Origin of the sequence: Paenibacillus sp. FSL H7-0690 (assembly GCF_037980415.1) — a bacterium.
Taxonomy (GTDB): domain Bacteria; phylum Bacillota; class Bacilli; order Paenibacillales; family Paenibacillaceae; genus Paenibacillus_AQ; species Paenibacillus_AQ odorifer.
Window position 1 is genome coordinate 3,633,303 of sequence record NZ_CP150281.1, and the last position, 115,343, is coordinate 3,748,645.

Annotated in this window: 102 protein-coding genes (2 of these 102 cut by a window edge); 37 read left to right on the forward strand and 65 right to left on the reverse strand. The window is 40.7% G+C overall.

All coding sequences use genetic code 11. From position 1 onward, the window contains the following. Together MHI32_RS15950 and MHI32_RS15955 are read left to right on the forward strand one after the other, a co-directional pair. On the forward strand, positions 1-703 hold the 3' portion of the coding sequence (locus tag MHI32_RS15950) for an iron ABC transporter permease (RefSeq protein WP_076179405.1). It extends 311 nt beyond the left edge of the window; only the last 703 of its 1,014 coding nucleotides appear in the window; the start codon falls outside the window, past its left edge; the stop codon is at positions 701-703. A gap of 9 nt (positions 704-712) precedes the next feature. Next, on the forward strand, positions 713-1,570 hold the full coding sequence (locus tag MHI32_RS15955; protein WP_076190254.1) for an ABC transporter ATP-binding protein: 858 nt from the start codon (positions 713-715) through the stop codon (positions 1,568-1,570). A gap of 546 nt (positions 1,571-2,116) precedes the next feature. Here MHI32_RS15955 and MHI32_RS15960 read toward each other — a convergent pair. Next, the gene (locus tag MHI32_RS15960; protein WP_076126589.1) at positions 2,117-3,028 is read right to left on the reverse strand and encodes a YafY family protein; all 912 of its coding nucleotides are present in this window, start codon (positions 3,026-3,028) and stop codon (positions 2,117-2,119) included. Between the two features lie 99 nt (positions 3,029-3,127). Between MHI32_RS15960 and MHI32_RS15965 the strand changes: the two genes are divergently transcribed. From MHI32_RS15965 to MHI32_RS15975, 3 genes are all read left to right on the forward strand, one after another. Further along, positions 3,128-4,069, forward strand: a complete 942-nt coding sequence (locus tag MHI32_RS15965; RefSeq protein WP_076281777.1) for an alpha/beta hydrolase — start codon at positions 3,128-3,130, stop codon at positions 4,067-4,069. Continuing rightward, positions 4,045-4,635 carry a YdeI/OmpD-associated family protein gene (locus MHI32_RS15970; protein ID WP_232061375.1) on the forward strand — a complete coding sequence of 197 codons (591 nt, stop codon included), beginning with the start codon at positions 4,045-4,047 and terminating at the stop codon, positions 4,633-4,635. Before MHI32_RS15965 ends, MHI32_RS15970 begins: the two co-directional genes overlap by 25 nt. 244 nt (positions 4,636-4,879) lie before the next feature. Beyond that, positions 4,880-5,050 (forward strand): alpha/beta hydrolase, encoded by a 171-nt coding sequence (locus tag MHI32_RS15975; protein WP_217696906.1) that lies wholly within the window; start codon positions 4,880-4,882, stop codon positions 5,048-5,050. Positions 5,051-5,070: 20 nt separating this feature from the next. On the opposite strand, the gene MHI32_RS15980 is transcribed toward MHI32_RS15975, so the two are convergent. Beyond that, positions 5,071-5,388 carry a hypothetical protein gene (locus MHI32_RS15980; RefSeq protein WP_076302981.1) on the reverse strand — a complete coding sequence of 106 codons (318 nt, stop codon included), beginning with the start codon at positions 5,386-5,388 and terminating at the stop codon, positions 5,071-5,073. A gap of 346 nt (positions 5,389-5,734) precedes the next feature. Between MHI32_RS15980 and MHI32_RS15985 the strand changes: the two genes are divergently transcribed. Together MHI32_RS15985 and MHI32_RS15990 are read left to right on the forward strand one after the other, a co-directional pair. Continuing rightward, on the forward strand, positions 5,735-7,228 hold the full coding sequence (locus tag MHI32_RS15985) for an SMI1/KNR4 family protein (RefSeq protein WP_076281776.1): 1,494 nt from the start codon (positions 5,735-5,737) through the stop codon (positions 7,226-7,228). A gap of 366 nt (positions 7,229-7,594) precedes the next feature. Continuing rightward, a complete protein-coding gene (locus MHI32_RS15990; RefSeq protein WP_076307869.1) occupies positions 7,595-9,073 on the forward strand; it encodes a serine hydrolase domain-containing protein in 1,479 nt (492 codons plus the stop codon). Positions 9,074-9,282: 209 nt separating this feature from the next. On the opposite strand, the gene MHI32_RS15995 is transcribed toward MHI32_RS15990, so the two are convergent. From MHI32_RS15995 to MHI32_RS16010, 4 genes are all read right to left on the reverse strand, one after another. After that, positions 9,283-9,633, reverse strand: a complete 351-nt coding sequence (locus MHI32_RS15995) for a hypothetical protein (protein ID WP_036677002.1) — start codon at positions 9,631-9,633, stop codon at positions 9,283-9,285. Further along, positions 9,623-9,862 carry a helix-turn-helix transcriptional regulator gene (locus MHI32_RS16000; protein WP_036677000.1) on the reverse strand — a complete coding sequence of 80 codons (240 nt, stop codon included), beginning with the start codon at positions 9,860-9,862 and terminating at the stop codon, positions 9,623-9,625. The genes MHI32_RS15995 and MHI32_RS16000 overlap by 11 nt, the downstream gene beginning before the upstream one ends. Positions 9,863-10,132: 270 nt before the next feature. Further along, positions 10,133-10,567, reverse strand: a complete 435-nt coding sequence (locus tag MHI32_RS16005; RefSeq protein ID WP_254848814.1) for an MFS transporter — start codon at positions 10,565-10,567, stop codon at positions 10,133-10,135. Between the two features lie 269 nt (positions 10,568-10,836). Continuing rightward, positions 10,837-11,760 (reverse strand): 2-dehydropantoate 2-reductase N-terminal domain-containing protein, encoded by a 924-nt coding sequence (locus tag MHI32_RS16010; RefSeq protein WP_076279730.1) that lies wholly within the window; start codon positions 11,758-11,760, stop codon positions 10,837-10,839. Between the two features lie 147 nt (positions 11,761-11,907). On the opposite strand from MHI32_RS16010, the gene MHI32_RS16015 reads away from it, so the two are divergent. Both MHI32_RS16015 and MHI32_RS16020 read left to right on the forward strand, forming a co-directional pair. Beyond that, positions 11,908-12,459 carry a TetR/AcrR family transcriptional regulator gene (locus MHI32_RS16015; RefSeq protein ID WP_076190250.1) on the forward strand — a complete coding sequence of 184 codons (552 nt, stop codon included), beginning with the start codon at positions 11,908-11,910 and terminating at the stop codon, positions 12,457-12,459. Between the two features lie 408 nt (positions 12,460-12,867). Beyond that, positions 12,868-13,101, forward strand: coding sequence for a transcriptional regulator (locus MHI32_RS16020; RefSeq protein ID WP_076106729.1), 234 nt, complete (start codon positions 12,868-12,870; stop codon positions 13,099-13,101). Positions 13,102-13,218: 117 nt separating this feature from the next. Here MHI32_RS16020 and MHI32_RS16025 read toward each other — a convergent pair whose 3' ends face one another. Further along, positions 13,219-13,365, reverse strand: a complete 147-nt coding sequence (locus MHI32_RS16025; protein WP_179086259.1) for a hypothetical protein — start codon at positions 13,363-13,365, stop codon at positions 13,219-13,221. Positions 13,366-13,559: 194 nt separating this feature from the next. Continuing rightward, positions 13,560-13,880, reverse strand: a complete 321-nt coding sequence (locus MHI32_RS16030; protein ID WP_143762384.1) for a hypothetical protein — start codon at positions 13,878-13,880, stop codon at positions 13,560-13,562. 231 nt (positions 13,881-14,111) lie between these two features. On the opposite strand from MHI32_RS16030, the gene MHI32_RS16035 reads away from it, so the two are divergent. Next, positions 14,112-14,558 carry a hypothetical protein gene (locus MHI32_RS16035; protein WP_076126604.1) on the forward strand — a complete coding sequence of 149 codons (447 nt, stop codon included), beginning with the start codon at positions 14,112-14,114 and terminating at the stop codon, positions 14,556-14,558. 794 nt (positions 14,559-15,352) lie between these two features. Here the strand turns inward: MHI32_RS16035 and MHI32_RS16040 are convergent. Both MHI32_RS16040 and MHI32_RS16045 read right to left on the reverse strand, forming a co-directional pair. Next, the gene (locus MHI32_RS16040) at positions 15,353-16,396 is read right to left on the reverse strand and encodes a hypothetical protein (protein WP_305953553.1); all 1,044 of its coding nucleotides are present in this window, start codon (positions 16,394-16,396) and stop codon (positions 15,353-15,355) included. Positions 16,397-18,147: 1,751 nt separating this feature from the next. Further along, positions 18,148-18,549 carry a hypothetical protein gene (locus MHI32_RS16045; protein WP_076126607.1) on the reverse strand — a complete coding sequence of 134 codons (402 nt, stop codon included), beginning with the start codon at positions 18,547-18,549 and terminating at the stop codon, positions 18,148-18,150. Between the two features lie 1,279 nt (positions 18,550-19,828). Between MHI32_RS16045 and MHI32_RS16050 the strand changes: the two genes are divergently transcribed. The 6 genes from MHI32_RS16050 (at position 19,829) to MHI32_RS16075 (ending at position 28,272) form a co-directional block, all read left to right on the forward strand. Next, complete coding sequence (locus MHI32_RS16050) at positions 19,829-20,506, forward strand: response regulator transcription factor (protein WP_076126794.1); 678 nt, start codon at positions 19,829-19,831, stop codon at positions 20,504-20,506. Positions 20,507-20,575: 69 nt separating this feature from the next. Beyond that, positions 20,576-22,321 (forward strand): DUF885 domain-containing protein, encoded by a 1,746-nt coding sequence (locus tag MHI32_RS16055; protein WP_076126608.1) that lies wholly within the window; start codon positions 20,576-20,578, stop codon positions 22,319-22,321. A 19-nt stretch (positions 22,322-22,340) separates the two neighbouring features. Continuing rightward, complete coding sequence (locus MHI32_RS16060) at positions 22,341-23,612, forward strand: HAMP domain-containing sensor histidine kinase (protein ID WP_076126610.1); 1,272 nt, start codon at positions 22,341-22,343, stop codon at positions 23,610-23,612. Between the two features lie 882 nt (positions 23,613-24,494). After that, entirely contained in the window at positions 24,495-25,766 is a 1,272-nt protein-coding gene (locus MHI32_RS16065; RefSeq protein WP_340010235.1) for a tyrosine-type recombinase/integrase, read from the forward strand. 3 nt (positions 25,767-25,769) lie between these two features. Continuing rightward, a complete protein-coding gene (locus MHI32_RS16070) occupies positions 25,770-27,830 on the forward strand; it encodes a hypothetical protein (protein ID WP_340010237.1) in 2,061 nt (686 codons plus the stop codon). After that, positions 27,796-28,272 carry a hypothetical protein gene (locus MHI32_RS16075; protein ID WP_340010239.1) on the forward strand — a complete coding sequence of 159 codons (477 nt, stop codon included), beginning with the start codon at positions 27,796-27,798 and terminating at the stop codon, positions 28,270-28,272. Before MHI32_RS16070 ends, MHI32_RS16075 begins: the two co-directional genes overlap by 35 nt. Before the next feature lie 93 nt (positions 28,273-28,365). Here MHI32_RS16075 and MHI32_RS16080 read toward each other — a convergent pair whose 3' ends face one another. After that, positions 28,366-28,707, reverse strand: a complete 342-nt coding sequence (locus MHI32_RS16080) for a helix-turn-helix transcriptional regulator (RefSeq protein ID WP_340010241.1) — start codon at positions 28,705-28,707, stop codon at positions 28,366-28,368. Between the two features lie 131 nt (positions 28,708-28,838). Here MHI32_RS16080 and MHI32_RS16085 point away from each other — a divergent pair, with 131 nt between their 5' ends. The 11 genes from MHI32_RS16085 to MHI32_RS16135 all read left to right on the forward strand — a co-directional run bounded on the left by MHI32_RS16085 (position 28,839) and on the right by MHI32_RS16135 (position 47,467). Then, entirely contained in the window at positions 28,839-29,834 is a 996-nt protein-coding gene (locus MHI32_RS16085) for a DGQHR domain-containing protein (RefSeq protein ID WP_340010243.1), read from the forward strand. 1,094 nt (positions 29,835-30,928) lie between these two features. Beyond that, positions 30,929-31,075, forward strand: a complete 147-nt coding sequence (locus MHI32_RS16090) for a hypothetical protein (protein ID WP_340010245.1) — start codon at positions 30,929-30,931, stop codon at positions 31,073-31,075. A gap of 811 nt (positions 31,076-31,886) precedes the next feature. Beyond that, positions 31,887-33,404, forward strand: a complete 1,518-nt coding sequence (locus MHI32_RS16095; RefSeq protein WP_340010247.1) for a hypothetical protein — start codon at positions 31,887-31,889, stop codon at positions 33,402-33,404. 89 nt (positions 33,405-33,493) lie between these two features. Then, positions 33,494-34,675, forward strand: coding sequence for a hypothetical protein (locus MHI32_RS16100; protein WP_340010249.1), 1,182 nt, complete (start codon positions 33,494-33,496; stop codon positions 34,673-34,675). Between the two features lie 189 nt (positions 34,676-34,864). Beyond that, positions 34,865-35,071: a hypothetical protein gene (locus MHI32_RS16105; RefSeq protein WP_340010251.1), complete on the forward strand. Its 207-nt coding sequence runs from the start codon at positions 34,865-34,867 to the stop codon at positions 35,069-35,071. Between the two features lie 765 nt (positions 35,072-35,836). Beyond that, on the forward strand, positions 35,837-37,942 hold the full coding sequence (locus MHI32_RS16110) for a hypothetical protein (RefSeq protein ID WP_340010253.1): 2,106 nt from the start codon (positions 35,837-35,839) through the stop codon (positions 37,940-37,942). 397 nt (positions 37,943-38,339) lie between these two features. Continuing rightward, the gene (locus MHI32_RS16115; RefSeq protein WP_340010254.1) at positions 38,340-38,603 is read left to right on the forward strand and encodes a hypothetical protein; all 264 of its coding nucleotides are present in this window, start codon (positions 38,340-38,342) and stop codon (positions 38,601-38,603) included. A 668-nt stretch (positions 38,604-39,271) separates the two neighbouring features. Continuing rightward, positions 39,272-39,844, forward strand: coding sequence for a hypothetical protein (locus tag MHI32_RS16120; protein ID WP_340010255.1), 573 nt, complete (start codon positions 39,272-39,274; stop codon positions 39,842-39,844). Between the two features lie 416 nt (positions 39,845-40,260). Continuing rightward, entirely contained in the window at positions 40,261-46,350 is a 6,090-nt protein-coding gene (locus MHI32_RS16125) for an ATP-binding protein (RefSeq protein ID WP_340010257.1), read from the forward strand. A 299-nt stretch (positions 46,351-46,649) separates the two neighbouring features. Beyond that, on the forward strand, positions 46,650-46,838 hold the full coding sequence (locus tag MHI32_RS16130) for a hypothetical protein (protein WP_340010259.1): 189 nt from the start codon (positions 46,650-46,652) through the stop codon (positions 46,836-46,838). A 500-nt stretch (positions 46,839-47,338) separates the two neighbouring features. After that, positions 47,339-47,467, forward strand: a complete 129-nt coding sequence (locus MHI32_RS16135; protein ID WP_340010261.1) for a hypothetical protein — start codon at positions 47,339-47,341, stop codon at positions 47,465-47,467. A 290-nt stretch (positions 47,468-47,757) separates the two neighbouring features. On the opposite strand, the gene xerS is transcribed toward MHI32_RS16135, so the two are convergent. After that, complete coding sequence (gene xerS, locus MHI32_RS16140) at positions 47,758-48,828, reverse strand: tyrosine recombinase XerS (RefSeq protein ID WP_340010263.1); 1,071 nt, start codon at positions 48,826-48,828, stop codon at positions 47,758-47,760. A 1,280-nt stretch (positions 48,829-50,108) separates the two neighbouring features. Here xerS and MHI32_RS16145 point away from each other — a divergent pair. Further along, complete coding sequence (locus MHI32_RS16145; protein ID WP_340010264.1) at positions 50,109-51,434, forward strand: hypothetical protein; 1,326 nt, start codon at positions 50,109-50,111, stop codon at positions 51,432-51,434. A gap of 479 nt (positions 51,435-51,913) precedes the next feature. Here MHI32_RS16145 and MHI32_RS16150 read toward each other — a convergent pair whose 3' ends face one another. The 16 genes from MHI32_RS16150 to MHI32_RS16225 all read right to left on the reverse strand — a co-directional run bounded on the left by MHI32_RS16150 (position 51,914) and on the right by MHI32_RS16225 (position 67,994). After that, positions 51,914-52,129 carry a KTSC domain-containing protein gene (locus tag MHI32_RS16150; protein ID WP_340010265.1) on the reverse strand — a complete coding sequence of 72 codons (216 nt, stop codon included), beginning with the start codon at positions 52,127-52,129 and terminating at the stop codon, positions 51,914-51,916. 11 nt (positions 52,130-52,140) lie between these two features. After that, entirely contained in the window at positions 52,141-53,925 is a 1,785-nt protein-coding gene (locus MHI32_RS16155) for an ATP-binding protein (RefSeq protein ID WP_340010266.1), read from the reverse strand. Beyond that, positions 53,922-55,133, reverse strand: coding sequence for an SIR2 family protein (locus tag MHI32_RS16160; RefSeq protein WP_340010267.1), 1,212 nt, complete (start codon positions 55,131-55,133; stop codon positions 53,922-53,924). The genes MHI32_RS16155 and MHI32_RS16160 overlap by 4 nt, the downstream gene beginning before the upstream one ends. Positions 55,134-55,413: 280 nt before the next feature. After that, positions 55,414-56,142 (reverse strand): RES family NAD+ phosphorylase, encoded by a 729-nt coding sequence (locus MHI32_RS16165; RefSeq protein WP_340010268.1) that lies wholly within the window; start codon positions 56,140-56,142, stop codon positions 55,414-55,416. A gap of 50 nt (positions 56,143-56,192) precedes the next feature. Next, on the reverse strand, positions 56,193-56,711 hold the full coding sequence (locus MHI32_RS16170; RefSeq protein ID WP_340010269.1) for a helix-turn-helix transcriptional regulator: 519 nt from the start codon (positions 56,709-56,711) through the stop codon (positions 56,193-56,195). Positions 56,712-57,308: 597 nt separating this feature from the next. Next, complete coding sequence (locus MHI32_RS16175) at positions 57,309-57,836, reverse strand: putative immunity protein (protein WP_081383441.1); 528 nt, start codon at positions 57,834-57,836, stop codon at positions 57,309-57,311. A gap of 15 nt (positions 57,837-57,851) precedes the next feature. Then, on the reverse strand, positions 57,852-59,729 hold the full coding sequence (gene asnB, locus MHI32_RS16180) for an asparagine synthase (glutamine-hydrolyzing) (RefSeq protein WP_340010270.1): 1,878 nt from the start codon (positions 59,727-59,729) through the stop codon (positions 57,852-57,854). 147 nt (positions 59,730-59,876) lie between these two features. Beyond that, positions 59,877-60,815 (reverse strand): alpha/beta hydrolase, encoded by a 939-nt coding sequence (locus MHI32_RS16185; protein WP_076190247.1) that lies wholly within the window; start codon positions 60,813-60,815, stop codon positions 59,877-59,879. 278 nt (positions 60,816-61,093) lie between these two features. Further along, entirely contained in the window at positions 61,094-61,306 is a 213-nt protein-coding gene (locus MHI32_RS16190; RefSeq protein ID WP_340010272.1) for a DUF896 domain-containing protein, read from the reverse strand. 62 nt (positions 61,307-61,368) lie between these two features. Next, entirely contained in the window at positions 61,369-61,785 is a 417-nt protein-coding gene (locus MHI32_RS16195; RefSeq protein WP_248548678.1) for a MarR family transcriptional regulator, read from the reverse strand. A gap of 189 nt (positions 61,786-61,974) precedes the next feature. Beyond that, positions 61,975-63,069 (reverse strand): HAMP domain-containing sensor histidine kinase, encoded by a 1,095-nt coding sequence (locus MHI32_RS16200; RefSeq protein WP_036676951.1) that lies wholly within the window; start codon positions 63,067-63,069, stop codon positions 61,975-61,977. An 81-nt stretch (positions 63,070-63,150) separates the two neighbouring features. Next, the gene (locus MHI32_RS16205; RefSeq protein WP_076184854.1) at positions 63,151-63,789 is read right to left on the reverse strand and encodes an ABC-2 transporter permease; all 639 of its coding nucleotides are present in this window, start codon (positions 63,787-63,789) and stop codon (positions 63,151-63,153) included. 645 nt (positions 63,790-64,434) lie between these two features. Continuing rightward, entirely contained in the window at positions 64,435-65,304 is an 870-nt protein-coding gene (locus MHI32_RS16210; protein ID WP_076126629.1) for an ABC transporter ATP-binding protein, read from the reverse strand. Further along, positions 65,301-65,681 carry a GntR family transcriptional regulator gene (locus MHI32_RS16215; RefSeq protein WP_076126630.1) on the reverse strand — a complete coding sequence of 127 codons (381 nt, stop codon included), beginning with the start codon at positions 65,679-65,681 and terminating at the stop codon, positions 65,301-65,303. The genes MHI32_RS16210 and MHI32_RS16215 overlap by 4 nt, the downstream gene beginning before the upstream one ends. Before the next feature lie 156 nt (positions 65,682-65,837). After that, positions 65,838-66,515, reverse strand: a complete 678-nt coding sequence (locus MHI32_RS16220) for a succinylglutamate desuccinylase/aspartoacylase family protein (protein WP_076126632.1) — start codon at positions 66,513-66,515, stop codon at positions 65,838-65,840. A gap of 180 nt (positions 66,516-66,695) precedes the next feature. Continuing rightward, positions 66,696-67,994, reverse strand: coding sequence for an alpha-glucosidase/alpha-galactosidase (locus MHI32_RS16225; RefSeq protein WP_076303657.1), 1,299 nt, complete (start codon positions 67,992-67,994; stop codon positions 66,696-66,698). A 257-nt stretch (positions 67,995-68,251) separates the two neighbouring features. On the opposite strand from MHI32_RS16225, the gene MHI32_RS16230 reads away from it, so the two are divergent. Then, entirely contained in the window at positions 68,252-69,115 is an 864-nt protein-coding gene (locus MHI32_RS16230) for an AraC family transcriptional regulator (RefSeq protein ID WP_076126635.1), read from the forward strand. A 10-nt stretch (positions 69,116-69,125) separates the two neighbouring features. Here MHI32_RS16230 and MHI32_RS16235 read toward each other — a convergent pair whose 3' ends face one another. Together MHI32_RS16235 and MHI32_RS16240 are read right to left on the reverse strand one after the other, a co-directional pair. Continuing rightward, the gene (locus MHI32_RS16235) at positions 69,126-69,650 is read right to left on the reverse strand and encodes a GrpB family protein (protein ID WP_076126799.1); all 525 of its coding nucleotides are present in this window, start codon (positions 69,648-69,650) and stop codon (positions 69,126-69,128) included. A 45-nt stretch (positions 69,651-69,695) separates the two neighbouring features. Continuing rightward, the gene (locus tag MHI32_RS16240; protein WP_076126637.1) at positions 69,696-70,916 is read right to left on the reverse strand and encodes an MFS transporter; all 1,221 of its coding nucleotides are present in this window, start codon (positions 70,914-70,916) and stop codon (positions 69,696-69,698) included. Between the two features lie 257 nt (positions 70,917-71,173). On the opposite strand from MHI32_RS16240, the gene MHI32_RS16245 reads away from it, so the two are divergent. Together MHI32_RS16245 and MHI32_RS16250 are read left to right on the forward strand one after the other, a co-directional pair. Next, positions 71,174-71,884: a GNAT family N-acetyltransferase gene (locus MHI32_RS16245; RefSeq protein WP_340012744.1), complete on the forward strand. Its 711-nt coding sequence runs from the start codon at positions 71,174-71,176 to the stop codon at positions 71,882-71,884. Between the two features lie 24 nt (positions 71,885-71,908). Then, entirely contained in the window at positions 71,909-72,217 is a 309-nt protein-coding gene (locus tag MHI32_RS16250; protein WP_076184848.1) for a DUF4190 domain-containing protein, read from the forward strand. A gap of 77 nt (positions 72,218-72,294) precedes the next feature. Here MHI32_RS16250 and MHI32_RS16255 read toward each other — a convergent pair whose 3' ends face one another. From MHI32_RS16255 to MHI32_RS16290, 8 genes are all read right to left on the reverse strand, one after another. After that, a complete protein-coding gene (locus MHI32_RS16255) occupies positions 72,295-73,485 on the reverse strand; it encodes a Ger(x)C family spore germination protein (RefSeq protein ID WP_076126641.1) in 1,191 nt (396 codons plus the stop codon). Further along, a complete protein-coding gene (locus tag MHI32_RS16260) occupies positions 73,478-74,581 on the reverse strand; it encodes a GerAB/ArcD/ProY family transporter (RefSeq protein WP_076184847.1) in 1,104 nt (367 codons plus the stop codon). Before MHI32_RS16260 ends, MHI32_RS16255 begins: the two co-directional genes overlap by 8 nt. Before the next feature lie 37 nt (positions 74,582-74,618). Beyond that, entirely contained in the window at positions 74,619-76,289 is a 1,671-nt protein-coding gene (locus MHI32_RS16265) for a spore germination protein (RefSeq protein ID WP_076126801.1), read from the reverse strand. A gap of 172 nt (positions 76,290-76,461) precedes the next feature. Continuing rightward, the gene (locus MHI32_RS16270) at positions 76,462-78,660 is read right to left on the reverse strand and encodes a DEAD/DEAH box helicase (RefSeq protein ID WP_340010277.1); all 2,199 of its coding nucleotides are present in this window, start codon (positions 78,658-78,660) and stop codon (positions 76,462-76,464) included. Further along, the gene (locus tag MHI32_RS16275; protein WP_076184846.1) at positions 78,657-79,976 is read right to left on the reverse strand and encodes an ATP-binding protein; all 1,320 of its coding nucleotides are present in this window, start codon (positions 79,974-79,976) and stop codon (positions 78,657-78,659) included. The genes MHI32_RS16270 and MHI32_RS16275 overlap by 4 nt, the downstream gene beginning before the upstream one ends. A gap of 15 nt (positions 79,977-79,991) precedes the next feature. Then, positions 79,992-81,548, reverse strand: a complete 1,557-nt coding sequence (locus tag MHI32_RS16280; protein WP_076184845.1) for a TerB N-terminal domain-containing protein — start codon at positions 81,546-81,548, stop codon at positions 79,992-79,994. A 185-nt stretch (positions 81,549-81,733) separates the two neighbouring features. Beyond that, entirely contained in the window at positions 81,734-82,945 is a 1,212-nt protein-coding gene (locus MHI32_RS16285) for an MFS transporter (protein WP_143761951.1), read from the reverse strand. An 81-nt stretch (positions 82,946-83,026) separates the two neighbouring features. Then, entirely contained in the window at positions 83,027-83,794 is a 768-nt protein-coding gene (locus MHI32_RS16290) for a DUF1836 domain-containing protein (RefSeq protein ID WP_036676915.1), read from the reverse strand. A 114-nt stretch (positions 83,795-83,908) separates the two neighbouring features. On the opposite strand from MHI32_RS16290, the gene MHI32_RS16295 reads away from it, so the two are divergent. Beyond that, complete coding sequence (locus MHI32_RS16295) at positions 83,909-85,219, forward strand: hemolysin family protein (protein WP_076126650.1); 1,311 nt, start codon at positions 83,909-83,911, stop codon at positions 85,217-85,219. 50 nt (positions 85,220-85,269) lie between these two features. Here the strand turns inward: MHI32_RS16295 and MHI32_RS16300 are convergent, their stop codons facing one another. From MHI32_RS16300 to MHI32_RS16310, 3 genes are read right to left on the reverse strand one after another with little or no spacing between them, the layout of a single operon-like run. Beyond that, positions 85,270-85,803 (reverse strand): GNAT family N-acetyltransferase, encoded by a 534-nt coding sequence (locus MHI32_RS16300; RefSeq protein WP_340010281.1) that lies wholly within the window; start codon positions 85,801-85,803, stop codon positions 85,270-85,272. A gap of 24 nt (positions 85,804-85,827) precedes the next feature. Then, on the reverse strand, positions 85,828-86,256 hold the full coding sequence (locus MHI32_RS16305) for a GNAT family N-acetyltransferase (RefSeq protein WP_076126653.1): 429 nt from the start codon (positions 86,254-86,256) through the stop codon (positions 85,828-85,830). Positions 86,257-86,281: 25 nt separating this feature from the next. Further along, positions 86,282-86,635 carry a VOC family protein gene (locus MHI32_RS16310; protein WP_036677380.1) on the reverse strand — a complete coding sequence of 118 codons (354 nt, stop codon included), beginning with the start codon at positions 86,633-86,635 and terminating at the stop codon, positions 86,282-86,284. A 191-nt stretch (positions 86,636-86,826) separates the two neighbouring features. Here MHI32_RS16310 and MHI32_RS16315 point away from each other — a divergent pair, with 191 nt between their 5' ends. Further along, positions 86,827-88,143, forward strand: coding sequence for a TrkH family potassium uptake protein (locus MHI32_RS16315; protein WP_076184980.1), 1,317 nt, complete (start codon positions 86,827-86,829; stop codon positions 88,141-88,143). A 57-nt stretch (positions 88,144-88,200) separates the two neighbouring features. Here MHI32_RS16315 and MHI32_RS16320 read toward each other — a convergent pair whose 3' ends face one another. Continuing rightward, positions 88,201-88,476 carry a hypothetical protein gene (locus MHI32_RS16320; protein ID WP_076280402.1) on the reverse strand — a complete coding sequence of 92 codons (276 nt, stop codon included), beginning with the start codon at positions 88,474-88,476 and terminating at the stop codon, positions 88,201-88,203. 178 nt (positions 88,477-88,654) lie between these two features. Between MHI32_RS16320 and MHI32_RS16325 the strand changes: the two genes are divergently transcribed. The 3 genes from MHI32_RS16325 (at position 88,655) to MHI32_RS16335 (ending at position 91,571) form a co-directional block, all read left to right on the forward strand. Then, entirely contained in the window at positions 88,655-89,887 is a 1,233-nt protein-coding gene (locus tag MHI32_RS16325; protein WP_036676902.1) for an aminopeptidase, read from the forward strand. A 44-nt stretch (positions 89,888-89,931) separates the two neighbouring features. Further along, positions 89,932-91,161, forward strand: a complete 1,230-nt coding sequence (locus tag MHI32_RS16330; protein WP_076126659.1) for an aminopeptidase — start codon at positions 89,932-89,934, stop codon at positions 91,159-91,161. 227 nt (positions 91,162-91,388) lie between these two features. Continuing rightward, a complete protein-coding gene (locus MHI32_RS16335) occupies positions 91,389-91,571 on the forward strand; it encodes a hypothetical protein (protein WP_076126661.1) in 183 nt (60 codons plus the stop codon). Positions 91,572-91,645: 74 nt separating this feature from the next. On the opposite strand, the gene MHI32_RS16340 is transcribed toward MHI32_RS16335, so the two are convergent. The 10 genes from MHI32_RS16340 to MHI32_RS16385 form a co-directional block, all read right to left on the reverse strand. Next, positions 91,646-92,338: a hypothetical protein gene (locus tag MHI32_RS16340; protein ID WP_076190238.1), complete on the reverse strand. Its 693-nt coding sequence runs from the start codon at positions 92,336-92,338 to the stop codon at positions 91,646-91,648. Between the two features lie 25 nt (positions 92,339-92,363). After that, positions 92,364-92,936 (reverse strand): TetR/AcrR family transcriptional regulator, encoded by a 573-nt coding sequence (locus MHI32_RS16345; protein ID WP_076190237.1) that lies wholly within the window; start codon positions 92,934-92,936, stop codon positions 92,364-92,366. Next, on the reverse strand, positions 92,937-93,653 hold the full coding sequence (locus MHI32_RS16350; RefSeq protein WP_076190236.1) for an MBL fold metallo-hydrolase: 717 nt from the start codon (positions 93,651-93,653) through the stop codon (positions 92,937-92,939). It lies immediately after the preceding gene. Between the two features lie 98 nt (positions 93,654-93,751). Then, a complete protein-coding gene (locus MHI32_RS16355; protein ID WP_340010284.1) occupies positions 93,752-94,219 on the reverse strand; it encodes a DUF6773 family protein in 468 nt (155 codons plus the stop codon). Between the two features lie 2 nt (positions 94,220-94,221). Further along, positions 94,222-94,425 carry a helix-turn-helix transcriptional regulator gene (locus tag MHI32_RS16360; protein ID WP_340010285.1) on the reverse strand — a complete coding sequence of 68 codons (204 nt, stop codon included), beginning with the start codon at positions 94,423-94,425 and terminating at the stop codon, positions 94,222-94,224. A 1,175-nt stretch (positions 94,426-95,600) separates the two neighbouring features. Then, the gene (locus MHI32_RS16365) at positions 95,601-96,203 is read right to left on the reverse strand and encodes a nitroreductase (protein ID WP_340010286.1); all 603 of its coding nucleotides are present in this window, start codon (positions 96,201-96,203) and stop codon (positions 95,601-95,603) included. 222 nt (positions 96,204-96,425) lie between these two features. Next, positions 96,426-97,202 carry a phosphate ABC transporter ATP-binding protein PstB gene (gene pstB / locus MHI32_RS16370; protein WP_036687516.1) on the reverse strand — a complete coding sequence of 259 codons (777 nt, stop codon included), beginning with the start codon at positions 97,200-97,202 and terminating at the stop codon, positions 96,426-96,428. A 38-nt stretch (positions 97,203-97,240) separates the two neighbouring features. Then, complete coding sequence (pstA, locus tag MHI32_RS16375; RefSeq protein ID WP_036687518.1) at positions 97,241-98,137, reverse strand: phosphate ABC transporter permease PstA; 897 nt, start codon at positions 98,135-98,137, stop codon at positions 97,241-97,243. Next, a complete protein-coding gene (gene pstC, locus MHI32_RS16380; RefSeq protein ID WP_036687519.1) occupies positions 98,134-99,036 on the reverse strand; it encodes a phosphate ABC transporter permease subunit PstC in 903 nt (300 codons plus the stop codon). The genes pstA and pstC overlap by 4 nt, the downstream gene beginning before the upstream one ends. A gap of 90 nt (positions 99,037-99,126) precedes the next feature. Beyond that, positions 99,127-100,062 (reverse strand): phosphate ABC transporter substrate-binding protein PstS family protein, encoded by a 936-nt coding sequence (locus MHI32_RS16385; protein ID WP_076126671.1) that lies wholly within the window; start codon positions 100,060-100,062, stop codon positions 99,127-99,129. A 328-nt stretch (positions 100,063-100,390) separates the two neighbouring features. On the opposite strand from MHI32_RS16385, the gene MHI32_RS16390 reads away from it, so the two are divergent. Then, positions 100,391-101,281 carry a LysR family transcriptional regulator gene (locus MHI32_RS16390; RefSeq protein ID WP_076126672.1) on the forward strand — a complete coding sequence of 297 codons (891 nt, stop codon included), beginning with the start codon at positions 100,391-100,393 and terminating at the stop codon, positions 101,279-101,281. Between the two features lie 54 nt (positions 101,282-101,335). On the opposite strand, the gene MHI32_RS16395 is transcribed toward MHI32_RS16390, so the two are convergent. The 13 genes from MHI32_RS16395 to MHI32_RS16455 all read right to left on the reverse strand — a co-directional run. Beyond that, positions 101,336-102,325, reverse strand: a complete 990-nt coding sequence (locus tag MHI32_RS16395; RefSeq protein WP_076126673.1) for a substrate-binding domain-containing protein — start codon at positions 102,323-102,325, stop codon at positions 101,336-101,338. After that, positions 102,322-104,106 (reverse strand): sensor histidine kinase, encoded by a 1,785-nt coding sequence (locus MHI32_RS16400; RefSeq protein ID WP_340010289.1) that lies wholly within the window; start codon positions 104,104-104,106, stop codon positions 102,322-102,324. The genes MHI32_RS16395 and MHI32_RS16400 overlap by 4 nt, the downstream gene beginning before the upstream one ends. Further along, positions 104,103-105,713, reverse strand: coding sequence for a response regulator (locus MHI32_RS16405; RefSeq protein WP_076126677.1), 1,611 nt, complete (start codon positions 105,711-105,713; stop codon positions 104,103-104,105). Before MHI32_RS16405 ends, MHI32_RS16400 begins: the two co-directional genes overlap by 4 nt. A gap of 80 nt (positions 105,714-105,793) precedes the next feature. Further along, a complete protein-coding gene (locus MHI32_RS16410) occupies positions 105,794-106,774 on the reverse strand; it encodes an ABC transporter substrate-binding protein (protein WP_076126678.1) in 981 nt (326 codons plus the stop codon). 60 nt (positions 106,775-106,834) lie between these two features. Beyond that, a complete protein-coding gene (locus MHI32_RS16415) occupies positions 106,835-107,788 on the reverse strand; it encodes an ABC transporter permease (RefSeq protein WP_143762388.1) in 954 nt (317 codons plus the stop codon). Between the two features lie 71 nt (positions 107,789-107,859). Then, positions 107,860-109,359: a sugar ABC transporter ATP-binding protein gene (locus tag MHI32_RS16420; RefSeq protein WP_076126682.1), complete on the reverse strand. Its 1,500-nt coding sequence runs from the start codon at positions 109,357-109,359 to the stop codon at positions 107,860-107,862. A 225-nt stretch (positions 109,360-109,584) separates the two neighbouring features. Further along, positions 109,585-110,430: a class I SAM-dependent methyltransferase gene (locus MHI32_RS16425; RefSeq protein WP_076126683.1), complete on the reverse strand. Its 846-nt coding sequence runs from the start codon at positions 110,428-110,430 to the stop codon at positions 109,585-109,587. A 32-nt stretch (positions 110,431-110,462) separates the two neighbouring features. Beyond that, positions 110,463-111,377: a DMT family transporter gene (locus MHI32_RS16430; protein WP_179086258.1), complete on the reverse strand. Its 915-nt coding sequence runs from the start codon at positions 111,375-111,377 to the stop codon at positions 110,463-110,465. A 142-nt stretch (positions 111,378-111,519) separates the two neighbouring features. After that, positions 111,520-112,656: a zinc-dependent alcohol dehydrogenase gene (locus MHI32_RS16435; RefSeq protein WP_076126685.1), complete on the reverse strand. Its 1,137-nt coding sequence runs from the start codon at positions 112,654-112,656 to the stop codon at positions 111,520-111,522. 81 nt (positions 112,657-112,737) lie between these two features. After that, positions 112,738-113,556 (reverse strand): VanW family protein, encoded by an 819-nt coding sequence (locus MHI32_RS16440; protein ID WP_076126687.1) that lies wholly within the window; start codon positions 113,554-113,556, stop codon positions 112,738-112,740. Beyond that, positions 113,557-114,078: a cysteine hydrolase family protein gene (locus tag MHI32_RS16445; RefSeq protein ID WP_076126689.1), complete on the reverse strand. Its 522-nt coding sequence runs from the start codon at positions 114,076-114,078 to the stop codon at positions 113,557-113,559. 135 nt (positions 114,079-114,213) lie between these two features. Beyond that, positions 114,214-114,936, reverse strand: a complete 723-nt coding sequence (gene queE, locus MHI32_RS16450; RefSeq protein ID WP_076126691.1) for a 7-carboxy-7-deazaguanine synthase QueE — start codon at positions 114,934-114,936, stop codon at positions 114,214-114,216. Beyond that, on the reverse strand, positions 114,929-115,343 hold the 3' portion of the coding sequence (locus tag MHI32_RS16455) for a 6-carboxytetrahydropterin synthase (protein WP_036687544.1). It continues 68 nt past the right edge of the window; only the last 415 of its 483 coding nucleotides appear in the window; its start codon lies off the right edge, out of view; its stop codon occupies positions 114,929-114,931. Before MHI32_RS16455 ends, queE begins: the two co-directional genes overlap by 8 nt.

The window sequence follows — 115,343 nt, forward strand, 5'->3', positions numbered from 1 at the left end:
TTTGTTTGTCCTGTTCTTCGTCGTATTCATCGCATCGACAGGAAAGGGCTCCTTTATTGCCCTACCACTACTGGCCTTTGTTGGCGGATTATTGGCGGCGGGATTGATCTTCTTATTGTCGTATCGCCGTGGGCGAGATATTTCGCCAATCGGTTTGATCTTAACCGGGGTCGCACTCGGAAGCGGGTATGAAGCGCTGACCACCTTCCTGACTCTCAAGCTGAATGATTCGCAGATGGATTTCATGCTGCATTGGCTGGCGGGAAGCTTATGGGGCGCTGATTGGCGTTATATTTCCGTACTGGCACCATGGGTCTTGATTTTACTCGGCTATATTTTCTACAAGTCTCGCATACTTAACACCCTCCATCTGGGCAATCAGACGGCAGAAGGGCTGGGTCTTGCCGTGAAGCGGCAGTTTTTGGGGTTGTCGATCGCTGCGGTTGCTTTATCCTCTGGCAGTGTGGCCGTGGGCGGAAGCTTCTTTTTCGTTGGCTTGATCGCTCCGCATGTGGCAAGAAAACTGGTCGGGCCCGATCACAAATTGCTCGTTCCGGCTGCCAGCCTGACCGGAGGATTAGTCGTGGTGCTGGCTGACACGATTACGCGCACGGTTAGCTTGGGGGGAGATGTGCCGACGGGAATCGTCATTACGGTCATCAGTGTTCCGTACTTTCTTTATTTACTATCGAAGGCCAATTAGGAGGACGTCATGGAAAGTATTACAGCGCAACAAATCGATATTGCCTATAATGACACGCTTATCGTAAAAGAACTGAACTTGCAGATTCCGCGTGGACAGATTACCTCGATTATTGGTCCCAATGGATGCGGCAAATCAACCGTACTAAAGGCAGTCGGTCGGTTGCTCAAGACGAATAATGGTACGGTTTATCTGAATGGCGCCGATATCCGTACGCTGTCCACCAAGGAAGTGGCCAAGCAGATGGCGATTCTGCCGCAGACGCCGACCGCACCGAGCGGTTTGACGGTCGGTCAATTAATCGCCTATGGGCGTTTTCCACATCAACGGGGCTTCGGCAAGCTCTCCAAAGAGGATAAGCAAGTAGTAGCCTGGGCCCTATCGGTTACACAGCTTACAGCGTTTGAGCATCGTGAGGTCGATACGCTATCTGGCGGTCAGCGTCAGCGCGTATGGATTGCGATGGCGCTCGCCCAGCAAACCGATCTGATCCTGCTGGATGAACCCACAACCTATCTGGACCTGGCGCATCAGCTTGAAGTGCTGGAACTGCTCTATGAACTAAATCGCAGTCAACAGGTGACGATTGTGATGGTGCTGCATGACCTGAATCTGGCAGCACGCTTCTCCGACTATATGGTGGCGATTCGTGAGGGTCAGGTGGTGGAGCATGGTTCGCCAGAGCGTGTAATGACGGTACGGACGCTGCGTGAGGTATTTGCCATTGATGCCGAGATTATGCTGGAACCACGAACAGGGCGACCGGTGTATGTGACGTACGAGCTCTTGCGTGATAATCGTAGAGAACAAGGTGTGGATCAAGGATTCCCAAAAGCTAAGGAACAGAAGGAGGCGATTGCCACTTGAAAATCGCATAGCGTGTCCTCCTAGGCGCACGGAAATACTGGTGCAGTTAGGCATTGGATTTGCCGGTGTCATGATAGCCACGATTCAACGCGTATAGCCTTTGGTGTAGCTTCCACAAGCAACTAACTCCATGAAAGTGGGCTAAGGCTTGTTGCAGAGGGGAGAGATAATAATAAATAACAACATATCCTAAATTCACAGCCGCAGGTAACTAGCTTGCGGGCTTTTTTTATTATTCGGAGCACTAGATTACGTGATTAATTTGAGAGAACCAGTATATATAACTCTAAATGAAGCAAGGAGGACTATTGAAGGTATCAGAGGAATGCGCAACAAGCAGATTGCCCGGAAACTGCAGATGGGGACCGCAACACAGCAGTTGAGAAGATCAGCTGGTTCAGACTCAGGCGCACAATCACAATAGAATCTAAACGTGGCTGAAATCTTGGAACAGATGTATCACACGGTGAAGACAAATCGGGCTGAACCGTACCATAAATAGGGTGAAAAGTTGAGTTGAAGGTTGAAGCTTTAATGCTAAATATATCAGGAATAGTTCTCCATCATTTGATATAAATAATTTCGAAAGTCTTCAACATAGGTTTTGGGCTCTACAACTTTTAGATGAGTGCCGAAGCTTGCTAAAAGTTGAAATCCCATACGATTTTGTGGGACATAAATGGTTGCTAATAAAAATCCAGAATTATGGTCTTCAATACTTCTTCGACCATACCTTTCGATGATTTGATCTTTTATGCTAGGCGATATCCAGGCCTTAATCGTGACGAATTCAGGTAGATAATTTGCTTCGTGTACTTGCTCTGACCAATCGTCTCTAGGATGAAACGCGCGTTCATCCATAGTAATATGATCGATCCGAGATAACTTGAAAGTTCGATATCCCTGTCGATGTAAACAGAATCCTTTCAAGTACCAACTCGATTCGCTAAAATGCAGCTCATAGGGCTCGACCATTCTATTCGTTACAGCCCCGTCCTTATCTGTATAATCAAACGAAACCAGCCTCTTTTTTGAAATGGATTCTTGATATGTCTTTAAGGTTTCAAGAATCTCGGACCGACCTTCCCAATCATAAAACGACAGTTGAATGGAACGATTTAGAGACAATGGACTAACCATTGCCTCTATTTTTTTTATCGTTCTTTCAACTTCTTCAGTACGGAGAATTTGTTCCAATCCGCCGAGCGCAGTTAATATATTCTGTAAATCGGAGCTGCTTAAAAGGCGTTTATCAACCTTGTATTCATCCATTATGCCGTAGCCCCCTTTGACCCCATTGACAGAGTAGATCGGGATGTTCGATAAGCTCAATGTTTCCATATCGCGAAGGATCGTTCTTTTGGAGACATTGAATAGTTGTGAGAATTCCGTTGTAGAAACAACCTCTTTTTTCAGCAATATCATGATAATCGAAATGAGTCTCTCCACTTTGTCCATAATTGCCCTCTTTTTTTACATGATTTCAGAAAGGTGACACCTAGATGTCACCTTTTATTCATTATACTACAAGTATCACAAGAAGGAGGTTTTAATTCAATGTTTAATCCAACCGATTTTCCCAAGCCCACCCTTATTTCAGCCAACGGTGTGGAACTCGAAGTGTTTGAAGCAGGCCGAGAAAACGCAGGAAAACCTATTGTACTCTGCCACGGCTGGCCAGAGCATGCCTTTTCTTGGCGCCATCAGATGGACGCACTTGCCGCAGCGGGCTACCATGCCATCGTCCCCAACCAGCGGGGTTACGGCAACTCATCCCGTCCGACCGAAGTAACAGACTATGACATTGAACACTTGTCGGGTGATCTCATCGCGCTTCTCGATCACTATGGATACGAGGACGCTACCTTTGTCGGTCATGACTGGGGTGCATTCGTCGTTTGGGGACTGACCTTGTTGCATCCAAACCGCGTCAATAAAGTGATAAATCTGAGCTTGCCTTACCAAGAGCGCGGAGAAAAACCCTGGATCGAGTTCATGGAAGAAATACTTGGCGGCGATTTCTATTTCGTCCACTTCAATCGACAGCCAGGCGTCGCGGACGCCGTATTCGAAGACAATACATACAGGTTCCTTCGCAACCTGTACCGGAAGAACGAGCCTCTCAGAGCACCTGAGCCAGGTATGGCGTTGATCAATCTCGCCAGAGCAGAAACACCGCTCGGTGAGCCCGTATTGAGCGAAAGCGAGCTGGCCGTTTACGTCTCCGCATTTGAAACATCAGGGTTCACGGGCAGCATAAATTGGTACAGGAACCTTGACCGCAACTGGCGCTTATTGGCGAAAGTGAACCCAATCATCCAGCAGCCGACCCTCATGATCTACGGCGACCGGGATGTGGTTGCGAAGTCTGAAAACCTGACAAAGTTCGTGCCCAATGTGGAAGTGGTCAATCTGGATTGCGGTCATTGGATCCAGGAAGAAAAGCCGGAAGAAACAAACCAAGCGATTTTAAAATGGCTGGAACAATGGGAGATGTAGTTTTTTTCAACAACCAAGAAGAGTTTAACGATTGGTTAGAAGAACATCATGCTGAAGCTAGTGAAATTTGGGTGGGCTATTTTGGGATAAGTACAGGTCGTGCAAGCCTTACTTGGTCTGCATCAGTAGATGCCGCTCTTTGTTTTGGGTGGATTGACGGTATACGAAAAACCATTGATAAACAAAGCTATAAGATTCGCTTTACTCCGCGCAAAGTAAATAGTGTATGGAGTGCTGTGAACGTAAAGAAGGTAAAAGCACTAATACAGTTTGGAAAGATGAGACCTGAAGGAATGCACGTCTTTAACAACAGAACCGATGCACAAGGCTATTCCTCTGAACAAAGAAACGTGGAACTTGCTAAAGAATATGAAGAACAAATCAAGGCAAATCAAACAGCCTGGCTATTCTTCACTAATTTATCACCATCCTATAAAAGAGATTCAATCTGGTGGGTAATGAGCGCCAAGAAAGAGGAAACACGATTAAGAAGGCTTGGAATATTGATCGCTTCATCTGAAGAAGGGCTAAAATTTCAACATTGCAAAAAATATATTACAGAATAAGGAAATATAAATAACAAAAGAATGGTTAAAAGGATTTTTGGTACTGCATAAATCTGGGTCTATTGTTTCCCTGATCTATAGGAGAGAGGAGCTACTGTATTTCTCAATCAATTAGGGTTTAATTCTCATCAAAAGTCAGAACGTTTTAAATGCGAGGCATAAATCAAATCGCTAAATGAAGAAGGGATGAAACAGCTCATCCAAAATCGCAACCCCCTTCATTTTCATGGTACAGCCGACCCTCATGATCTATGGTGACCGGGATACGGTCCAGAGGTCTGAAAACCTGACAAAGTTCGTGCCTAATGCAGAAGTGGTCAATCTGGATTGCGGTCATTGGATCCAGCAAGAAAAGCCGGAAGAAACAAACCAAGCGATTTTGAGATGGCTGGAAGAGCAGAATGATGCTGAATAGAGTCGCTTAGCAAGCAAAACTTAGAAAAACAATAAGGACACCCAAACAGGCAAGGTCATTAAGTTAAGCTCAAAGGTAAGAACGGGAATAAAAATGGAATTCAAAACGGCATGGGAAAGCCCCGTGCCGATCGCTGTCAATACGAGTCCTGAATGAACTTCATTAACAATCTCTTGAATTTCAAGTACTGTCCATGGAGATGTCTCGTCCACGCTCAATGCATAATCAACATAGGTTAAGTTCGACGGAGTAACATCTGTTACTCCAGTAGTGTCAAATATTGAGTGGTCAGGCGCATCGCCAGCTTGCTGAACGTAGTAAGCATTAATCGTATCCAACGCGGCTTGTGGAGACAATGGTGCAGGTGTTTGTGTAGGTGTCTGCGTTCTATTGATGTTACGCTGAACCGTACCATTAAATAGGGTGAAAATTAGTTGTGAATGAAGTTTATATAGAGATAAAATTAACCCCTAAGATGACTCTTAGTTTTTTTCATATGACTTAATACAACAATATTTACAAATTCATGATACGATATTGCTAAATCGGGAAATAGATGCTCCATATGTAAGATAGAATTAATTATTTATGGAACTGTTGAAGATGAATCATAACAAAATGATAGATGATCAACCAAGGATGTTTACTGAAACTATTATGACTCTGTAGAATGGGGGCCAATATATGTCATTAGCTAATAAAAAAGAAGAGTGTTTACTTATAGAGACATTAAAATCGCATATACCAAATGTAGAGGAATTACTGAATCCAGCAGTTGAGGAATCAGAAATAAATCTTTTCGAGAGCATGATGAACTGCAAATTTCCAGAAGATTTCAGAAAGCTATACATGAATTTTAATGGAGAAGGAGAGCAGATTTTTGGCATAATGGCTGGTCTTGGTTGGATGAACATTGAATCGATAGTAAGCAACTGGAAGTCCCTTTTGGAATCAGCGTACGATATTATATCCAGCAAATCAGATGTAATAAAAGATGGGAACTACAGAGAAGGCTGGATTCCTTTTGCTGAAGATGGTGGTGGCTCATTTTTGGCAATAGATTTAGACCCCGGAGAAAAGGGCGTTTATGGGCAAATTATTACGATAGATCATAATTCTCATTTTTCCTATGTTATTGCAGAAAGTTTGGGACATTTCTTTGAATTTATCGATTCGAGTCTCAGAAATAGTAGTATTGGTATTCGTGAAGAAGAAGATGTAATCATATTATCCCGTGAAAGTGGAAGTTTGTTAGATGATATTTTGGCTCTGACTAATTTGAATATCGAAGAGAACAGCCTTATCCCTGTAAGCGGATTTTGGGAAGAGTATTTTAAAGACGATGTTGAAAGTGGTTTTGTATCTTCAAAAACATTGAAAAAAAAGAGAATGGTATTTATTAGAGCTGATCAAGCTCAAAAATACGGAGCAATATCTTTGGATATTTTAACCCATATGGTTAATCTTAAAGAACTTATTATACATGCGGATGAAATTACTAATTTTGATGTACTTCAACGGTTGACTTCTTTAGCAGAACTTGTGATAGGATCAGAAGCTTTTAAAGAGTCTGATTTGAAGTACTTGGTTTCTTTAGATGGGTTAAGGAAGCTAACATTAATAGGACTTCCATTAAAAGATATACATACACTGAAAGATATAAAGAAATTAAAGAGTTTGAGATTATGTAGAATGAACTCAATTGATAGGGGATTAATTGGAACTATAAAAAATTTGAAGGAACTAAGCTTAGAAGAAATGGAGGTTGGCGACCTGCTTTATATTTCAAACCTTAGTAAGTTAATAAAACTAGAGCTCAAACAAGTGACAATACCACATTTATCATTCTTAAAAGCTTTAAAGAATCTAACGGTTTTTGAGACAGATAGCTGTGCAATAGATGAATCACATATAGAGGTTATAGGAGAATTGAAGAAATTAAAGCAGTTCACTTATCCGGTTGGAGATTTAACAATACTCAAAAATTGTATGAGTCTAAAGCAGATTGGAGTAGATGCATCAAGACTTAAAGGTTTGGAGGAAATTTCAGACTGTAATATAGTCGATATAACTATATTTCATGCAACATCGAAAGAGAACGCGAAGTCCGTAGTTGCGGAGTTTAATAAATACTTTAAACTTCAGTCATATGGATGGCAGGTCACATGGAAAGATTAATGAAGCTTGCCTACACTGAGCTTTATCATTATAGGGTGAAATTTTTATAAAAGAAAGGAGACTAGCTATTTTGGTTAGTCTCCTTTCTTTTTGCCGTTAGACCAACGCTGATACCTAATAAAATAGTAATGATGAAGCAGAAAAATTGTAGACATAAGATTTAAACCATTGACCTTTCCGCTAAGTAATCAGAGGGGTCTTTTTTGCGAAACAAGAAATAATATACATGGGTCTGTGAATTTTACAATAGTAATCCAATCATTGAACGTCTAGCATTAAGTATATTGGAGCGACGCATTAGGCGGATAAGGCGTACTACAGGTTGTTTATATTATCCTCGCATAATTTACTCGAAATGGAGAGCTTATGAAAAAGACTATTGTTTGTGTAATAGCGATACTTATCGTATTCTCAGGATTCGCAACACAAAGTTATGCGGCGTTGTCAGATACGCAATCTGCGGCAATACACGCGTTGCTGGATGATGCCCGTCGTATATCAGGTGTGCCGGGAATGTCAATCTCGATACTAGCTGATGATGAAATTTTCTACTTTTCTTCCGGGTATGCAGACCGTGAAAGTGGGTTGTCTGCAAGTGAGAACACACTATATGAACTGGCCTCGGTCAGTAAAGCCTTTACCGGCATGGGTATTCTGCTGTTGGAGGAACAAGGGCTGCTGTCAATGACTGACACTGTCCAAAAATATTTACCTTGGTTTACGTTAAAGTATCAAGGAAAACCTGTTGATATGCAAAGCCTTACACTCAATAACTTTCTTCACCATACTAGCGGCCTAACAAATGGTAAGCATTCTCAAAATATTCCACAAGGCAATACACCAGATTTGCTGCAAAAGACTGTGGAAATGCTGGTAGATGTTGAGTTGGCGTTCCCTCCCGGTGAACAGTACAACTATGGGACCGTTAATTATGACGTATTGGGTTTGGTTATTGAGATTGTGTCGGGACAAAGCTATGAAGACTTTATGAGGGAACAGGTATTTCAGCCGTTAGGTCTTCACCAGACGTATGTTTATAAAGAAGATGCTCAAGCCACCGGACAGTTGGCACAGGGCTACCGTTCTTCCTTTTTTATGACAACTCCATATAACGCGCCGGATTTTTCCGGGAATAAACCCGCAGGCTACATCATTTCTTGTACAAAAGATATGGCGCGTTGGATGGGCATACAGATGGGTATTGTGAAGGACATACCCGAAATATTCCATACGGTTATCGAAAAATCACATCAGGGTGATATGTCTGTTCCGGCCGTCAACGAAATGTATTATGCGGCGGGCTGGACGGTAAACGCCAACCAAACGATTATAGAGCACCCCGGGGGAAATCCCAATTTTGGAACCGAAGTGATCATACTGCCAAATGAACGAACAGCCGTCTGCTTGCTGACCAATGGCGCAAATATCAATAGAAGCATGGTACTAAAAGTTAAAGAGATATTAGACGGCAATCTAACGCAGTCATATGAAATAAGCGGCACACAGCTTTTGGACATCATTTTATCGTCTACCACAATTATTTTTTGCCTATTGGCCGTTCTGTTCTTTCTCTTAGGATTACGCAGAAGAAAAATGAATGGGCGGCAGCCAATGACTAAAAAGCGAATAATCGTAACAGCTATTTTGCTGATGGCTACGATTGCCCTGTGTATAATGTGCTGTGCATTAGATTGGCCAACGATACTTATTTGGCAAACATATAGTGTTCTTACAGCCTTGATTTCTTCAGCATTATTAACAGCAAGCATTACATGGTTTGTATACACTCAACGGTATAATAGTCTCATAAGAGGCGGGGCAGAGCGCGGTTTTTTTGATTTATGAATACATGTTCTTGTCGCGATCAAAGGACAAGAACATGTAACCATTGCCGCTAGAAGCAGAGGGGGGAAGGAACATAAAAGGATATTTTTGATTTTAGCAATTTATTTTACAACCCGATTGCACCTATTGAACTTCCATACCACTTAGTTAGCATATTTATCAACATTGTCTAATCCCCATCCTTAGCTGGTCCTCGCTCTGACCCTTCCTTACGACAAATCCTTTTTATACTGGATGGCCATGTAAATTCCACCAGCTAAAAACGCTAGCGCATATTTGAACAAGAAAAAAATGTTCCACATATACTCTTTAGGAAAAATCATGTCACATAGAATAATTGTCAACAGCATAAAGTAACTGCTTTTCAAAAAGATTTTATTTGTCCGTTCATCGTCTTGCCCAATCTTCTTATAAAATACATAGGTAAAAATCGCACTACCCATGAGCAGTAAAAAACCTACTCCAATGAGAATATTCCAATTTCCCGTAGATTGCTCAGCCCAGGACTTTAAAGGGTGAAAAATTGCGTTATGGATATCAGAAATAGACTTAATTTTCATTTTGATCATTTCCTTTCAAATAAGTAAAAACATCGTTTACATCAACATTAAAAAAATCGGCAATTCGAAAAGCCAATAGCAGAGTCGGCACATAATTCCCTTTTTCCATTACGAAAATGGTTTGTTTGGAAACCCCGACTTTCTCTGCTAATTCTTGCTGAGACATTCTGGCAAGTACACGATATTCATAAACCTTATTGGATATCGAATCACCGAAATCTTTCTTCATGACCATCACCTCTTGAATCAAATTATAAACTGATTTTTAACAAATGTAAAGTATACTTATACTTAGTTACATAATACATTTATGTTTACCTGGAATACTTTTATTTAACAAAAGCCAGAATGCAGAAAAAACCTGACGAAATTCATGATTCCGTCTGGTTCACATATCGATCTAATGTAATTTATGTTTTTTTGTGGTGCAAATCGATGAATGATTGCCACGATCGTGCAAGAACAATTCACAGTCAATAGCAGACGGATCGCAATCGGATTACTTAACGGATCTGGGATGGACGAAATCCATGCCTTTTAGCACACCAGGCAACAAACAGAGCAAGAAGGTATTGATAGGCATCACGATATCCACACCTTGCTTCCCCGCAGCCTGAGCAAGTGCTGTCTGCAACAATGTTGCCGCACCACCGAATGTCAGCCCCCACAGCGCAACAGAAATGAAGATAATAGTACCATGCTCACTCCAAAGTCCTAGTACAAGAGATATCAGAGCAAATCCGGTAAAACTGATGAGAACCAACGGACGCAACCAACGATCAATGAAAATCCCAATCACCCAGATTCCCACCAGTGCCATAATTCCAAAAACAAGCAGAACCTGGCCAAGATAGGGTTCAAGCCCCATATCATCTAGGAAAGGAGAGATATAGGTGTACAAAATATTATGAGCCAGCATCCAGGCAAGAACCACAACCAAGATAGGAATCAGCCCAGGTGTGAGTAAAACTTTGAATACTGAAATGCGTTTATCAGCCGACTGTCCCGGATAATAAAGCAGCGACAGGAAAAGACTTGATTAAAAAAGTCTTAGACTGCCGCTGTTCAATTATCATTTCCCGTTAGTTTATTCAAGGATGCTACGAAAAAACTATATATTTAGATTTTCATACTCAGATTAATGCCTGATTGAAGGATTTAATGAAAATAAATTAAAAAATACCATACTATTTTAACAAAAAATTACGGAACATGTATTTCCGATTTGATATCATGTTGACTTAAAAATTTCATTAAATCATTACTCAGCTGTACAATCTCATTGTTAGCATTATTCGCATAATCCGGCAACATCATATCCCTAACCATCTTAGTTCGTAGCCATGTCATAAAGAAAATATCCAAAAATAAGTTTGGAAATTTAAGCACCATTTTAAGTATTGGAGGATCAATTAAAACGCCCGCTTTTTGTATTTCCCTAAGATACGCTTTTAAAGTGACTGTTATTTTGCGTGCCGTCTTTCTGGTTCTGGCTGTTTTTTTGTCAATAATCTTATTCTCAGAATGCAAAAAACTCAACATGGCAATATCTGATACGGAATGTGTGATTAGATACGCTTGCATATCCTTTTTAATAACGTAGGGAAGCTTTGCTGTTTTAAATAGTTTTGCGAGGTTTTCTATGCGTTCTGTCGCTACACCATTAATTTCTCCAAATGCAGTTGCCGCTATAAACTTTGGTAGAAATCGCGCATGTAATACCCCATCTTTAATCTGTCCGCCGAAGCCGGGAAAAGCTGGTAAAAGTCTATCCCCTACGATATCCAGCCACGAAGAAAATCCAATTGAATTACTAATCATCGTAACTATATTTTTGCTTTGATTATCTTTTAGCGCTAACAATGCTGATTCGGACCGATCATAACGAACAGTAACGAAAATAAAATCGTATACATCGTCATTTTCGAGCGTATCCATGACATTCACTTGTATCGATCTAACTGTACCTTTTTCTATATACTGCAGACCATTTTCTCTTAATGATGTATATCTATTCGAATGTGCAAACAGGCTAACGTCATACCCTGCTTCAATAAGCTTTATTGCGTACATGCTCCCGATGACACCTGCACCAAAAATTAAAATTCTATCTTGTTTTCCCGACATATAAACCACCTCTACTTATTAATATTCCTTTTGATTATCCGACAACATGTTGTATGATGTGATTATAAATCTTCATTATTCCTTGATCAACCATCAGTTTTTTATGATTTGTCGGATGATATTCTTATTCACTAGTAGGAGGGACACATGAAAAAGCAACCCCAAATAACGGAGAAAACGAGACAAAAATTTGTAGAAGTTTTTTGTGAGTTATATAGCCAAAAGCCGATTGAGAAAATTTCGGTTCAGGAAATTTCCAATAAGTCAGGGTATAACCGCAGCACCTTTTATCAATACTTTACTGACATTTACGAATTGTTAGACTCTGTTGAAAATGACTTATTAAATGACATTAAAAAAGAATTGGCGAATAAAGAGCTATCGATGGATACGGTTCAAGATACACTCTATTGTCTGGACAAAAAAGAACATCTCCTGGTTCTCAACGCCCTTTTGGGTGATTATGGAAGTGCCCGTTTTTTAAAACGCTTAAAAAAAGAAATCGCTTTGGATCAATTAGAATTAAACGTTCCGCAAAACCAATCACTAACGCCATACTTCATTGAGTTTTACCTGACAACTGCTCTTTCTTTGTTTCGTCTTTGGCTTCAGCGTCAAAAGGATTTATCGTCAGAAGAATTTTTCAAGTTAGTGGAGAACCTATATTCAAGAGGGATTACGCCCTATTTTAAAGAATGAGTCTGTCATTCAAACCAAATCCATATGTTCTATAACAATAAAAAAGCGCGCATAAGCTTGTTTACACAATATACTCCATAAAAACTGACCTAACTTACTCTTAAGGTGGACGATGTTATAGACCACGAGATGGGGCGTTATTGCTTATATATGCACGGAGTGAGAGATATGAACATCATTAATCAATATAGCAATGAGGATTTAGCAGATTTTCTACACAGTGCTATTATGCATCATTAATCTCAATTGTGAACAGGAAAATTGGGCTGATAATAGGAAAACCACAGATTGAACTAACGGGAAACATGGGGAACTTCATCGTTATAGGACCCTTAATGAAGTATATTCATGCTGGCAATGGACAACGCTTAAGGTTAAGTATTATCTTATGCGGGAGGTCATCACTTCTTGAAATTTGAACTAGGACGTTGCTTACTGAATGAACGATTGATGGAATCCGGGAAGTCAGCGGAATGGCTGGCAAAAGACTTGCTTTTTAAACCGGAACGAGTTTACGACTTTATTGAAAACAAAAGAGTGATGCCACTCAAAATTGCCATATCGATCGCCGATTCCATCGGTTGTGATGTTCGTGCCTTGTATGAATTAATTCCGAATGATAATGAAGTAAAGGGAGATTAATGGAATAAGTGGTAGGTTGCATTAAGACTACGAATGTGATCCATTAAGCTAAGATAATGGGAAACGATAGCTCTATCAAAATAAGAAGGCAGCCGGTCAAATGATCGGCTGCCTTTGTTAAAATAACGGGCAGTTTAGATTACTCATGATGAGGATGACGAGAATCACAATTGGCGGAACAGCTTGAGCCAGATCCATGACGACAGCCTTGGGATTGAAGAATTTAAAATCCATGATGCTGCTCGGCATACGCGTGTAGCGCATCCAGCTTTCTTCCCAAAAGCAGGTCGAGTTTGGTTTCGCCTCGAATATCGTGAATACCGGTGTTGTAAGTGTGTTCCTTTTTAATTGCAAAGTATCAGTTCCGTCTGGTCTTTCGCTTGATGCCATGCTTGCTTGAGCAAATGATGCTTCTTGCATTCTGGCACGATGTGTTGCCGTGGAGACCAGTGCCTAGTTTACGGACTGCAAACGAAAAACAAGACTGTATTGTTCCTTGGAGCCAACACACGAATAAGACCAAACAAAACCAATATTGCACCGCGAACAGGCCAAGCGTGCAAAAAACACTTTTTACCAAAGATGCTGAAATGACGAATCTTGCTCGACGTATTACGGCCATCTCGCTTTATAACTTCTTCGGAGTGGCATAGAGGACAGGCCTGTTTGTAGGCTACCAGTGAGGCTTCCAAATGTACTTCTGTTTCATGGATCGAGACAACGCTATGATGTTGTAGTTCTGGTAATCCAAGCAGTTCGTTAATATACTGGATGGGCATCTGTCATAGCCTTTTCGTGTTGTTTGGTTGGACTTACAACATTACAAGATTTGCAGATGTTTTTCCATTTCTATCCTCGGTTTTACTCCGTTTTAATTTTCAACCGCAAAATTTGATTTTGAGCCTCAATTAATTGTGTAATTTGAGTGAACTCCCATCGTTTTTGTTACCGAAATATGTATATGGGCATATAACTAATTCTATAATTTAAAAGTCGAAAGGATGATAAACTTGTCTAGAAATTTAACTACACCAGATGGAACTACAGTATTTCCCTTTATAGCTCCTCAAGTTATTAGTGACCAAATTACACAAGGTAGAGTGGGGCACTACTATAAATCTTCAATTCCTGGGTTTGGATTAGTAACTTGGCAACTTGTAAGTTTCACGGTGCCAGCACCTGGAGCTGATATTGGATCAGGTACAATCTCAATGAATATTATCAATCCCGATGGTACAATGAGTTTTACTCAAGTAAGTAACCAAGATATAGTTGGGTTGCAATATATCGGTCCAGTATTGCCTGTTACCCCACCGCCACCTCCTGTTACACAACCTAAGCCCGTATGGTGTTCTTCAGCACCTTGGCATCCGGCTTGCTGGCGCGCTGAAGGCCCCTATCAGTATTATAGAGGCTATGATACGTACTGGGTACCTGTTCATATTCCTAAGAATTAATGTTGTCATCAATATCTTTAGAGGGAGTAACACTTCGATTTAACCACTGATTACAAAAAGAGAAAGTAGTAACATGTGATGTTAGTTTCTAGCTTCAAACTCCATTAAAGATTTCGGCTAGTGATAATATGTATTCTCGTAAATCAAGTTATTTCATATAAAAAAACAAGCAACCTACAGTTGATTTTTATGTAGGTTGCTTGTTTTGATTTCTAGTCCTCTAGGTTGTATTATCAGAGTTCGCATTTTATACTCTTTTCCCGGCCTTTGAATTCATCTTTTATTAGCCAAGTGACGGTTTAATCACCTTACCTAACTCACTCACTTTTTCGGGTAACTTTTTATGCATGGTTTATCAAATTTGAATTTGGGGGCTCCTTTTTTGATGCCAAAGTGTTTCTCAACTTAGATCTACTATTTGTTCCATTTATAAGCGTTAGTGTGAAATTATAAAAATTGATCTCATCGAATCCGACAAAAATTTGTGAGTGCCACCAACACGAGTGGAAGTGTTGGATGAGTACAATACGCGTTTAATGGTTCTGTAATATAAGGAATAAATGGCTCAATCAGAAAAAATGAAAAGATACTGTCCCGTGTAAAAGGAACAGTACCTTGCCTTTACGTTTGGCTTTGCTTCTAAGCGATTGAGATTTATTGTCATTTGGTGCTCGCCTACTTTTTCGTAGGATAATCTATCTTATGAAAAAAAAAAAAAAAAAAAAAATGACTTTACGTAACGTTCATCCAACTTATTGAACGTGACAGGAAGATGTCGTTACGCGGGCATGTTCTTATCTCGACTTTGCTTGGATTATCTTAAGCCTGGATAGTTCTTTCGCTGTGAGGCGCCGGGTATAGGCAGCATTGCCGTTATGCGTATCGACTATCTTGATTCGGCCCGCACTCTGACCCGCTGGACGTGCCACACGGACTCGGAGTGCACTTAATGCCCAATCGATGGGAAAGGCAACCGAAGTCTTTCCATCCGTTGTTCCGGCATAATTTACAGCGGCCGCATAGTTATCTGAACTTCTCAGCCAGACTGAGCCCGAGTCGCCGGGAAGTGATATAGGTGTATTGCTCAGAATAATTGATTGATTGAGGAAGGTAAGCACGCCGATATCCGAACCATAATCTACTTGTACATCCGTATTTACCGAATCTACTTTTCCTCTGGTCAGTCCAGATGTCCGTCCTACTTTTTTGAAGCGTTCGCCTACACGGTAGGAGGTGACATGACCGGGAATAGTGCCTATCGTTGCATACTGTGGGCTGACAATGCTGTTGCTTAGCGGACGGGACAAGGCTGCATCAACCCGGTTTGAACCGCTGGTAGTCAGGGTAATAAACTGCGATAAATACCCGACACGGTTCCTTGGTGTCCTGCTTTCATCCGATCCGCCGGGCTGCAGTGTTTCTGCGCGATTGCGGGAGTTGGTCGGGTTGGTGAGCACATGGTTATTGCTGAATAAATACTGTTGATTGCCCCTGCTTACAATTAAGCCTACGGTTCCTGATCCGCCTGTGGTACCGATACTGTATCCTGCGATTACCGGACGAATCCGGTCCATGTAACTTGCGTTGCTGCGGATTTTTTGGGTTTTCACTACTCGTATCGGGACTTTTACAGTCTTGCCTCTAATTTGTGAGGAGAGCTTCGAACCAAAGCCTAGCGTCGTGCTGCTGACCGCATTAGCATAGAGGATCACGGCTGCGCCCTTTTTAGGATGTTTGGGATCATAGTATCCGACTCCGATCCCATGAATTCTCCGGTTCTTAAGTACTGTTTTCGAAATGTTATTCTTGATCACAAGAGCTTCAGCAAAAGAGGCCACTATTCATCACCTAATCTCATTAGAATAAGATAGTATATTAACCATGCGCACAAAAGGAATGGGCACTAATCATTGCATTTATGTGATAATGGTGAAATTGGTTAATAAAGATTGACGACAGTTATATCTGTCCAGCCATTATCTCCTCTTTAATTTAAGCTGTGAGCGATTTGTCGAAATACTGCTTATATGAGCGACATAGTTCTAAACGTGCTAATAGCCGGCCATTTAACTGAAAAAACCTTCATATACGTCAAGAGAGGCCGAACCGATGCAAAGCTTGAATGCTGGAGACGAGGATGCCTAAGGCACGGAAAAGGGAATAAAATAAGGGGTTAGAGTGGAAAGGATGCCTGATTACATCTTGTGAAGTCAATATTTCAGCATATTGGTCTTACTTTTGGTACGAGGCACTACGTACACGTAATGTTTTCGATCATTTAAACCACCATCATGAAACTGTACAGAAGATATATAGTGAAAGAAGTTGGGATATCGATATTTGGCTGACATCTTGGAAATTTACATCCATGATTTTGTTGAATCGAAAAGATATATACTCGATTTCTACAAAAATCTGATAAATAAAATATTGCTGTTGCTGAAGTTGTTTTAATCAACTATTTTAAGCCCCATATAATAAAGATTTCAAAAAAATATTTCAGTCATCGGAACATGAGTATAAAGAATGTTATGTATTAGATCTCGATTATGTAATTGTGGAGTTTGATACAACTGGTTTAGGTTTTAGGATCAAGAGTCAAGTGTTCGAAATAAGTAAAGAATATTTGTTAAATATACATTTGATTCGTAATCATCAAACCTAGCCCACCTGTAGCCCTTAAGCAAATAGTAGGTCCCACCAGTTCCATTTCCGATAAGCCAAAATTGGATTTGAGCAGCAGATATTTAAACATCCGCACCGGATCAACTACGGTTCGCCCGTTATCGTGGCAATAGTTTTGTTCAATTCTTAATATACAAAGCTAAAATAATTCGTTCATTTGACGCAGCAGGTGATCGTTAGGAATCAAAATATGGTTAAGCTTTGCAAACGGGCTCAATATAGAAACTCTGCTGCTCAGGGAGCATCAAAACCACCAGCCTTTAATTGGATACTTTAAAAAAGAAAAAAAAGAGACATTCCTCATAAAAATGAGAAATTGTCTCTTTTGGGGGGCGTAGGACTTTTTAAGTGACCTCTTTCTAGATGAGGTAAATGTTATTGTTGTTACTACTTAGCAAGTTAAGCGTGAATATTTGTGACTCTCCTTTAATCTGCCATTAATAAAATTAAATCACTTGAATTAGCACGGTGTCATTCGAAGACGACAAGTTCCTCCTGAACCAGAGCATCTAAAAGATACAGTTTGTGCAGTGGCAGGAACTTGATAAGTCGCTAGTGTGCCACCAGGATTTAAAGAGATCTCTGATCCAGGAATAATAAACCTTCCATCATCTGCAACCAGTGTAAATGTACAGCTACCAATATTTGAAATGGCTTTTAATTTTGGTGCAGGCCCCCCAAATCTTTTCACAAGAGTGAAGTTTCCACCACAAGCACCTATCAGGTCCACTGTATTTTCACTTATAGTCGATCTAACTCTGGATAACTTTGGTGCGCGAGTAATGGGAGCTCGTTTTCGTTTACCATTTGTACGAGTACTTGTAATTCTCTTAACTTTCTTAGAACAATTACATGACATATGTTATCACCTCGTAGTTTTAGTCTAGATTATACGTAACTCACCTTAACAAAAAGAAGTCCTTAGTATACATCTTCCACCTGTACCAGATTGACAACGGAATAAAATCTGATGTGGAGGAAATGCGTTAGGACCAAAAACATACCTAGCTAGTACATTGCCTGGTTGTAGCGTGTACTCCGAATTTTGAATTACATTTCCATTACGATCTACCGCGAGTAGTGTGAATGCACAATTTCCTACGTTACGAATTGTGTTAAACTCAGCAGAAAGTCCATTAGTTCTAGCTAAAATCAAGAGCTGACCACAATTTCCTGAAAAATCAAAAGTCTCACTCAGTTCTGTAGATCGAACCTTTCTTTTTCTTGGGACTCTAATTTCAGAAAGATTGATTTTTTTTAGGCGAACTGTTTTACTTTTGGTTGTTTTTCTGCATTTACATGACATTGAACTTACCTCCTTACACAAGATAAGACAGTATATTAAGGGGAGAGACAATACGTATGATCTATTATCCAATTTTTATAAAATATACCTTAGCCCTGTGATTGAAATAACATTTCAAGTTGAATTATATGGAGGAAGTATCTTTTAGAGAAAGATCATTTTTATAGTATAAGTACAAGAAGTAATGATGCAGCTTTAAATGGAGGAAGTTCAGGTTTTGAAATGATGACCAGTGCAATTCAAAGTTAAGTGAAAGAATACTCCAATCTATAATTAGACAGAACAAGGAGAAGGGGATTAGTAAAAATATTCTATTATGGATTCACGATCAGTGGTTGCGAGTTTCTCTATACTATTTTTCTGCAACTGTTTAAATTATTCAGAGTCAAGGTTAACGCAAAAATCTAATATTAGATGGATAGAAGTTCTTGAGTTAACAAAATCTAAATTCAAAATTGCTTTTAAGCTAGTAGAATCAATGACAAAAATTAAAGTGGATGTTTTATACAAGAAATAGAATAGTGCTGATTCAGACTTTAAAAAGTATAAGTGACCTAAGGAGTACATGGATTCGTTTATAAAAAAACATGACAGATAAATTCAAAATCAAAAAATATTTGTAGTTAACGAATGAAACAGCAACCGTTCTTTGACCGGTTGCTGTTTCATTAGAAGGAGGAACTTTCGGCAATGGGACCAAGTTCTTGTGCGACAATGTCGAAGGACAAGGACTTGGTACTATTGCCGATTTGAAAACCATTAAAATACATAATCATGTACAATAATCAATAAGTAATTATACACCATCAGACCTTATCCATATCAGTTGAAGCCGCTAGTAAACAATGAAGAGAAAGCTATAACTGCGTTACATCAAAATTGAGGCCCAAACAATTCAACAAGAAAAACATTCTTCCTATCTTTAAACAATACTGTAGTGCCCAACTATACTAAGTTTGTATCCAGGTTAAAAAACCTCAAGCCCAATAATGCTGAGTTGAAAGAAATACATAACTACTATCTGACAGGGGCAAAACTCCAGCTGGAAGGGTTCATTAGTAAATACTTCAAATAAATAGTTTAATAAAAAGAACCCAAAGTACTTTAAGGGTTCTTTTTTAATGGTTGACACGAACTTTGCTACATTCCCGATATGATTTCATCTACTGCAGAAAGTTAAAAGATGCCATTGTTCTTAAGCTGACGGGCAGGCAATATGGTACTATTTAGGAGGAACTGAGATGTCTAACCCCATATTTGTTCATTCATGGAGGGACTTATGAAGCTGTTGATCGTAGAGGACGATATTGGAATATCGCACACAATTGCAAGAGTTATGCAGGATGAAGGGCATAAGGTTACGGAGTGTCATAACGGAGAAGAGGGCTTGCATCACGCATTGTACGGCGAGTTCGATTTAATTATTTTGGATATTATGCTGCCTAAGGTTGATGGATTTACGTTCATCCAAGAGCTGAGGAAGCAAAGAGTGGATACCCCGATTCTTTGTCTGACGGCAAAAGACGGATTGAACGACCGGGTAAAGGGGTTAACGATCGGAGCGGACGATTATGTGGTGAAGCCATTCGAAATTCCAGAGCTGATTGTCAGAGCTAAAGTGCTGTTGCGCCGTTATGGCAAGGTTAATCAAGAAGAGCAGATTAGCTACGGCCCGATTGCTATTCAAGTTCGAAATCGAGCAATAACGGTCGCAGGAGAAGAGCTGACTTTAACAGAAAAGGAATGTGAGCTGCTTGAGTACCTGCTCATGAATAAAGAGCAGATCGTGACGAAAGAGCAAATCTATAACCGAATTTGGGGACTGGATTCGGAAGCGGGGATTGGCATCGTCGAGCTCTATGTCCATTATCTTCGAAAGAAGCTGTCTTCATGGCATGCCGATCAATATATCCAAACCGTAAGAGGTTTGGGCTACATACTCAGAATAAACAAGTAGTTTTTCAAAGGGAAATCAAAGGTTCATCTTATATATTCTTCTTATACTCTATAAAGGAGAGATTGATGAATGAACCTTGTAAGACAGATGTTTAAGAACACCCGATTGACTATTTTATTAGCTGTGGTACTTCTCGTATTGCTGATTGCAGGCGGTTTGTTTGGGCAGACCCAACATCAGCCAGAGAGTTTAGACGGATTGATTCAGAAGATGGCGGTAGATACGCTTAAGAATGACCCTGAGACACAGCTTTATTTTGACGTGAAAAATGTGGAGGGAATCCGATGGGATCCCACTAAGCTTACGGACCTGTCGGATGCCGATTACGAATTATTAAACGATAAGAGAAATGACTTGTTAAAAAAATTGAATAACTATGATGCTGCTATGCTTTCCCCGGAAGACAAACTCACCTACGATATCCTAAAATGGGACCTAAGCGCGGCGCAGCAGGTATATAAATATTGGGATTTGAACACGAATGACTACCTTTCCCTAACCAATTTTCCGCCGTATTTCGCGAACAACTATCCGATTCGCAGCCAAGCAGATGCAAAGAATTATATCGTTGCGCTGAACGGTTTTTCAGATAAAGTCGCACATGTCATTAATAGAATTCAAGACAGACGGGAGAAAGGTATTGTCCCTGCTTCTGAATTTCTTAAGGAAATGCTTACGAGTTACAGCAAATTGCAGAATACGAAACCGGAAGAAACGATTCTGTACAGTTTGTATGCAGAGAAATTAACCGAGTTAAAACTCGATCCCTCCGAAGAGGAAACGCTGAAAAAAACGTTAGCGCAAACCCTAACCGATCATGTACTGGCTTCTTACGGCAAACTTGCCGATGTGATCAAGAATGATCTTATGAAGCAAGCATCCGTGAACCAAGGAATCTGGAATCAGCCGGGCGGCAGCGAATATTATTCTGCAAGGCTCAAACTTACTACGGGTACTGACCTTAGTCCTCAGAAAATTCACGAGATCGCTAAACGCAAGGTAGAAGAGATCGAGAAGGAGCTAAGAAGCGGGGCTTCGGGTCACGCACAAACTACATCTGCAGCCAGATTCCTAACTGGAGATAAATTGCTGCAAGCGTTAAACAGTAGTTTGTCGGATGCCACGCCCTACTTGTCCGATTGGTTTGAAGAGGAGCTTATCCCGGACCATCCCGTGGATGTGCGGGCGTATTCGGCTCTTTTCGCATCGGCTGGTGGAATGTATATCCCCTTATCTATAAATGGTGATAGGAGCGGGAGATTTGTCATTCCACTCGAAAATCCGACCTCCGAAGAAATAGTTAAATTGCTTGCCTTGCATGAGGGTATTCCAGGACATCACTTTCAATTCTCGATTCAATATGATCAACCATCCATTCCATTAATCCGCAAAATAACGATGACGGCTGGATACGTAGAGGGATGGGCGGTCTATATGGAAAGCTTATGCGCGGAGAAGGGGTTGCTTGATCGGAATATGGTACTAAACCGTTTGCTGGGCAATTCCATGGGTACCGTGATAGATACGGGTATCCATGGGCTGAAGTGGACAAGAGAACAAGCTAATGAGTATCTGGTTAGGGTTACCGGAACGGGGAACGATGCTTTGATCGACAGTGTCATTGCCTATCCTGGACTTAACGAAAACTATGCGATCGGATCGGAGCAATTCCAATCCCTTCGGGAGAAGGCGGAAAGCGAACTCGGGGATCGCTTCGATATCAAGGCATTTCATTCCGTTCTTCTTCGAAACGGGAATATGCCATTTCCAATATTGGAACAGCAAGTGAATCAATACATCAAATCCGCCAAATAAAAGGAGAGCAAACCCCGGTATGATTAAACGCACGTTAGTACGAATGACGATATGGAACAGCACGGTTGTATTTTGCTTGCTCGTCACACTGGGGGGAGGATTATATGGGTTGGCACATTATCGGATCTATTCCGATATTGACCGTCATCTGGTGTTTAATATTGACCACATGCAACAAATTTCTCTAAGTAACGGGGAGCAAGTACTTAACATTGATTCGAAGGAACCGGAACGTTTTATGATGTCATTTTATTGGGATTCCAACGATGCATTGATTCAAAGCGTATATTATAAAGTACCATATATCGAATTGAGTTCGATGCTTCGGGAAAAACAAAACCACATGCGGCCCGAGTCGATACTCGTGGGTAAGAAAACCTATCGATTCGTGAGCAGACCCTATCAGGGTAAATTGCCAATAGTCGAGAAACTGTCGAACATTCCTTTGAAAACAATTCAGATATTTACGGAAATTTCCGCCGAGGTGTATTATTTGAACCGGTTATTATGGTGTATTAGTATTGGAATCGGTGTCGGCGCGTTATTATCTATCATCGCAGGTTACGCTTTGGCTAGACGGGCGCTCATACCAATTCAGAAGGCTTGGGATAAGCAGCAGCAATTCGTTGCAGATGCCTCTCACGAGTTGAGAAGTCCGCTCTCGGTCGTCCGAGGGCAAACACAAATATTGTTACGCCATCCCGATCATACGATCGAGGAAGAAAGCGCTCCAATTTCAGCCATTCTGAAAGAAACCAAAAGAATGAGCAACATGGTAGACGGCCTACTTCTTCTGGCAAGAGGTGATTCACATGAGGAGGTTATCTCATGCACACCTGTTCGTATTGACGTGATCATTAAAGAGATCGCCAAAAAAATGGAGCCAATAATGGATTACAAGCAGTTGCGGGTACAGCTTCATGTCGAAGGCTCGGAATTGCTCATGAATGGAGATGAGAATCGTCTCATACAGTTGTTCATGATTTTGTTGGACAATGCCATTAAATTTACGCAGGTGGATGGGCAAATCGATCTTGAGTGTCTTAGGCAGGGGAAATCAGTTCTTGTAACCGTCAAGGATAACGGAGTGGGTATTTCGGAACATGAATTACCACTCGTATTTAATCGCTTTTATAAGGGAGATTCCTCTAGAAGTAGAGGGGATCATGGAGCAGGTCTAGGGCTATCGATCGCACGTTGGATCGTCGATCAACATCAAGGTACTGTCCACATTAGCAGCGGGGTAGGGTGTGGTACGACAGTTATGATTCGTTTTCCGGTGATTAGTTAAAAATAATAGTACTCTTCAAAAGAGACTTACAATTGTTGTCGGGACTTTTGGGTTTGGGGATATCTATAGAACGCAGCAAAGTTCTTTATTATCCATTATTTTCTAAAAAGGGAAACTAGTACATACTGTGCAATAAGCGAAGAAGATTATCTGGCTTCGCTACCGGTTATTAGCGCATATAAACAAAGAGTGATTATCGCTCAATGTTTAACTTGGATGTGATGCCTTGTACGAATTTCAAAAAAACCGTTGAATCAGCTCAACGGTTTTTTTGAATGCATTTGTGTGTCGTCCTATAAGTGGTTGATGAAACTCTGAGCAATTGATATGGCCAGTCGAAATCGCAAGGCTCTAATTAATGATGTGGTTATTGCTCGGAATTCGGAAGAGGAAGTGATAAATAGATCAAATAATATAAACCCCTAGATTGTGACCATAATCTATTGTAAGAGGACAAGAACTTGTACCGATTGCCGAAAATGGACAAGAACATGGTACTATTGACGATTTGGCGAATATCTAATTCGGATATTTATGTCATTCAGCAATGGCCCCAACATTACTCTTAGAAGAAGTTTAAACGCTATTGTTATGGTAATACTAGCGCTGGTCGAATCTGGTAGCGAGCCGAGCCAAGAGATTCATATAGAACTATGTATAATCTAAGTAGAACGCATCTTAGTGACATATGTACAAAATACAATGTAACGTTTAGTATAATTTACTCTTAATTTAATATAAAATTATAAGTATCTTATATATTGTGTCACATAAGGAGGGGTATATATAGCGGGCGATTATTATCATATTAAGTGTCCTAATAACGTTAAAAGTAAGTATTCAGTTCTTGTATTTAATAGAGAAAATGAGCCTTTTCTTCCCTTGACAGAGTTTTATTATTATCAACAGAAAAGAATTAGTGAGAACTCAGCGTTATCATACTTAATAACTTTGGAGAGATTTTTTTCATGGCTTGCAAAAAGCAGTAACTATCAAGGAGACCGAGTTAAGTGGTCTGATAGTAACTTTGCTATAAGAACAGCAATCGAGGATTATTTAGTTTATCAGATGGGCTGTAAACTAAGATCCAAAGATAATTTCCAGTTCGTAATAATGACCAAAAAGAGTCCTCAGACCATTAATCACTTTTTAGCTGCCATAAAGTCTTTCTATAAAACTGTATTACATCTGAAACTATATAAATTTCAAAATCCTTTAATTGATGCGGACTATAATATTTCTATTGGGAAATATAATCCTATAAGCATGCGTGAGAGTAAGCCCCGATTACCTAAAATAGCTGGAACAGAGATCCCTTATGAGACTTCGTATCGTAGTCAATCAGATTCGTATTTCAAACTTGTAGCAAATGAATGGAAGCCAAATATAATTGCAGATCAAGATCTTCCTTATATCATTTATAGAGCTGGTTCAGAGATTGGTTGGTCGTTAAGAGATGAAGTAATCATAAGATTGCTATTCGAAACTGGTGCTAGAATAAATGAAGTACTTGAGTTAACAATTGGAGATTACAGGCAACGAATAAATCAATATGAAATGGCTACCCTAAATAAAGGGAGTGAGAAAAGGAGGATTAAATTCCTAAGATTTTCTCAAGACACTTTAAAACTGTTGATTAGATATGTTAACGGTGAGAGAAAAATTTACTCTCATGAGAAAAAAACATTTACAAAGCTATCAGATAATGAAGTCGTTTTTTTAACAAGGAGAGGGGATCCATATAACTATACGGCTTTTTACTATCAATGGTCCAAAATTATTAGACATGCCAAAATTAAAATGAATATCCATAAAACACGCCACTGGTTTGTCACTAACATGATTAGAAGTATTTATGATACAGCTGGTGGTAGTGGTGAAATTGAAATGAGGAAGCATGAATTAATAAATTATATGAAGTGGAAAAATCCTGAGACTATAAAAGCTTACGAACATTATTTTAATGAAGCCTCATTCAGAGAGATACATGAAAATTTGGCTAAAAAAATGCAGGAATATGAAAAAGAATTTTTAAAAGCTTCTCATAGTACTTTTGAAGGTAATCAATTAACAAATTCGACATTAACTACAAAAGAGACATTACCAGCAGAAGAAATTAAATGGATTAATGAGTTTTATAAGGGGATGGATTAGAGAATGACATTAGATATTATGAATGAGAAAGAGTGGTATAAAAATCTTGTCGGAATTGTTGATGATGAAATACTTCATCTTAAAAATGTTAATGATGAGTACCTGTGGGATACCCTAAATGCGCAAAGCTTAAATTACATTTACAAATACTGTTTAGATAGCCCCTGGTTAAATCAATTTTCTTTAGCAGTTCTATGTGCAACAGATCGTAAATTATCTCCAGCTTCTATCAATAATATGATGTCCACCTTAAATAAACGACTTAAGGACATTTTTATAGCATTTGATTTGGTTCACATGGAAGATCTAAATTACACTCACTTTCATCAGTACTTATCTGGTGAAATTTACGAAGAACATACAGACAGACAACGACAAGCATTAATCTCTTATTATAAATCGTTCTTATATAACGTGTCTAAATGGCTGAAGAATCGAATTGAAATAGATCGTCAAGATTATTTTTCAAAATTTCTTTTTCCAGAATTCCCTTTTGATAATAGAGATTACAAGGCTAGAGATTTGGCAGTGAATTCTGCACAGAAAAAACGAAAAGACGAAACATCTGCAGTAACTCCATTGCTTCCAGATATTAGAGCACAAAGTCATTTACGATGGAATCAAGTAAAGCGTTTACGTGAGATTACAAACAAAATGATCGAAAAAGTTAAGAATGAGAAACTCCAACTCCCCTTTTCTTTTAATTATGAAGAATCTGAATATTTGAACGAAAAACTTTTTTTCACCTTAAACAAGTATTCTGATGATGAATATTATTTGGAATTTATTAAATCAATAAGCTTATTAGATGGATCTGACGGGGAAGGATTATGGTTTTTTGAAATACTAAAAAATCGTCTTTTAGGCGCATGGTCAAATCTTGCTTCTGATGAAAGAAAAGTAGAAGGTATTTCATTCTTAGAAAGATGGGGGCATGATACCAATGATAATGTACACCCGTTTCATTCAAGGAATCTTGGCGTACTAACTCAGGGGTTCAACTTAACCAGAAGTCAGCAGTACAACAGTTCACGGCTATTCATAAATGTTGAGCCATTATACATTGCTTGTATGTTTGCAATATTTTCATTAGATATTCAGTCTTATTCAGGAGCTCGTATAAATGAAATTTTACAAGTCAGCTATGATCGCGATTGTTGTATTATGACAGAAGATAAGAGTGTAACACCTTCTAAAACAAATTATATCCTTAGGTTAATTCCAAAAGGTAGAGATACTGAAGAAAATTATTATATGCCTGAAAGTGTTTTTCAAACATTATTAATGATAGTCAAAGAATTGAAAACTCACTACAATTCAAATTCATTACCTGAAGTAGATTATAGTATAAGTTCACGAAAGCACTTAATAAATAAACAAAGAAAATTTGTATTTCAATATAATAAACAGCATATCAATCAGTTCACATTGAATTCTGTAATTCGATTTTTAACCCATGGCCTGATTATACAAACTGAAGAAGGAAAGCAGGTAATTCTCAAAACACATCTTCTGCGTCACGCTTTTGCTACTCATGTAGCTCAGACAGAAAAGTTACCGATCGACATCGTGCGTAAACTATTGCATCAAAAAGATGAAAGTGTCACTAGTTATTATGCTGCACCTACAACTGTTCAAATTTCGGGTACGATTGAATCTTTGCATGATAATTGGATGTCCTATATTGATATTCAACAAGGGATTCAGAGAAGCCCTAAGGAGCTCAAAGATATTTATGAAGAATACAAAGAAAAGGTAGGGACTGTCTCTAAAGTAGTTGGTGGCATATGTACAATTGATTCAGTATGTCCGACAAAAATGGCATGTATGGGTTGCGCAGCGAAGGTTCCACAACCTGAATTCAGGTACGAAATTGAACAATATCTTACTTGGGCTCAAGAAAGTGAAAAGAAATTTGTGAAATTAGGATTAGAAGTGGAGGCTAAAAAAATGAAACTAGCAACGCGGAGAGCTAAAATAGAATTAAGAGAAATTGAAAGTATTGAAACGTATACAAAGGATGAGTCATATGAGCCAATCATTCATTTCCAGAAAGAAAACTAAAAAACCATGGCTTGATAATGTATACCTTCAACGTAAGGATAGGACATTTGAGTTAGGCAAAAAGTCGATCGACGAATTGAAAAAACAGGGTATTAAGGTTTCGTACAGGAAGATTGCTGAAATATCAAAACAAATTGATGAAGAGAAAAAAGGTATACACCCTAATTCTATTAAGTCCAATCCTGAACTTTATAATTATTACAAAGAAAATGTTCAAATTAAATTGAAAACAAAAAAAACATTAAGTGCTTCTTTTAAGTCGGAAGTATCATCTAGAAAATACAATTTAATAAAACAAGATAGGGACCTAACGGCACTCAGAAGAAGATACATGAAGTATAAAAAGAATGAACTCATTGAATTACTTATAAACGCTGAACAATATATTGCAGAGAATAATCAAAGATGGATCGTTTCACAATTCGAGAAGTTCAAAGAATAATGGTAACCTTTATCGCTAATAAAAGTTATCGATAGAGAATTTTCGTTCATAAAAAGAAATCGATATAAAAAATGATTTCACTAATTAGTGAAATCATTTTTTTATTAAGGTAATTGCTTCTTTAATTATGCGATAAACTACCTTTAAGTCTTCAGAATGTAAACTTAACATCATTACATTTAATTTTTCAATTAAATCATTTTTCTGTGCATTATTATTAGTTTTCGTAATTTCAAAAAAATCATAGGGGGATATTCGAAGAGCCTCGGCTATATTCGAAATTGTCCCAAGAGTGATATTTACTTCTCCTCGTTCCATTTTACCAATATAGGAAGGATCAGTTGACAAAATTTCTGCCAGTTTTTCTTGAGTTAAATTAGCCGCTTTGCGATGTTGTCTAATTTTTTTCCCAACTTCAATTGCAAATCCAGACATATCCTCACCCCTCTTTAAGAGTAGGTAAGAATAGAAATGCTTTGAAGAGCGACATGACACCTTTTACCATTTGTAAAAAGGTGCTATAGAACCTATTATTGAGGTACTAATAATCATTAAGGAGATTTACTATGACATTATTGCCTCAACAAATCGTCATTGAAAATATTTTACAATCTAAAATGCGTGGGAAGGTAACCTATTCTGGATATTTATCTGCATCAGCGGGACTTCAATTAACTTACGTAAAACCCTTCGACCATCCCTCTGGAAAAGGTTATCAAAGACCTGTAGATATTAAGAGATGTAACGATTTCGCTATGTATTTATCAAAAGGGGAGAACTCCCTATATACTCCAATTCTAATTAATGCAGAAGCACATTGGGAATTTAACGCGTATGATAAAAACCGACCAGCTTTTGGAAGACTATTATGTAAAAACAAAGCATCATTAATGGATGGGCAACATAGATTAGGGGGGATTAAACGATATACTCAAGACACAAATTCAGATATGCAAATACCCTTTTTAGCATTTCATTATTTAGATGACGATGAAGAAATACAACTGTTTGATATTATTAATACAAAAGCTAAAGGTATAGGAGCTTCATTAAGTAGATATTTAAAAAGAGAATCCGATGATTTTAGCTGGATTGCTACTGAACTAATAATTAGAGGAGATAGTCCATTTCATTTTATTGGCAGCTTAACAGGAAAGCGAAATGCAGGTAGGCATGTAACTTTGCAAAATTTATATAAAGTTCTTGAGATATTGTTTAAATCCATTCCAAAAACTCTTCTTACGAAAGAAGAGAAATTAATGCTTGTACTTGTTTACTTTAACGGTATAAAAGAGATATTTAACCAAGAATGGCTAGATTATAAAGATTACCGACTCACTCACATTGTATGTCTGAATGCGCTAGCATTTGCAGGGGCAGAGCTTTTTGAAAAAGTTATTAACATAGAAAAGAAACATATCGATTACGCACAAATCATGAAATATCTTTATAGAATTAAACCAATGGAATGGTCCTCTGATGGCCCACTTAAATATCTTAAAGGGATAAATGGTTCTAAAACATTAGCCATTGATCTTAAATCATTAATGAAACTTTTTTAAGATTCGACAGTAACGAATGTATACGAACTTACTCAATTATGTGCCCATATAAATTAGCCCTTTAATCACAAGCAAGATGCAGAAGCAAAGCCATTTATTAATGCTGTTATTTTTCCCGGAAATATTCAACAATGATGTTTTCACTTCCCTTTCTGATGATATTTTGTTAATGTACGCCCAGCAGGAGCTTAAGTTTTAGGTTTAAATTCGTCTCTATCGGAGCTCGCAAGCGCCTGTTGTTATGGAAAGGCAGGTCCGATAAGAGGCCGGAGGCAAAAGCACGATGTGTAGTGTAGACTATATGTATACTGAAAGATCAATGTTGTATCCTCAGAATAATCGGTTAGATGCCCCAAAAAACCTTGGGGGTATGATGAAAAAAAACTAATGTGGCCTACAGTCAGAAGTGAAGGGTGCAAAGAAAAGAAATGCTAATGATGAGCCGGATTGGGACTATTAAAGATACAAGAAATATGGATAACTCAAGTACCATAGCACAGTGTTAAAGATGGTGAGCAAGTTGCTGGGATCTGAATTTTTTGATTATCACACAAGAGATGGAATTTCAGCTAGTTAAGCTTAAGTAGCTTTTGATGAAGCGCATTTCTAAGACAGGAAAGGTGGTGTACGTCACGCATGGCCTGCAGGATATCTTCCAGAGGATTGAAGAGGTGCCAAGATGCCCGCAGGGTGAGTGGATAGGTTCGTATGTCCGATTAATTCTTGCGACTCAAGTCGCATCATAAATATAAAGCGACCTTCTACAATCCATTTGCAGGCTATGAAAAAGGGATTGTGGTAAAGCAGGCTACTTCAGACGAAACCTGTTTGTACCCTCTACTATTAAAAATCCAAGTACTTCTCGCGGAATTTATGGCACACTTGGTAGCCTAGGTTTGAGTAACGAGGATGTGTAGACACCCCTCAGCCGATCCAAATAGGACATTGTATTCACTGATGACCGGAAATATCAGTTGCGATAATTGATCATTTAGCTCACCACGGGAACTTGCTCATGTTTGGAGAGATTCACGGATAAAGAATGCGCTTGTGAAACAACGATAAGAGACATAACAAAGAAAGGGGAAACGAATATGAAGGAAGCCCTAGAAGGAACAGCAGAGATGGAGGCCACCATAGATCGTTTGCGGAAAGAAATTCAACAACTAATAGAAGAACGAGATGCTCTGGAACAGGGGAATCTAGCGCTTTACCGGAAACTGACTGAACTTGATTTTTAACAGTTAACCGCAAAAACACTCTGCACCGTTTACGAATTTACGAAGGAAAATTAAGATTCTAAAGGAAACAATTGAGGTTTCAGTCGTGCCAGACCTTGGTTTTGACGTGGAGCGTGAAGACATGTCAGGGATTAGTGAAAATAGCCTATGATAGTATAGTTTTAAGAGAGCGTCCTTAGGGCGTTCTTTTTCATATCAAGATTATTTAGTTAGATGTTTTAATTCTAAATCCATTGTCGTATTATGTAAATAAAGGATGTTTATCTCTAAGGTTTAATATCATGGACTTAAAGATAAGAAACATGGCTTTAGCTAAATAGAAAATAAAGTGGTAAGTAAGCGGTGTGCGAATGAGCCAGTATATAGTGAATTATGAAAAAATCGCTCCATTTTTTTGAGTAATATCCATTGCTTTAACAAATGCTTGAAGGAAGTTTAGTTATATTTTCATTGGAAGGACTTCGAGACTTGGCTAATCTGTAGTCAGTTGGAGGAAGGACTTGAACAGATGGAGAAAAGGGGGTTTTATATACAGAGGCGTGCCGACAGCTAGTTCTACATACAAAAAATAGGTGCGCTACACTCATCAGAACGAATGTGAATAAATCAGTATAGCCTAATTATTGGGGGGAGCCTCTCACTATATTTGAAAACTTGCGATAGAAGGAGTATCAAACACCTTTTATAGTGAGGAGCTCTTGAGAATTTTGTTGATAATATGTGTGTTTAACAAATTATCAGGGGTAATGAAATATGCCGTCAAAGAAAAGCAAGTAATGAGGATTTACCAAAGTGCGAAAGAAGGTAGCCGATGAGCAAATACAGTTTTTACTATGATGAATCTGAGCATAGCCGGAAAATCAACCATAAAACCATTACTGCGGAGAATTACTTCGACAGCTTTATTGTGGTTGTCGTTGGCTGGCTCTCCAACAAACAGGCTGGCTTGTATGAAAGATACGCAACATTTGATTCTAAGTATCAGCACAGGCAGTCAAACGGCGAACTAAAAAGCACTACTATTAAGCAAAGCCAACTAAAAAGTGGTTTTGCCTCCTTGAATGCCGACAATCTTTCCTTGTTAGAGGACTTCATGACGCTGTTCGATGAAGGGATCTTTATTTATTATGCTGTCACAAGCAAAATTGAATACATAATTCATCAGCTATTTGAGGACTATGAAAACAGCCTTTTGGTGGATATGGATGCTATGAAATATTCCATCACGAAGGCAATAGTCTTGTACCAGCCAAGCGAAATTATGGAGGGGATGTATAATAATACAGGTGAACTTATTAGCTTATTGAAAGATTTTTTTACAGTTCAAATCGAAAAAGATAAGGCAAACGAAACGTTGAAGCAAAAGGAAATCGAGCAATTCAGCCAAATCCTCTTGCTCTTGGACGACGTGTCCACGATTAAAACAATTGACTGGAATTATGAAATTGCTTTCTTGGGATTCAGAAAATTTCTAGATGAAAAAGGAATTCACGATTATTCAATTACCATAGATAGGGAAGGCGAAAATAGTAACACTGTAAAAGCTGCTAAACGAGTGGGCTTATGCTTAGTTTTCGAGGCAGACTCATTGACTTCTTGCGGAATTCGTATGGCTGATATGTTGGCAGGTATCATTTCAAAGTTTCTTAAGGCCCTACATAACGCACTGGAATATGCTTCGCATGAAGAACAGATAAACAAGAAGATTCTCGATAAGAGCTGGTTCGTCATCAATGAGCGACAGCTTGCCCTTTATAAGAAATTGCACAAAGTGGCGATTGAATTGAACAACGCATGGTATAAGTCGTTTGCCGGAACATACTCGGATGATTTTGTTGTGTTCATTGCTCTCTTAAGTTTCATGAATCATTTTAAATCGGTAGAAGATATAAAAAAAGACCTTGATATGCAAGGTGAGTATTTCAACGCTTATTGTTGTGAGCATCTTGCTGAACATTTTGAAAAGATGAGAAACGGCAGACAAATACCGGCGTTGCCAATTGATGCTGTTACAGATATTGACTTATCTAATGATTTTGTAATAAATCGGCAAGGTGCAAAGGTTTACTTTGATATTGATAGGCAACCTTTGCTTGTAATAAAAAACGGACAACAAACTTTCAATGTACTATCAGTAGGCTTAAGTAAATCAATGATTCCAGTAGTTACGATTGTAGAAGAGGACGAAGTAAAATGCTATCGAATTCCAAGAGAGTTGTCTGAATGGGCGATGACTATTGTTGGATTAGCAAATATGAGTGAGAATGTGTTCCCATCTAAAGTTGTGTTTTCGAAGACGAAGGACGGATATTTTGCCGATATTTTATAAACATAATTCAGTTAAATAGCGATTATTACCATATAACATTGTAAAATTCATCATGATAATTAATACAAAAGTTGAGGGCAGGTGATTATTTGTTATCATTGGAACTATTTGACCATTCATCATTATCAGATATTGAGATAAATGTAACTAAATACGTAAATAAAAACGTAGAATGCATAATCAGAGTTTTGTTAGATTTCCTGGAAGATAACAATGATTTTACACCGGAAGATTTTTTACCTTATAACAATTTGAGAATAGATAATGCTGTATGGAGTGAGATGGTTTATGATCTATACGATATTATCCGTTCTGATGTAATTAGAGAGTATGTAAAACCAAAATATGAATTTCTGCTTTATGTTATACTTCAGTGGTGGGAGGACTGTACTGACGATCCTGACGACCTCATTGATAATAAATTAGATGATAATTTGGCTGCAAAAATTAAAGAAACGTATACCGCAGAAGATGGTGGAAATTATGTTCTAAATGCAATTACTGACTTTGAAGAGTATTATTATATTCTTTTTGCGGATCATGACTTTTTACCCGGTAGCTTAGAAAGATTGATAATAATATATATAAGAAGTCCAGAACGATTTAAAATGCTATTTCCCGATTTAGACTTGAATGAATATCAGGACCTCATGCCTAAAGATTTACGAGAACAATTTGAAGAATTGAATCGAAATCCGAGCGAGTCCATAAAAATCATTAAGAAGGAAGTGTGCGAGGACACTCTTTTACAAGATTTAATTTTCTGTTGTGAAAAATTACAAGCGAACTTCACATTCAAAAACTCACTTGAGAACCATCGAAATGACTATATTCGTGATTTGCTTGATGCTATGGGATATTTGGGTAATAGAGACCAAACTAGATTAGGGACATCTAGCGCAGGAAAGGAAGCAGGAGAAGTTGACATTTTAGTCAGAAAAGATAACCGTCCTTTTTCAGTAATAGAAGCCTTAAATTTATCATATGTTAATGAGTCATACATATCTTCACATATCGACAAGATATATCGGTATGATACATTAGGCTATAAATGCAATTTTATTGTTTCATATGTTAATACGACAGATTTTCTAAAGTTTTGGAATAGGTATGTACGTTTTGTTCAGTCATATAGCTATCCGTTCGATTTAGTAAATTTTGAAATACCTAAATACAATCAATATTCCGAATTAAGGCTCGCAGTAACCGAATTAATGCGTAACAATATGGTTACAAAACTTTATCACATAGTTGTACACATTCCAAGTTAATACCAATGTTCCCGAATTATCTAACGATGAAACCTTGTGGATTAGCTTAGTGACAAGACTCTCTTATATATTAGCTGATTTTTTCTAGTTATTTGTTGGAAGTACTTTATAGTAGGTTAACACCACTACAACAATTTGTCTGCAAGTGTTACTCGTGGCGTACTGTACCAGGTTTTAAGGAAGATAACAGTGTTGACAGGCAAGAGTTACTTGTTTGGGTTAGCAACTCTTTACAATTCACTCTTGATTTGGGGAGAGGTACAAATTGGGGTTCAGTATGTTGGTGAAGTCTTAAGTGCATCATTGTTGGGGACGATGGTGCATGGCCACATGAAGCCGTTCGAGATGTTATTGAGCAGTTCAGCAATACAAACCTCGAAACAGGATTTACTCTAGGCGTGTATAACAGTAGGGGAGTTGTAAGTAAAAGTACGACTGAGGGAGGGGCACAGGAGAAGAAACTTGCCGATAGATATAATGGTTACGCAAATATCTCTAGTGCACGTTGGCCGCGTAAAACTGCACTACTCCGTTCTATCGCTGACAAGTACAACAGGGAGGCTCAACAGGAGAATATAAGGGCTGAACTAAGAGAAGATTTAGATCACTATTGGATTTAACAGGTCTAAGGCAGACTTGAATCTAAAGAGGGAGCTGCAGAATCAGGTCTTACTGATCGAGATCAAGTCTTGGGAATGTTAGACTCTTATCCTGCAGATTTTATGATATCCTATCCTGTTTCAAAAAATGGGACTATCAAAAACAGTGTTCCCTCATTAATTGATCCAATTCAACTAAACTCCAGATGATTCTTTGTGAGTTTTTCCTAACTTAACTGCGCGAATGCCGTCATGGTAAATAACGTCCGCAGCAGCTCATCGTGTCGCCAATAGAGACCGCTTATCTGCCGCACTTGAGGGGAAAGAAGATTTTTTCGATTGACAACTTTTGGGTATTGGTCCTATACTCAGATTGTGGAAGGTGTGTTGTCTATATGGCGACAGCATCTTGCAGTTTATCGTTTACTACCTTTTATAGGTGTAAATCCGAGCGGCATCTATCCTTTGTATTTTCAAAGATGCCCACCTTTTATGGATGAGGCATCTTTTTTGATGCCAACTTTCCACTTTCTTTAAAATATTAAAAATGGAGGAAGTAATTATGAAAGCTTGCATCTATCCCAGTACCATTGGCGTGCCACATCTTGCAATGATTGGACCATCGACAGCCACAAAAAGTACAATGGCTTACCAGACTATACCAAAAGAGCTACAAGAGATCCTTAACATTGTTGGGCCGACTTCTGGACAGCACACCCTTATCCCATCTCATTTTTTTGGGAATGAGGACCATAAGGGCTCAACAGTAAAGTTACAAATTACACTGAAAGATACGTTTGACTCAGACGCACTCTTTAATGCTATTGATTATAACCTGCGAAACTTTGTTAGCCGCTCTTCAAGCGCCGGAATTCCCTTAACGATTTTAAAAAATTATGTTTCCGATTCGAAATTTGTGGAAACCCTCCTTACAGAAGTAAGTGGAGCCATTCGATTGGAAAAACTTCGATCTGAGATGTTCTGCGATCTTGTTAAGTCTTGTGTGCTATCTCTGCTAGAAAGCTTTGACACATCCGAAGTGGATGCTGCTATTGCTAAAATGAAAACGGATAAAGAACAAAATGAAGCTAAACTCCTTTCCTTTAGCAACCAGATGCGAGTTCGTTGGGATCTAGAATTAAAGACGGAAGATAGCCCTACCTCCCGATTTGTGAGCCATATAAAAGTAGAAGTTTTGTTCAAGCTTTGGCAAGCAGTTCCTCATGAATGTAAGTCAGATCATCATGTAACTTGTGAAGTTGATCTCCAGAACGACATGGATAAAGAAGGTCTCAAGAGTCTGTTCAACCCCTACGAGCCTTTTTCTCTCATTGTAGAACAATATGAGATTGCACATGGTTTGAGTAATCAATTATTGAATGTAATTAAGGCAAAGAAGGAAGCAGGAATTTGGCCTAACAAAGACCTCCCATTTAGGATGGTCGTCATGGATACGCCAGGGCTTACCCAAGATTCAAACGTATCCGAGTACACCATGAAAATGAGACTTAAAACCGCACTAAACCGAGATATCGACGGAATATTGATAATGCTTCCGACAACTTCGTTTGATGGAACTACGCATGCAATACAACGATTATTTTCGAATCAGAGTGATGAGGGGCGGCAAATTCGGAAAAACAAAGTCCAACTTCATGTTGCTATTACTCGAGCTGATGAAAAAGTAACTCCTACATCTGATGTAGAGTATGATGAGATCAATTTCATCAAAAATATGAACGACATTTATGAGTCACTGAAGCGACTAGAGATATCAGCAGCACAAAACTTCATGGCTGAAAGTGCAAGGTGTGTAACAAATCATTACAAAAAAACAACTGCCTATATTGAAGATCTTATAAGCATCGAACAAGAAGAACTTGCTGAGAAATTTAAAGCTCTTCTGGGAAATCAATCTGCTCTAAACTATTTAGTTTATATTGTATCAAAGATGCAAGAGCAGATTTTTTCTTCATATGATGAACAAATCTTTTTCAAATCAGTAGCACCCCAAGTAGATAATCAACACTTTAATATCAATCTCATTTCCGCTAATATCGCAAAGCAAGTATCCAATGAAATGGCAGTTTACAGCAAGTCCTATCAGTTCGATCAATGGCTTTACTGGTCTACAGCTTATGCGTTTCGAGACTCCGTGCATGCTGGTTTAAGGTTTGTATCACGGGCAATCGTACACGGGAAAATCAATGTGTATATTGACGGTGATTTTCAAAAGACAATCAACATTGACTGGGCAACTGAAGCTTGCCGTTTCACTATTAGAAATGTAGATTTCTCAGACGAGCGATCTGTTACCCTTCTCAGAGCACTTGGACTTTCTCAGAACCCAGTAGAGGAAGAATATCTTCATAATGCGTTGCAGAAGTTCTTTCTTCAAAACTTCACAGGCAATTCTATTTGGCGGTTTAACAGGGCGATGTCAAGAGCCGTACGTAGGTTAAGTTACCGGGAGCCCTCGATTAAGTCGAGAATAGACGAAGCCTTCAAGATTGGATGGGAAACTGATGCTTCGGCCGGCGTTCAATGCATGCTTCAAAAATACAAAGAAATTTACCAGTCCCAGGATTTCTATAAGGATGTTATCGAAGTCATGAATGATGAGTTGACTAAAGAATTTAATAAACTCTTCTACGTTATTTATAACTAATGTTGATTGAGTTATCCTCCGTAAAATAGTTTTGCCCAAGTTGCTTATACATTTATAGTGTGGTTCCAGATTTTTTTGCTGGCTCCACACTTTTTTTATTGCCTGACACTTACAAGAAAAGGGATTAGATTCGGTAGCTGTAGAACTGTGAGACGATTATTCTTCCAGATTAGTACTCGCAGCAACTGCAGCACCGGTCAATCGCCGCCTGGTCGCTGCACGCTGCAGCGCCACAGAGCTGCAACAGGATCGTCTGGGCTTCCGCAGCCGGCGTGGGGAACCAGAAAGGGCGATGGAAGTCGGTGGCGGCCCGCCGGCCGCAACCGCCCGGCTCGTACGTACCGGGTCTAATAAAAGAAAGTCGGGCTTAGCCGGTGCAGGGTAACTGGGAAGGGCTGTGCAAGGGAAGGACGGGCCAGACGGGCCTTTTATTTATCATCAGCTATCCGCAGGGGCTTGGGGTCTTTACCAGACGGTACATACGACGAGGGTAGCCGCAGCTGTCGGTGGACAAGAACATAGTCCCATTAGAGCCCGCGCCCAGCGCGGATTTTCTGTTTTAAGGGATCAAGTTCTTGTCCTTTGCTCGGGACAAGAACTTGATCCCATTGCCGAAAATGGACAAGAACATGGTACTATTGCCGATTTGATAATTATCTAAAGTTATTTGTGTTAAGTAATATGTTTGACTTGAGGTGGATGAAGTCAAAGTCAAGCAGATAATCATGGTTTTTTTATTTAAATTTCTATTATTATCCGGGGATTGATCACGTAAGTGCAGCTGGCCGCTAGAGAGTAACCAGTAACTTAACTGTAATGTGATTCATAATTAATAATTAATAATTGACTTAATTTAAAAGCCTAATGAACAACACTACGTTATTTTCGTGAACCTGGTTGATTTCAGACAAAGCCGGTGAACGAACCTCGCCGGAGGGCTAGCTGCTTCAGCTCTGCACACCTGGTTGCATCCAAACAAAGCCGGGCGACAACTCTCCCCTTATGGAGTAGCCAGTTGCTTCAGCCCCGCACGCCAGGTTGCTTCCGAATAAATGCGTGCGGGACGGCCGACACCGGCGACAGCAGCCAGTGGTTAAGCAAACCCGCAGCTCATACTCCTGGTCTTTCGGAAACAACGGTGAATAAATAATGATTATATAAAAAAAGGATGTCCAGCGCAGGTTTTATATTGTGCGTCCGCAAGAGCAATAACTGAGGAATAGCATAGAATTTATTACCATAATCTGATAGACTAATTCCAGATTTGAGATAGGCAAATTATGAAGAAAAAATTTAATTCAACTGAAGAACACGGAGGTTTTGCTTGAAATGAAGCACCGAGGGCACTTTGGGGTATCCATGGGCACGATTATTAAAAAGAAAACTAAAGTCGAGCCCCAAGATAAACATTGTTCAAATTGTAGATTCTTCTATAAAGGAATATGCAAGAAAATTGCTGAGGTTTCGGAAGGCAAACAGTTGTATATTTCAAATAAAACTGCTGCGAAGAGATGCGTACACTATATTAATAGACATAGCGAGAAAAAATCAAAATCTAGTAATGAAAAGAAAAGGAATACCAGACCTAAGACAGAAAAGACGAAAAAGATGACAAAGACAATTAAAGCTGCGGAAACTGTTAAAGAGCTAACTATTCATGAAATTGTTGATATAGAAATTTCAAGGTTCAACAAAATGAGAGAGAGAGCACAGAGATATGTTTCTCCTTTCTTATTTGAGTGCAAGTATGATATTAGAAAAGTTTTAAATGTGAGGGGTAATGATCAAGTAGAATACAGAGTTTTTTCTGGTGAGGATACAGGAAAAACAAAGATATGCAATGTAAACAAATTCAAAAATGAAGTTATTACTATCAAAAACATTCAAAAAGATGGTTTGTAACAGTGTTATATATACTAAGATTATGATTTTGATAAAAAATAAAGGGAAATTCCAATTGGGTACTGAATATCTTTATTTGCAAACTTCGTAAAGAATTGTTAGACGCGCCAAAGATAAATATCCAAAAGATGGGGATTTACGCACGCGGCATATGAACGAGTTATCCTAGCAGAGAAAAGAGGGGACTATGGATATGCGATTCAAGAAGGGCGAAAAGTAGGAGAAGGCATAAAAAAATATTGTTGGTACATTGGTAATTGCCCGAAAAATCGAGAATGAATGAACAATTGGATAGTATCAAAAATCGGCTCATACAACAGTGGGGAACGGATCAAACGGAGACTCTTTTTATGTACATTGGTAATATCATCGAACAAGAGTCGTTAACGTAAATACAATTTAAGGAGGTATTCAGTTTGCAATTTCGGTCAACTGGAAATCTTAAACCCGCACACAAAGGATATCTATATCAAGATCTTTTGACTGCTTATATGTTCGCTCAATGTTTAGTACATAGATTTCAAAGCGTTACAGTTGATCGTAAAGTTGTAAATGATGATCGACTTGATGATTTGGAAATCATTTATGAGAGTCAAAAAATTAGAAGACAAATAAAATCAAGTAAAGAAACAACACGAAAACTGAGTGTAAGTGACTTTAAATACAAAAGCTCTTCTTTGAGAATCGATCGTCTTGTTCAAAGTTATATACTTGCTGAGGAACTTGCAGCTGATGAGTATAGACTATGTGCTACGTGGAGTGTACCTGAAGATGAGTTGTTAGATTTGTTGGATTTCAATTATGCAGATAGTACCATAGCAGGATTCAGTACCAGTTGTTATAAACTAAATTGCAAAAAAATATGGCCAACAAATGGGGAACCTATATGGTCTTGGCTGAAAGAGGGTTGTTCCCGCGATCAATTCGTCAATTTTTGTGAACGGTTCATCATTGAATTGGAACTCCCACAAATGTCTGAAGATTTATTTAATCCGGGGCCACTGGAAGAAAAGTTATTAAATCTTTTGGTGAATCGTATTGGTATTGGAAAATATCCTAATCAGGATCGTTCTGCTGAAGACGTCGCAGCATTGCTTTTGACAATTGCGAATCGTGCAAGATCGGAGGAGGGCACTTTATCTCCGCAAGAAATAGAAGGAATGTTAAAAATAAGGACGGATTATGGAAGAATATCGCAGCAATTTCCTCTAGACGATAAGTTGTTTCATGATCGCAAAGTATTAAGGCCATTCATGAGGGTGGCTTCGCTGGAAGGCAAGCATCAGATTCTTACAGGTCCTCCGGGTTCAGGCAAGTCGTGGGAGTTGACAAAGTTAGTTGAGGAGTTACAACTGGAGGGTGCAATTGTAGCGTGGCATTATTGCTATCTTGAGCCAGGTGACGAATTTGTTGAACGACGAATAACTGCTGACGTTTTTTATGGAAATATAATAGCTGAACTCATTGATAAGGAGCCTTTGTTGGCAAGTGCTGCCCAAAGCAGATATTCGGCAGGTCTTCAGGAATTGGAAGAGATATTGAAGATGGCTACGGAATTAGACAAAAAAGTTGTTCTCATTGTCGATGGTATTGATCACATTACAAGGGTTCTTTCAGATTCTAGGTTTGTTGCTGAAGCAGAAACAGATATTGTCGAACAACTTGCTTCTATTAAGGTGTCTATTGGAACTTCCATCATTATCGGCTCTCAACCTGGAAATCATCTTGAACCTTTTCGTACAGCACATAAATCAAATATTGCAGAATTTCAAATGATACCATGGTCTCAACCAGATATTGATGAATTGGCAGCAAGCTTAGATGTCGTTCATGCCCTAAATAAAATTGGAGTTGTTAATATTGACTTAACATTAGGGTTATTATCAGAGCATTCAGAAGGAAATCCTCTGTATGCGACATATCTGTGTCGAGAAGTAGTAAATAGTCTTACTAAGGGGGGGATTACTGATGTTGAAGAATGGTTAGATTCCGTACCAAGTATCGATGGAAATATTTCTATCTATTACGAGTATTTATATAAACATGCTAGCGAAACTGCAAAGTCAATTGCTGATATATTAGGCGTTATTGATTTTTCTTTAACAGAGGCAGATCTCCGCGAAATGTTACCTCCAATTTTGTCAAGATGGCTAAAGGATGGATTAAATCATCTTAGTCCTATTCTTACTGCCAACTCGAGTCAAGGGGGTTTTCGAATATTTCATGAAAGTTTTCGCCGATTTATGAATGAGGAATTAATTCGGAATGGAGTCTCAATTGGTGAAGCGCTGTTACCTGTAATAGAGTGGCTTCAAAAACGAGGCTTTTATCACGATGCAAAAGCCTATCGTTTCTTATTACCATTATTTCGCCGCGCGAATAGAATTGACGATGCTCTGGCATTTATCGACAAATCATTCGTTTCTAACAGCATTGCTTATGGACATGCATTTAAAGCAATAGAACGAAATCTTGCAATTGCACTTGATATGTCAGCACGTTCCCTACGTTGGGTGGATCTAGTACGTTGCAATGAACTAAGTCGTTCTGTACATGTATGTTTTGAAGAAAAGTTGTATGATCCTCTTCCATATTGGACTACTTATCTTGACTTATTTGGACCAAATTCTCTTGTGGATCGTTTGCTTTTTGATGGTAAAGTAACACAAGAAATAGGATTAGGATTAATACTCTGTTCAATGGCTGACGATCTAGGAGTAGCTCCTCCTTGGCGTGAATACCTCGAAAAATATATTAGACCATCTGAAAGCCAACAACAAAACATGATGAAAATAGGATTGACTTGGGAACAACAGGTTTCACTTTCCCGAATTCATGGAATAATTCGTTGTGACGGACTTTCTAGTATAGAAGATTCTATTCTAGATTATCTTATAAGAAATGGAGAAAGACATGTTAACAATGATCCAACATATATCCGAGAAATGGGTAAAAGAATAGCTCAAACGGTTGGCTATGAAGCTATAGAACAACTGATTTCTCGTGGGAATGAAAAAGATAAGTGTCTATCACCTAAAGTTGCTGCATTTCTTCGTCTTGGAACGGCTGGTGTCATGAAGTTACATGGGGATGATTTTAAGGGTCTTATACTTGGGCAATCTGTCATTTCGCAAATTGATTCTGCAGAGTATGCTGTAGAATGTATTAACTATGGCGCATCTCCTAAAGATGGTCAAATATTTATTTCAAAACTATCAGACTTTGATTTAGGTCTAGATGATTCATTTGATGATGAAAAATATAATCAACTCAGTTTGTGGATAGCAAATGTAAAGCTCAGTGCATTTTGTCACCCCGAACTTCTTGAATCTGAGAAGTTAAGAGTAGAGGGAGAGGGATGGTATAGATGCTGGTTACGTTTTGTTATTGCTTTGGCTGAAGTTGAGACAAAAAAAAGTGGCATCAACGTAATTGACGCATTTAAAATTTTATCAAAAGATGTTCGTCCATTCTCTGGAAAACCGCGTGCTTGTGATTTATTTTATGCAAGAGATTTAATAAATCGATCTCTTCAATGGGGCTTCTCCCTTCTCAAATCAGATGAAGAATGGAGGGTATGCTTAAAGTACGTAAAAGAGGTAATCGATGGAACCTCAACATCCTTACAAAGAAGCCCCGCGGGACCAATTTATATTGAAAACGTTTTAAGTAGTGTGTTGCCCTTTATGACAGAGCCCAATTTATCAGAAGTTATTCATATTTTTGCACTCGAGGTTGTTAATGGTGCGTCTGGCACATACTTTGACCATCATGCTAGTTATAGTATGGTACTCTCGCAAATTCTTAAGAGGGTAGGTAATAAGAAAGCCGCCTATTCAGAATGGGAGCGTGTAGGGGCATACTTAACTGCTTATGGAAACAGAAAGGATACTACTATTTATGAGATTATAGATAGTATTCCTAGTTTAATGTGCCTGAATAAAGACGAAGCAATTAGTGCTTTAGTCGTTTCTCAGCCTCTAGCCGATGCAATGTTAAGGCATACAGATGGAAGAAGCACAAAACGAGCTCCCTTGGCTTGGTATAGTAGTCTGCTTCAATGCGACGCAACAATAGCTATGGAATTATTATACCTTTCAATTAGTGGGCGTAATCCTTCATCTGGTTGGCCAATTGAAGAAGCATTTCATGATTCATTACAGGAAATAAAGCAAGTTGGAGATCCATTTTTATTAGATGCATTATATACAACTTTGGTGTTTGAAGTTGATCATGAGAGTGAGTCTGCAGAACTTGCATCTGAGCGATTGCATACTATTTCAAGATTAATTGAAAAGGATAGAAAAATAGGTTCCCAAGCTTTTTATAAACTTGCAGCTAAAATAGCAAGTGATGGAAGACGTAATAAGACGGGAGCAATTGCTGAATTAAAGAAATTTGCTGGTGAACACAAAATTCCTGAGATTGATGTTGACGGCGGGCAAACAGAAAAAGAAACTTATCGAACCAGAGATTTGGCACATAAAGAGATAGCTAACACCGTGAATCAATACAATATTGATAATTGCTTTTCAACTAAATCATCTATAGTTGAGATCATTGCAGGAATACGCCAAACTAATGATTCTAAATTATCTTCTGATGCTTTTATTAACGCACTAGGTTATAGATTGGTGGACTTGTTAAATAATGGTTTCACGGTAGAAACAATTGGAATTATTCGAATCTTTGCCCGAAGCTATAGTGCTCGTGATGGTAAAAGTCATCCACTACAGCAAATTGCTGAAGGACTAGAACGTTTTGGATTTCAAAAAGAAGCGTCCATCGCGTATAGTCTGGCATATACTAAAACGTATGGAGGTGGTGGATGGCTTTCTATGGGCGATGCAAATCACGCACAACCATTATTACGAGGTATTGAATTGTGTCGAGAAGAAGCCCTTAAAACTATCTCATATGAAGTTGCATATATGCTTAGAAATATTACCTATCATTCTGGAATTACTCGTCATCTTATTGAAAGATTAGCAGAATGGGGAGAACCAGATGTCGCATTTAATTGTTGGATGGCAGCGTATGAAGTAATCAGACATAGAATTCCTACAGAATATGATGGTGTGGGATGGTTTCAAAGGCTTTCAAACTCGCATTCACTGAATCTTTCAATTGACGAGAGCATAACGTTATTACTTCTTGGAAGAATTAATAATCCTATACTTAGTAGAAAGATAGCTGCTCTCTCTGCAGTTTCACAGATAGTAGCATCAATGCCCCATTTACTTTTAAAACCATTAAGAACTTTCCTAACACAAGATACACCTGTATCTTCAATGCTAATTGTTCTACAAGCGGTACTCATTTTTGAAGAAGAACCATTTCCAATAACATCAAGCATCTCCGATTTACTGGATAACTTTTGCAAAAGTAATATTTGGGGCGTTCGAATGTTGAGTGAAATGTTGCTTTCCCGCATTAATATCGCTCCCGATATTTCAACAAACATTTTATCAAATGAATTATCAGGCCAACTTTCGCAAGCTCAAGTTGATCGCTTGTTGCGTATTGATAGAGGAGATCGTATTGACATTCTAGCCGAGTTTTGGCCTGATTTCCCTATCAAACTTGCAAATTTGTTGAATTTCTTAATTGGTAGTAGAAATAAAAATAAGGATAGAATGCAAGCCAGGTATGAGCTGGCACTTGGGAATGACGGTACTGCATTCCCACCAACACCTGTTCTTCTATGGGAGCAGGAATTTTTAGAGGTTTGTTTACAAGAAGTTCTCAACAATTTAAAAATAGCATTATGGAGAAACGGGATATGGTCATCTGATCTTGAGCAAATGATGTTGTTTAAGGTGTTACCAAATATATTGATTCATATTGGAATCCATTCTGCTCGTATACCGCGGCCAAACTATGTGGAACCCCAAAATTTACAGGAAGGTCGCTCTGAAGTTTTGATTATAAAAGAAGAAGGACTATATCGGAACTGGCATAGAGTTGCTTATTTTGAACGTAATTGGAACCGCCAAGAATCAAAGAGGTTTGGTCCCCCAACAGAGGAAGTCACTGTTTACTCTGGAATAATTGCCGAACCTATTGGAAGAAAACCTGATCCTCGAGATTTTCCTTTTCGCGATGTGGATGTTATGGAATGGTGGGGGACTGAGCAAACGGAGTTAGATATCGTGTATCCATTACTTCATTCTCAAATCAATTGTTTAGTTAGAGTACAAGATTGGCTTGGAGATGAGTATGTTCTTGTTCCACCAGCTAATATGTGTCTGCAATTAAACCTAAATCCTCCACGGTATGGTGAGCCATTAATGTGGAGGGATGAAGCAGGTGAGCCAGCATTAGTTTTACACACTTGGAAGGTTAGGGATAGTGAACAGTTGTGGGGTGAACCACTAAGCCATGAAGGTTGTGAGTTACTAATGCGACCAGACATGTATGAAAGATTACAATCCTTAATACCCTTTTCAATTCGGGAACTTACAATAGTTTGGAGAAAGGATATCCCTTCCAGAGAAGGTGCTTAATACAGTAAGTAACTTATATAAAAACAATTTAATGGGGATTCTATCTGTTTATTCCCGAGAGCATTGATAGAAAATCCATGAGCCTAAATACGGATTTTTTTCGAACAAATAGTGCAAAAAAGAATTTCATTAAGATGGCGACAAGGTGGCGCTGATAATGTAAGAGATATTGAGGCTCTCTATACAACTGGTAACCCCTTAACTGGACCTATAACGGAAAAGTGGTTTATCGAATGTAAATACTATAAGAACGGAGTGCCGCTTCATGAGGTCAGTACATTTGATTAGGCGAGTGTAGAATGTGCAAGACATACAATGCCAGTCGTGTTATTGGAATTCCGGACGACGGCAGCCGAAGCACTGGTGAATGGCCGCACGGTCGCCGCTGTGCAGTCGGCGCGGGAGTCGGTGGCTGGCCATCCGGACTAATTACGTGGGCATCAGACGCGGCGGCGTTTCCATTGGACTTCATCGGACGTCACGTATGACGGCGTTAGCCACAGCACCGGTCAATCGCCGTTCGGTTGCCCAGCGACACCGGATGCAGCCGGCGAGGGAAACCAGAAAGAGCGATTGGAGTCGGTTGCTAGACATTCGGTCCAGATAAATGGACATCAGCCGCGGCGGCGGTTTCCACCGGACCTCATCAGACGTTCTGGACGACACAGCAACTGCAGCGCCGGTCAATCGCAACTTGGACACTGCAGCGCCACCGATCTACAACCGGATAGTCTGGTAGCTGCCGCAGTCGCCTAAATCGGTCGTATCAGTATCAATGGAAGGCAGCCGGCGTGGGGAAACTAGAAGGGGCGATTGGAGTCGGTCGCGGCCAGGGAGCGGGTCGACCCGCCTCTTTGGTATATGCGGTATCGGACGCTCCGGAAGAAAGCGTTAGCTGCAGAATCGGTGAATCGCTGCCTGGTTGCATATATTGTGTAAACACTCAAACCCATTAAAATGGAAGTAAGAGAAAGGTTGGGGAGAATACATGGGACTTTGGTCAAAAGAGCAACTTCGGGAATTCATTAAACAGAACAACTTAGTCACTGCTCAAGATGCTCAGAATGCCTTGAAAGATCTATTTGCTAAGACGATTCAGGAGATGCTGGAAGCCTAGATGGATACTCATTTGGGCTATGCGAAGCATGAGGTGAAGACGAAACTCCCCCCAAACAGTCGCAACGGAAAGAGCCGCGAAACATTAGTGAATGAGTACGGCTGTGAGTCGGTGTGCCTCGTCAATGATTAGAACCAAACGCCGTAGTTTTGATTTTCCTGCTTTCTCAAGCATGTAATTTACAGAAGACGACGACAGTATCGGATATTGATTTGTATGCTTTCTTAGACATTTGATTAAAATACGGATTTTGTGCAGATGTCTAAGAAAAACCGCGAAGCACCGCAGGTTTATCGATCCATGTTATTTACAGCATTACGCATCTCTTCATCTGTTAAGTGTGTATATATCATCGTTGTTTGTATAGATGAATGTCCTAATTGATTCTTTAACCTTGGTACATCATTGTTTTCCAAATGGTATCGCGTTGCAAATGAGTGTCTAAGTGAATGTACTGTTAGGGAGGGCTTTCCAAAGGCAGTAGCGTATTTTTCAATCAGCTTTTCAATCGAGCGCCCAGTCAATCGCCGGCTTTTTCCTTTACGGCCAACAGGAGCTGCAATGAATAAAAAGCTTTCGTTTTTTTCTGGTAAATATCTTGATTCTCTGATCTGCAGATAACTTTCTAAATCCATTAAAGCCTGTTTGCTAAAGTAAACGTATTGTTCTTTATCACCTTTGCGGATCACTCGAACTAACGCTTTATTCATATCCAGGTCATCCATATTAATGCCAGCAACCTCGGATAATCTAAGCCCGGAACCTAAGATCAACGAAACAATCGCAGTGTCGCGTTCACGGTTGAATTGATGAAATTTATAAATCCGTTTATTATCCTTATGCTTTTCGCCAAAATCATAGGCTACAAATTGTCTGAACGATTCAAAATCGTCTTCTCTAAGGATCTTTCCTTCAATGCGGTTTGCAATGGTTTCCTGGCTTTCTTTAACGGCATTCAGATCCATCTTGGCCATAACATTACGTTGAATATAAGGCTTCAGGTCACCTGTCTCAGCTTTGTTTTGAAGGTAATCAAACAACGATTTTAGCGAGGATAATTTTCGATTAATCGTAAGCTTCTTGTTCCCAAGCTGATAATCCAGGAATGACAAAAAGTTTTCAGTTTCTCGGATGGTTAATCGCTCAAGTGTTTCTAATTGTATTTCTTTCCGGATTGAAGAAGTTATATTCTCAGCGATAAGCCAATCGAAAAAGATAATGTAATCATGGCAATAATTAAGAAGTGTCGTCGGAGACAACTTGCGTTTTTTGCTATCGATAAATTCTGTAACATACCAAGGTAAATCAGACAGTTTTTCATCAATTCGTTGCATGTAGTGTATTTTCATTTGTTTATCCATATGTACGAACCTCCGTAAATCCAATATATCTCATTATTATTTATTCGTCAAATTATTATTTTACGTAAATATATTGAATTATGACCCTTGTAGGTCAAGATCATGGTCCCATTATTAACAAAGCCCTTATGGCAACAAACATAATCATTTTCTTAGTATAGGAAATCAAGATTTAATCAATTTAAAATTTTCAGGCAATCCATGGATATTTGTGCCACTAAACATGTTTTTTCAAAAATAGCTCTCTTTCTTCTTAAGTTATGATTAGGACAGAATTTTACATATGATGGTTATATTTACATATAAATTAATTTAGACTGACGACATTATCAATGACAGTACATGAGAAAAACAGTATTCTACAATATAAATGACAAATTCATTGTCATCTCTCTTATAGATTATATTACCTCCATCACTTTCCTACGATTGCATCATAACACTGACCGAAACACTCATCTCTCTACTTCAGTTGCAGCCTGTCGAAATTGTTCAACGCGATAATTTGAGTACCGACTTGTAAGCTGTCTGGTAGTTTCTATGCTGTACTTCCTCCCTTCTGGGCTTCCACGCAGCAGCTACGCCTGGCTCACTTCCTTTAAATACTTTTCTGCTCGACCCGGACAGCGTCTGAAGCACCAGAAATCCAACTGCTGCTCGATGGCACACCTACTGAAGATGGTGATCAGGAGGCGTACAGCCAATTATCAAATTCAAGCCCTTTTCCTGATTTCCCCCGCGACGACAGTGCCTGGCTAACCTCATTTGCTGCTTGTCCGCCCGATTCAAGGAGCAGCAGCGATCTGCATACAGTTCAGTGGCGTTGCTGCCTAAGGTCAGCTATCTACATCTACCGGCACTGATGCGGGCAAGGTCACAAGCGCTCCCCCTTCCTTGTATACCTGCGAAAGCTGCGCCTACCGTATTTCCTTTTTTGCTCATACGCCCTATCTGGGAGGAATCTGCGGCATCGGTGTTCAGGCTACAACTCGGCGGCTGCACAGGTCGGGCATCTACTACTTGTGCCGTCCATACCTTCTGGCGCACCTAACATCCGGCATCGATACAGGCATTTAAAAAAGGGCTAACCTTCACCCTTCTCCCAGAACCCGTCCTGTCTTGTCCTTGGCTATGCTGTTTATTCTTTAAGATATTTTGACGATCTTCATTTTATAATTGCAATAATAATTTCATACAACTTATAATTAATGACAATATACTTGATGAAGAAGACATGCTTAGACACATAATAAGATGATCTCATGAAAGGAACGTTGCTAATGGATATTGAGAAAGTGAAATTTAAAAAAGGAAACGAAGAGCAAAGGAAAAGGGTGCTTGAAAACTATTTTAAGTCAAGTAATGATCCCGAAAAACAACGTATAATTTTAAGTTACATTGAGGGTCTTGAACAAGCGGACATCAAATCTCTATTAGGAAATGCGCAGTTTCATCCATATTTCACAGTGAGGGATTATTCCGAATCTGTGTATTACATTAGTGATGATAGTGATGATGCTAAGGCCTTTATTCATGAAGTAATAAGTCATTTCCTAGAAAGAAGAAAATTGCCTGCAGACATAAGCCGAGTAGATATTTTAAGTCTTCTTTCTTTTCTTTTTTCAAAAGAGCATAACACAACGTTTACTGAATATAGGGATATCATCCTTCAGTGTAGTTACAAGAAATTTAGTAATTCACTACAAGAACGTAAAAAATACCTAGAAAAGCTACTAGAAGAATACAAACAGGAACATAAGAAGAACAATGATTTGGTTCAGAAAGAAAAACACTACTATAAGAAATTAATCATTATTAACAATAAGAAAAGCCTTGAAAGTTGGATGAAAAAGGTGAAAGAATTGTTAGACGAGCGTAAGCTTAGAACGTATATCTCTTTAGAAATGTCTCCTCACAGAATTCATCAATTTCATTTATTTTACAAAGATCCCTATTTCCCTAACGCAAAAACTTTTTCACCAGAAAATAGAAATGAACGTTTTCACTGGATGAGAAACTTACCTGCAGGAGACTATAGTAAATTTATGCAAACGAATGATACATCGTTTTTGGTGAAAAGCATACCTATTTTCATGGATACTTTGAAAAACTACCTTCTTACTAATGATGAATTCATACCAGGCATAGATATTCATAAAGAGGCTATACTTGAAGCAATTAATTCCTATGAAGCGGGTTTCAAACGGGCCGCTATAACGTTATTGCTCCGTGAGAACGAAGGTCTCGTTTGGGACTTGGCTCGGCGGATCGCAGAAAAGCATAACATAGAATTTGATAAAAAGAACAAAAAGATAAAGATGCGTAATTATACTGATTTCAAAGAAATAACATCACTTCCAATGCTACTAAAGCTTGAAGATTGGCCAGCTATTTTTAAAGGTCCACACAGAAAAGTGAATTTGGGTGGGAGGTTAGGTCAACTATCAATTGAATATTCAAATGAGCGAAATGCTATCATTCATGGAACTAGTATTGATTTAGATACGGATTGGAAATGGTTAGAACTTATGGGGGCCTGTTTGGACATCATATCAGTATTTGAAGAACTAGAGGGATGGGATCAAGAAGAGGAATTTATGTTTTAAGAAAACAAGTTACCTATTGACATTTATTTCACCACAAATGTCAATCTTCCTGTTCGCGATGAGGTAGGAAAAAGCTCTTCGCGAAGCGCTAGAGCTCTGGATTATTGAAAATCCTGATATATGGAAAAGATAATTATCAAATCGGCAAAAATATCATGTTCTAGTCCATTTTCAGCAATGGGATTAAGTTCTTGTCCTGAGCAAAGTACAAGAACTTGATCCCTTAAAACAGAAAGCCCACGCTAGTTCTAAGGGGATTATGTTCTTATCTACCTACATCCATTCCCATCTAATTCTCTCTCCTTTCCATCAAAACAACGTCAGGGATTTTTGACGTTGTTTTTGATAATCTGTTTGTTTATTAAGTGCCGGCGTACGCTCTATCCAGGAGCTTAAGTAAAAACCCGCGCAATGCGCGGGTTAATATATTTAGTTCTTATTCTCTAAGAGTTAAAAATAATTCAATAAAAGCTATAAAATCACCCTACTCTCGCTTCACGATAAGTATTTTTAATATTTGAATGAAAATATTTGCCTAACGATTCAGCAATTCTAAACTGATCATAGACATAAGAAGGAACGTCATAATAGTTCCAAACATGATGGTTACTTTTAAATTCCACCTCTAAAATTGCAGAATCATAATCATATCCAATTGACGATATCATTGTTGAATTAATATATTCTCTTTCCACAAGAACTCCTCCTAAATATGTTTTTGTTCTCGCATTGCAGTAATTACTTTTTTGTAATTGTCGTTATCACATTTAAAGTCTTGATTCCATTGTTGTGTTAAATCTGGATCATTACTGTTTGGCCTTGGAGTATACTCTTTAATTCTTATTCTAGAAGGTATTTCTATGGCTTCACCTACAACAATTGCTTCCCCCTTTCTCAAAGATGAAAGCAAATCAATTAGACTAGTCATATTATTTGGTGCTGCTGACTTTACCGTATTCTTATCAGAGCTATTTGTTAGTCGAAGTGCGATAAATGTACCAACTTGTGCAAGAATTGTTTCTGATATTTCAGATGGTCGTTGAGTCACCACCATTGCACCTACTCCAAACTTTCTCCCTTCTTTAAAAATTTTTTCTACAGCTTTCCTTGCATACCCATAAATATGATTACCTTCGTTTCTTGGTAAATACGAATGGGCTTCCTCATAAATCATTAGCAAAGGACGGTTACGCCCCGTATAAACTTCATTCTTGCCCCAATACATACTGTCATAAATAAGTCTAGTAACTATTCCTACTGTAATATCAATTAATTCAAAAGGTACTCCACTGAGATCTAGAATGGTTAAGCGTTCATCATGCTCCAGCCAGCTTCTGATTAACTCATCCAAATCCTTATTAGAATCAGTATCACTATAATCATCAGGGTTAAACATAAAATCAAATCGTGAATCCCTTAATCTTGAATATATCTTTTGTTCATAGGTATACATCATTTCATTTTTTGATTTGAAAGGAGCAACTGAACCTAGACTATAAGGCTTGAATTTAGCTGGAATAAGTTTCTTGTAGTCTCCCTCATTCTCAATTTCCTCGGTAGCGCGATTTTGTTCTTGAATACTTGCTTTTGAAAAAGTTCCGTGCACTTCCCGGTTAAGAGTGTGCCACATTAGTTTTATGTCAAAAGGTATAGGTGAGTCAGCTGTAACATAATTTTCTTGCACAATCCCTGCCTTTAATTTGTTTGCACTAATAATTTTGTACTTCAGTATTTCCTCACGAAGTCTTTTATCTTCTGGACGCTCCTGTCCATTCGGTCTGCCAGCTAGAAAAAATGAAAGTTCATCAAAATTCAAGGTCCAGAATGGAACAAACAACGGATTGTCCTTATCATTTATTTTAAAGATTTTACATTTATCTTTAAATGCCGTTGAATACTCCCCATGTATATCAATTAAAATCATTCTTGATCCATTATATGAATCTAATATTTCATTAAGTAGATGAGCAATTGTATTGGATTTTCCACTTCCTGTGGAACCAAGCACAGCGGAATGTCTAAGAACAAGATTCGGTAAATCTAAATAAACAGATAAATTTTCGCTTGATGAATGTCTTCCAATTTCAACTAAACCTCGCGTCTTGTTACCATATATCACCTTTAGATCTTCTTCTGTAACTATATGTGCTTCGTCATTAATAGTTGGAAACGTACCTAATCCTCTTTCAAACTTCATATTTCCTATTTGTTCTCCTACTAGTTGTACCTGTAAATATCTTGATCCTTTATTAGGCAATATATCATTATTAGAATCAATCAATTTATTAGGAGTATTACTTACTGAAGACACAATACCATACAAATTTATGTTACCTACTGGGATTTTAATAAGTGTTCCGATCTGTCCAATTCTGTATAGTCTTCCATTAATAATTGGTGCAGAGGAGGGGATGTCGTCGGAAACTTCTATTTCTATAGATGAACTATCTACATTAATCACTATTCCAAGATATGTAATATCAGTTTTCATAGTTTTTCTCCGAGGGTGCTAGCTACTTCTCTTCTAACACCAGTAATAAAATCAACAAACTTTAAGAAATCTCCTATTATTAATTCATCATGCTCCATATCCCAGTAACCTGAAACTTCATCTTTTTGTTGTTCTTTAGCATCAGGATTTATTTTCCATTCCCCTCGCTTACCACTAATTATGGCATGCTTTGGTGAATAAACTGATATATTTAGAAATTGTCGAATTTCATTTTCAATCGCAATCAACTCTTGGTTATCATAGAATAATGCTACTATATGCAGTCTATTGTTTTTTCTAAGGCCTTCAAAGATTATATCGTTTATATGCTCATCTCCGAACGAATAACCACTGATAATTAAGATTCCTTCGCCTTCCTTAAGATAACTTTTTAATCTATCGAAATAAGTAACAAATGGTTGTTTTCTTGAAGAATCATACTTCTCTCTTGACGGATAAATAACTAACTCACTTAAATGTTCTTTTTTTGATTGAACTCCTAGACGAACAACTTTCCCACTATTTGCGGTCGTTCCATTCTTCCAAAACCATCCTAATGAACCATGCAACTTCCACAATTTAGTCCATGACTGAGGCATTTCCTCTCTAAGAATTGCCCTTTCAACACTTTCGGGACAGAAAAAAGGTTCGAATGCACCAACAAATCCATCGAAATATGGAAGCATTAAATTTTCAAGTGAACGCTCAAAAATCATGTCATAATTAAATGTAAATATTTCTTTGCAATATTCATGGCTTGTTTTGTTGTACCATGAAAAGAATCTCTCAAACGTATGTAATTTATCAGGTGCAGTTGAGACAGCATGCGCTTCCGCTTCAGATAGAACAGAATATATACTATCGCAAATATCTTTGTCGAGTTCTTTTGCGTCATTACCATTAATGTTCACATAAGATTTTGATTGCATATCTCTAGTGATTTGCCGAATCATTCTAATTTTATTAAGTATATGCTCAATTGTAGGCTTAGCAATACCTTCACTAATTAGTTCTTCATCAATTTGATTTATAAGCTCTCTTTGAGTTTCTGACACCTTTGATATTACTGACTCACTAAGTCTAAAAATTCCTGGCATCCCTAAAGCCATTGAAGTTCCTGCTCCGAATAAGAATCCCAACTTTTTAGGAAACGATATTTGATTTTTAAATTCATTCATTTCTCTTATGGGATCATAATAAATTGACATAATTACCTCCGCTAAAATCAATTTCATCCTCATATAAAATTTTATCACATAATGTAATATTGTGGTATGTAACATTGCAATCTTCAAACCATTCTAAATTATCAATCTTTTAGTACTTTCTATTGAGAAATTTAGCTTTTATAAAATGAAATGATTCAATAAATAAAAAAAAAGTCCTTGAAGAGATCAAGAACTGAAATAAATATATTATTATAACAATATATTTTTCGACTATGTACTTTTCGTAAGTACTTGGTAAATGCAGATTGTAAATAAATCATTACTTAATTTCAAGCTTTCTTTCTAATATTTGTTTATAACTAATTGGGTTACCAACTATACTTAAATCTTCTCCGTCTTTATAGTTAAACAATCCATAATTGGTGTAGTGAAGATCATGCCCACGAGTTCCTTTAAATATTACTCCATCATAACCTAAATAATTGCAACATGCTCCAATAAAATTAGGTATAAGATAAGAGTGTTTTAACTGACGGCTTTCTATGCGAGTATCTGCAACAAAACCTTCAAATTCATTATTGAACTCTCCAATATCAAAAAGAAGAAGATTCCGTTCTAACTGAAATGTACCAATATCAACATCTTCATCATGAGCAGTATGTATTTCATATGGTACAGCTGCTTTGTCATCTGCTAAGTATAAAACTGGAACACCAATGGAATTGTAACGCCCATGACTTGAATAACCTGACGGCGGTGCCCACATGTCGGTACTAGTGTATGCTGGATTTAAATCGCTTTTTCTGTTCCTCCCTCTAAATAACAATGTATGGGTTCCATATTCATCTAATTTATATAAAATCCTTCCTTCTTCTAGTTCCTTGTGAAAACGAATTGCTTCAAATAATTTTTCACCAACGGGGCTTTTTGTACCTAACATTGGATGTTTAATTAAAACCTGTTCGAATTCTTTCATTTCTTCCACACTAATTTCAATTCCATATTTTTGTGCAAATCTAATATAATTAAAAAAGAAAAAGAAGAACACTATAGCCCGCCTCCAAACCTTTTTTCATGATAGCCACTTAAAATTAAGCATTAATATCCTGCTATCCTCATCATTTCTTCATAAGGTGCCCCCACCGCTGCCGCAATACGCTTTAGAATAGATGGTTCAGGAATTCCCCTTTTCCCCTTCTCTAACCAGTAAATATATTGTGAAGACACACCAACAGACTTAGCTAATGCGGTAAATGTAAATCTATTACGTTCTCGGTGTTGCTTTAGAAAAAAACAAAAGTTAGATACTGTAGATTGTGATTCTTCAGATCTCCTACTTACCAGTTCTGTAATAGGGATATGACTGATCTTATTAATAATATCTAAAGGTAATGAATCTAATTCAATAGCATATTTTATTTTTTCCTTATCCGCATCAAATATATCAACAATAGCATTTAGCTCTTGATCAGTTTTTGGTGGATAATAAAGATACTTATTTACATGTTTTATATCATGTGAAATCCCACGTTTATTAAGAGCTGCCGATAATTCTTTTAAAGTGTGCCAATTTCTTTCATTGTAATAACGGATAATCTCACTATAAAACATACTCATATAATTGACCCTCCTTAATTATTTCAGTATTTTTTTCTATTCAGGATTCTACAAAACATCCAATAATTCCTGCCAATATTATTGCTTATCTTAAATCCTGGTTATTAAGGTTTTGAAAGGGTAGTCCCTTTATTTATTCTTACAATATTAAAAGAAAGGACTTAAACATTTAATGTCAGCTTCATAATATGTGTCACAAATTATAAAATCATTATATTAATAAGATCAAAATACATAATATTAAAATTAAAAGAAATACGGGTTTTGTGAGGAAGTAGTGTATAAATTAATGGAAGCAACCAATTAGTTCCATAATATTACTAATTAGCTATCCATTACTGATATCTAAGCAATGTTCAAAACTGTTCAAAATCGCCGCCCTTTCCTAAGCAATTGATTCTTATTTAGTAATCGTATTATCTAAAACGAGTATTAAGCTTTTAAGCTCATCAAGTCACGCATAAAACTTTAAGTACTAATAATGTTTTTATTGTTTGCATTAGATTACATAACTCTCGATCATATAAAAAGTTAACTATTCCCAGTATTTAACTTTTATAATCATCCTCATACATGTTCATCTTTAAAGCTTTAATTTCAAAGCAACTCTTCAGCTATCCTTAATTGTCTTTCCCGTTCTTTAGTAGCTGCCTCTGCAACTGAAGAATGATCTGATATGTAATTCACCAGTTTTACTGCATAGTCACTGCAAACCATAGCGTGTCCTCGCATATGTCCAGTTGCAATGGCTTGTGCAAAAGAACGGGCAGCATACTTACTAGCCTCGGTTGTGGACTCTTTGGCTAATTCATTGACAATAAATCCAACTTTTCTTAAGTCAAAGGCTCTAATCTCACCAGTTATACGCTTTTCTAGCGTTTCTATACCTAAATCAATCCGCGGGTCATTTACAAGCTGCTGGACCAGATGATCCAGGTGCTCAACTGCTACTTTCAAAGCCCATTTGGCCAGAAACTTCTGCGGCAGCTCTTCAAGCGTTTCTTCAAGCCGATTTCTTAATTCATGGTTATCTACAATCTTTATCTTTGGACTAGTATAAGTAAACATGTTAGTTTCTCTTAATTGCTGTTCATGTTTATTCCATGCATATTCCTCAATATTCAACGAATCACTCCCCCATTACAACACGGCACTATTTAATTGCTTCAGATCTTCTTTTATAAAAAGAGTGTACCATACTGAAAAAATGTAAATTATCCATATTCTACGCGAATAGTCGCCTTTATTACTCCGATGCTGGGCAAACATCTCTTCGATGATATTCATATTGAATATTTCTTCAATGCCACTATAGCGTATTTGTTCAAACATTATATCTGAAATTGGAGTTTTGAGCCAATCACGAATGGGCACGGGAAATCCTAGTTTTGGGCGATTCACTATAGCTTCCGGAACGATTCCTTCCATAGCTTTACGCAAAGCAAGTTTTGTTGTTTTTTGCCCAATCCGATTGGACACAGGTATTTTACTAGCCGTCTCGAAAACCTCTTTATCTAAAAACGGGACTCTTAATTCTAATGAATGTGCCATGGACAGCTTATCTGCTTTAGATAAAATGTCTCCAGGTAACCAAAAATTCATATCAATAAACTGCATTCTTGTCGTAGGGTCTAGGTGAGCTGTCTTATCATAAAAAGGCTTAACGATATCCCTGGGATGTAAAAAGCTATTCTGAGCGTGTACCGATTCGTGGAGCAAGTTCATTTTACCGCTTTTGTTAAAAATATTAGCATTTCCGAAAAAACGCTCTTCTAAAGGTGTCAGACCTCGAAGTAAATAATTTTTCCCATAAAAATGATAGGGATATACGGATAATGATTTTCGTAACGAATCCTTTATAAAGTTAGGCATCCAGGTTATCGGTCTTAAAGCATTTGGCTCTCTATAGATTCTGTATCCTCCGAATAACTCGTCAGCGCCTTCCCCTGATAGGACAACCGTAACATGTTCTTTGGCAAGCTGGTTTAGATGATAGAGTGCAATGGCAGAAGGATCCGCTACAGGTTCATCTAGATGCCAGACCGTTTTCGGGATACTTTCAAAAAAGTCTTTTTGCGATAAGATGTGAAAATAATGATCTGTCCCCAGTTTGTCTGCTGTTTGATTTGCAATGATTGTTTCATTGTTCAGCCCTTCAAATCCAATCGAAAAGGTTTTTGTTGATTCTTCTGCTCTCATCATTGCAGCTATTGCGGTGGAGTCAATTCCACTGGACAAAAAACATCCTCTATCCACATCACTTTGTAAATGAAGGTTTACAGACTCTTTCAATTTCCACTGAATTTCTTCAGCATAGTCTGCTAAAGATCGTTCTACCGGTTGAAAATGGGGTTCCCAATATTTCTCGATCTTCATTTCACCATCCGAGTTAACAAATAATCGCTCCGCAGGTCCTAATTTATGAATGTGTTCAAACATCGTATCAGGATGCGGGACATACTGAAAAGTTAAGTAGCTGAATAAACTTTGATATTGAAGCTTTCTGGGTACCCCTTGCACTGCAAGTATGCTTTTAATTTCCGAAGCAAATAAAAGATTATTTTCGTCTTTGTAATAATAAAAAGGTTTGATTCCGAAATGATCTCTAGCAGCAAAAAGAGATTGTTCCCTAAGATCCCAAATCGCAAAACTAAACATTCCACGTAAATGATGGACACAGTCCTTGCCGTATTCCTCAAATAAATGCACAATGACTTCTGTATCTGATTGCGTCTGAAAGTGATGTCCTTTTAGCTTTAACTGATCTCGTAGTGTTTTATAATTATAGATTTCACCATTAAAAACAATCCAAAGGGTACGATCTTCATTCGTCATCGGTTGATTACCATCACGTAAATCAATTACAGACAATCTGCGAAAACCAAGTCCAATGTGAGAATCGAGCCATACTCCCTCATGATTGGGACCTCGGTGATTCATAACCCCTGTCATTTGTTTTAAGGTTTCTTCCTGTGGTGGCTGTCCATTATATTTTAATATTCCTGCTATTCCGCACATACTATGGTAGTCCTTCCTATAATAAAGATTAGGATATAGAGTGCCCATAATTGCTTTGATAAATTTATCATTTTTTTCTAAAGGATTCACTTATTTGAAAATACAAAAAAAGAAAAGCCTGTATTAGCAGGCTTTTCTCATTCATTCTTACTTTATCTCTCCCATAAAGCTTCTAAAGTTCTCGACGATATCTTTGGATCGGGTATGGTGCAAATAATGCTCCCCATCAAGCAACATCAATTTCCCGTGTAAGGAGTCTTTAATCTGTTCTTTATGCAGGGATTCCCAGCCTGGAACATCCGTATTTTCTTTCACTAGGAAGAAAATAACAGGAAGATCTTTAGGGAAATTTAATGTTTCCGTGACTTTGAAATTACTTTTAAAATGCTCTGCTTCGCTGATGATATTAGGATTCATCATGTTTTTAAGTGAAATCATTCTATTTTGTTCTTTAGTTTCCTCATCATCACTTGGTGTAACGATTTGGGCTGGATTGAGCTTTACCAGCAATCTCATAAATCCTGAGTTTTTAAGCAGCTTATAGGTTCCTGATGGAAATTCTTCATCGTTGCCCCCTTGTGTGGGTACGCTGCTGTCTATGCCTACGAATGCACTAACTTCGTTTTCGTATTTGTTCACATAGTCCAGTCCGTAAATTCCCGCTATAGAATGTCCCATCAGAATATAACGATCTATCTTTAATTCTTGTAAAGCTTCATGAAGCTCACTCACGATATTGTCGACCGTTCGTTCTTTTGTGGTGACATCGCTTAGTCCATAACCAAACGGTTCAACTACTACAACTTTATAGAAAGGAGTCAGTTCATCTACAAGTGGTTTGAAATCAATTACGGGTGATGCGGTTCCAAACCCTGGGAGTAACACGACTGTTTCCTTGCCTTGCCCTTGTATGGTAACATTCATCTTTTTCCCGTCGACAGGTACAAGCTGACCATAGGGTTCTATTTTTCCTTTCTCCACTTTATTGCTGATCACATTGACTGTAAAAACGATGACCAGAAAAAGTGCTAGGAGTATGACTATAGCGACTATTACTTTAAGTAAAATTAATAATGTTTTTTTCATACTTTCATTTCCTTCCTTGATGTTTCTTTTAGTTTCTCCAACTTCTGCACCCCTTCATGTTATCCCTTATCTTTTGTCTATTTCATTCTAACAATCCAGTCTTAGATCCTGTGTAACGCAAGTTTAATTGATTCTTAACTTTCAACAGCTCCTAATGATAACGAATTAAGCTTCTGTTAAGATTTATATAACAAAAAACACCTCTAGATATCCGTCGATCAGCCATAGGCTAATCTAACGTTATCTAAAGGTGTAGTTTCCACTTATTAGTTCATTGATTATTTACGCGCTGCACGAAGCTTCTCAGGGGTTACGTCATTTCCATCCGGATCTAAAATTGTCACTCCAGAAAGACTGTTACGAACTTGTCCACGAATTTCACGCAGATAGTCTTCACGCAATGCGATCTGTTCAACCCATTCGTCTTGTGTCAAGCCTACTTCACGTTCTTTCTTAGCTAATTCATTGATGCGAGTCAAACTTGTAATCATCTATGTTCCTCTTTTCTTAGTTTTAATTAGCTTACTAACGGTTATGGCGATTAGTTCCAGATTCAAGCTAAATTATCGGCCATTTGTTTCATAAGTCTTCTTAATAATAAACGTTCTTCAGGTATAATTCCGGCTAGTAATTTATCCAGCTGTTTGTTCCAGATCTGTTCCACAGGTTCGCAGAGATTACGTCCGGCTGGGGTTAGATACACTCGGCTAACTCTGCCATCTTCAGAATCTCTTTTTCGAACAACAAACCCATGATTTTCAAGAGATTTCACCATATTTGTTATGGTTGGAGGCTCACAATTCAAGCGTTCACTTAGCTGTATTTGTGTCATTCCATCTGTTCTCCATAACCGGCATAATAACTGTTCTTGACCCACATGAAGATTAAGTTCTCTAAGCAGTTCTGCATAATCTCTACGCATTTCCGCTGATATTCTATCCAGTAGTTCCCTTATCTCATCTTCTATCACAGATATTTCCTCCGTACTGCCTTACAAATTACTTAGCAAGCTAATAATATCACGATTTATTAAAAATTTCAAATAAATGTCCGGTAACGTTCATCCTTTCTGCTGACCAAACCATTAAAAAAGGAGTAAAACCACAAGATCACATAGATCTCGGTTTTACTCCTGCTTAGTCGACACTTGACTTCGTTCTCAATTATTTTGTGGAAGCCGTACTTCAAACATCGTCCGCACTACACTGCTTTGTGCAGAAACTGTTCCAGCATGTTGTTCCACAATGTTTTTAGTGATAAATAAGCCCAGTCCCGTACTCCCTGTGGGATGCGTTCGCGCTCGATCCCCGGTGTAGAACATATCAAAAATACGCGGCAGCTCTTCCGGATCAATACAATCTCCATAGTTAATGATCTCAATAACGACTTCGTTTTCCTCTAAATACCCATGAATATCAATAAATTGACCGTCGCTTCCATATCGCGCTGCGTTGGTGAGGAGATTCTCAAATACACGTGCCAGCAGCTCACCGTCACCCTCTATCTTCAGAGGTTGGGTTACATCTAAGCGGGAAGTAAGACCATTTTTCTCAAAAACGGGATATAACTCTTCATTTAACTGCAAAAGAAGCTCACTCAGGTCGATCGAGGTTTTTTCAAGCGTAAGCTTACCATAGTTCATTCTTGTGATTTCAAATAGCTCATCAATTAATTTTTCCAAACGTTGAGATTTAGTATAAGCAATCGTTGTATAATGTCTGGTCTGTTCTGGCGTTAATTCATTGTCCTTCAGGATAAAATCCAAATAACCTATAACGGAGGTAAGTGGTGTACGCAGATCATGTGCCAGATTTAATACAAGTTGATCTTTACTGCTCTCCGCAAAGTCGCCCCGCTCGATAGCTTCCTGAAGATGGTCAATAGCCAGATTGATATCATGGCCAATAAGGCCGAATTCATCTTTAGATGGGATATCCACCCGCTCCGAGAAATCACCCGATGCCAGCTGATGGATCCCTTTCGAGATTTCCTTGAAATAATTTGCATATGGTTTAGTAAATATAAAAAAGAATAAGATGGCCAAAGGAATGAAGATAATCAAAAACGCATTAACATCACCGATATCCCGCATCAAGTAGCGAACTTTAGTCAATGGATTTTCTAATAAGACCTCTGATCGATAATATCTCTGCAGAATTTTATAGATTGAAAAGGTAATTCCACCGGATACAAGCATACTGGCCATCAGCAGCATAATCATTTTTGTGCGAAAGCTATAGATCATTTTAGGCATTGGTTATATACCCTTCCCCTACTATTTATCTTTGTAGTGACAATGGTATATGAATTCATTCAAAATCTCAAATCCTTCGAATCAAAGATCTTTCCGCACAAAAATCCGCAGAGAAATGATATATGAACAGCTAAGCAAGAATACATAAGCCAGACCTAGGATTATAAAGGGAATGACCGTACCTTTCACTCCAAAACTCAACCATCTGTTCACATCAGGTATCCACTGGATCAAAAAGCTAAACACGTTCGGTCCAAACATAACAATCATCATAAAAACAAGATTAACCACTTGCGCTCCCTTTGCCCCTAACCAGTAATGAATCGGTAAATAAAGCATCGCAAGGAGAGGGAAAATGGATAACGTAATACCAACCTCTTGCCAAAAATGAGGGGTTACGGCTTTACCTGTTACAATAATCAGGAGATAAGTAAAGGACGTGGCTGCCAGCCCAACAAGCGCATACGGAAGGATCGAAAAATATTTGGCACGGACAAGCTCTTGTCTCCTTACAGGGAGATTAACGAGAAACCGTTGCGTCATCTGCTGAGTATCCATTGAGCAGGAGCTTATCAATAACAGCATGGGTGGCATTACCGTAAATAAACTGAAGCTATGATAGTTCGAGTAAGCTATAAAAATAAAAAAGGGGATTAGCAGCATCAGAAATTTACGCAGAAGAATGAAGTCTTTTTGAATTAAAAAAAATGATTTATACACTTTACGTCCTCCTTAGCTTATAACTCTTCCTTGCTAAACAATCGTAGTGAAATCCTATAAGAGCAGTACAATATGGAGAGATAAACAATCCCTATCAAACCAATCGACAACAGATGATCCTGCAGCTTTATGTCGGTAATTGTTAAGAAAAAGGATGAATTTGAGAGTGAAGATCCAGTGTTCAGGGTGGTAATCGTTATTACTACATTAAAAAGGATATTGAAGTAATAGTTTTTGGAACCAAGCCAATAATGAATCGGCAGATAAATAGACGCAGCCAAAGGAATCATAAGTAACGTTAAAGATACCCCTATCCAATAAAACGGGCTAATGGAATATCCAAATGAAAAGGAAATTAGTAACAAAGCTAAAGAGCAAACCAAACCGATGAAACAATAAGGAATAAGTGATAAGTATTTAGCCAAGATAATCTCTTGCCGTCTTACTGGTAACCCTATCACAAACTTTGTGTTGTTATTCTGTGCATCCATAGAACAGGAGTATACGAGCAACAGTAAAGATTGAAAAGTAGCAAACATGCTGGAGTTATCCAGTTGAACATATGCGATGAACAAGATACTCAAGAGAAATATAGGGATAAAATTCCGCAGGAGAATAAAATCTTTTCGAATCAGCAACAAGAGATTAAACATACAAAGCGTTTCCCTTTACCGTAAAATACATGATTTCTTCCAGAGTAGGCGTTTCGCATATGGCATGACCTCTAAAGAAGTGTTCCCCCTCAGAGCGATTGTTCAGAAGACCCTCGAAACCAACTTCCGTCTCTCTAAGCCCGATGAACCATTTTCGTACATCCCGATCAAGCAACTCTTTATTGCCTTTTACCAGCATATATTTGTTGGCTAGAGATTCTTTCATTTCATTAAATACTAGGTGCCCTTCGTTCACAAAAACAATATAGTCCGCGATCCGGTCCAAATCAGTCGTATTATGCGTTGAAAAAAGAATAGACTTCTTCTCATCCTGGATATGCTCACTAAGCAAATCAAGCAACTCTCTTCGGAATATAGGATCAAGTCCTGCAGTAGGTTCATCCATAATAAGCAGATCTGCACCATGTGATAAGGCAATGGCGAGCGAATACTTCATTTTCATTCCTTTGGAGAGCTCCTTAATCTTTTTCCGCGGGGAAAGCTTGAACATCTCTATGTATTTCCTATACGTTTCTTGATCCCAACGACTATAAAAAGGAGCAATAATCTTACTCATCTGATCGATGGTTAATTGATCGTAAAAGTAATTTTCATCGGAGACATAGCCAATCCGATCCTTATTCTCTGCTTCATGGATAGACATCTCTTGGTCAAAAATCTTGACGCTGCCATGATCAGGAAACACCATCCCCATCATCATTTTTATTAATGTTGTTTTCCCTGCCCCATTCGGTCCAATTAGCCCCGTGATATACCCTTCTTTAATACCGAACGTAAGTTCGCATAGGCTAAAATGGCCATATTTTTTAGATATTTGGTCCAATTGAATGACTTCTTTCATTCTGTCTCCTCCTCATAAAGCAATTTCAACATCTCACTAAACTCAGCAAAATTAATCCCCAGCATTTTACTCTCGTCGATAATCTCCTTCATTTTGTTCTCCATAATCCGTAGCCGTTGTTCCCGAATAAACTCCTGATCTGCACCAGAAACAAAGGAACCTTTCCCCACAATTGAATTGATAAGCCCTTCTCTCTCCAGTTCTTCATAGGCTCGTTTCGTTGTAATTACGCTAATCTGCAGCTCTTTGGCTAATAGCCGGATAGAAGGTAATGGGGTGCCAGACACTAACTCTCCTTGCAGAATCATCTGGCGGATCTGGCTGACAATCTGTGCATAGATGGGTTCACCGGAAGTGTTGGATATCAATATGTTCATGTAATCGTGCCCTCACTCCTAGTTTATGTGTTATCAATGTATATATGTAATATATACACTATACCCATTGTTGTCAATTACCTTTCTTGTATCGGCAAAAAAGCTGATTCCTAGGATCTAAGAACCAGCTAACACAGTTATCAGATATTTTCTCTATCACAATAATCCCGCACTTTTTAAAAAACGGCTAACAATATCTATCTGATAGCGAATCCGTAGCTCACGATCAAGGCTCCAGCAGGTTTCCACAGTAAATGCTTTAGCCCCTAATATACGGGTAACGGCTGCCCTTGAGGAGCCGGGGCGCTCCCGTAAACGGATATTAAAATGATAAGCGGTTTTGGGAATCGTTCGATTAATGCCTTTGATGACACGTTTTGCTGTACCTGTTCCTCGGCTTCCCGGAGTGACGATGATCGACTGGCCAAGTCGCTTCGGATTTTTTTGTGACAACCCATTTGCTTCATGAAGATCCAGAAACCAGGTGGGACGATATCTTAGTACTAGCTGTAGCAAAGCTGAAGCTAATGGATGTTTTGCCGCCGTTTTGCTAGAACGTGGAAAGGTGCGATTTAAATCGGGTACACCTCTGATCCGTTTGCGGTAAGCTTTTTGATTCATTAGAGGTACTACAATGATCGTGCCCCGGTGTATATACAACCTTCTCTGGTTAAAATGTTCTACAATGATCTGTGCGGCACGAATACTTCCTGTCTCATTCCCATGTATCCCCGACACCACCATAAAGACAGGACCAGGAAGCTCACCTCTAATCACATAATAAGGAGTAGCATAAGCTGTGGACGATGCTAAGGTATAGCTTTCAACGATCATAAAGGATCACCTCCACATTTAGATAATCCATATATGTGTATTCCGATGTCTCCCAGTTGTCCTAGACAGATAAGCAAGAAGAAACGACGTGGTCTTTTTTAAAGATAGCATTCGGTTTTCGTAGAAATACAATCAAAAAAAGCCTGATTTCTCAGGCTTCCTTAGTCCTAACTAGTTAATTTATTTATACGCCGGGAGCCAGTTTCCATGGGCTGTGATCAGCTCGTCGCACATATTTGTAATGTCATCCATCGACAATTCAGCTGCTGTATGTGGATCGAGCATTGCGGCGTGATAGATATGCTCTTTCTTATGGGTAATCGCTGCTTCGATCGTTAACAACTGTGTATTAATGTTTGTACGATTCAGTGCGGCGCACTGTGGAGGCAGATCTCCCACGTAGGTCGGAGTTACTCCGCTTCTATCTACTAAACAAGGGACCTCTACACATGCTTCTTTTGGCAAATTAGTGATAAGACCTGTATTCATAACATTGCCACCTATTTTGAAAGGCACATTAGTTTCGATAGCTTCCATAATATAAGACGCATATTCATGCGAACGTTCATGTTTAAGTTCTTTGTTATTAACCAATTCTTCACGCATTTGTTGCCAACGTTCAATTTGATCTACACAGCGGCGTGGATACTCGTCGAGTGGAATTTGAAACCGTTCGATAAGCTCTGGGTAATTACGTTTGATAAAATAAGGATGATACTCTGCGTTATGTTCCGAAGATTCCGTAATGTAGTAACCGAATTTAAGCATCATTTCATAACGGACCATGTCTCCGTGATGTTCTTGTTGCTTCTCAGCGGCACGGCGTTTAATTTCCGGATACAAATCCTCGCCGTCTTTAGTAACCTCCAATAACCAAGCCATATGGTTAATCCCAGCGATCTTAGCCTGAACACCTGTCTGATCCATACCCAGATGCTCGAACAAGCCCGGAATACAATGCTGCACACTATGACATAATCCCACCGTCTTTACACCGCCATAGGTATTCATCACATTGGTCAGAACTGCCATAGGATTCGTATAGTTCATAAAGAGTGCGTCCGGACAAACCTCCCGTACATCCGCAGCAAAGTCCAGCATCACTGGAATAGTACGCAGGTTACGGAAAATCCCACCTATGCCAACTGTGTCCGCAATCGTTTGCCGCAAGCCATATTTCTTCGGAATTTCAAAATCTGTGATGGTGCAAGGATCGTAACCTCCCACTTGGATTGCATTAATGACATATTTAGCTCCACGCAAAGCTTCTTTACGATCCGTATAGGATTTCACAACACAAGTGCTGCCGCTGCTCTCTTTTATATTATTTAGCATATTCTCGGAATCTTTCAGGCGTTGTAGATCAATATCATACAGGGCAAGTTCAAACCCTTGCAGGGCTGGCGTTCTCATACAATCTCCCAACACGTTTTTGGCAAATACGGTGCTACCCGCTCCGATAAATGTAATTTTAGACATGTGAAATATTCCTCCTTATAGGTGAGGTGAACGGTATTAACATCGCAGTTTTATGGAATAGAGTAAACTATAATTCCCTTATAAACACTAGGATGTCAGGTCATAACCGTCTGCTCTCTTCACTAATCACTATAAATGAGAGCGGTCCCAATGAGTATGGAGAAATACAAGAGATATATGGACGTTTGTTGCATTTGTATATTCAATCCTATAATCTAAATGTATTATAAAAGCAATCTTGGGGAGGTTCTAAGTAAATGGCTTCAGAGCATTATCATTTTACAGCAGGGTTTAATCTGGCTCCCGATGATCATGACCTATCTGTATTATTCAGCGGAGAAGGCAAACCCGTTCCTGGCCATAAAATGGGCCCATCTGTTCATGATTACTATCTCATTCATACAGTAATTGATGGGGAAGGAGTTTTTCAAAGTGGCAGTAATTCGCAGGGATGTAGTAAGGGGGATACCTTTGTTATTTTTCCGGGGGCGTTATTTAGCTATCAGGCAGACATGGATCGTCCGTGGACATATGTATGGGTGGCCTTACAAGGGGAAGCGGTTGAACAGCTACTACACGAAGTGGGAATTACAAGGGACAAGCCAATAATCCACTTAGATAACCTAATAGAGATACATAAAGTATATGAACATATTCGTTTATCCTTTCAGCAATCTGCTTATCCTCGACTGGAGAGCTTAGAAGCTTCGGGTTGGCTGCGGCTGCTAGTGCACAAATTCGGTGTTGCGAACATAAGTTCACTTCCCTCTCAATCGATAGAATTACCGGATGTTATCGACCGTCAGATCGATCAAGCGATCCGTTGGATTTCTCTACAGTTTCATCAACAGATCAGTATCGACCATATGGCATCGTCTCTAGGCTATCATAGGGCGCACCTCTCTAAAGTCTTTAAACAAAAGATCGGCATGTCTCCCAAACAATATTTATTAAAGGTTCGTATGGATAAAGCAAAAAAACTGCTAGGAGGCACGCTGACCATCGACCAGATCTCTTCCTCGGTCGGTTTCAATGACGCGTTATACTTCTCCAAGCAGTTCCGTAAGTGGAGCGGCATGTCTCCCAGTGAATTTCGAAATCATCTTCGAACGGGCAAGTGATTGATGTATCTTACGTTTCTTTCATGGCTTTAGATAAAATTGAGCTAACAAACGTTGTCTTTCCTTCACAATAAGCATCAATGTCATAACGATGTTGTTCTGCCAAGCGTTGTTTGACCTCTGCATACGCTTGACGCGCTGCTGTATTCGATCGCAGATAGTCTCTGAAAGCGATATGCTCCAAGTAGCCTTTTCCATCCTTAGGACATACATACAGATGATATTTCATAAATCCATCTTCCTGAAGTCTTTGAAACGCTTCTCTTCCCTCTATTCCCAAGTTCCCTTGGTGTTCATATCCATGCTGTTGTAAACGTTCTATGATTTGTGGGAGTACATCGTAGCTGTCCATCACAAGATCAAGGTCGATGATAGGTTTAGCAGCTAGCCCTTCAATCGAAGTACTGCCCACATGCTCGATAGAAATAATAAGATCTCCGACATAAGATAAGAGCTGTTCTTTTAATCTATTGAATTCTGCCTTCCACTCTGGGTTATACGGGACAACCTCTATAACTTTCGTCTTCTCAGCGATGATCAAACACCTCCCGGGTATAATAAAAGGTACTGTAATACGTTTCTAGCTAGTCTCTGGTATATCCTCTTTCTCGATCACTCTATAGACGATCCATATGCATAAAGCGGCTACAACTAGCGTTCCCCCCATTAAGCAGACACCACTCCAGCCCCAATGCTGCCATGCAAAACTTCCCAGCGTGGATCCAATCGCTCCACCTGTAAAAGTGCTGACCATAAAAACAGTATTAATACGACTGCGAGCCGCTGGTTCAAGTGCATATATGCGTGTTTGGTTACTGACCTGTGATCCCTGTACCCCAAGATCCAGAATTATAACTCCTGCAATCAAACTCCAGATCGTAAATCCGGCTAATCCAAAAAATCCGTAAGCAATTAATGTAATTAACAGTAGGATTCCTACAATCTTTTTGGGAGCAATTCTGTCTGCTAACCTCCCGATAAATGGAGCACCAGCAGCACCTGCTACACCAATAAGACCAAACAATCCTGTAATAGAGCTACTGTAGTGATAAGGTTCTCCTTCCAGAAAGAAAGCTAGAGAAGTCCAGAACACACTAAAGCCGCCAAACATGCAAGCCCCAATTAAAGATGACTCACGAAGCGTCGAATATCTGCGAATCAGTTGTCCCATTGATTTCAGCAGATCGGAGTACGAGGAATTATTGTCTGGTTTCGTTGCCGGGATTAGCCGATAAAGAATAAGGGATAACAATAACATGACTACTGCGGCAATCCAGTACATCGCTCTCCAGCCGAACATATCCCCTATAATTCCGGATATTGTTCTTGCTAGCAAAATACCAAAAAACAATCCGCTCATTACAGTGCCTATAACCTTCCCCCGCTCCTCCGGTAAAGCTAACTCAGCCGAGAGAGGAATGATGACCTGCGGCACCACCGTAGTTATGCCGATAGCAAAGCTGGCGATATACATCCAAGTGAGGTTTTGTGCGGTAGCGAAACCAATTAGTGACAGTGATACAGCAATAAGAAGTCCTGATATCAGTGTTCTGCGTTCACGAATGTCACCTAGTGGAACAAAAAATAACATTCCCAGCGCGTAGCCGATTTGAGTAAGCATCGATACATATCCCACTGCGTTAGAGGAAGCATTAAATGTGCGTCCTATCTCAGCTAGGAGCGGCTGATTATAATACATATTTGCCACGCTTAGTCCTGATGCAATGGCTAGAATTAGGATGAATTGCTTAGATAGACCTTCTCCTACACGAACAGCAGCGCCTGTGATAGATTGTGTCATGAAATTATGTGCCTCCGTTCACGTATGCTGCTTCAAACAGCGAGCTTTATTTTCCCTAATATATTATAACAGTCAATGTCAACCTTCCTTCTTCAATAGATTAATGATTAGTAAAGGAAAAAATATAAATATCTGCATAAGTACAATTTATAGTAAAATATATAAATCTGAGCTAGGAGTGGATGGACGTGCACCAGAACGAACGAATCATAAACAAATTACAAACGAATCCCTTAAAGAATGTAAGCTTGTTAAAAATGTTAAACTCCTTCCACGAAGTCATGGAAACACATCTAGTTGAGCATGGTGATCAGTGGGGTATTGTATTACTTCTTCCAGCCACAGCATACGCATATGATCATAGGGTATATCCTCAAGCGGATTACATCGTATTTTTGGATTACAGCTGCCCCGATATATTTCCAGCTTTACTACCACTGCTCCCAGCACAGGCGAAGCTTGTTTTTAAACTACAGGATGTGAAGTACCAAGAGGCACTGTCTGCGCATTTTTCTTTAGAAAAAACTCGGGGGTTTTTCTCTTACAGCACAACTGAGGGGTTAAGGTATAGTAAGGACAAAGAGGTGTCAATCAATCATTCATTTGACGACAGACTACTTCCACTTTGGGCTGCTAACCATTACAATAAGGAAGAAATTGAGGAATATTTCCAAAAAGGAGCGTTTTCCGTTTCAATCTTTCAGGGCGACAATCCGGTTAGTACCTGCCTAGCGTTCCGAAATGAAGAGCAGATTTGGGAAATCGGCGCTGTTCATACTTTAGAAGCATTTCAAAGATACGGATACGCGAAAATGGCAGTTCGCACAGCCATACAAGAAACGTTAGAACGAGGCTTTATTCCACGCTATCACGTCCTTGAAAGAAATCAAGCGTCCATTCGTCTAGCTGAATCTATTGGGCTTGTCCCTTGTGTGCAGCTAGAGCACTGGATTAACTACATTCAATAACAATTTCTATTGGAGGTGATTTTAATGAGCTATTCACCAAACGACAATTTGAACTATTATCAGCCTCCACCCCCTCCGGCACCGACGAATGGCAAATCAATCGCTGGTTTTGTCTTGGGAATCCTCTCTATTGTTGTGCCTTATATTGGTTTTCTGTTAGGAATTATTGCGATTATTCTATCCGCCTTATCGCTGAAGGAAATCCGTAATCGTTATGAACAAGGCAAAGGCCTAGCGATTGCAGGCCTGGTATGTGGAATTGTGGGCACGCTGATGTACGCAATTATTATATTATTCGTCGTTGTGTTTGTTTTTGCAGCTTCTACTTACTAACCACGAAAAGGATCTCAATAGCCATCATCGGCTGCTGAGATCCTTTTTGTGTTAACACGTTTATCCAAGTGAACTCTTCATTCAGTCGTGGAACCAAAATCGGTGATTTTAAGCTTTACATCAAAGGTCAATGGCATCCTAATAAATTCCTCGTCCCAATGATCCTTGATCTTTTTCCAAACCTGCGGTTTTTCTATGCTGAACCAATTTCCGAACCCTGCTATATCCACTTTGTAGGTAGAATGCATTTTGTGAATAAGAGCATTGATTTTTTCGGTTAATTTTTCCTCGAATATCTTCTCCAATTCTTTGAAATAGGCAACTTCTGCGGAATGCTCATTATCATCCCAATTCTCAATAAGACGTCCATCAGACTCAATGGCTACATGAATAGAGAACTTCTCATCCGCAGTCTCCTTCAGCGTAATTTTGCTCTTAACTGATTTAATTTCATAAGTAATCGCTTCATTCAACTGATTATAGGCTTTAATGCTCCCACCTTTTATGTCCCCTTTGATCCAGGCAATACTCTCCACATCCTGTTGATCAATATTGCCAATCCACTGTCCTGTGTCTCCCTTGATAATACCTGCTCCGGAAAATTCCACCTCACCTTGTGCCTCCACAACGTTCTGTAAAACAAAGCTTTGCCTGGAGTACATAAGTGCATCTAGATTAGACAACGTTATGCCCTTCATAACTTTACTGGTTCTGAAGTGGTTATGAATCATGTCTGCAAGACGAAAAGAAGGAATCTCCTCCGAAGTTGTTTTAAGTGTGTCGGATGCAGGCCCTTGGCTAAGAAATATAAGACAGCTAGGGCGGATATCATTATCTCGCAGTAAAAAGTCCATTAGCCGTCTGATCTTCTCCTGTTGCACCAGTTTCTCAGATATGACAACAACCTTGAGGTGATGACCTATAATCGGACGGTTCTTACGTATTGAGATTTGGCGGAATATCTCAAGCAGAGAATCCCCTGTCTCAGAAATGTTGTGATAATGAGTTTGTGGTGTTGCGCCATCTTTGCCAGAGTTTCCGAGTATTTTTTCAGGCACAATTTGTACCGTAGCCGTCAATTTATTTTTCTTAAAATAGCTTCCTCCGAGTTCCTCAAACTCCCGTTCGACTCCTTTCGGCTCCCCCTTGTCAAGCGCCAATCCCGTATAAACACTCAAGTCTTCAATCTCCTTACTGCTCCAGCAGCCAGACTGCGTAAGCAGAATCACGAATACCAATAGTAGGCGAATAACCCGCTGTCTAAACATTCTGCTTGAGTCCTTTCTTCCTAATGATTAATACAATCGACAATAACAGTGGCAGCATTATAAAGATCAGCACACCCATATAGCCAATCGCATCACCAAGACTAAAGACATCATTGATGCGCTGAGGGATCATCGTACAGATGAAGATGATGGGCATTAAAGCGAACATAACCGGATGGATCTTTAGGTGGAATACCTGGGAGATGCCAAGTGATGCATTAAAGAAAAAGCTGCAAAAATTACAGAACATCTGCATCAGCCAAATGACGAGCAACGGAAATTCAAATCGTTCAAAAAAGAACCCTGATATTTCAAAGCTCCGTACCAAATCTATCGTAGGCCAGGTGCTGGTGATTACAGAATTGATGGATAGGCCGCCGATAACCATCACAACAGTAACCAAATACAATACCAGCGGGATACTTAAACCGACCATCATTCCTTTGACCGCTTGCTGCGGATGCTCCATAAAGGCCGTCATTGTCATCACAACCTCACAACCGGTAAAAATCAGGATGCTAGACTTCATGCCTCGGATCACCGGCATCATGCCTTCACTCAGAAAAGGACGCAAATGCTGGATATCAAATATTCTGGTACTTAAGATATAACAAATAATCAGAATAAAAATACTGATCGGAAATACAATCTGAAACACGCGGGCCATGGAATTAATCCCGCCATACACCAAATAAGTGCCCACCCAGATGAACGGCATCACAATCGCCCAGATCGGTGTCCCTTCCAGAAGAAAGAACAATGTTACTTCCGCCAGAACGCGGATTTCGAAACCCGCAATCACAATAAAGTAAAGAATCAATATTGTACTCATTACACTGCCTGGAAAATTCCCAACAATTCTTTTAGAATACTGAAAGACAGTCTTCCCTGGAAATTGCTGGCTAAGCTTCACCATAACCAATATGACCAAAGATACGACGATACCTCCCAGCACTACTGAAATCCAGGCATCGGGAGTCTGCACAGCCTTAACAACATTTCTGGGCAAAGTCAAAATTCCCGCACCTAGCATTGAATTGGTCAAGATTATGGAAGCCTGCGAGGTTGTGATCTTATCATCAGTTCGTTTAAACACTGTGGTCTCCCCTCTGCTCCTGCTAAGAATACATTCTCTAGGACCTGCGCTTTTTCTTCTGGGTCTTCAGCATCTCCGGTCTTCGCTTCATGATCGATAACGGTGCACGAACGAACAAATCCTTCCAGTCACTTAAGCGGAAAGGGGAAATAGGGGTGACGTAAGGAACTCCAAAGCTTGAAAGCCGAGTCAGATGGCTGCAAATAAGCAGGAAGAAAAGGATGGTTCCGAACATGCCCAGGACCGCCGCAAATAACATGCCTGCGAATCGTAAGATCCGAAGAGTAATCCCCGCACTGTACATCGGTATGGAAAACGAAGAGATCGCTGTCACAGCTACAACAATTACCAAAAAAGGACTTACAATACCAGCCTGTACCGCGGCATCTCCAATGATTAGACCTCCGACAATCCCCATTGCCGGACCTATGGGCTTCGGCAGCCGAATTCCAGCTTCACGCAAAATTTCAATGGAAATTTCCAGAATCAACACTTCAATTAATGCAGGAAAGGGTACACCTTGGCGTGTTTCGATAATGGAGATCGCCAGTTGTGTAGGAATCAGTCCCGGATGAAAAGAGATAAAGGAAATATACAGCGCCGGAGCCAACAGAGCCAGAAATGATGCGCAAAACCGGAGTATCCGCAAAAGTGTACCCGGAATCCAGCGCTCATAATAATCCTCAGGAGACTGCAAAAGCATACTGAACGTCACTGGAACAACGAGTGCAAACGGTGTGCCATCCAGCAAAATCGCGACTCTTCCCTCTAACAAGGATGCAATTACCCGATCGGGTCTTTCCGTATTCTGTGTCTGCTGAAACGGGCTTAAATAATCATCCTCGATCAACTGTTCCACATAGCCGGATTCCAGAATAAAGTCCATATCAATTTTGGAGATACGTTCCTTCACTTCCTGGAGCAGATCAGGATTTACAATGTTTTTCATATAAGCGATAACCAGGTTCTTCTTGATTTCGCTGCCTACTTCAACCATTTTCATTTCCAGATTCTTATTAAGCCCTTGGCGCCGCAGCATAGAGGTATTCTCACTAAGCACCTCAGTAAAGCCAATCCGAGGCCCACGCAGTAAAGCCTCCGAGGTCGGCTCAGTAATCGCGCGCACGGATCCATGCGGAGAACCCACCAGCAACATCTCACGCATGCCTTCGACAATCAGCGCAGTGTATCCGAATAGGACAAACTCCTGCAGTTGGTCTAAATCCTTGGCTTCACTAAGCTGAGCTAAGGGGAGCATATTCTGTTTCAAGTAGTTGTATATTCCTTCTGAAGCCTGCGTTTCGCCGGCATACATCAGATTCTGCAGCACCTGCTGATTGATTAGCTCCTCGTGCTGCATCCCCTCTACATAGACCAATGCGGCACGTGCCTGTATACCTTTAACTGAGAATTCACGAAAATGTACATCACTGTTCTCCCCCAATGCCGTTTTTATCGCTGTCAGATCGGCATCATAGTCCTGGGTAAAAGCAGTAGACACAGGAGGCTGCGGATTTACTTCCCGATTGTCATTCTTCTTCAGTTCCGCATCCTGTGATTTGGCCTCTGTTTCCTTGGAGCGTCCGCTTCCAACATAAAAATACAAATGCCTGTAAAGATAAAAAATCCCTACGGGAAAGAGCAGCGTAATCGCCGCCTGCATAAAAATTGTCCAGTCCGGAATATAAGAGACTATTTTAGGCCACATCGCAATCATCCTCTATAGGAATCTGTTAGTACTATTCTCCTTCCACCCTATTCTTATGCAACATTTGAAACTTAAGGAAAGTTCATATATCAGCATTGGTCCGGACATAACAAAACGCCCGCATAAGCGGACGTCTGTAATTTAGAGTATTTTCAACAGGTACTGCTTAAGGTTAATTAGGTTGCTGCCACTGCTTTAAAACTTCAATCAGACCCGGGACATCTAATCCATCCAAGGAAAAAGCTTTGCGCAGCAGCTCATGCGGTATGAACTCATCGTATTTTCCGAGGTAGGGTGCTTCATCTGGGGATAACAATGATAATGGATCTGTGGCAGCCATACTTTCGGCAATGATCTCTGCTTCCAGCGTTTCTGCATCTATTTTACCCGCAACGACCATATAATAAGGTTCCATGGGAACGATAGAACGCAGTCCCAGAGGGCTCTTCAGGTTGTTCTTCAGAAGGCGCTCCAGCGTACGAAATTGCCGACTACCGGCCCAGGGCAGAATGAACATGGAATCTCCACCCGCCGGCATAACGGACCGCACAAGCATTCCGCTTTCCTTCGCTAAACGACGGGCTCGTTCAAGACGTGCAGCCGCACTCGGAGCTAAATACGGATACAATGAAGTGGCTCCTAAGATTTCACGGATCTTGTTCATGATGCGTGTATGTACATCCCCACCCGCACCAAGCCACAACGTATCTACTTTGCCGCGTGAGGTTTTCACATAAACGGCTTTATGGCGATTATCCACCTCTTCTACCTTCCAAAGCTTACCTGCCAGAGTAAAACAGTAGCCTGGTGGTGGAACCGTTGTGATCGATCCGATTTCCTCAGTCCCGTTATAGACCACATGCTCTTCATCATCTTTGAAGACCGCGTAGAAGCGGAAGTTATTCACGATCTTCTCTCCCGCCATCCCGATGATCAAGCTGCCTTCGTCCATCTTCTCAATTTGTCCCATGCCTAACATATAGGTCATGAAAATATCATAATCAGTAGGATCTATGGTTTTAAACGAAGGCAAACTCAGAACCGCTTCTTTTAAATCATCCGGTTCGGCCTCACCCATACTTTTCAAAATGCTCATCGTCTGATGGTACAGCAGTCCAACTGGCAGCTGACGCACGACCAGGGGTTCCACCCATTTCTCGCGCACATATAGCTCAATTACCGCTATCGCTCGAAGCAGTGTCCACGGCATCCGCGCCGGAAGCTGAGCTTCCTCGTCCTCTTCCTCGGGCGTGACAAAGATCATCTCGGATGCAGCGTCTCCACGCCTGCCCGAGCGTCCTAACCGCTGCACAAAGCTTGCGCAGCTATAGGGAGCGCCGACCTGTAGCACTCGCTCCAGCTCGCCCAGATCAATACCCAGCTCCAGCGTCAATGTCGCTGCGGCAACAGCCGGTCCGGTGCCTTGCCGCAGCGCGGCTTCCGTCTCTTCACGCAGCATCGCGGAGATGCTGCCATGGTGAACGTGAAATACATCCCGTTCACCACGCTTCGCGGCCGTTCTCCGCATCTCTAGGGTCGCCGTCTCCGCATCTGAGCGGCTGTTGGTGAAGATCAACGCCTTCTTCAGATGCGTATGATCATAAATAAAATCGTAATAAGACTGCTTCGCACGTTCTAAATGCTCCGCCTGCACCTCATCCCGTGCATCCGGGAAAGAGAAATGCTCCACACTTAAACGGAGCTTACGCCCGCCTTGTGGAGCGGACACTTCAACGCTCTCCCGTGTGCCCGCCGCCAGCCACTCTGTGACAGAAGCGTAGTCACTCAGCGTAGCTGATAGTCCGATTCTGCGAGGATGGCATCCCGCCATTCGTGAGATTCTCGCCAGCTGGCTTAACACCTGGATCCCCCGGTCAGCTCCCATAAAGGCATGCACCTCGTCAATGACAATAAAACGTAGATCATGGAACAACGCTGGAATAGCATTCGGGCGGTTCATCAACAATCCTTCAAGCGATTCAGGGGTGATTTGCAGCACGCCTGAAGGATTCTGCACCAGTTTTGTTTTATCGGCTTGAGGTACATCTCCATGCCAGTGCCACACCGGAATATTGCCTTCACGAAGCAAATCATTCAAACGTGTAAATTGATCGTTGATCAAAGCTTTCAGAGGGGCGATATACAAAATGCCAACCGAACCGGAAGGACGTTCATACAGCTCAGTAAGCGCAGGAAAAAAAGCTGCCTCTGTCTTACCTGAAGCGGTACCTGAGGCAATCAGCAGATGATGCGGGGTATCAAAAAGCACCCGGCAGGCATCCACCTGTGCCTCACGCAAAGTCTCCCAGCGGTTCTTATAAATAAACTCTTTAATGAAGGGAGCCAGCCTATAGAACGGATTATCACTCATAATTCAAACTCCGCCAGGAATCCATCCAGTTCATTTTGCTCGGTCTCAGCTGGCTTAGCCGTTTTTTCGCCGACTAGCTGTTCAAAAGTAATCTCCGGATGCTGGTGGAGCGTATGCAGCAGATCCATGAAATCACGTACTACCTCCCGTGGAGTCAAGAGTTCCTCAGCCCCTAATCTTCCAACCGCTTCCTCCATAAAATGAACCAATTGTTCCTGTGATAAACGTGCTTCATAACCATAATGTAGGGCGTGAATCTCTTTAAGCTTTTGCAGCAGTACAAGAATTTCCTCGTGTGATAACATGTCCAGTGCAATGATAGGTCCAGTATAATTGTTCAGACCCGCCGCCACGTACCGGCCAGCAACCAATCGCGATCGCAGTGCCTCATAACTAAATAAACCACGCCGTCCATCTTCCACAAATTGCGGAGTTCCCCCTATAAAAATCCCTAAGTTCTCTGCCTTCCCCTGCATCGTATCATTGAACATGGTAAGCAGCTTTTCATAGTTGCTCTGACGGGAAATACTGTTCGTAATTTTATAAAGATTGACACCTTCATCAATAAACAGCAGCAGACCTTTATAGCCAATAGCCGCAGTAAATTCCGCCCAAAGCTTCATATAGTCATACCAATTATCATCATCAATAATCACGCCAACTCCAAGCGCTTTGCGGGCTTCTGTCCGAGTTGCAAATTCTCCACGCAACCAGCGAAGCGAATCCTGTTTCTGGTCATCATCGGCCAGCTTGTGTGCATTCCAATAAGAGGCGAGCACTTTGGCAAAATCAAAACCATGTACCAAACCACGCATTTCAGAGGCTACAGCGTAAATTCGCTTCTCTACTTCTTCACCAAGCTGAGGGTGATCAGGCCCATATTCCTTCTCCTGCATCACGGACTGCTGTAGCGTAATAATCCATTTCTGCAGGATGATCTCCAACGCTCCACCATCTGGACGTGTGCGGGTCGATAAATGGCTCATTAGCTCCCGGTAAGTCGCTAGGCCTTGTCCTTTAGTTCCTACTAACCTACGCTCAGGGGACAGGTCAGCATCTGCTACTACAAAATCCCGATCCATCGCGTAATTACGGATCATCTGAAGCAGAAAGCTTTTGCCGCTGCCGAATTTGCCTGTAATCAGCTTAAAAGCTGCCCCACCCTCTGCAATGTTCTCCATATCTCTTAATATGGCCTCAATCTCCGGCCGACGGCCAACGGCTATGTGCTCTAGTCCGATACGCGGAACAACACCAGCCGTCAACGAATTGACTAGCGCAGTTGTCATTCGTTTAGGTATTTTTAATTCACTCATCCAAAGTTCACCTCATTAAATATTGCGCAGCATAGAGATATATTCCTCAACAATGTCTTCCCCCTCAATGATCAGATCACCAAGAATGTCCATTGCGATTTCATTAATCTCATCAATTAGAAGCTCTGACATCGTGCCATTAGCAGCAGCCAGCTTCAGTAAAGCTTGACTTCCATCCTCATCCAAAAGAGCAAGCAGTGCTTCCCGTTGTAGTGGACTTAAAGCATTGGCAAACTGTTCTGCCTCCGATCCTATGCTAACCGCTTGAGCTTCTTCAATCACCTCTACAGGCAACAATTCTTCCTTACTATCTTGTATTGGATCAATTTCACCGATAGTTGCTTCGAGCTTGCTATCCTCGTAATCTTGCTCGTCCATATTCTCAACCGTAAGCATCGTCCGTACAATTTCAGAATCACTTTGCAGGCGTTCTAGTTTCTCCGGATCTATGACGACTGTCGGCCCTTTGTCTTCCTGCGTCTCTTTAAGGTACTCACGCTTTAGAAAACGAGTGATCAAATCGTCCATATCGGCATCTACATTAATACCTTTAAGTCGTCCGCGGTAGCCCATCAGTTCCCGGAGTTTATTCTCAGTCAGACGAAATAACCTTGTAATCAGACTGCGAAGTGGTGGAGATTTACTAATACGTACAACCGGTATAAGAACAGAATAGCCATATAATGAAATATCATATACGGCACTTCGGAATAAATAACGCTCCCGCATCACCGCTGGTCCAGGCGGAAACATTTCAACTAGATTGGAGCCGTGTTTCCGGGTGACATAAGCATTAATTAACGCCACGACCTGCGGAATGTATTGTTCAAGAGCTTCTTTGCCTTCTCCGATGTAGAACTTGGATTTACTAATATCATAGTCCGACATTGCCGTTAATACTGCGAAGGTTAGCTGCTCAGGAGCAGTCGTCAGTCCTCTCATTAATTCAAGCTCCGCCAGATCCCCAGCAAGACCACGTGAACGAGCCACAATGATAGAAAGCGGGACATCCAAATGATGTACAAAAGAGAAGTCCGCGATCCAGCCGCCAAGATATTGATCCAAACGTTTATAACTTTCCCGGTAAGCTTCCCAGATCAGATTTAGCTGCCTATAGCCATCATTAGGGTCAGTCCACCCCACGCCATTAATAAGCTCATATACATGCAGAAAAATATAAGAAAGATCTGTTTTCAGATATCTGCCTTGTCTAACTTCATTCCGCCAATAAAAATACCATCTGCTTTGCGTGCCTGTCATATGGCCATATGTAGGCCAGTAACTCTTAAAAGGAACAAAAAGCGCTGAGTCCTCAGTTTTTTCAACTAATTCCTTCGCTCTTGTTACGAACTGCCCTTCGGTGGTAGTCACAGGCTCCGGCGTTTCCATCTCTGTATCCCAAAGCTGCAGCTGTAATGAAGGTTCAGGGGTTGAATTTGTTTTGCCATTATTCTTAGAAGATGACTTAGGCAGCGCAGGTTCAGGGGAATTTCGCGGCGGAATCGGTACATTTTGTTCCGTACTTTCCCAGACTAATTCTGTGAAATGCGGCTGCTTCCTATCATTACTCATGTGCGATCGCTCCGTCCTTATAAATAAGGATTAATGTAAAAAAACGGTCCTGTTCACAACTGTGAAGGAACCGTTTTGTTCTTACGTGAATAGTGGTCATCCATACAGGACGACAACATCGTTTCTTCTTGATATTTTAGCATTGTTGATAGATTAACATCAAGTATGTAATGCAGAATCTCACTTTAGAGAAGCTCGGTTCCCTTTGTTTCTTTGCCAAGGAACAATACCGCTAATGCACCGATAATAATCGTTACAAAAAATAGCATAAAGATCGAGCCAATCGCCATAGATTTACCTACTAGAACCCCTACCAGCAAAGGTGCGATAATGCCCCCAATCCGGCCAAAGGAAGTTGCTAAACCAGCGCCTGTGGAACGAATAGCCGTTGGGTACAGCTCTGGCGTATAAGCATACATGCCACCCCAAGCGCCAAGATTGAAGAAGGATAAACAAATTCCTGCAGCCATCAGCATGCCTTCAGTAGTCGCATTTCCGAACCATGCAGCGCTAACTGCAGTGAACAGCATATAGATGACTAGGACAAATTTACGTCCGAACTTTTCAATAAAGTAAGCGGCAGTAAAATATCCAGGCAGCTGAGCGAGCGTCATAATAAGCACATACTCGAAGCTTTTGACCAAGCTGAAGCCTTTAAGTACCATAACTGTAGGCAGCCATAGAAACATGCCATAATACGAGAACACCACCGTAAACCATAAAATCCACAACATAATTGTAGAACGGCGATATTCTGGCGACCATACGGTAGCGATTCGTTTCTTTAAGGAAACGGGTGCCTTTTTAATCTCAGCAAATTTCGGTGAATCATCAATCGCCCGTCTTAGATATAAAGCGTAGAGTGCAGGTACAGCCCCAATTCCGAAAGCTATACGCCAGCCATAATCAGGGATAATGAAGAACGCGATTAATGCAGATGCAATCCAACCGACTGCCCAAAAGCTCTCCAAAAGCACAACCGCACGGCCTCTCTCCTGAGCAGGCATGCTCTCTGAGACCAAGGTAGAAGCGACAGGCAGCTCTCCGCCAAGACCAAACCCAGCAATAAAACGAAGCACACAGAGGATCGCAAAGCCTGTTGCAAATGCAGATAATCCGCTTGCCGCCGAGAAAATAAGGAGTGTCCACAGCAATATCGGTTTACGGCCAAAGCGGTCTGCTAATATCCCTGCCGCTGCAGCACCTACTGCCATACCGACGGAATTAATACTAGTCAATATACCGATCTGCTCCGGTCCCAGATTCCAATCCTTAGCTAAAGCTGCTACAACAAAAGAAATCATTCCGACGTCCATCGCATCGAACATCCAGCTCAAGCCAGCGCTGAAGAGTAATTTCCTTTGTTTCGGATTCCGCAGCAGTGTCATTTGATTCACTTCGAAGCCCCCTTATTTCAACCTGTTAACCAATAAACTTACTTTTGATTGTTTCACTTATACATTTTAAAATTGAAGTGCTCAAAAATCAAGAAATAAAGCAGCATTAAAGTATTGCCTAGCCAGCGATTGAAAATAACAGGTCTGCACAGAAATTGTGGCGATAAGCAGCATATTACGAACGGATTCTCTCTGCGCTCTCGACAAATGTGTCAGCCGGTTAATTACACGATCTATAGAGCTTTTTAACGAGGTATCTTCTTTCCAAGAGAACTCCTTGTGCAACACTTGATCTACTTTACATTGCGTCTGAATCGATGGATTGCTTTTGATCTCCTCAAAAAGCCCTGCATAGGCGTAATACAGCTTGGCCGGTTCAATTAGATCATCATCATCCCGATCCGGCTTTAGGAACATTAGCTGGAACAGTTGGCGGATACTTTCAAAGTTAAGAGCGGATTTGAGATCATCGATAATAAACAAAAGCGCCGCCTGATTAACCGAATATTTCTTTCCTTCTTTAGGCGAACCGAGATATTCCTTGAAGTCGCGCTTGACCCAATTTTGCATAGCTGTGACGGTCAATGTGGAATACTCTATAAGATGGCCCAATGAAGCAATTTCACCAAGTGAAAAGCCTTTTACATGGCCGCCTTTAATGATCTTTTGTAATATGGGTGGAACATTGGTTGATAAAAAAGCGGGTAACGAAGTCCCCTTTTGTAATTCTTCACGGTGAAACTTTGCCCATGCCTCTTGGAGGATATTCAGCGGTTTCCGGTCTGACAATCCGGTCAATGAGAGCAGTAGACTGGACATCTCCACACGAGTCAATGCAAATGATTCCATATCTGTTTCCCTCCACCATTTGATATTTTACTGAAAAGTTCGTAGAATAGTTCATAAGAACTCATAATAATGAGTATAACCTATTTTAGGAACGAAAGGGATGGTAAAGATTATATGGGTATAGGACTTAGTTTGACGTTGGTGGTTATTTTGATTATTTTAACCGCTTTTTTTGTAGCAACAGAATTTGCATTGGTGAGACTTAGAGGTAGCCAGATCAGTCAAATGGTGCTTGACGGGAAGAAGAATGCCTTGGCAGTACAGAAGGTATCCGCTAATCTTGATGGCTATTTATCCGCTTGTCAGCTCGGGATTACTATCACTGCGCTGGGTATTGGTGCACTGGCAGAGCCTGCATTCGAACAGTTATTGCTTCCTATTTTCGACTGGGCCAATATCAGTTCTAGTGTGAGTCACCCTCTTGCGTTTTTACTCGCATTCATCATTGCAACATTCTTGCACGTCGTTGTCGGAGAACTTGCTCCGAAGACGGCAGCTATAAACATTCCGGAAAAAATCGGTCAAATTACTTCACCGCTGATTATTTGGTTCTACAGAATTTTGTACCCTCTCATTTGGTTCATGAACGGTTCCGCTAATATGCTTGTTCGTCTTTTTGGGATGAAACCAGCTAGTGAGCATGGAGACGCGCATAGTGAAGATGAGATTCGTTTGATCCTGTCCGAGAGTTACGAAAGCGGGAAAATCAATAAAGCCGAATATGGCTATGTTAACCGAATCTTTACTTTTGATGAGATGCTCGCCAAAGAAATCATGGTTCCGCGAACCGATATGGTATGTCTTTTCACCAATCATTCGTTGAAAGAAAATTTCGAAATTATCCGCAAGGAGCAATATACTCGTTTCCCTGTGGCACAAGGCAGCAAGGATAATATTATCGGAATGATCAACACGAAACAGCTCTATTTGCAGTATGATAACAATCCTGATTTTGATTTCCATAGCTTAATTCAACCCGTACTGACAGTATCTGAGGTGACACCGGTCAAGAATCTTCTAACTCGTATGCAGTTGGAGCGTGTGCATATTGCCTTGCTGCTTGATGAATATGGTGGAACATCCGGTCTCATCACGATTGAAGATATTTTGGAAGAAATCGTTGGTGAAATCCGTGACGAGTTTGACGGTGATGAACGCAGAGAAGTCGAAAAAATAAGCGATACTAACTATCTGTTCGATGGTAAGGTATCTCTGTTAGAGGTCAAGGATCTTACAGGGCTTGATTTCGAAGATGAAGAAGTGACCACAGTTGGAGGCTGGGTATACAGTCATATCGCAGATCCAGCCATTGGCAAAAGTATTGTTCGTGACCATGTAACATTGACCATCCGCGAGATGAACAGATACCGTGTCCGCAAGGTTGAAGTTGTTATCGAACAATCAAGCAACACTGAATCATCATAAATCACGAAATCATAACCTTTATTCATAAAAAAAAGGATAGGGTCATCAGATTATATCTGACACTCTATCCTTTTTTCTTTTTGGAGAATTTTGCTCATGTAATGCTCATCCACCCACTTACCATCGACAATAAGAGATTTCCGCTTCGTCCCTTCGATTTCAAACCCGCTCTTGGTATACAGCCCCAAAGCAGCTTGATTATGGGTCATGACGGATAACTCAAGACGAACAATCCCATTGTTCATAGCCCAGATGTCCATCTCACGGAACAGGCCAGCCCCAATCCCATTCCCCTGATATTGTTTCTGAATCCCAATCACTATGTACGCGCTATGTCTATTGCGTCTAACACTTCCACCTCTAACAGACAAGTAACCTGCCAAATGATCGTCAACCTCTGCCCCTATAAGAATTGAAGTTTCTGCTGCCAGAAAGCTTTCGAGCATTTCTTTGACCTGACAAAGACTAGCTTGTCTTTCATCCGGTTCCAATAACATAAATTTGGACTCTTGGTCTAACTGATGCTGAAGTCGAAGCAGTTCACCTGCATCCTCCGGCACCAGTTCTCTAAGTGTAACCATCATATCATCACTTCCAATCGTAAATAACTATAAATACTTCTTGAATACCTTGCTGGAGCTGCTATCATAACCAAGAATTTCGTAGAAACGATGCGCTTCTTCTCTCTTTGCAGCACTTGATAACATAATCTTAAGGGCTCCCTTGGAGATCGCTACATTCTCGGCATGTCTCATTAGCATTGCGCCATACCCTTTTCCTCGTACTTTTTCAGCCACAATGACTCTTTCTATGACAGCAAAGGGCCTATCGTCACACAAAGCATCCATACAAAAATGAAGATGTAACGACCCGACAATTGTTTCTTGTTCTTCGCACACATATAGAAAACTCTCCGGATGATCTGCTATCTGCTTCAGCCGCTCAGGAGATACATGAATAGCTGGATGCTCAGGCAGCAAAATCCGATAAAGTTCTTCAATGTAGGTAGCGTCTTCGGTCCTAGCTTCTCTTATCATTCGTCTACTCCCTTCTATACAACGATTAACAACGACAGACCATGATCACATTTCCATCGGGATCTTTAAAATTAAACCAATGATCATGCTCAATATCCGTGAGAATCTCTCCTCCGTTGGCCTTTACATAATCATAAGCAGCATCAATATCCTCGGTGTTAAGATGAAACGAAGGGATGTTTAGAACAGATTCAGCGGTGTAAATCTTACTGTCCAAAACGATGCCCGGTCCCTGCATAGGGACAACATATAAATGACCGAATAATACCTCTCCATCTAATGGGAGTCCAAGCAATTGGCAATACCATTGTTTTGATTTCTCAATATCCTTTACCGGAATAAAAACAGCACCAATCTGATTCAGAATCGGACTTATCATCATTAAGAAAGCCTCCTCTTTTAAGTTGACGGATAGGGTGTTATTCTAGAATAATTCGATAAAATATGTCAATTACCTCCCTCCATTTAGGGAAGGGCTGGTAAGTTGTGTTATAATTCTGTGAGCATTACTCCAATATCACGTACGTCAGGAGAATTACATTGGCTAACCTGAACTTCGGTGGTTTTAAAATGACCCCACCCAAAGTTTTATCACTAGGATTCTTAATCCTTATCACTGCCGGGACTTTTCTGCTTAGTCTCCCGGTCTCCTCAACATCCGGACAAATATCCTTTATCGATGCCTTGTTTATGGCGACTTCAGCCACTTGTGTAACAGGCCTTGCGGTCATTGATACGGGAACTCAGCTAACTACCTTCGGACAAGTTGTTCTACTCATTTTATTTCAAATCGGAGGATTAGGCTTTGTAACGATGGCTACTTTGATTACCTTGGTCCTTAATAAACGGATATCCTTGAAAGAGCGAATCCTTTTGCAAGAATCCATGAACCAAAATTCGATGCAGGGAATTGTACTCTTAATCCGTAGAGTCCTGATCTATTCTCTTGTTATTCAGCTGTCGGGGGCCGTGTTGTTTGCTGGAAGGTTTATGATGGATATGCCCTTTGGGAAAGCAGCATATTATGGGATTTTTCACAGTATATCTATCTTTAATAATGCAGGCTTTGATCTCTTCGGAGATATTCATGGGCCGTTTAGCGGACTTACTCGTTTTGTAAATGATCCCATTGTTAACTTCACCTCAATGAGTCTCATATTTCTTGGAGGGATTGGTTTTATCGTTCTGTCTGATCTTATGGACTTTCCTAAACGCAGAAGACTCACTCTTCATTCAAAGGTTGTTCTATGGACTTCTCTTATATTGATTGTTATTGGTGCGGGGCTGTTTTTTTTACTGGAGTTTAATTCTACGCTGAAGCCCTTGAGTGCAAGCGGAAAGTTTTGGGCGACCTTTTTACAAGCGGTAACTCCGCGATCTGGTGGTGTCACCACCATTGAAGTTCCACTTTTACGGCAATCCACACAATTTCTGATGATTCTATTGATGTTTATCGGAGCTGCACCTGGGTCGACGGGTGGAGGAATTAAGATCACTACATTCGCCGTACTGGTTACTGCAGTAGCTGCGCGATTACGGGGGAAAGAAGATATTGTAATGTTCCGCCACCGGATCGCTAAAGAAAATGTATATAGAGCCCTTACTATCACATTAATGTCTCTTATGCTGCTTGTCATCGCTACGATGTTATTATCCTTAACCGAGAGCGCTGAATTTCTAACTGTACTTTTTGAAGCAGTATCTGCTTTTGGAACCTCAGGCTTATCTATGGGCCTTACTCCGGAACTGACTACGGCAGGAAAGGTTCTAGTGATTATCCTGATGTTTATGGGCCGGACCGGACCACTTACACTTGCTTATGCTTTGAAACCAAAAGGTAGTAAAGAACTGTACCGTTACCCAGAAGGTAAGATAACGATTGGATAATCATGATATGGCCAGCGGCTACCAGATAATGCCGCTGGCGTCATTTCAATAATATTATTATTCTTCCACGATTTCTTGTTGATCAAGTGCAGCATCCAGCAACTGATTGTACACATCATCGTTATTCTCCAGCAATGCATCCGTTTCTAAGAACTGTTCCTCGCTCCCAGGCTCACCCGCAAAGCTTAGACTGTAATCCCATTCCGTTCCTCTTGTACTGAAGAAAGTAATTTCATATGGAGCCTTATGATTTTCGAGAGTGAATACAGTCCTCCCTACATAACTTTTATCTTCTTTACGGCTCATTTCAGCACTTACGATCTCTAAATTCATTCACTTATCTTCCTTCCTATCATCAAATCAGCTACCCTTTCAGTATATCATTGAAATGAATGTAATTCCTTCTCTTTGCACTGTAAATTCCACGTAATTGACTTTTTTCATCCGGCGGTTAATAATTTAGTACAATGCTTGTAAAGTACTAAACTATTAGTAAATGGAGGAAATTACAATGACTGATTTTCAGGCTAAGCTTAGTAAATATGCAGATTTAGCTGTACAAATAGGTGTTAATGTTCAACCCGGGCAAATTCTAGTGGTGAATGCACCGATTCTTGCCGCTGATTTCGTACGTCTAATTACCGCTAAGGCATATGCTATCGGAGCAAGTTTAGTTAAGGTGAACTGGAGTGATGCAAGCATTACACGCCAACAGTTTGAACACGCTGCACCAGAGGTATTCACTCAGCCTCCTACTTGGTACGCAGGTGAAATGACTGAATTCGCCGAAAAAGGTGCGGCTATCCTTAACGTGATCGCTGAAGATCCTGATGCACTTAAAGGTATTGATCCAGTGCGTATCTCCAATTTCCAAAAAGTTCGCGGAGCTGCCCTCACCAAATATCGTGAAATGCAAATGTCCGACAAAGTGAGCTGGAGTATTGTAGCTGTTCCTTGTCAAGCTTGGGCGGATAAAGTATTCCCTGAGGTTCCAGCCGAAGAACGTGTAGATAAACTCTGGGAAGCCATTTTCCACACCGTGCGTCTTGACCGTGAAGATCCAGTAGCTGCATGGCAGGAGCATCTTGACACCTTGGAGCAAAAAGCGAATGTACTCAATGCAAAAAAATATAAAAAGCTGCATTACATAGCACCTGGCACTGACCTTAGCATCGAGCTTCCTGAAGGCCATATCTGGGCACAAGGAGACAGCATTAATGCAAAAGGTCATTCTTTTGTAGCCAATATGCCTACCGAAGAAGTCTTCACTGCACCACTAAAGACTGGTGTTAATGGCACTGTAAGAAGTACAAAGCCACTTAGTCATGGCGGCAACATCATCGATGGCTTCTCTATTAGCTTTGAGAACGGCCGTATTATAAGTGTTACTGCTGAGCAAGGTCAAGAAGCGCTAGAGCACCTCATTAGCATGGATGAAGGAGCGAAATACTTAGGGGAGGTTGCCTTGGTTCCTCATAAATCCCCTATTTCTGAATCCAACATTCTTTATTACAACACATTGTTTGACGAAAATGCTTCTAATCACCTTGCTATAGGTATGGCTTATGCCTTCTGTTTAGAAGGCGGTAAAGACATGAATCCAGAGCAGTTAATTGAGCATGGCCTCAACAATAGTGTAACCCATGTGGATTTCATGATCGGGTCAGCTGAGATGAACATTTACGGGATAACTGCTGATGGAACTGAAGAACCTGTCTTCCTGAATGGAAACTGGGCGTTCTAATTTAAGCACACAAGAGATACAGGATATTGGGAGGAATAGAAACTATGTTGGATTTCAAGCAAAAGCTGGAGAATTACGCATTGCTGGCCGTGAAGATTGGCGTTAATATTCAACCGGGTCAGACACTCGTTGTGAATGCAGATATTGTATCCGCAGAGCTTGTGCGACTTGTGGTTCGCAAAGCCTATGAAGCCGGCGCGAGACTTGTAAAGGTGAATTATAGTGATGAAGTTGTATTACGTACACGTTATGATCTTGCTCCATCTGATTCCTTCCTGGAGCCGCCGCAGTGGCAAGCCGATGAATTAGAGGATCTTGCTAAAAAGGGAGCCGCATTTCTAACCATTATCTCCGCTGACCCAGATCTTTTAAAAGGCGTTGAACCGGGAAGAATTGCCGATAATCAACGTATTTCTGGGCAGACCCTAGCACCTTATCGTGAGTACTTAATGGGGAATCATGCGAGCTGGAGCGGCCTTGCCTTCCCATCAGCCTCTTGGGCGGCAAAAGTGTTCCCTGACGCTCCATCAGAGCAGCAGGTTGAACTATTATGGGACGCCATCTTTAAAGCCACACGTGCGGATCAGGAAGATCCTATTGAAGCATGGAGCCGCCATTTAGATGGACTCAAAACTCGTTGCGCTTCCTTGAATGAAAGTAAGTTTCGCAAGCTGCATTATACAGCACCTGGTACAGATTTAACTATTGAGTTGCCGGAAGGACACATCTGGTGTCAGGCAGGAGCTGTGAACGGTAAGGGCGTCCCTTTCCTAGCCAACATTCCAACGGAAGAAGTGTTTACTGCCCCTCTGAAGTCTGGTATTAATGGTAAAGTGAGCAGCACTAAGCCACTTAGCTACGGCGGCAATCTAATCAATAACTTCACGCTGACCTTTGAGAACGGTAAAGTGATTGATTTTACTGCTGAAGAAGGCGCAGAAACTCTGGCATCACTAATCGCACTGGATGAAGGATCTTCCTATCTTGGTGAAGTTGCTTTGGTGCCTTTCCACTCTCCGATTTCTGAGAGCGGTATTCTTTATTACACTACGTTGTATGATGAGAATGCCTCCTGTCATTTGGCTTTAGGTGCAGCTTATGCCTTCACAATTCAAGAAGGAATTACGATGACTAAAGAACAGCTGTTGGAAAAAGGAATGAATCAAAGCCATACCCATGTTGACTTTATGATGGGCTCTCCTGAAATGAATATAGACGGAATTAACGATGATGGAACAACAGTACCTATCTTCCGTAATGGGGATTGGGCTTAAGGCATAAACAACACCCGTTAGATCCTAGGTAGAACCAATTTCAAATAACCCGCTTAGCTCTCTAATTAGAGAGTAAGCGGGTTGTTTTTGTTTTAACAGCAACATTTCAGGTGGTAAAATGCCCAAATTTGAATAAAAGTTCAATATTTGTTCACACTATTGTTGATTTCTGTTCACAAATATGTCACAATACAGTTAAGGATTGAATTTCCAAGGAGGGGATTATCATGTTGAGAGACCCAGTATCCAAAGAAGTTGACAGCCTCGAAGAAGAACAGCTAGAAATTCAACCACCGGTAGATTCAAGAATTGTTGCATCTAATGCTATTAAATACACTGCCTATGTTATGCTGCTTTTTGGATTCTTGTATTTCCTGATTGCTTACTTGGCGCCTATGTTGGAACCTTAATGTGATGGATATAATTTTATTGGAAAACGCTTACGGTTAATCACTCTCTATGGAGCAGTGATTAACCGTTTTTATTAATTCCATGAGAATGCTTTGTTTGTCCAAGCTATTGCTGTTGGCGACCATACCCCGTTCATCTTCGTTTGTATCCAAGCTCTGGCCTCTTCTCTATCCCCTTCAAAAGCGGATAGACCGTTATCTGACATCCAGTGACTGACCGTCTCGAACGAGGTGCTGCTCCAGCCATTTACTTCACCTTCATCATTCAGGCGTTGCTTGATGCCTGAGATCACCATATCTAACGATCCTTGAAGCTCAGTAACCGCGTTATCGAAGGCTGTTTTCTTTTCTTTTGCCTTCATATCAGCCTCTGCCCGAAGTTTACGTGTATCAATGCCTTCATGTTCACGAACAATCTGCAGTAAGGTCACAGCTTCTTTACTAGCCAACCCATCCTTATACCGCTCTTCAATAGATTTGGTACTGCCTACTGCTGCTACAAATGCCGGAAACCACTCCCTTGAGACCAAAATAGCCTTTTTCTTAATAAACTTTCCGTATCCTGCAAGACCCTCACCTGGAAACTGCGCACGCCATGACCACGGATCTAAATCTGTTCCAGTATGCCAATTCTCGGGCTTAGTTAAGCCGTTTAAAGACGGGTGCCCGGGAATCAGCGCAGCAAGCGGTAAAATCCCCAATTTCGCAATAATCTCTGCTGTTTCCCCATAAGTGGTGACACTACCTTGTTCATATTCCTGACCCATTTGTTCATCATCTCCTAGATCTAATTTAATCTGATTTCATATTTCCAATTCCGGTTATAAAAGTGCTAATCAAGCGGGTTAGACTCTCGTTAGTATCGAGCGCCATACCAAATCCACCCTTTTGCTCCAAAGAGGCGAATCCATGAAGGATACTCCGTAATCCCCTTACGGCATGAAGTTCTCCTTCTTCACCTAATTGATAACTCTTCATCACCTGAATTATAAACTGCAAAATATGCTCACCAGCCGCTTCAAGCTCCGTGTTCTCCTGTTCAGGGGCTCGTAGTGTAGTCTCATACAAACCTGGTCTACTCCTAGCAAAATCCACATATGCTCGGCCCATCGCGTGTACAGCAGCATCTCCATTTAATCCCTCAGCTGCGTTCGACATGCATGTAAATAATAACTCTAAACCGTAAATGGCGAGCCCGGTCCGCAAATCCTGCAGGCCATTTATATGGTTATATAGTGACGGGGAACGAACACCTAGTTTAGCTGCTAGTGCAGCCAAGGTAACAGCTTCTATGCCTTCAGCATCGGCAATTTCTGCTGCTCTAATCACTAGCGTGTGACGATCTAATCCTGCTCTAGGTGACATTTAATTACTCCTATCCTGAATCATTTGTGCCTTACGTATGGCTTTCTCCATCTCCTGCTTTGGCGCTTTAAGTAAGTTGCCGTGACCAACAGCAAGTAAAACTGGAGAGAACTCTAGAAGCTTAATCGCACTATTCAGAGCTTGTGCTTTATTCCATGTAGCCATTGCTGGAAAAGGAAACAGGGGGATGATGGTTCCAGCCACCGCAGTTCCCCGGAAGGTCTGAAGAGCATCCCCCACGATTACAGCACCGCTGCGTGAATCAAGGAAAGACATAGAGCCGGGGGTATGTCCTGGAGTGTGAATCGCTGATAATGAGCCAATGGTATCCCCTTCGTGGAGAAGGACGTCTGGCTTGGTAGCTATCTTCTTCGGCACACCTCCCTTAATAGGGGTCTGAGGTTCTCCTTCCCGAAGTGAACGATCTCCACGAAGTAATGCCGAATCTCGCTCAGAGATGTACACCTGAGCCTCTGGACGTTGCTTTTTCAGTCCATCCAGTGCCCCAATATGATCATCATGCGCATGCGTTAAGATTATGCGTGTAAGCTTCTTATTTAGCTTCGCTTCGGTCTCCATAATTCCTTTTAGACTAAATGGCATAGCGGCATCTATTAAAGTCAATCCATCGTTTTCCTCAATAATGTAACAATTCACTGGAAAAAAATTTGGCATCCAAGTCAACTGCAGTAAATGACCTTCACGTGTTACTCTCATCCTTACCCCTCCGATAAACTAATGGTATTAGCTTAAATATAAACTAATGAGATTAGTTTTTCAAGAAGTGGTTATCTTTAATATTTAATCTTTAATCTTTAATTCTCAATGTTCTTGTCAGCATTTTTGTTGGATTTATTAATTATGTACCACATCGCCCAAGTGACCCCTATGAAAAAAACAACCGCCCCGACGAGAGTACTCGATATATTTTTTCTAATATCCACTTCTCCCGCTTCTCTAAAATCAAGCAAAAATGTTAGCGTGGCCCAAATAATCGTGCTGATAACTCCCGATATTAAATGAATCTTCTTAAACCGTCTGAGTTCTCCATCCTTACTCGGCAGCAGGTATATCCCATCTTTGACACAACGAACGGTAACATACAAGCAACCTAACAGCATAATCCCAAAAGTATCAACCCAATATTTGATGTCCCACTCCAGGATAAATACTTTTACCAAAAGGCTAATCATAAATCCCACTAACACAATCAACAATCCGTGCGTACTAAACTTCTGAATTTCTGTGATAATTCGTTCTTCTTTAATCTTTGGCCCTTTCACAACTAATCCTCCCCAAAAATATCGTTTAATGACGTATCTAACGCCTTGCAGATGGCTATGCACAGCTTAATCGTTGGATTATAGTTACCAGCTTCAATCAGGCCGATCGTCTGCCGTGTAACCCCTACAACTTCCGCTAACTGTTCTTGGGAAAGATTCTTTTGGATCCTAGCCAGCTTCAACTTGATGTTTTTGTTCTCTCCCACTCCATAACCCCTTTTAATGTTTGTCATGCATTCCATTTTCCACCATTGTAATCTATATCGGTCATTATGTACATTATATATTGCATTTAATTGGTGGGATCAACGTTTGACTTTAGGATCGACGTGTCATATTAGGATCAACGTATCATATTAGGATCCAGACTCCATTTTTCATTCCCTCTCCGTCAGGAAATACTTTCTCCCCACCGTTGGATCAAATGGTGAAGAGTGATTGTAACTGAGTCCATAGCCAGTCAGCTGCGCTGCCAAACTCGCCGCCTTTGCTAGTATGTAAGCACACTTTTTGCCAATAGTTCGGACTCAGATGACCTTATTATGCAAATTCGATTGTTTTCTGCGGGTTATCGGACTCAATTGCAGCTATTTACTCAAAACCACACAGATTCTGCGCCTCTACAAGGTAATAAGCGCTATGCGGTCCGATACTTCTGCAAAATGACTTAAAAAGCTCAAATAGCTGCAATACGGTCCGTAACATACTGAGGGTCTTTGGGTAGTTTGGGTAGTTTGGGGTAGTTTGGGGTAGTTTGGGGTAGTTTGGGGTAGTTTGGAGTTAGTTCACATATTCGCCGTTGCATCGGACTGAGGAGTCCTTATTTCGTAGATTTGCAGCTAATTGACGTGCTATCGGACCCAGTTGCAGCTATTTACTCATAACCACACCAATTCTGCACAGTTACAAGGTAATAAGAGCTATGCGGTCCGATAAATCGGCAAAATGACTCAAAAAGCTCAAATAGCTGCAATACAATCCGATACGGAGATTTGTAGGAAGCCCACAAGAGGTCAGTAGGATAATCACTAGGAAGCCACTAGGAGATCACTAAGAAACCCGCAGAAGGTCAATAAGAGATCACTAGGAAGTAAGTAGAAGGTTGAGCCACATAAGCAGAGGACCGGCAGCGAAACGTGATCAGCACCCAGTAGCCCTCCCCCTCACCCGACTACGGCTAGTCTAAGCAACAAAAAAAGCATCCCTAAGGATACTTTTGATAATTCGACGCTTATGATCTTTCGATGCTTTTGATCTTTCGATGCTTTTGATCTTTCGATGCTAATGATCTATCGATCTTTCGATCTTTTTGATCTTTCGACGCTTTTTCGATATTTTTGATCTTTCGCCGCTTTTAATATACGAATGCCTTCGACTTTCCTTATTCCACTACGCCATTCTCTGGAAAGAAGTCTACGATCTTCAGCAGCTCCGAAGCGTCTGTGCGTGGACGGCTGTCAGGTACAGTCTCCGGATATCCGGCATGGATCATGGCTACAATTTTTTCGCCGGGATTCACACCAATTTTAGTGCGGAATTCAGGATTGTTGATGTAGGGATCAGTCTTCCAAATCGTTCCTACACCTTGCTCCCAAGCTGCGAGCTGGAAGTTCTGTACAAGTGCAGACGCTGCTGCAAAATCCTCGTCCCACTCTCTCTGCCGAGGATCTTCAGGCATCACTACGATTACTGTTAATGGAATATTCGAGATATATTCTTTACGTTTAGCAGCCACTTCTGGATCAGCTATAGCACGTTTTACAAAAGCAAATGCAGATTCAGCTAGGAATTTCGAACCTTCCCCTTGAAAGGCAATAAATCTCCACGGCTCACGCACACCATGATTCGGTGCCCATACCGCTACATTTAATAATTCCTCTAAAAGGCCTTGTGGAAGTGGATCTTTTTTAAAAAGCTTAATCGAGCGTCGTTCTTTTATTATTTCGGCCACACTATTCTGTTGAGTCTGTTGAGATTGCGTCATAAGATCCACTCCCTATTATAGTAATAATGATAATCATTATCACAAATGATACAGCATCTTTCTGCCTTTTGCAAATAACAGGTAACCTTTCGAATCACAGTTAATTTCATATAAAAACAACCGATATACTTCGCAGAAACTTTCGGATGTTATTGTTTCTCTGCATATTAACTCTTGAATTCACAAAAAAACACCGTTCCCGAAGGAACGATGTTCACAGCTTCAGCCGAATCGGCCCATGATATATTCTTGCGTCATTTGATTCTCTGGATTGGTAAAGACTTTATCCGTCTTATCATATTCGACAAGGGAGCCTAGATAAAAGTATGCGGTATAATCAGAGATCCGAGCTGCCTGCTGCATATTATGTGTCACAATAACGATGCGAAGCTCTTCTTTCAACTCCTTGATTAGCTCCTCTACTTTACCTGTGGAGACCGGGTCTAGAGCTGATGCTGGTTCGTCCAAGAGCAGGATTTGCGGGTTAACCGACAACGCTCTAGCAATACAAAGACGCTGCTGTTGTCCACCGGAAAGTGCAAGCGCTGAATCTTTTAAACGATCCTTTACCTCATCCCACAATGCTGCTTTGCGAAGACTGCTCTCAACAATCTCATCAAGAGCCTTTTTACCTTTAATGCCATGATACTTAGGTCCAAAAGCGATGTTATCGTAAATCGATTTATAGAACGGATTTGGCTTTTGCCATACCATCCCGATCTTCTGACGCAGCTTAATCACATCCGTACCCGGAGCATTAATATCCACTCCATCAATCCAGATGCTTCCTTTTGTTTTTGAACCAGAAATTTCGTCATTCATCCGGTTCAAAGAACGAAGAAAGGTTGATTTACCGCAGCCGGAGGGGCCGATCAGTGCAGTAACCGTATTTTCAGCAAATGGAAGGCTTATCCCCTTTACTGCCTCATATGTTCCGTAAAAAATACTCAGGTCTTCGGTTTGAAAAGATTCACGCACTGCTGTTGCCGACGTTCCCATCGATTACTCCTCCTACATCTCTACTTTAATTTGTATGATTAGTTCATTCTTTTTGAAGCTGTAAGCTTACGATAAATAAATCTTCCGAAATAACGTGCTGCCAGATTGAAGATTAACACCATAATTACAAGCACCGCCGAAGCTCCCGCAGCAATCTGTGCAGCATCTGGAGCTAGACCTTCACTGTTGACCTTCCAAATGTGGACAGCCAGCGTTTCCGCTGGACGGAAGGGATTCAGTGGTGAATTCGCACTAAGTGGATTCCAGTTGGTGAAATCCAATCTTGGACTACTCATCCCTGCTGTGAACATCAACGCAGCTGCTTCCCCAAAGACACGGCCAGCGGACAAGATAGTACCTGTAATAATTGTAGGTAATGCTACCGGAAACAACACCGAGGTAACAATTTTCCACTTGGACAATCCTAGTGCAAAACCGGCCTCTTTTTGTTGTTTTGGAACACTACGGAAAGCTTGCTCCGTAATCCGCACCATCAGCGGCAGATTAAAGACCGTCAATGCCAGCGCACCGGAGATTAAGGAGAAGCCCAGATTGAAATAGTTAACAATCAGCAATAGACCAAACAAGCCGACTACGATGGAAGGGAAAGATGACAATACTTCAACAATCAAGCGAATAAAGCCGGTAATCTTACCGGGACGAGCGTATTCCGCCATATAAATACCGGCACCCAGTCCAAGCGGAACTGTAATAATAAGTGTCAGTACCAACAGGAATAAGGAGTTAAATAGCTGCGGTCCGATCCCTCCACCTGCACGAATCTTTTGCGGTGCGGAGAAAAGAAAATCCCAACTGATATGGCTTAAGCCTCTAAAGAGGATATATCCCAAAAGTCCAAGTAGAATGGCAACGATGAGCATCGCGAAAAATACAATAAGACTGGTGGCAATTTTATTTACGGTTCTCGGCTTCAAATTTTATTTCTCCTTTCAAGCATTCTCACAAAGAAGACAAATACGAAAGTCATCAGCATGAGAACCAGTGCCATACTCCACAGTGCATTATTGTGAGGTGAGCCCATGGTCGTGTTCCCCATACCGAGTGTGATCACACTGGTCAAGGTAGAAGCTGACTCAAAGAGTGATTTTGGTACGAATGGCGCGTTCCCGATAACCATTTGTACAGCGAGTGCTTCACCGAAAGCACGAGCCATTCCCAATACAATCCCTGTCATTATGGCAGGAAAGGTTGTTGGAATAATCACCCGCGAAATCGTCTGCCACCGGGTGGCACCAAGCGCATAGGAAGATTCTTTTAAGTTTTGCGGCAATGAAGCCAGCGCGTCTGCAGCCACGCTTGTAATCGTCGGAAGAATCATTACCGAGAGCACAAGCGCGCCTGCAGCTACCCCGATGCCTTGGCCCGGCAGGTTGTTGCGTAGAAACGGTACAATTACACTTAATCCGATGAAACCATATACTACCGAAGGAATCCCTGCCAAAAGCTCAATAACAGGTTGAAGTAATTTTTTGCCCCACCCTGGAACAATCTCAGTCATAAATAACGCAGCGCATAAGCTAAGTGGACTAGCAATCAATGCGGCAAGCAAAGTAACCAGGAAGGAGCCCGAGATAAATGGAAAAGCTCCGAAGGAAGGCGTATCCGCTTCAGGCGACCACTTTGTACCGAAGAGAAATTCAGAAACTGTAGCATTGCCACTTGTGAAGGTTGAAATTCCTTTAGACGCTACAAAATATACCATCGATACAATGATTGTTATCAACAGTAATACACAGAAGGACATATAAGTACGTCCAACAAAATCTTCAATATGATGTTTTTCGAATCGTGAGTTCTTTAGTTTCACCCTCAATTGCTCCCTCTTTCTAAAGTGAAAAGAGAGGCAGATGTATCCGCCTCTAATCACTTGAGATTCTAATCAATAACATTGCCTAGAATTAAATTACTTAGCGGTAACAGTTCCTGCAACGTCGCGAACAACTTGCATTTTAACAGCTGGGATGTATCCAAGTTCAACAACTTCACCTGTTTGCACTTCGTCAGTTAAGAAAAAGTCGAGGAATGCTTTTACTGTTGCATTAGGTTCACCATTTGTGTACATATGCTCGTAAGCCCATACTGGGTATTTACCCGAAACAACATTGTCAACAGATGCTTCTACACCGTCAAGACTAAGTGTTTTAATGGAATCATCCAGGTAAGAAAGAGCAAGGTATCCGATTGCCCCTGGAGTTTCACCGATCATTTTCTTAACCGTACCGGAGGAATCTTCTTGAATCGAACCTGGGATATCTTCTGTTTTGGTTCCAAGTGCAAAGCTTTCAAAGGTAGCACGAGTACCGGAGCTGCCTGGACGGTTGATGATTTGGATTTTTTGATCCGCTCCGCCGACTTCAGACCAGTTAGTGATTTTACCAGTGAAAATGTCCACCAGTTGTTGTTTAGTCAAGCTATCCACACCAGCATCAGGATGAGATACTGCTGCGATCGCTACTACTGCTACTTGATGATCTACGAGTGCTGCTGCTTTTTCCGCATCTGCATCTTTTAATTTTTCTTCTGCGAATACGTCAGAGTTTCCGATATCTACTTGTTTCTCAGCTACTTGAGTAAGACCAGTACCACTGCCACCGCCTTGAACTTGAATGTCCACGCCAGTGTTTTTATCCATGAAATTCTCTGCTACCAGCTCAACCAAGGGTTGTAATGCTGTTGAACCTGAAGCCAGAATCGAACCACTTATTTCAGCGCCGCCGCTTCCTTCGTTAGTTGCTGCAGCGTTTCCTCCCGTGTTGTTAGCCCCGCCGTTACCGCAAGCCGATAGTGCCAGTACGCTTGTTAAAGCCAAAGTCATGATCCATGATTTTTTGAATTGCATTGTTTTGTCTCCTCCTAAATGGTTTGTTAGCATGGCTCCCTGATCAGTTCATACCAAACTGGCTTCGAAAGCTTTAACATGGTGTTGTGGAGCTTGGCCCCCATATGCATGGTTACTGTAAAAGTTCATCAAACGCATATGTTATATGTTGTCCGGGACTTCTTGGCCCCTCTGACTCTTCTTATTCTAGAGCTCGTTCGTTAGAGAAACTTCTTATCTTTGTAAAGCGAACGAAAAAAATACCAATATAAAGTGTATATCTGTATAGATATAATCTATAATGGAGATATAATTTATAATCCAACTTAGCATTATGTGGAGGAAAGTCATGAATATTATGAAATTGAACATCGTAGTTCTAATTGAAAAATATAAAAAAGTAACCGATGTAGCCGCAGAATTAGGCCTTAAACAACCTACTGTATCTTTTCATATGAAGAATCTGGAGGCTGAGCTCGGAACCCCTCTATTTCTTTACCGAAGCGGAAGAGTGCTGCTTACGGACGCTGGACGAGCCCTTTATCAATACGCCCTCAAAATCGTCTCTCTCACAGCAGAAGCTGAGCGCACAGTTAAACAATTTTCTTCCCCCTCAAAAGGAATATTAGAGCTGGAAGCCAGTTTTATTCCTGCAACTTATATTTTACCTAATGTGTTAATCCAATTCATGAAACTCTATCCGGGGATTAACAACTCTTTGACTGTTCAAAGCGATGCTTTGTTACGTGAGCGTCTCCGTAGTCGGGATATTCAGATGGCCATTTTACATACTGCGGATTGGCAGGACGAATCTTTTGATTTTCAGCTTATTGTCCGTGATGAACCTGTCCTAATTTTTGCACCTGGTCATCCATTTGAAGGCCTAGAGAAATTAACACCTGAACTAATTGCCAATGAGCCGTGGATTCAGCATGAGCAAGGATCTTGTTTACGAGGGTATGCCGATCAATGGGCACAATTCAATCAAATCCGTTTATGGAACCGATCCGAGTTGAATTCTCCAGAAGTGATTAAGCAGTTAGTTAGCGGGAGTGATTGTGTTGGTATATGTTCTAAAGCGGCGGTTAAAGCTGAGATTGAGCTAGGCAAGCTTAGCTATGCTAACCTGCCAGGGATTCTGCCTGAAAGCGGCGGGTTTGTGCTCGGCTGGCGTAAAGATCATATTTTAACACCGTTGCAGCAATCCTTTGTTGATATAGTAACGACTCTTGATCTTTAAAAAAACAAGGAAGCTTCTAAAGCCGCAAACGGTTTTAGAAGCTTCCTTGTTCATTTAATCTATAAAAGGAAACATTAATTTCTCATTTTCACTTAAATACATATTCTCCTTCGTGATGATCACGGAGCCTGTATCTATTATCCGTTCCACTTTCTCACCCTCAACAGCTTCAATCGCCGTCTTCACAGCTAAGTACCCCATATTAAAAGGCTTCTGCATTACCGTGCCAAGCAAGATCCCTTTTTCGAGGAGCTTCACCTCATTGCTAGAATTGTCGAACCCAAATAATTTCACTTTGTCCTGAAATCCCATATCCATAATCGCCTGCCCAGCACCTAGTGTAGAAGGTTCATTAAGACCTATTATCCCCTTTAGATTTGGCTCGTCCTTTAGTAAATCAACAGTTAACTGGTACGCTTTTCGCACGGAACCATCACTGTATAATGTAGGCTGCACATCATGAACTCCATTCTCTAAAAGGGCATCACGAGCCCCTCTTTCCCTCTCTATTGCGGTGGCAGAGCCTTGTACAAAGTTAACGATAGCGACTTTATCCTCTGGATCGATATATTTTCTTAACTCCTGCCCTGCCTTACGTCCTGCTTCATAATTATCTGTAGCAATAAAACTCTCTGATACACCACCGCTCAAGCCCGAATCTACAGTAATAAGTGTAATGCCAGCTGATTTGATCTTTTCCGCGATTGGAATGAGGCGATAATAATCTGTAGCAGATAAAATAATGGCGTCAGGCTTCTCCTTAATTGCTTGCTCCAGCAGTTCTATCTGTTGATCTACATCAAGCTCTGTATCCGTTCCAACCGTGCGAACCTCTGCGTCGAACTCCTTAGCCGCTGTTGCCACACCTTGTTTCATCACTTCCCAGAATTCAATACTGCTATCGATAGTCTTGGGCACATAAATAATGGTCCTAACCTTTGCGTCAAGCTCATTTGTAAACATACGATAGGCTAATGAACCCAAAGTAACAATGAAGAGCAGCAGCAGAGTATACAGGCCAATTTTTGACCGTAAAGCGCTCATTGACTCTCCTCCTCATAAATCACAGGTATTCGTAAAGTGGCCGTCGTTCCTTCCTCCATCTCGCTTGCAAAAGACAAACCGTATTTCACACCGAAATACAGCTGGATACGATGGTTCACATTCGCGACACCTACACCGCTGCCAGTCTTGAAATCTGATTTTTGCAGCAGTACCTTACCCATTTGCTCTTCATCCATCCCAATACCGTCATCAATGACCTGTACGATAATATCGTTCTGTTCTTGTCTTGCTCGGATCAGAATGTGCCCTTGCTCAGGATTATGTTTTATGCCGTGATAGATCGCATTTTCAACCAAAGGCTGAAGTACCATTTTTAAAATGCTGCAGGTTAGGATATCTTCTTGTACCTCTATGGAATAAGTGAATTTATTACGATAACGCATGTTCTGAATCGTTAAATAGTGCCGAATATGCTCTAATTCTTTGGCCAGCGGAATCAATTCCTCACCCTCACCAATTGTTGAACGAAGCAGCTTGGATATAGATGAAGTCATCTCAACCACTTCCTCCATCTTTCCTGTCTCTGCCATCCAAATAATCGAATCAAGTGTATTGTACAAAAAGTGAGGTTTAATCTGCGCTTGCAGTGCCTTCAGTTCACTCACACGTTTCATCTCTTGCTCCAGAACGATCTGTCCCATTAACTCTTTAATCTTCATCATCATGAGATTAAACGTACGAGCAAGCTTGCCGATTTCATTCGTGCTCTCAATCTCCACGCGTATGTCGAACTCTCCACGTTCCGCTTTTTTCATATTCAGCTCCAAATTCTTCAGCGGTTTGGTCAGTGCGTAAGAGAGAAATATCGATATAGCCATAGCAAAAATCAAACTAATTGCTCCCCATAAGGCGGCGGTTCCTTGCATACGTTGCTTGTTCGCGACCAAATCATCCGGATAAGTGACTCCAACTATTTTCCAGCCAAAGCTGGTAGTGTCCACAGTGTACAGTTTCTGATCATTCCCCGTGTTAACCGTAACAGATCCACTCTTGATCCCAAGGACCGTCTCTAATTGTTCGAACTTGAGCTGGGAGTAGATCAACTGCTGTTGTGGATGATAGACAAGGCTACCTGCGGGATCGACGATAAAAACATAACCTCGTTTTCCCAGTTCGATTTGTTTACATAGATTATTAATTACACTGTAATTGAGATCTACGAGCAGTACACCTTGTTGATCCGCTTCCGTCATAGCATTCGCATTCGAGAGTTTTCGGCTGATCGAGACTACCCACCGGTATTCATCTTGAAAGATGTGCTGCACATGAGAGGAAGAAACTGCAACGTCAAGTTGATTCATAGCTTTTTGATACCAATCTTGAGCTATTAGTTCAGGAAGCGGTTTCATAACAGCATGCTGTCGATCCGAAACGGTCATGCCATCTGAGCCTGCATATAATATAGAGGAAATATCCGAGCGGGACTGAACGACTGACCGGAGATAATGACTGGCAAGCAGTTTATTCTTAAGCGCCTCTTCTTCATCTAATTTCGAGCCTTTTATATATTTCTCTAAATCACTGCTAGTTAACACCAGAGCAGCTATGCTCTCCATATTACCAATGTAATTCTCGATATTTAGTTTTACTTGTTCTATTAATTGTGAAGTATAGGCTACAGAATTGCCCTTGACCGCGGCTGAGGACAGGCGATAGGAAGTATAACTCAGGACAATAGTTGTGCAGAGGATAAGAAGTGAAAAGGAGATTGCAATATTAGTATGAATACTTCGGCTGCGGAAAAAGCGCTGTGATCTCATAGAGAGAGATTCTCCTTCTGCCGGTGTCGATATTCCTTCGGTGTGCTTCCTACATTACGTTTGAAAATAACACTAAAATACTGTGGATCAGCATAACCAACTCTGGCAGCGATATCATATGTCTTCAACTGTGTGACCGTAAGGAGTTCTTTTGCTTTTTCCAAACGGAGTCGAGTCAGATACTCTATAAATGTTTCACCGGTATGCTGTTTAAAAGTTGCACTGAAATAACTGATGCTCATAAAAATATGGCTGCACAGCTCATTGAGTGAAAAGCTGTCATTACAATAATTCTCGCGAATATAAGCTTCTGCGGCTTGCATCTGAGAAGTCCGAACCGTTGTTCTCTGTTCCGATAGTTTAAGTATCAGCGCATGGCAAGTCCTCTCCAGATAATGCCTTGCTTCATCTAACGTCTTAAGCGTAGCAACCTCTGCAAACATATTATGCGAAACAACTACTGTATTTGGGAAGCCGATGTCGACCACATAGTTCATCAAAGAAACCAGCAGCTGATAGATGCTGCTACGGCAGCCTTCTATAGAGGAGGTATTACTTTTAAGCTCCTGAAACCACTTCAACAGAATTTCCGATACAGCAGAAGCTTTACCTGTCTTTAAAGCGGATATAAATTGCTTTTCCCATGAGGTGAAATGCGCCTGATCCAATCCCTTCCCAAACTCAAGATCCTGTATGGAGATAACTTTATCTATGCCTAAAAGGTAACGATATTCTATGGAGGAGATCGCTTCTTGGAAGGATTGTGGAATTTGTTGCAAAGTATTATATTTTCTACCGATGCCTATGGTGGATGACAGCTTCAAATATTTATTTAAGCTACCCTGGACTTGCTCTGCAAGATGCTGCGTTGCTACTTCTACCGTCTCTAAATTGCCGGATAATATCGCAGCGATTTTTCCATCTCTCGTCTGGAATACCACTCCCTCTTGCTCTTTCTCCAGCTGCTCTTGAACAATGTTAAAGGCACCGAAACGCAGTAGCTCTGCATCAAAAGCTAGGTCCTGGCTTCGTTTCTCCAGTTCTATATCTATAACGAGCGCAAGGTACACTTGACCCTGCAACGGAATATGAAAATAACTCAATTTATTCTCGATTTCTTCGCTTTTCATTCGAGTAGTTACCAGCTGCTCCAAGAATCGTTCCCGCAGCAATGGAAGACTCTGATTAAGTTGCATACGAAGCTTAACTAAATTCGCTTTTTGTAGATGCTCTTCATCTAAATCCTGCTTCATCTTACTTAGAAATTCAGCAAACTCACGTGCATTAATCGGTTTTAATAAGTACTCAGTCACCTTCAGTGTTATGGCCTGCTTCGCATATTCGAAGTCTTCATATCCAGTGACGATAATGACCTTCATATCCCGGTACCTATCCATCACAGCTCTGGCCAATCCCAGTCCATCCATAAAAGGCATACAAATATCAGTAATAATTACGTCAGGACGATGCTGCTCGATTGCTTCCAGTGCATCTCTGCCATTATCAAAATCACCAACCAGCTCAAACCCATATTTACTCCATGAGATCTTATGTTTGATCCCTTCACGAACCTCATCTTCATCATCAACCAGAATTATCTTATACATCCAACACCTCCACAACTTTGAACTTATCAGCATAAGCATAATAGAGGCCGCCTGCGGGAGGCAACCTCTATTATTAAACTCTATTCGTATAGTAGAGGTTTGATCTCATCGGAATCCATATTGTTTTTATCATACCAGTGGAACCCCGTGTCGATGTTCTTTTCAACCGCTTCCCCTTTAATCGCTTGCACAGCTGCCTTCACAGCTTGATAGCCAATACCAATGGGGTCTTGTGTAACAGCACCAGCCACAACACCACTGCGGATAGCATCCATCAACTGCTTGCCAGAGTCAAAGCCGACGACTACGATCTTACCATTCATTTGCAATTCATTTACTGCATTAGCCACACCTACAGCAGAGCCTTCATTAGAGCCATAGATTCCTTTCAGATCCGGATTTGCCTGCATCATCGCTTTCGCAAGGTCTGTGGACTTTAACTGATCTCCACCCCCATATTGCGGCTCTAACACTTGAATATCCGGATATTTTTCTTTCATTTGTTCTAAGAAGCCATCGCGACGCTGTTGCCCCGTGCTGCTTGTTTGGTCATGTATGACAAGACCCACTTTACCTTTCTTGCCAATCAGTTCAGCCATTTTATCTGCGGCCAACGCCGCTGCTGCTTTATTGTTAGTCGCTGCCGTTGCTACAGGGATATCACTGTCTACACCAGAGTCAAAGCCGATGACCGGAATCTTATTTTCCTTTGCCTTTTCTAGATAAGGAATCGCAGCTTTGCTGTCCAGTGCGGCAAGCGCAATTGCAGCTGGCTTCTTGTCGAGAGCGGTCTGCAGCATCTCAATTTGTTTATCCACCTGACTCTCATTTTCTGGACCTTCAAAGGTAATCTCAACATCAAATTCCTTAGCAGCTTTCTCCGCTCCTTGCTTTACCGCTTGCCAGAATTGATGCTGGAACCCTTTTGATATGACTGGAATGTATGGTTTGTCTGAACCGGATGCACTTTTGTTACTATCATTGTTGTTACATGCACTCAGCAAAGTAGTGACTAACAATAGACTGACAAGCATAATAAACCCTCTACGACGCAGTTTCATTTGAATCTTCCCCCTCGTCATTTGCTTTGTATATCACTCCGGATGGAGATCATACCAAGTTTATTGCTTACGGCGGCGTAGAATATCAGCGTAAACCGCAATGATGATTACAACACCGACAATGACCGTCCGCCATTCCTGAGCCACGGACATAATCTGCAAGCCATTCGTCAGCACACTCATAATCAGTGCGCCAATAATCGTGCCTAGAATAGAACCTACACCTCCACTTAAGGAAGTTCCGCCAATGACCACTGCCGCAATAGCCTCTAGTTCATAGCCAGTGCCCAGTGATGGCTGAGCTGAATTCAAACGTGATGCCATCAGAATACCTGCGATTCCACTAAAAATCCCTGTAATGGAATAGATAATAATCTTCCATTTGACTGTGTTCACACCTGATAAGCGAGTAGCTTCTTCATTACTGCCAAGCGCGAAGTTGTAACGCCCAATAATCGTCTTAGACAAGATTATGCTTGCGATCATACCGAGTAATAAGAAGATAACGATGGTGTTGGGTATACCAGGGATCATTTTACCCATGGCGATCTTGGCGAAGATCGGATCATCGTTGAAATAAATAGGTTTGGCTCCGGTGATGACAAGCGACAAGCCTTTGGTGACCATCATAATCGCCAGAGTGGCGATGAAGGGTGGAATGTTCATCTTCGCCACCATCAAACCGCTGATAAAGCCGCACAGTGCTCCAGCCAGAATCCCACCTACAATGCCTAACGGGACGGGCAGACCCCAGAAGGTAATAATGACTCCAACCATAACAGATGAGAATGTCATTACAGTACCCAGAGCAAGGTCGATGCCGCCCGTAATAATAACAAAGGTAGCTCCAAGCGCTAATACTCCGATTACAGCTGTAGAAACTAGAATTCCGACAAGATTTGAGAATTGAAAAAAGTTGCTGGAGGATAAAGAGAATACGATGACCAATATGATCAGACTGGCAAATGCCAATATTTTTTGTTTGAATCCGGATTGCCCTCCCGATTGCTTCATACCCGCTGGCTGACTAATCTCTTTATCCGCGATCTTCATAGTCCTGACACCTCCGGTTAACTCTTGAACAGTTATGAACGTTTCGTCGCATATTTCATAATCGCCTCCTGCGATGCTTCTTCTGCGGGGAGTTCTCCTGTTATACGCCCTTCACACATAATGATAATCCGGTGGCTCATTCTTAGAATCTCAGGAAGATCTGAAGAAATGATAATGATCGCCTTCCCTTGACTCGCAAGCTGATCCAGCAGCTTATAAATTTCACTTTTCGCGCCTACATCAATACCTCGTGTAGGCTCATCGAAGATGAGTACATCACAGTCTCTAGTCAACCACTTGCCGATGACCACTTTCTGCTGATTACCTCCGGACAGAAACTTAACCTTTTGATCTACACTTGGAGTTTTGGTGGCTAGCGCTTCAACATGCTGCTCCGCTGAGCTTCGCATCTCCCGCTCCTTCATCCAGCCAAATGAATTACGGAATTTATAAAAGGAGGCAATCGCATTATTCATGCTGATATCCATATCCACAAGCAATCCGAAACGTTTGCGGTCTTCGGACAAATACCCAATACCATGCTGTACCGCTTGATGTGGCTGACGTATCCGAACCGATTTTCCATGGAGCATAATTTCACCCTCATCGATGGGATCGGCACCGAATACGGCACGTACAACCTCGGTACGTCCAGCTCCCATTAAACCAGCGAAGCCCAAAATCTCACCTTTATACAGATGAAAGCTAATATCCTTGAACGCATGCCCTCTAGAAAGCTTCCGAACTTCTAAGACAACTTGCTGAGTCTGTTTCGCAATCGTTGGTTTCGACGTTTGATATAATTCACGTCCAACCATCATGCTGATGATCTGATCAATCGTTATTGAATCGGTACGAACGGTATCTACATAACAACCATCACGCATAACTGTAATGCGGTCTGTAATTCGCTTCAATTCATCCATGCGGTGAGAGATATAAATAATTCCCACACCTTTATCTCGTAGCTGCTCAATCATTCGAAATAACTCGTTAATTTCTGTATCTGTTAACGCGGCGGTTGGTTCATCCATGATCAATACCTCGGCTTGGAAAGACAAGGCTTTAGCGATTTCAACCATTTGCTGATTAGCAACGGTCAGGTCTGATACCAAAACTCTGGGATCCAGCTTCAGATTCATTTGATCAAACAGTACCTGAACTTTTCGGTTCATCTCCACATCATCAACGAACCATTTCAGACCTTTTCGCGGCTCTCGTCCAATGTAAATGTTCTGGGCGACCGTAAGATGAGGCATTAAATTCAATTCCTGATGGATGATACTAATTCCAAGCTCCTGTGCTTCACGGGTATTAACAATCTCCACTTCATTTCCCTTGTACCACATTTGACCAGCATCCTTGGAATAGACACCTGTCGCAATCTTCATAAGGGTAGACTTGCCAGCGCCATTTTCTCCTACTAACGCATGAACTTCCCCACGCTTCAGCTCAAATTGACATTCATTCAAAGCATGAACACCTGGGAAAAACTTGTTGATTCCCTCCATACGAAGCAACACTTCGTTCATTTTGATATCCACCTCAAATTCTTTGAGAATGCCTTAACCCTTAAAGTGATCGCTTTCAATCCGGAATGTAAAATCATTGTATTCCCTATAAGTTGCCATTGTAATGGAATAATCTCCGTAAAAAAGTTTAAAATTTTATGTTTTACATACAAAAAAAGCTGAACCGAGAGCACCTCAGTTCAGCACAAATGTTATACCCTAAAAATCACATGTCAGCGAACCCTCCTAAAGGCTTGCGCCATTTCCAGCCACCAATGTGAAGGTCTTAGGAATTCCCTTATCATACACGTCGGAGGATAGATTAGGTTCTTCAACTAATTGGCGGATCACTAGTCCGCTATTAGCTGCTGCGGTTACAATTTCTCCGAGTGTCCAGCGGCGCCAATACACAACACTATGCTCTTGTTCACCTGCTGGTTTACCTGTGGAAGGCAAATACTTGGAATAGGATACCTTCTTCTCTTCCAATGATGAGTCAAAATAATCTCCGTTTACTTTGTGTTTGCGTACCTTCGCAGTAGATCCCTTCGAGGAAATAAGCTTGGTCGTTACCGGATGAAAATCGCGGAGTACAAATACGCCTCCAGGAGAAAGCAATCGGCGAGCTGTTTCCATGAATAGTGTAAGGTTGGTAAAGTAATGAACAATTCCTAACTCTGCAAAGACGATGTCATATGAACCATCAAGGACGTCTTCTGGCAGCTTAAGAATATCTGAGACGATATAGGTTAGTGGTACCCCTGCTTCTTGGGCAAGATCAGCCGCATATCGCGCATTGGCTTCCGAGAAGTCAGCAACCGTTACTTCCGCACCTAGTAATGAGAGTGCCACGGCCTTCATCCCGTTTGAGCCCATTAAATTCATCATTTTCTTCCCCTTCACCTCTCCAAAAAAAGAAAGGAGCGGGTGAAGCTTTGCACTTGGTTCCTTTATTAATTTTGCAGCTGCTTCTGACGGTGTACCAAACCGAGTTACCCAAGCGGTATAAGTATCTTCGTTCCAAAGCTCTTCGCTTGTTGGCACAGCGTTTTTTTCTGCCTGATTATTTGAATATTGATTCTGCTCTTCCATCCATTGCTACCCCTTTATGTGTAAAATATCTGTTATGAAGCATTCTGAATGGCATCAGCCATCCGGATAGTTTTCCTTCTTTCCGCGTACAAATATACTGCGAGGCCAATCATAACGAGCAGCCCACCTGCCCATTGTAAGGTTGTTAGCTGTTCACCCAAGAGTAAATACGCTAAGATACTGGCACCCACTGGTTCTCCTAAAATGTTCATTGAAACCGTAGTCGCGGATACATATTGTAGTAACCAATTAAACAAAATATGGCCAAACACCGTTGGCACCACTGCTAACAATACAAAGATTCCCCATTCCTTGTCCGGATAATTAAAAAAGGAAATCCCCATGAACAGATTGTATACGGCAAACACGCCAGCGGCTGATAAGAAGACAATCAAGCTATATAAGTAAGAGGGCATACGCACCACTAGCTTTTGACCGATCAGCATATGTACAGCTACCGCGACAGTGCCTCCGACCGATAATAGATCACCTTTTAGATTATCTGCAGAGATTCCAATATCACCCCAGCCGATAAACACGACACCGCCAATCGCAATGCCAAGCCCTAGAATAGCGGACAGAGCTGTCTTTTCCTTATACAAAAAATAAACACCCAGCATAATGAATACAGGCTCCAGCGCCATGATCATTGTTGAACTAGCTACCGAAGTATACTTTAATGATCCCATCCATAGCAAAAAGTGCAGCGCAAGCATTGCGCCTGAGAGGATGAGCATTAGCCAGTCTTTTTTACGAAGAGCAAAAGCAGCTCCACTATAGGGTCTTGCAAAAGGCAGCATCAGCAGTGAGGTAAATAATAATCTGTACATGCCTTGTATAGATGCAGGTGCATCAGACCATTTAATAAAAATGGCGGAAAAAGAGATGGCCACAATCCCTATCAACATTAATAGTGGAATCGGAAGTGGCGGTTTTTTAAGTTTCACATGTTACGCGTCCTTTCAATATCTTAAGTCACTTATGTTAATTTAACGCAGACCGTGAAAAAATGCATCTATTTTCATAAGATTTCACTAAAAAAAGCACAAGCAATGTCATTTCTGACGAAAGCTCATGCTTCTTAAAAGGCTACGGCTTCAGAACAACCTTGATGCAATCCTCTTTTTTCTCACTAAAAACGTCATAGCCATGCTCCGCTTTACTAATTGGCAGGCGATGCGTAATGATATCTGTAGGATCAAATTTATTTTCTTTAATCATCTTATACAGCAACGGCATATAGTGAATCACCGGCGCTTGTCCCATCTTTAATGAAATGTTCCGTTCAAATAGCTGACCCAGCGGGAACATATTGTAATTAAGTCCATAGACTCCTACAAGCTGGATGGTTCCGAATTTACGTACGATATCTGCGGCCATTCTGAATGCACTGAGCGAGCCTCCTTGCAGCTTCAGAACCGTTTCCACTTTCTCCAAGGCAGATATTTTGGCATCTAGACCCACACAGTCAATAACCACATCTGCGCCCCCACGAGTGATCTCCTTCAAATGAGCCTCAATGTCCTTGATCTCTTCGAAATTATAAACTTCAACATTATTGGTCAGCTTCGCATGTTGCAATCGGTAGCCGATATGGTCAACAGCAATGACTCTAGAGGCACCTTTGATCCAAGCAAACTTTTGAGTTAGCAGTCCAACGGGCCCGCAGCCGAGAACAATGACTGTATCTCCCGGCTTCACTCCCGCGCTTTCTACTCCCCACCAAGCAGTAGGAACGATATCCGATAAGAAAAGAAGCCGCTCATCTTCCATTTCTGCATCCTCCGGAACGACAAAAGGGCCAAAATTACCATAAGGTACCCGCAGCAATTCAGCTTGTCCGCCTGCAAAACCGCCATAAGTATCGGAATAACCAAGATAACCGCCTGTGTCCTTGGCGTCATTAGCATTGTCGCATTGGCTCTCCATCTCATGCTGGCAGAAAAAACACTGCCCACAGGCGACATTAAAGGGGATGATGACTCGGTCACCTTTTTTGACTTTAGTTACGTCAGGACCCACTTCCTCAACAATCCCCATCGGCTCATGACCAATAACATAATCATCATGCATACCTGGAATTTCCCCGTTATAAATGTGCAGATCCGAGCCACAAATCGCCGTAGTGGTAATCCGAACAAGGATGTCATCTTTTTTCTCAAGCGTCGGATCAGCTACTTCTTTAACTTTCACTTTTTTCTTCCCTTGGTAGGTTAGTGCTTTCATGCTGTTAATCCGCTCCTTTGGAGATGGTCTAGAGATATAATTTTCATGCCTTTCTATGTTATATCCCTAAGCCCTAACCTCTTATCCATGAAGAAGCGGGGAATACATCATTAGTGCGTAATTATCAGTTACAGCTTCATCTCCAATTAGATCTCCAGAACGTGTATATACTTTTCGACTGATCTTGTTACTGCGTATATATCCGCCCCAAGGCTCTAGACTAATCCTATGATCACTTTCGTATACTTCATAATCATAAAGCGCCTGCTCATTGCATCTCCACTCCCCGTGTAAATGGCTATCGTCCAGCCAGAGCTTTAGTTGATACGTTTGAGCGGTGTTATTTTTTAATTGAAGATCCAAATAGTTATAAGAACAGGTCGCCCCGCTTCCAAAAGGTTGCGTACGTTGTTCATCTGGAAATACATCATAACTGTGACGATGCCGTTCCATAACGGTAAGTGGCGTATGCAGTGCCATCCAATAGATCAGATTAGACAACTGGCATAAGCCTCCTCCAACCCCGGAATGAAAACCACCATAATGCAGCACCATACCCTGCAGATACCCTTTTCGCTTAGTGGGCTTACCAATACTTCTCCAGTAGGAAAAAGTCTCCCCCGGGTGCACAACAAGTCCATCCAACTTCGCAATTGCCAGCCGTAAGTTAGTTATTTTATTGTATTGAAGCACCATATCTACATTCCGAAGACTTCTTAATAACGGGGTAGCATGAGTCATAGCTGCATAAGATAATGTTTCATCCGTACGCTGCCTCGCTATTTTGCTTCGTCCAGTGCACCATTTCAAATATCTTTTCCAAATAAAATATCGTTTGCCAGCAAACAATCTAAGGCGAGAACGCTGAATAGGCTTCATGGCAGCCTGGGGTGTATTCATCTAGAACTGAACCTCGCTTTCAGCTCGTAACTGGGCGAATCTACCTCCAATTATCGCATTATGATGCTTAACGATCTCCCTACTACTCAGAACCCCATTATCAAAGGTGCTATGAGCGTCTGAGACCAGTACACTTTTATATCCCATGCTGTATGCGCGTCTTATTGTCGTATCCAGACAGAATTCACTTTGCATCCCACAGATCACCAGATCCGTGATCCCGAGCTTTTGGAGTTCATCTTGCAGTTCCGTTCGGTGAAAAGCATCCCAAGTAGGCTTCTCAACGATAACTTCGCCTTCCTGCGGTGTGATGCGGTGACTGATCTGCCAAGTGGGTGTACCTTTTGTGTACTCCTCATCTTCGGTATGTTGAATATACACAATAGGAGTACCTGCTAATCGAGCTTTTTGCTGAAGGGAGACAATCCTTTCCATCACACCCTCTTCATCGTACAGCTTTAGATCATAGGAGAACATGGCTTCTTGAACATCGATAATTAATAATGCTGTTGATTGTTCCAAATGAATAACCTCCAAGAGCTTTTTTCAAAATCATACCAGAAACTGGGACAGACTATCTACCTGCTAGAAGTTACAAATGTTAAAACTAAAAACCGAGTATCTGTAAGCAGATACCCGGACGATTTCATCAATCATTTATTTGCCACGCTTATTATGCCAGATCAATGCATGCAGCTGTGGAAGTACACGAACCTTGTTCATATCCGAATCCACGATTACTTTATTAAACAACCACTCCAGCCTTCCCAGAAGTCGAGCAGAAATGTTGCCCTCTTCCGTGACATCATCATTACCAGGCTGCAGAAAGAGCTGCACATTCGGATATCGCTGGTGAACGTTTTTCGCATAATCAAAATCCTTATCATCAAACACTACGACCTTCAAGCTATGCGTAGAACGACCCAGTTTCTCCATCTTACTCATGATGTTATCTAGCATTTCCCAATTCGTTGTCATTCCTGAGCTTGGGGGTTTAGGACTGATTGTCAGCACATCCACGTCATTGAACCAATCCTGCCATTTACTCCCCTGAGTTTCTATCGCTGCTTTTATTCCACGCTCATGAAGCAGTTTGATGAAGGTACCCATTCCTTCACCAATCAAGGCAGGATTACCGCCTGAAATCGTAACACAGTCGAAATTATCTCCAGCTAACGCCAATAATTCATTTATGATTTCTTCTGATTCCATCATGCGAACCTTATTCTTAGCCGTACCATCCCAAGTAAAAGCGGAGTCACACCAGCCGCAACGATAATCGCAGCCATAGGTGCGGACAAACATCGTCTTCACTCCAATTACCGCACCTTCGCCTTGAATAGTTGGACCGAACATTTCAATTACAGGAATCTTACTCACAGTCACAGCCTCCATACAAACGGTAGGATGGCCCTTCATCCGGAACATCTTCAGCCAGCACCTCTGCCCAAGAGGTTGGAGTCTCCCATAGCTTTACCGAGTACAAAGGCAACCCTGCTTGCTTAAGCTTGTAGGCAATATATGAAGACATATTCTCCACTGTGGTGCGGAAAGACAACAAGGCTACTTTGGAGCCCGTATTCGTTAACGTCTCTAACACAGGTTCATTTCCCATGGCAAGAAAAGCGTGATCTAAACGATCTACAAGGCTTTGTTGTACTGTCATTTTGATATCGCTGAAATCAATGACGAAGCCTTCATCCGAGTGGCCTTCCGCGGCCATAGGTTTGCCCTTAAGCACTACTTCGAGCTTATAAGTATGTCCGTGCAGGTTGCTGCATTTCCCT

Coding starts and splice junctions, on each gene's coding strand:
- MHI32_RS15955 (WP_076190254.1), top strand. CDS start 713: ATGGAAAGTATTACAGCGCAACAAATCGATATTGCCTATAATGACACG.
- MHI32_RS15960 (WP_076126589.1), bottom strand. CDS start 3,028: ATGGACAAAGTGGAGAGACTCATTTCGATTATCATGATATTGCTGAAA.
- MHI32_RS15965 (WP_076281777.1), top strand. CDS start 3,128: ATGTTTAATCCAACCGATTTTCCCAAGCCCACCCTTATTTCAGCCAAC.
- MHI32_RS15970 (WP_232061375.1), top strand. CDS start 4,045: ATGGCTGGAACAATGGGAGATGTAGTTTTTTTCAACAACCAAGAAGAG.
- MHI32_RS15975 (WP_217696906.1), top strand. CDS start 4,880: ATGATCTATGGTGACCGGGATACGGTCCAGAGGTCTGAAAACCTGACA.
- MHI32_RS15985 (WP_076281776.1), top strand. CDS start 5,735: ATGTCATTAGCTAATAAAAAAGAAGAGTGTTTACTTATAGAGACATTA.
- MHI32_RS15990 (WP_076307869.1), top strand. CDS start 7,595: ATGAAAAAGACTATTGTTTGTGTAATAGCGATACTTATCGTATTCTCA.
- MHI32_RS15995 (WP_036677002.1), bottom strand. CDS start 9,633: ATGAAAATTAAGTCTATTTCTGATATCCATAACGCAATTTTTCACCCT.
- MHI32_RS16000 (WP_036677000.1), bottom strand. CDS start 9,862: ATGAAGAAAGATTTCGGTGATTCGATATCCAATAAGGTTTATGAATAT.
- MHI32_RS16010 (WP_076279730.1), bottom strand. CDS start 11,760: ATGTCGGGAAAACAAGATAGAATTTTAATTTTTGGTGCAGGTGTCATC.
- MHI32_RS16015 (WP_076190250.1), top strand. CDS start 11,908: ATGAAAAAGCAACCCCAAATAACGGAGAAAACGAGACAAAAATTTGTA.
- MHI32_RS16025 (WP_179086259.1), bottom strand. CDS start 13,365: ATGCGCTACACGCGTATGCCGAGCAGCATCATGGATTTTAAATTCTTC.
- MHI32_RS16030 (WP_143762384.1), bottom strand. CDS start 13,880: ATGCCCATCCAGTATATTAACGAACTGCTTGGATTACCAGAACTACAA.
- MHI32_RS16045 (WP_076126607.1), bottom strand. CDS start 18,549: ATGTCATGTAAATGCAGAAAAACAACCAAAAGTAAAACAGTTCGCCTA.
- MHI32_RS16050 (WP_076126794.1), top strand. CDS start 19,829: ATGAAGCTGTTGATCGTAGAGGACGATATTGGAATATCGCACACAATT.
- MHI32_RS16055 (WP_076126608.1), top strand. CDS start 20,576: ATGAACCTTGTAAGACAGATGTTTAAGAACACCCGATTGACTATTTTA.
- MHI32_RS16060 (WP_076126610.1), top strand. CDS start 22,341: ATGATTAAACGCACGTTAGTACGAATGACGATATGGAACAGCACGGTT.
- MHI32_RS16070 (WP_340010237.1), top strand. CDS start 25,770: ATGACATTAGATATTATGAATGAGAAAGAGTGGTATAAAAATCTTGTC.
- MHI32_RS16075 (WP_340010239.1), top strand. CDS start 27,796: ATGAGCCAATCATTCATTTCCAGAAAGAAAACTAAAAAACCATGGCTT.
- MHI32_RS16080 (WP_340010241.1), bottom strand. CDS start 28,707: ATGTCTGGATTTGCAATTGAAGTTGGGAAAAAAATTAGACAACATCGC.
- MHI32_RS16085 (WP_340010243.1), top strand. CDS start 28,839: ATGACATTATTGCCTCAACAAATCGTCATTGAAAATATTTTACAATCT.
- MHI32_RS16090 (WP_340010245.1), top strand. CDS start 30,929: ATGAAGGAAGCCCTAGAAGGAACAGCAGAGATGGAGGCCACCATAGAT.
- MHI32_RS16095 (WP_340010247.1), top strand. CDS start 31,887: ATGAGCAAATACAGTTTTTACTATGATGAATCTGAGCATAGCCGGAAA.
- MHI32_RS16110 (WP_340010253.1), top strand. CDS start 35,837: ATGAAAGCTTGCATCTATCCCAGTACCATTGGCGTGCCACATCTTGCA.
- MHI32_RS16120 (WP_340010255.1), top strand. CDS start 39,272: ATGAAGCACCGAGGGCACTTTGGGGTATCCATGGGCACGATTATTAAA.
- MHI32_RS16130 (WP_340010259.1), top strand. CDS start 46,650: ATGTGCAAGACATACAATGCCAGTCGTGTTATTGGAATTCCGGACGAC.
- MHI32_RS16135 (WP_340010261.1), top strand. CDS start 47,339: ATGGGACTTTGGTCAAAAGAGCAACTTCGGGAATTCATTAAACAGAAC.
- xerS (WP_340010263.1), bottom strand. CDS start 48,828: ATGGATAAACAAATGAAAATACACTACATGCAACGAATTGATGAAAAA.
- MHI32_RS16145 (WP_340010264.1), top strand. CDS start 50,109: ATGGATATTGAGAAAGTGAAATTTAAAAAAGGAAACGAAGAGCAAAGG.
- MHI32_RS16155 (WP_340010266.1), bottom strand. CDS start 53,925: ATGAAAACTGATATTACATATCTTGGAATAGTGATTAATGTAGATAGT.
- MHI32_RS16160 (WP_340010267.1), bottom strand. CDS start 55,133: ATGTCAATTTATTATGATCCCATAAGAGAAATGAATGAATTTAAAAAT.
- MHI32_RS16170 (WP_340010269.1), bottom strand. CDS start 56,711: ATGAGTATGTTTTATAGTGAGATTATCCGTTATTACAATGAAAGAAAT.
- asnB (WP_340010270.1), bottom strand. CDS start 59,729: ATGTGCGGAATAGCAGGAATATTAAAATATAATGGACAGCCACCACAG.
- MHI32_RS16185 (WP_076190247.1), bottom strand. CDS start 60,815: ATGAAAAAAACATTATTAATTTTACTTAAAGTAATAGTCGCTATAGTC.
- MHI32_RS16190 (WP_340010272.1), bottom strand. CDS start 61,306: ATGATTACAAGTTTGACTCGCATCAATGAATTAGCTAAGAAAGAACGT.
- MHI32_RS16200 (WP_036676951.1), bottom strand. CDS start 63,069: ATGCCTAAAATGATCTATAGCTTTCGCACAAAAATGATTATGCTGCTG.
- MHI32_RS16210 (WP_076126629.1), bottom strand. CDS start 65,304: ATGAAAGAAGTCATTCAATTGGACCAAATATCTAAAAAATATGGCCAT.
- MHI32_RS16215 (WP_076126630.1), bottom strand. CDS start 65,681: ATGAACATATTGATATCCAACACTTCCGGTGAACCCATCTATGCACAG.
- MHI32_RS16220 (WP_076126632.1), bottom strand. CDS start 66,515: ATGATCGTTGAAAGCTATACCTTAGCATCGTCCACAGCTTATGCTACT.
- MHI32_RS16225 (WP_076303657.1), bottom strand. CDS start 67,994: ATGTCTAAAATTACATTTATCGGAGCGGGTAGCACCGTATTTGCCAAA.
- MHI32_RS16230 (WP_076126635.1), top strand. CDS start 68,252: ATGGCTTCAGAGCATTATCATTTTACAGCAGGGTTTAATCTGGCTCCC.
- MHI32_RS16240 (WP_076126637.1), bottom strand. CDS start 70,916: ATGACACAATCTATCACAGGCGCTGCTGTTCGTGTAGGAGAAGGTCTA.
- MHI32_RS16245 (WP_340012744.1), top strand. CDS start 71,174: ATGTTAAACTCCTTCCACGAAGTCATGGAAACACATCTAGTTGAGCAT.
- MHI32_RS16250 (WP_076184848.1), top strand. CDS start 71,909: ATGAGCTATTCACCAAACGACAATTTGAACTATTATCAGCCTCCACCC.
- MHI32_RS16255 (WP_076126641.1), bottom strand. CDS start 73,485: ATGTTTAGACAGCGGGTTATTCGCCTACTATTGGTATTCGTGATTCTG.
- MHI32_RS16265 (WP_076126801.1), bottom strand. CDS start 76,289: ATGTGGCCTAAAATAGTCTCTTATATTCCGGACTGGACAATTTTTATG.
- MHI32_RS16270 (WP_340010277.1), bottom strand. CDS start 78,660: ATGAGTGATAATCCGTTCTATAGGCTGGCTCCCTTCATTAAAGAGTTT.
- MHI32_RS16275 (WP_076184846.1), bottom strand. CDS start 79,976: ATGAGTGAATTAAAAATACCTAAACGAATGACAACTGCGCTAGTCAAT.
- MHI32_RS16280 (WP_076184845.1), bottom strand. CDS start 81,548: ATGAGTAATGATAGGAAGCAGCCGCATTTCACAGAATTAGTCTGGGAA.
- MHI32_RS16290 (WP_036676915.1), bottom strand. CDS start 83,794: ATGGAATCATTTGCATTGACTCGTGTGGAGATGTCCAGTCTACTGCTC.
- MHI32_RS16295 (WP_076126650.1), top strand. CDS start 83,909: ATGGGTATAGGACTTAGTTTGACGTTGGTGGTTATTTTGATTATTTTA.
- MHI32_RS16300 (WP_340010281.1), bottom strand. CDS start 85,803: ATGATGGTTACACTTAGAGAACTGGTGCCGGAGGATGCAGGTGAACTG.
- MHI32_RS16305 (WP_076126653.1), bottom strand. CDS start 86,256: ATGATAAGAGAAGCTAGGACCGAAGACGCTACCTACATTGAAGAACTT.
- MHI32_RS16310 (WP_036677380.1), bottom strand. CDS start 86,635: ATGATAAGTCCGATTCTGAATCAGATTGGTGCTGTTTTTATTCCGGTA.
- MHI32_RS16315 (WP_076184980.1), top strand. CDS start 86,827: ATGACCCCACCCAAAGTTTTATCACTAGGATTCTTAATCCTTATCACT.
- MHI32_RS16320 (WP_076280402.1), bottom strand. CDS start 88,476: ATGAATTTAGAGATCGTAAGTGCTGAAATGAGCCGTAAAGAAGATAAA.
- MHI32_RS16325 (WP_036676902.1), top strand. CDS start 88,655: ATGACTGATTTTCAGGCTAAGCTTAGTAAATATGCAGATTTAGCTGTA.
- MHI32_RS16330 (WP_076126659.1), top strand. CDS start 89,932: ATGTTGGATTTCAAGCAAAAGCTGGAGAATTACGCATTGCTGGCCGTG.
- MHI32_RS16335 (WP_076126661.1), top strand. CDS start 91,389: ATGTTGAGAGACCCAGTATCCAAAGAAGTTGACAGCCTCGAAGAAGAA.
- MHI32_RS16340 (WP_076190238.1), bottom strand. CDS start 92,338: ATGGGTCAGGAATATGAACAAGGTAGTGTCACCACTTATGGGGAAACA.
- MHI32_RS16345 (WP_076190237.1), bottom strand. CDS start 92,936: ATGTCACCTAGAGCAGGATTAGATCGTCACACGCTAGTGATTAGAGCA.
- MHI32_RS16350 (WP_076190236.1), bottom strand. CDS start 93,653: ATGAGAGTAACACGTGAAGGTCATTTACTGCAGTTGACTTGGATGCCA.
- MHI32_RS16365 (WP_340010286.1), bottom strand. CDS start 96,203: ATGACGCAATCTCAACAGACTCAACAGAATAGTGTGGCCGAAATAATA.
- pstB (WP_036687516.1), bottom strand. CDS start 97,202: ATGGGAACGTCGGCAACAGCAGTGCGTGAATCTTTTCAAACCGAAGAC.
- MHI32_RS16385 (WP_076126671.1), bottom strand. CDS start 100,062: ATGCAATTCAAAAAATCATGGATCATGACTTTGGCTTTAACAAGCGTA.
- MHI32_RS16390 (WP_076126672.1), top strand. CDS start 100,391: ATGAATATTATGAAATTGAACATCGTAGTTCTAATTGAAAAATATAAA.
- MHI32_RS16395 (WP_076126673.1), bottom strand. CDS start 102,325: ATGAGCGCTTTACGGTCAAAAATTGGCCTGTATACTCTGCTGCTGCTC.
- MHI32_RS16400 (WP_340010289.1), bottom strand. CDS start 104,106: ATGAGATCACAGCGCTTTTTCCGCAGCCGAAGTATTCATACTAATATT.
- MHI32_RS16405 (WP_076126677.1), bottom strand. CDS start 105,713: ATGTATAAGATAATTCTGGTTGATGATGAAGATGAGGTTCGTGAAGGG.
- MHI32_RS16410 (WP_076126678.1), bottom strand. CDS start 106,774: ATGAAACTGCGTCGTAGAGGGTTTATTATGCTTGTCAGTCTATTGTTA.
- MHI32_RS16415 (WP_143762388.1), bottom strand. CDS start 107,788: ATGAAGCAATCGGGAGGGCAATCCGGATTCAAACAAAAAATATTGGCA.
- MHI32_RS16420 (WP_076126682.1), bottom strand. CDS start 109,359: ATGAACGAAGTGTTGCTTCGTATGGAGGGAATCAACAAGTTTTTCCCA.
- MHI32_RS16425 (WP_076126683.1), bottom strand. CDS start 110,430: ATGGAAGAGCAGAATCAATATTCAAATAATCAGGCAGAAAAAAACGCT.
- MHI32_RS16435 (WP_076126685.1), bottom strand. CDS start 112,656: ATGAAAGCACTAACCTACCAAGGGAAGAAAAAAGTGAAAGTTAAAGAA.
- MHI32_RS16440 (WP_076126687.1), bottom strand. CDS start 113,556: ATGAATACACCCCAGGCTGCCATGAAGCCTATTCAGCGTTCTCGCCTT.